Raw genomic sequence first — 113801 nt, forward strand, 5'->3', positions numbered from 1 at the left:
CCACAGCGACTGCCCCTGCGCCCGCGCCGCCAGCGCCGAAGGCATGTATTCCTTGATGGCCACGAAGCGCAGGAGCGAATGGTCAAACGCCTTGTAGACCATGCCGAACCCGCCCACCCCCAGCAGCGAAAGCACCTCGAACTCCCCCAGGCGCGTCCCGGCCGGCAGGGCGTCGACGTGGTGGACGTCGGTCGGGGGTTCGGTGCTGGTGATGGCGGACATGGTGACGGCTGGGCTTTCGGGCGGCAATGGTGCACCAGCAACGGCGCACCCGGCAACGGACAAGTGGATGGATTGCAACACATTGGCCGAAGCCGCCATCATGCAGCAAGCCCGCCCCCTGGCGGCAACAAGGCGCCCGGCGACGACCCCCAAGCCGTCGCACCGGCAGCGCCCCGGCCCCCACTGCGCCCCGACGACGGGCACGATCACGCGGCAACCGGGCGGTGCGTGGTTACCATTGGCCCATCATGTTCAGTTACCGCCACGCCTTCCATGCGGGCAACCACGCCGATGTGCTCAAGCACACGGTGCTGATTGCCACTTTGCAACACCTTACGCAGAAAGACGCAGCGCTCACCGTGCTGGACACCCATGCCGGCGCCGGCCTGTTCCGGCTGGACGGCGACTATGCCGCCACGAGCGGAGAGGCGGGGGACGGCATCCTGCGCCTGGTGCCGCCCACTGTGCTCAAAGAGCCCCTGGCGCCCGCGCTGCAGGCCTACGTCGACATGGTCGGCGCCTTCAACCAAGGCAACGTGACGCGGGTCTATCCCGGCTCGCCCTTCATCACGCAGCGCCTGTTGCGCGACCGCGACAAGCTCAAGGTGTTCGAACTGCACCCGACCGACCTGCGCGCGCTGGCCGGCAATGTGGCCCAGCTGGAGGCCGGCCGCCAGGTGGCGGTGCTGCATGAAGACGGCTTCGAAGGCATCAAGAAATTCCTGCCCCCACCGGCCCGCCGCGCGCTTGTGCTGTGCGACCCCAGCTATGAAATCAAGAGCGACTACGGGCGCGTCCTGGACATGGCCGCAGACTCGCTCAAGCGCTTTGCAACGGGCACCTATGCCGTCTGGTACCCGATCATTCCCCGGCCCGAAGCCCATGACCTGCCACGGCGGCTCAAGACGCTGGCAACCAAGGCCGGCAAGTCGTGGCTGCATGCCACGCTCACCGTGAAATCGAGCAAGGTGACGGGGGCCGCAGACGGACAGGCCCGCCGCCCGGGGCTGCCGGCCAGCGGCATGTTCCTGATCAATCCGCCGTTCACGCTGAAAGCGGCGCTCAAGCCCGCACTGCCGCAGATGGCCGAACTGCTGGCGCAGGACCACCACGCCTCGCACACGCTCGAGTCGGGCGGCTGAGTCCGCCCGCCTATTCGCCAGCGGCTGGCAACGGGCCGGCCTGCGACAGGCCGGAAGCCGAGGCATCGGGGCACTGCGCCGCGGCATCCTCCGGCGCCTGCGACACCACGACCGGCTTGGTGCCCAGCCCCAGCAACCCCAGCGCCCCGGCGGCGGCGCGGCTCACGTCGATGATGCGGCCGGGCGAGTGGGGCCCGCGGTCGTTGATGCGCACCTGCACGGCGCGGCCGGTCACCAGGCTGCGCACGCACACGCGCGTGCCGAAGGGCAAGGTGCGGTGGGCGGCGGTGAATTCGTTCATGTCGAAGCGCTCTCCGCTGGCGGTGCGGCGGCGGTGGAAACGCGCCCCGTACCAGGAGGCCAAGCCTTCCTGCACGAACGCATCGGCGGTATCGCTCTCGGAGGAGGCGTCCGCGTCCGGCGGGTTGGAGGGCGCATCGCCCGCCATGGCCGGCGGGGGCTTCACAGGGGCCGCGGCGCGGGGCGGCTGGGCTGGCGCAGGCAGGGGAACCAATGGCTTTTGCGGCGCCGCGACGGTGTCGTCGCCGGGCGCGGGCGCCTTGACCGCGCAGGCCACCAGGGCACACGACAGCAGCGCGCCCGACAACAGCGCACCAAGGCGGTGGGGCAGTTCAGCGCTGGCAGCGCGTTTCGTAGGCGTCTTCAAAACGCTTCAGGTCCTTTCTTTCGCCTTCGGTCAGGTCCGTACGGGCCCGCTTGGCGGTGAGGATGCGGCGCGACTCCCGGCATTGTTCGGCGTGGCGCGTGGCCTCTTCGCGGGAGGTCTGGGCCGCCACGCGCAGTTGTTGCTCCTGCTCCTGCCGCTGCTTGCGCGCCTCGCTCTGCTCCCTGGAATAGCGGGAGGAAGCATCGGATTCCTCGTCGCGGCAATCGCGCTGGTACTCCCGGCGCATGCCGGCGTAGGCGTCGGGCTGGATGCCGGAGGAGCCTCCACGCAGCGTGTCGCTCAGGGAGCGGCAACGGGCGCTCATGTAGCGCTGGTACGCCGGCCCTTCGGGCACGGAACGCACGGGGGGCTCATAGCGCCACGCTGGAGGCGGGGAGACAGGCCCTGCGGCCGCCACCGACGTCGTCGTGCCCGAAGGACAGGGGCGCGACATCGTGAAGCTGTTGCCCGCAGCATCCCGGCAGACGTACCGCGTCTGGGCCCACGACGGGGCAGACGCCACGCAGCACAGGGTGGCGACCAACAGGGGAGCGAAGGCGGACGTCATGGATGGGCACGAAAAACGAAGGGGCGATATTACCGGAGTGACCGCCGGCGTCTAGAGACCCAGCCGGCGGCAGATCTCCAGCGTGGTGGCGCTCTGGTTCATCGTGTAGAAGTGCAGGCCCGGCACGCCACGGTCACACAGCTGCTCGCACAAACCGGTGACCACATCCAGGCCGAAGGCCTTGATGCTGGCCGTGTCATCGCCGAAGCCCTGCAGGCGCATGCGAATCCAGCGGGGAATCTCGGCACCGCAAGCGTCGGAGAAACGCATGAGCTGCGTGGAACCCAGGATGGGCATGATGCCCGGCACCACGGGCACGTCCAGCCCCAGCCGCCGCGTGTCGTCCACGAAGCGGAAATAGGCGTCGGCATTGAAGAAGTACTGCGTGATGGCCGAGTGCGCGCCGGCACGCACCTTGAGCGCGAAGGCCTGCAGATCGGCGTCGGGTGAACGGGCCTGGGGATGCACTTCGGGGTAGGCGGCCACTTCCACGTGGAAGTCGTCGCCCGTCTCCGCGCGGATGAAAGCCACCAGATCGCTGGCGTAGTGGAACTCGCCGCCCGCACCGTAGCCGCTCGGCAGGTCGCCGCGCAGGGCCACCAGTCGCTTCACGCCCATGGCCTTGAGCGTGGCCAGTTGGCTGCGCACCGTCTCGCGCGTGGCGCCGATGCACGAGAAGTGCGAGGCCGCGCTCACGCCCTCCGCCAGAATCTCGCGCACGGTGGTGAAGGTGCCCTCCTGCGTCGAGCCGCCCGCACCGTAGGTGACGGAGCAGAACTCGGGCCGCCGGGCATACAGCGCCTGCCGCACGGCACGCAGCTTTTCGGCCCCTTCGGGCGTCTTGGGGGGGAAAAATTCGAAACTGACGGGTAAGGGTGGATTGGAGGCACTCATGCCGCCCTCCTTGCATGGACGAAGAATTCACGGTTGCCGTCGCCGCCATCGATGGAACTGTCCATCCAGGCAGCCACGGTCAGGCCCAGTTCCGCGCAGCAGTCGCGGATGCGCTGCTCGACCACGGCGTAGAGCGCCACATCGCGCACGATGCCGCCCTTGCCCACCTGGCCGGGCTGCAGTTCGAACTGCGGCTTGACCAGCATGAGCAGGTCGCCGCCGGCCTTGAGCAGCGGCGCCACCGCCGGCAGGATGAGCGTGAGCGAGATGAACGACACATCGCCCGTCACCAAGTCGAACACCGGGGTGATGTCCACCTGCTCCAGCCCCGCCCGGCGCCGGCGCACGGTGGGCAGGGCACCCTCCGCGCGGGCCCGCGCCCGGGCCGAGCGCTCGGCCTTGAAGGCTTCGACGTCGTGTTCCTTGGCGTCGTCGCTGTCGTCGTATTCGTCGTCGATCAGGCCGCCGTTGCGCATCCAGCTGTAGGGAGCTTCGGGCTGGGTCTCGTTGTCGTCGGGGTCTTGCTCGACCTGCTCGGACAGGGCGTCCTCGCAGGCGTCCTGCAGCGATGCGGCCGTCAGGGACCGGGCGTTGACGCCTTCCACGGCCACCACGCGCGGATCCTGGCGCAGGCGGTCGTGCAGTTGGCTGTGGCCCACGTCCACACCGATCACCTGGGCCGCGCCGCGCTGCAGCAGGCAGTCGGTGAAGCCCCCGGTACTCTGGCCCACGTCCAGGCAGCGCCAGCCCGCCACGTCCAGGCCCGCGGACACGAGCGCGCCTTCCAGCTTGAGGCCGCCGCGCGAGAGGTAGCGCGCCTCGGACTGGTCGAGCAACTGCACTTCGGCGATGTCCGGAATCTCGTCACCGTTCTTGGCCACCTTGTGCCAGGGCAGGCTGGGTGCCAGCCGCCATTGCACGCCGGCCGCGATCAGGCGCTGCGCCTGCGACCGGGTCGCGGCGTGGCCCTTGTCCACCAGATACACGTCTGCGCGCATGCGCCCGTCCTTTTCAGAGTCAAAAAGGCCTCCAGCGCATATTCTTCTAGCGCAGAAAGCTATTATTTTTATAGCAAGCCAGATCAGCCGGCGCGGATGGCCGGCTGGCCATCCGCCGATCAGTAGCGGTAGGTGTCGGGCTTGTAGGGGCCGCTCTTGCTCACGCCGATGTAGGCGGCCTGCGAGTCCGTCAGTTCGGTCAGCATGGCGCCGACCTTCTTCAGGTGCAGGCGCGCGACCTTCTCATCCAGCAGCTTGGGCAGCACGTAGACCTTGCCGGCCTCGTAGGCATCGGGCTTGGTGAAGAGCTCGATCTGCGCGATGGTCTGGTTGGCGAACGACGACGACATCACGAAGCTCGGGTGGCCCGTGCCGCAGCCCAGGTTCACCAGACGGCCCTTGGCCAGCAGGATGATCTTCTTGCCGTCCGGGAAGGTGATGTGGTCCACCTGGGGCTTGATCTCTTCCCATTCGTACTTCTCGATCGACGCCACGTCGATCTCGTTGTCGAAGTGACCGATGTTGCAGACGATGGCCTGGTCCTTCATCTTCACCATGGTGTCGTGGGTGATGATGTCCTTGTTGCCGGTCGTCGTCACGAAGATGTCGGCCTTGTCGGCAGCGTAGTCCATCGTCACCACGCGGTAGCCTTCCATGGCGGCCTGCAGGGCGTTGATGGGGTCGATCTCGGTGACCCACACCTGGGCAGACAGCGCGCGCAGTGCCTGGGCGGAGCCCTTGCCCACGTCGCCGTAGCCGGCCACCACGGCGACCTTGCCGGCGATCATGACGTCGGTGGCGCGCTTGATGCCGTCCACCAACGATTCGCGGCAGCCGTACAGGTTGTCGAACTTGGACTTGGTGACCGAGTCGTTCACGTTGATCGCGCGGAACAGCAGCGTGCCCTTGGCGGACATCTCGTTCAGGCGGTGCACGCCCGTGGTGGTTTCTTCCGTCACGCCGATGATCTCGGCCGACTTGCGGGTGTACCAGGTCGCGTCTTCCGACAGTTTCTTACGGATGGCGGCGAACAGGATGCGCTCTTCCTCGCTGGCACCGTTGCCGGCGACCAGGGAGGCATCCTTCTCGGCGCGCTGGCCCAGGTGCATCAGCAGCGTTGCATCGCCGCCGTCGTCCAGGATCATGTTGGGGCCTTCGCCCGCGCTGCCCTTAGGCGCAAAGTCGAAGATGCGGTGGGTGTAGTCCCAGTAATCTTCCAGCGACTCGCCCTTGATGGCGAAGACCGGCGTGCCCGTGGCCGCGATGGCGGCAGCGGCATGGTCCTGCGTGGAGAAGATGTTGCACGACGCCCAGCGCACGTCGGCGCCCAGGGCCTTCAGCGTTTCGATCAGCACGGCGGTCTGGATCGTCATGTGCAGCGAACCGGTGATGCGCGCGCCCTTGAGCGGCTGGCTGGCGGCGAACTCGTCGCGGATGGCCATCAGGCCGGGCATTTCCGTCTCGGCGATGCGGATTTCCTTGCGGCCCCACGCGGCAAGGGAAAGGTCGGCGATGGCCTGGTCGGCCTGGGGCTTGAGAACTGCGCTCATGGTTTTCTCCGGTAAAGAAGGTAAAAAACCACGCATCGGAGGGGAATGGCTCACTCACCGCACAAGAAGCGTGGGCGAGCGTCGTTGCAAAATGATGATCCGAGCCTCGCGTCCCTGCCGCACACCGGCACCGGGGGTAAAGACGCTGCAACGCTCCTCGGAAAGCGGCGATTATAAGGACATCGCGCTTCACGCCCATGCCAGCGCGCCGACCGTGGCACGCTGCAGAACCGAGACCGGCATGGATTCGAGGTGCCGCCCATGACAACAAGACAACCAGCGATACGCCCGCAAAGGGCCAGAAGAACCCAGAGACAATGTCCACACAGCACCGGGGCAACCTGTTCGATCTGATGCGCATCTGCGCGGCGAGCGCAGTGATCTTCAGCCACCACTTCCACATCACGCACACCGCGTCGCCCACCTGGCTGCATTCCGACATGGTGGGTGGCGTGGCGGTGATGACGTTCTTCACGATCAGCGGCTACCTCGTCACCCAGAGCTGGCTGCACCAGCCCAAGGTGCTGGCGTTCCTGTCCAAGCGGTTCCTGCGGATCTGGCCCGGGGTGCTGTTCGCCGTGCTCACCAACGTTTTTCTGTTCGGGATCTTCTTCAACTCGCTGCCGGCCACGGACTTTCTGGCCCACCCCGATACGCTCGGCTACTTTCGCAACCTGCTGCTGATCAAGGACTACCCCTATCTGCCGGGCGTGTTCGAAAACAACCCGATCAAGCACCTGATGAACGGGCCCTTGTGGACCATCCCGATAGAAAGCCTGTGCTACCTGGTGCTGGCGGGTGCGGGGTTGCTCGGCGTGTTCCGGTCTCGCTGGCTCGCCGGCCTCGCCGCTGTGGCCTACATCGCGTTCTTTCTCACTGCCCGCAATGCGGACCTGACGGGAGAGATGCAGCACTGGTTCGAATACCCCGCCTATTTCACCTATGGCGCGCTCATCGCCGTCTTCCGCGATGCGTTCCATGCCCTCTCCGGCCGGCTGCTGCTCGTGCTGGCGCCGCTGGCCGCCGTGCTGTTCTTCGGATTGCAGATGGAGCACACGGCGGGCCTGCTCCTGCTGCCGCCGCTGCTGATCCACATCGGCTCGCTGAACGTGCCCGCGCTGGCCTTCCTGCAACGTGGCGGGGACCCGTCGTACGGTATCTATCTGTACGGCTGTCCGGTGCAGCAGTCGGTGTATGCGCTCTGGCCCGATCTGGCGTTCATTCCGAGCCTGATGCTGTCGGTGGCACTGGCCGCCGTGGCAGGCTATGCCTCCTGGCACCTGGTGGAATCACCGGCGCTGCGGTTCAAGCGGTGGTTCCAGCGAACGCCCGTGGCGCCCCAAGCGGCCCCCTGACCCTTGCGAGCGGCCAAGGCTGCGGCCACGGAGCTCGGCCGGCGCGGTCCCACCGAGGTCCGGCATGAGGGCGGCCATTAGAATACGGCCACTTTTCCGCGGGCGCCCTCTGCGGCGGCACGCCAGCGCGCCGGCCCTGGCGCCCGTACTTCGGCCCACCTGCCTGCGCCGCGCCCTCACCAAAAAACACAGTGTCCTACGTCTCCGAAACACGGCGCCGCCGCACCTTCGCCATCATTTCCCACCCTGACGCGGGCAAGACCACGCTCACGGAAAAGCTGCTGCTGTTCTCGGGTGCGATCCAGATCGCCGGCGCGGTCAAGGGCCGCAAGGCCAGCCGCCACGCCACCAGCGACTGGATGGAGATCGAAAAGCAGCGCGGCATCTCGGTGGCCAGCTCGGTCATGCAGATGGCCTACCGCGAACACGTGGTGAACCTGCTGGACACGCCGGGCCACAAGGACTTCTCGGAAGACACCTACCGCGTGCTCACCGCCGTCGATTCGGCTCTGATGGTGATCGACGCGGCCAACGGCGTGGAGGCGCAGACGCGCCGCCTGATCGAGGTCTGCCGCCAGCGCGACACGCCCATCATCACCTTCGTGAACAAGATGGACCGGGAAGTGCGCGAACCGCTGGACATCCTGGACGAGGTCGAGCGCGAGCTGGGCATGCCCTGCGTGCCCATGACCTGGCCCGTGGGCCAGGGCAAGGGTTTCGGCGGCATCATCAACCTGCGCACGCAGGCCATGACGGTGTTCGAGTCGGGCAGCGAGCGCCGCCCGCAGGACTTCGAGACGATTCCCCTGTCGGACGCCGCCAACCTGCGCGCGCGTTTCGGCAGCGAATTCGACGCCGCCATCGAGAGCATGGAACTCGCCGTGGGCGCCTCGCCCACCTGGGACCACGAGGCCTTCCTCGCCGGCAAGCAGACGCCGGTGTTCTTCGGCTCCGGCGTGAACAACTTCGGGGTCATGGAAGTGCTGGATGCGCTGGTGGACCTGGCCCCCTCGCCGCGTCCCCGCCTGAGCAGCCTGCAGGTGAACAAGCAGCCGGTCGAGAAAACCGTGCAGCCCGAAGACCAGAATTTCTCGGGCGTGGTGTTCAAGGTACAGGCCAACATGGACGCCAACCACCGCGACCGCATCGCCTTCGTGCGCGTGGCCTCGGGGCGGTACACGCCGGGCATGAAGCTCAAGGTGCAGCGCACCGCCAAGGAACTGCGCCCCACCAGCGTGGTGACCTTCATGTCGCAGCGCCGCGAGGCGGTGGAAGAGGCCTATGCCGGCGACATCATCGGCTTCACCACCCATGGCGGCGTGCAGCTGGGCGACACCATCACCGACGGCGCCAGCCTGCAGTTCACCGGCCTGCCGTTCTTCGCGCCCGAACTGTTCATGACGGTCATCCTGAAGAACCCGCTGCGCACCAAGCAACTGCAGCAGGGCCTGGCCCAGCTCGGCGAAGAAGGCGCGATCCAGGTCTTCAAGCCCGACGCCGGCGGTGCCATGCTGCTGGGCGCGGTGGGTCAGCTGCAGTTCGAAGTGGTGCAGCACCGGCTCAAGACCGAATACGACGCCGATGTGCGGCTGGAGGGCTGCCAGTACACCGGCGCCCGCTGGATCACCGCCGACAGCCCGGCCGACCTGCGTGCGTTCACCGACGCCTACCCGCTGCGGCTCGCGCATGACGCGGCGGACACGCTGGCCTACCTGTGCACCTCGCCCTACGACGTGCGCCTGGCCCAGGAGCGGTTCCCCAAGATCCATTTCCATCCGTTGCGCGAGCACGCCGGCCTGGCGCTGCAGGCCGCCGGTTGAGCGCAGACCATCGCCCGACCGTGGGAGCGACGCTGCCATCCCCATCCGTGGCCCGCGCGGTCCGTGTCCCGCAGGATGGCTGGCGGGCAGCCGCCCCCTTTCTGGTGATCTGGAGCGCCCTGATGGCGCTGTACGGCACCTGGTTGATGGCCTTCTGGCCCGGCATCCTCGGGGAGGACTCGGTATCCATCCTGCTGGAGGTGGAGCGCGCAGGCGACTTCCGCTCCGGCAAGACCGTCTTCTGGTACTACTTCGTGCGCCTGTTCTACGAGGGCACGCGGCGGGTGGAAGTGCCCGTGGCGGTGCTGCTGTGCCTGTGCGCGCTGATCTTCGCCCGCATGCTGGCGTGGTACTGGCGGCAGGGCCTGAGAAAGAGCTTCGCGGTGGTGCTGGTGCTGGTGTGCCTGGCGCCGCACATGGTTTACTTCATGGGCACGCTGTACCCGGACGGCATCTTCGCCGTGGCGTCCTGCGGCCTGCTGTTCGAGCTGTGGCTGGCGGCCCGCCAGCGCACGATGGGCGCGGCCTCGCTGACCATGGTGGCCGTGGCGCTGCCCTTCGCGGCCTTCGCCCGGCCGAACGGCATCGTCTTTCTGCTGCCGGCCGTTGCCGTGCTGCTGCTCCTGGACCGCCGCAGCCGCTGGACGCTGGCGGCAGTCATCGGTGCGGTGGGCGCGGCGATGTTCGCAGGCCACCAGCTGCATCCGTCCAGGACACAGGAAGCCGTCTATCCCATGGTGGTCTTCGAGACCGTGAACTTTCTCAAGCCCCGGGCCATGAACCGCCTGTGGGACCAGTACCCCCACATGAACGATCCCTGGGTGCTGGACCGGCCCAAGGTGTCGCCCGCCACGATCGAGATGCTCGGGCGCTACCGCCCCCTGCCACAATTGCAGGCCTATGCCGACCCGGCGTACTGGGACATGCTCGTCTTCCACCCCGAAGGCCCGCAGGTGCAAGGCCTGCCGCAGCCCGACCAGAAGGCCCTGGTGCGTGAATTCTTCACCTACAACCTCTGGCAGAACCTGCCCGACTTCATCGCCAGCCGGGTCAACGTCTTCCTGGCCGCCGCGCTCGCGCAGGGCGGCTTTCCCTCCGTGACCTACGCCACCTACGTGCTGCAGCGCACGCAGGGGGTGTCGGTCTTTCGCCAGTTCGACCTGCGCGGCGTGGAGCGCCGCTTCATCGCCCTGCAAAAGGCCAGCCATGCATGGCGGTGGCTGCTGTGGACCCCTTGGCTCGGCATGATTTTGCTGGCGTGGGCCCTGTGCCGGGGCATCGCCCGGCGCGATCTGCCCCTGCTGATCGTGGCGTTGCCCATGGCCGTGCAGCTGGCGGCCATCTTCCTGCTGTCCACCGCGGGCGAGTACCGTTATCTCCTGCCGTTTTTCACCCTGCCCCTGGCCCTGCTTCCCGCTTTCGCCTTGCGCCGCCCCACCCCGGCCCGCCCCGTGTCGGCATGACACGCCCCCTGCCTTCTCACCATGTCCCTTTTACTCACGTCCCTGACCCTGTTGTGCGTGCTCGGCATCTCGCTCGGGCAACTGCTGTTCAAGAAGGCGGCCATGATGCTGCCGGCCCAGCCGGTGCTGACCGACTGGATCTTCAACGGCTGGCTCATCGTGGCCCTGGCGCTCTACGGCGTGACCACGCTGCTGTGGATCTGGGTGCTGCGCAGCGCACCGCTGCACCTGGCCTATCCGTTCATGGGCCTGGCCTTCCTGATCGTGCCGGCGCTGGGGTGGCTGTTCCTCGATGAGCCGCTGCATCTGCAGACCTTCATCGGGGGGGCGCTGATCCTGGCAGGCATCGCCGTGGCGGGGAGGGCTTCGGCATGACGAAGCACACCATGAGCGTCGCCGTCGCCATCCCCTGCTACAAGGTCACCCAGCATGTGCTGGAGGTGATCCGCACGATTCCGGCCAGCGTGTCCCGCATCTACGCGGTGGACGACGCCTGCCCCGACGGCAGCGGCGCCTTCGTCCAGCAGCACTGCACCGACCCGCGCGTGCAGGTGCTGTTCAACCCCGAGAACCAGGGCGTGGGCGGGGCCGTGGTCACGGCCTACCGCCAGGCCGTCGCGGACGGCATCGACATCGTGGTCAAGATCGACGGCGACGGCCAGATGAACCCCCGCCTGCTGCCGCTGTTCGTGCGCCCCATCCAGGACGGCCGGGCCGACTACACCAAGGGCAACCGCTTCTTCCGGCCCGAATCGGTGCGCGGCATGCCCGGGATGCGCCTGTTCGGCAACGCCGTGCTGTCGTTCATGACCAAGCTCAGCTGCGGCTACTGGTCCATCATGGACCCGACGAACGGCTACACCGCCATCCACACCAGCGTGCTGCGCGAGCTGCCGCTGGACAAGCTGGAGCGCCGCTATTTCTTCGAGACCGACATGCTGTTCCGCTTGAACACGCTGCGGGCGGTGGTGCGCGACGTGCCCATGGACGCCGTGTACGCGGACGAAGAATCGAACCTCAAGATCGGCAAGGTCCTGCCCGAATTCCTGAAGAAGCACGCATCGCGCCTGGCCCGGCGCTATGTGTACAGCTACCTGGTGCGCGACTTCAACGTGGGCTCCATCTACAGCCTCTTCGGCATGCTTTTGCTGCTGGCCGGGGGCCTGTTCGGGGCGATGCACTGGATCAACAGCGCCTACGGCACCCATCCGGCCACGAGCGGCACCGTGATGCTGGCGGCGCTGCCGGTGCTCATCGGCATCCAGTTCCTGGTGGCGTTCCTGCACTACGACGTGGGCAGCGTGCCCACCGAGCCCCTGAGCACCTACCTGCATCCGGACGACCTCGATGCCGCCGCCGACCTGGCGGGAAAGGCCACGCCATGAGCGTCTCCCAGGGCCACATCGCTCCCAACGCCAGCCACACCCTCGCACCGTCCGAGCGCGCCACCCTGCACTGGATGCTGTGGGGGCTGGTCGTGCCCCTCATCTTCTACGCGGCGCGCACGGTGGAAGTGCTCACGCGGGTGGAAATTCCGTTCGACTCGCTGCACACCTACCTGCCGCTGGCGCGCCAGTTGCTGGAGGATGCGGCGCAGCTGTTCAGCGATCCGAAGATGCTCAAGGTGGCGCCCGGTGCGGTCGTCTACATGGCGCTTTCGGGGGCGGACCCGGTGGCCGTCAAGGCCGCGAATCTCGCGATCTCGCTCGTGGCGCTGGTGCTCACGTTCGATGCCGCACGCAAGATCGGCGGCCGCGTGGCCGCCGCCGCCGCGGCCTGGCTGTTCGTGCTGCCCCACATGCTGGTGGAGGCCGGGGCGGTGCTCATGGGCGAAGCGCCCTTCGTGTTCCTGGTTGCCGTGTGGCTCTGGGCCACCACCTGTGCGGTAGACACCACGGCCGGTACGCGCGCAGCGCGCTGGCGGATCGGCGCCGTGGTCCTGGCGGGCCTGGCCCTCGCCGCGGCCACCCTGACCCGCGGGACCTACATGTACTGGCTGCCGTTCGCCGTGGTGGCGTTCTTCGCCGCATCGCGCAAGCTGCAGGGCGCGCAGCGCGGGGCGGCCGTGCGCATCGCGGCGGTGCACCTGATCGCCCTCGCACTGGTGGGCGCCTACATGGCGCGGCAGAACGAGGAATTCGGCCGGCCCATTGTCGCCACGGGCACAGGCGCCGCGCTGTACTTCGGCAGCAACCCCGTGCTGTCCGGCTACGAGCCGCCGTACTTCGGACTGGTCCATGACGAGTCCACCATCACGGACGGCCAGGGACACCTTTCGATCGAGGGCGACCGCCGCCTGATGGCCGTGGCCAAGACCATGCTGCGCGAAACGCCCTTCCCGGTGCTGGCGCAGATGTACGTGCAAAAGCTCGGCGCCGTGCTGTTCTTCAGCCGCGCGCACCTGGACCGCCATGTCATGAACGACCGGTCCTGGCGCGTGGTGCTGGTGATCCTGGCGTGCCTGGGGGCGTGGGGCGGACGCCGGCACCTGATGGTGTGGATGGTCACCGGCGCCGCAGCCTACCAGTGCGCGGTGCACGTGCCGGTGCTCTACAACCCGCGCTACAGCATCAGCGCGCTCGACATCCTGTTCGTGCTGCTGGCCGCGCAAGGCGTGGCGATGCTGTGGCGCCAGCCACGCCGGGGCATGGCCCTGGGCGGCGCCCTGGCCACCATCGTGGCGGGAATCGGGTTGGGCTACTACCACTTGCGCGCCAGCGCGCCGCTCATGCCCGACCTGAGCCTCGGGCACCCCGTGCTGCTCCAGATGGCCGAGCCCGGCACGGTCCAGACCCAGGGGTGGGAGGGCGACCCGTTTGCGGCCGAGGTGCCCATGGCGTCCGGGAAAGCCCTGGTCGAGTGGCGCGCGAAGGCCTTCAAGATGGATGGCATCTCCATCCTGCGGCTGCCGCTGGAGCGCCTGGAAGGCCAATGCCAGCGCCTGTGGGTGGGCTACACCCGGCCCGATGGTGCCGCACGCGCCAGCCTCGTGCGCCTGGACGGCCTGAAGGCCGGGCAGGACATCACCTGGGGCACGATGCCGCTGTTGATGCCCGGCCCGCCAGGTCGCCTGACGATGGAGTTCCATTGCAAGCCGGGCACGCGCATGCAGTTCGGCGAGCTGGGCCTGTACGAGGCCAGCGAGGGACGTTTCTACCGGGAGAAGGCGCTCAGCCCGCCCTGAGACTCCGCTTTTCCCAGCCCCACACCGGGGACCTTCTGCACGGCCGGACATGGCCTTGCAGCTCTTTTCCTTGACGGACACTCTGCCATGCGCTTTTTCAACGCTCAACGGATTCTGGCGGCGGCACTGTCCCTGCTGGGAGCCGCTGCGCACGCGGACACCGCCCCCCGCCCGGCGCGCGCGCCGTTCATCGTCGCCCCGACCATCGTCGGCACGATGGTGTGCGACGAGGCCGCCAACGACCCGCGGATCAAGACCTACGAAGCCGCCATCGATCTGTGCCGCGCGCGCAAGCGCACGGGCGCGGCGGCGATCAACCGCCTGCTCGACACGCTGGAGCCCGGCGGCCCGCGGGGGCAGGTGCAGATCGGCTTCACGTCCACGCTCCAGCTGCTGGCGCTGTACCGCAGGACCGCCACGGGCTGGGAGATCGACACCGCGCGGGTCGATGAATTCCTGCAGCTCGTGGCCGATGTGAAGCGCCCCGTCGTGCTGTACCTGGCCGGGGACCACTTCGACTCCGCAGGTCCCCTGACCGACGAGCTGGAGAAAGACCCGCGCAACCTCATGCAACTGCCTGGGGGCAAGCCGCTGGAACTGGGCTACTTCGGCTACCGCATCGCGCCCTATACGCTGGAGACGGATGCCAGCATTCCGGTCAACCGCTACCGCTACGAGGCCCTGCGCTACGTGGCTCGGCGCATCAAGGCCCTGCCTGCGGAGCAGCAGCAGCGCATCGTCGCCATCACGCTCGCGGGCGAACTGCACCACCTGTTCCCCGATTTCGAACACGGCATGGGCGAGTACCAGAACATCCGCACCACCGACTACAGCCCGGCCTCGGTGGCGGGCTTCCAGGCCTACCTGGCCAGGCAGTACGGCAGCATCGCGGCGCTCAACCGGCAGGCCGGGACGGCCTATGCCGCGTTCAACACCGTTCCCGCCCCGTCGCACGATGTGAGCCGCGAGCCGGCAAGCAGCCTGGGCGAGCACTACGACGCCTTCGCCGACGGCACCCTGCCGCTCTCCGGCTGGCTGTGGGACCCCGCAGGCCGCGTGACCGGCCTCGACCTGTACCTGGATGCGCGCTACATCGGCCCGGTGGGGCGCGGCTACAACCGGCTGGACGTGTACCGCGCGCTGGACGAGGTCACCACGCCGAACGTGGGCTTTCGCACCGACGTGGACTTCAGCGCCCTGCGCCCCGGCAAGCACATGGCGCAGATCGTGGCGCGTGTGGGCGGGGCGCGCTTCGAGGTGGCGCAGACCGAGTTCACGGTGATGCCGCGCGACCGCCGCGTGGCGCCGCCCACCCGCCGCCCGCCGGAGGTCTTCGGCATGAAGGCCGCGAGCGAGCTGCCTGGCGTGCGCTCGTGGCTCGACCTGCCCAAGCCGCAGCAGGGCGTGCTGTTCAACCCACTGGCGAGGGACTGGAACCGTTACCGCGAGCAGCAGGTGGCGCGGCTGCTGGGCGAGTTCCATCGCATCGCCTCGAGCGAAGGGTTGCCGGCCGACAAGCTGTACTCCCACCAGATCGTGCCCAACGTGAACTCCTCCTGGAACCCGCAGCTCTTCGCGGCGGACCAGACCCTGCACGGCTCGCTGCCCTGGAAGCACGGCATCAACCTGTATGGCGGCGCCACCGACAGCGACTGGGTGCGAGGGTTCCTGGCCGAACGCAAGATCGCCGACTACGGCGTGCCGGAATTCAATCCGCAGCAGTGGAAGCGCGACGGTGCCCACCTGGCGGCCATGCAGTCGCACTACACCGGCGGCGCGCGCTTCATCAGCCCGTACTACTTTTCCGTGATTCCGAACCGGTTCAAGGGCAGCGCCGAAAACGGCGTGAACCGCATGGAGCTGGGACCGGACAACACGAAGGACGGCTCCGACCGCTTCTACCGGGCCATCATCGAGTTCGCCAAGCGCTGAGGGCTGGGACGCCCCCGCGGGCGGCCCAGGCCCCGATCACGCCACCCCACTTTCCGGCCCTGCCTTCCCCTGCCACCGCCATGTCTTCGCCCTCCCCCCTCCCCGCCACCTTGCAGCCCCTGGCCGCGTGGCAACCGCCGGCCACGCTCGCCGGGGTGTTAACCGACATCGACGACACCCTCACCACCGACGGCGCCATCACCGCCGATGCGCTGGCCGCCATCGCGGACCTGAAAGCGGCGGGCCTGCACGTGATCCCGATCACCGGGCGCCCCGTGGGCTGGAGCGAGCCCTTCGCGGCCGCGTGGCCCGTGGACGCCATCGTGGCGGAGAACGGCGCGGTGGCGCTGGTGGCGGAGCGGGACCAGAATGCCCTTGAGCGCAATGAAGACGCCGGCATCGTGCTATCGAAATGGTATCAACAGGATGCGCCGACGCGGGCGGCCAACTACGCGAGGATGCAGGCCGTGCTGGCGCAGATCGAGCGCGAGGTACCGGGCGCGCGCCGCGCCACCGATTCCGCCGGGCGCGAGTGCGACATCGCCATCGACCACAGCGAGTTCGTGCACCTGCCGCAGGCCGCCGTCGACCAGGTGGTGGACCGCCTGCACGCGGCGGGCATGCATGCCACGGTGAGCAGCATCCACATCAACGGCTGGTTCGGGGCGCACAACAAGCTGGAGGGCGCCCGCTGGATCGTACGCGAGCGCCTGGGCCGCGACCTGGACGCCGAGATCGACCGCTGGGTGTACGTGGGCGACTCCACCAACGACCAGCTGATGTTCGAGCGCTTCGCCCACAGCGTGGGCGTGGCGAACGTGGCGCGCTTCGTGCCGCAGCTGCGCCACCGGCCGCGCTACGTCACCCGGGGCGAGCGCGGCGCGGGCTTTGCCGAGGTCGCGCAGGCCATTTTGGGTGCGATGGGCCGCATGCCCTAGAAGATATTGTCCTTGTAGCTATTATTTTCATAGCAAATCGATCCATCGCAAGCGGTGCCCCGCCCCGGTGCGCGGGGACTACAGCGGCTTGCCCAGGCCCAGCTTTTCCACCAGCGCCTTCTCGCGGGTGAAAGTGTCCTGCGCGAACTGGCGGTAGCGCGCGCTGTCCATGTAGATCGGCACCATGTCGTAGCGCGCCAGCGCGGTGCGGTAGGACTCCTGGTCCATCGCCTGCTTGAACGCATCGTGCAGGCGCTTGACCACGTCCGGCGGCGTGCCCTTGGGCGCGCCGATGCCGAAGGGCGAGTTCTGCACCACGTCGATGCCCAGTTCCTTGAGCGTGGGCGCATCGGGGAATTTCGCCAGGCGCTCGGCGCCCCAGGTGTTCAGCACGCGCAGCTTGCCCGCCTCGACCTGCGGTGCGAAGCCGGTGGAGTCGGCCGCGGCCATGATCTGCCCACCCAGGATGGACTGCATCAGGTCGGCGCTGCCCTTGTACGGCACGTGCAGCAGTTGCAGGCCGAGCTGCTGCGCCGCCAGTTCCATGGTGAGGTGCGGGCTGGTCAGCGTGCCGGTGGATCCGTAGCTGAGCTTGCCGGGGTTGGCCTTGGCATAGGCCACGAAGTCCGCCCAGGTCTTGAACGGCGAATCGGCAGGCACCACCACGCCGAAGGCGTAGCCCGTGACGTTCAGCACATAGGTGATGTCCTTGACCGGATCCCAGTTGATCTTGGTGGTGTAGGGCATGCGGAACACGCCCAGCGGGATCTGCGCCACCGTGTAGCCGTCGGCCGCCGAGGACTGCAGCAGTTGCGCGGGCAGCGTGCCGCCGGCGCCGGGCTTGTTGTCCACGATGACCGGCTGGCCCAGCGCCTTGCCGGCGCTGTCGGCCAGCACGCGCATGGTGATGTCGGTGGGCCCGCCGGCCGGAAAGGCGATCACCAGCTTGATGGGCCGGGCGGGAAAGGATTGGGCACGGGCGGTGAGGGCGGGGGCGGCCAGGGCCGCGGCCCCGAGCTGAATGAGATGGCGGCGCTGCATGGTCGGTCGGTTCTCGCAAAGTAAGCAACCACCATTGCAGCGCAGGGCAGCCCCGTCCCTGCAGGCCGGAAACCCTGAGGCCCTGTCACGCACGCGTCATGCACGCGTCATGCACGGACCCCATTGCAACGGCGCCGGAAGGGCCGGTGCGTTCGTCCTACATGGGCCGACGGGCGGAACCGACACGGCGGCGCGGGGTGCCCGCTTAACGTCACCCCCGGCGCACGCGACTTCCAGCGTGCCGCTCTTCCCAGCCCCAACCCCCCCGCACATCCGGCCCGCAGGCCATGCCCGGGAACTGCCTATTCAAGAGGAATGGTCATGCCCAACCAACGCCACGCGCCTGTTTTCCTGGGGGTGCTTCTCGTCGTGATCGGCCTGGCCATCGGCGTCGGCGGGGTCTGGCTCATCGCCCTGGGCGGCTCGTGGTACTACCTGCCCGCGGGCCTGGCCACCCTGCTCGCCGGCTGGATGCTGGCCCAGCGCAACCCCGCCGCCCTGTGGGTCTATGCCGGGCTGGTGCTGGTGACGCTGCTGTGGTCGCTGTGGGAGGCCGGGCTGGACTGGTGGCCGCTTGCCGCACGGGGCGACGTGTTCTTCGTGCTGGGCGTGCTGCTGCTCACGCCCTGGGTGTCCCGCGGCCTGGTCTCGCCGTCGCAGCGCGGCCCGCGCCGCGCGCTGGGCGTGACGCTGGCGGCCTTTCTGGCCGTGGCCGTGGCCTCGTGGTTCCATGACGCGCACGACGTGCCCGGCGCCTTCGCCGCGCATGCCGCCCCCACCCCCACCACGGCGGTGCCCGCCGCGGCTGGCAGCCCTGGCGACAGCGGCGCCATCCCGCCCGGCGAATGGCATGCCTACGGCCGCACCGGCGAGGGCCAGCGCTATTCCCCACTGGGCCAGATCACCCCAGACAACGTGCGCGGCCTGGAGGTCGCCTGGCAGTACCGCACCGGCGACGTGCGCGGCGAGCCCGGCGACCCGCAGGAGACGACCTTCGAGGTCACGCCGCTGAAGGTCGGCAACCGCCTGTACCTGTGCACCCCGCACCAGTCGGTCATCGCGCTCGACGCGACCACCGGCGCGCAGGTCTGGCGCTACGACACCCAGGTGCAGGGCAAAGGCGAACTGGCGCTGCAGCACCTGACCTGCCGCGGCCTGTCGTACCAGCCGCCCGAGCCGGCCGCGGCCGGCGCCACGGCCGTTCCGACGGCCGCGCCAGCGCCCTCTTCCCCACCCGCAGCCAAGCCCGCCACACCGGTGCCGACCTCGGCACCCGCCTTGCCCACGGCGTCGTGCGAAGGGCGTTTGTTCATGCCCACGGCCGATGGCCGGCTGCTCGCGCTGGACCCGCGCACCGGCGGCCTGTGCACCGATTTCGGCAACGGCACCGGGCAGATCGACCTGTGGACCGGCATGCCCAACCGCCGCCCCGGCGCCTACTACTCCACCTCGCCCGCGGTGGTCACGCGCGATCTCGTCATCATCGGCGGCACCGTGCTGGACAACGCCTCCACCAAGGAGCAGTCCGGCGTGATCCGCGCCTACGACGTGCACACCGGCGCACTGGTGTGGAACTGGGATTCGGCCAAGCCCGAGGCCACCGCGCCCATCGGCCCCGGCGAGACCTACACCGCCAACTCGCCCAACAGTTGGTCGATCTCCAGCGTGGACGAAACCCTGGGCCTGGTCTACGTGCCCATGGGCAACCAGCCGCCCGACCAGTGGGGCGGCCGCCGCAGCCCCGAGGTGGAGCGATATTCGTCCTCCGTCGTGGCGCTCGAGCTGGCCACCGGCCGCGTGCGCTGGCACTTCCAGACCGTGCACCACGACCTGTGGGACTACGACGTGCCCGCGCAGCCCAGCCTGGTGGACCTGACCGTCAAGGGCGAGCGTGTGCCCGCGCTGGTGCAGCCCACCAAGCAGGGCGAGGTCTTCGTGCTCGACCGTCGCACCGGCACTCCCATCCTGCCGGTCACCGAGGTGCCCGCCCCCCAGGGCGCCGCCGAGGGCGACCGCACCGCGCCCACGCAGCCCAAATCGGCCCTGTCGTTCGACCCCGCACCGCTCACCGGCGCGGACATGTGGGGCGTGACCCTCTTCGACCAGCTCATGTGCCGCATCGCGTTCGAGAAGCTGCGCTTCGAAGGCCGCTTCACCCCGCCCTCCACCCGCGGCACCCTGGTCTATCCCGGCAACTTCGGCGTGTTCAACTGGGGCGGCGTGGCCGTGGACCCGCAGCGCGAGATGGCGTTCACCACGCCCACCTACCTGGCCTTCACCTCGCAGCTGATCCCGCGCACCGACGACACCACCTTGCTGGTCCAGCCCGGCGGTGCGCCACCGCACGGCATGCTGCCCGCGCTGAACGAAAACGTGGGCGCGCCGTTCGCCGTGCGCCTGAAGCCCTTCGTCTCGGTGCTGGGCATTCCCTGCCAGGCGCCGCCCTGGGGCTACGTGGCCGGCGCGGACCTGACCACCGGCAAGATCGTCTGGAAGCACAAGAACGGCACCGTGCGCGACCTGGCTCCCGTGCCCGTGCCGTTCAAGATGGGCGTGCCCAACCTGGGCGGCCCGGTGACCACGGCCGGCGGCGTGGCCTTCCTGTCCGGCACGCTCGACTACTACGTGCGCGCCTACGACGTCTCCAACGGCAACGAGCTATGGAAGAGCCGCCTGCCCGCAGGCGGCCAGGCCACCCCGATGACCTATACCGGGGCCGATGGCCGGCAGTACATCGTGGTGGCGGCGGGCGGGCACGGCTCGCTCGGCACGCGCACGGGGGACTGGCTGATCGCCTACGCCCTGCCGCGCACCTGACGAGGCTTTGAGACAAAAAGGCCTCCAGCGCAATCGATACTAGGGCATATCGCTATTATTTTTATAGCAAATTGCCCGGGTCCTTTGGGGGATGGACCGCTCCCTCAGGCACCCGCAGCGGCGGCGCATCGCAGCCGATGCCGGCCGCGATCCAGCGCCGGGCCAGCGCGCGCATCAGCCGCACGGCCCAGGCGCTGCGCCAGCCCATGACCTCGCCGGGGTCCGCGACCATGCCGCAGACATAGCGGCCCGGTGCGGCATCGCCGCCAGCGCCTTCCTCCCGCCAGCGCAGCGCCGCGCACGGGCCATGCCGGCGGCGCGACACCAGCATGCCCAGCGGGCAGGGCTCGGCCAGGCAGCACAGGCCGCAGCCGTTGCAGGGCGCGCCTTGCGCCGGCTGCGGCGGGGCCGAGGGATGCAGGTGCACGACCTGCCAATCCGGGCCATGCGCTCCCGCACGGGCATCCACCTCCCGACCCGCACCAGCGCCTGCACGCACGCCGCCAGCGGCTGCATCGTCGGCCTGAATGTCCTCGGGCAATGGCATGGGCAATGGGAATCCAGGAAAGGCGGCAACGAGCACGCCGGGGGGAAAGGAAGCGGACGCCGCGAACCACGGCCCATCCGCCAGGGCGCTCCATTGTTGCGCCGCCCCGCCGGCCCCTTCCCGAATGCCCATGAAAAAAGCGCCCTGGGGGGCGCTTCTCGTTGGTGCCCTGCTGCCGCCGACAGGGGCGCAGGGGCTCGGGGGCTCGCAGCGGATCAGTGCTGCAGGATCTTGTTGAGGAAGTCCTTGGTGCGCGGCTGGCGGGCATCCGGGTTGTTGAAGAAATCGTCCTTGGAGCAGTCCTCCAGGATCTTTCCGCCCACGTCCATGAAGATCACGCGGTTGCTGACCTTGCGCGCGAAGCCCATTTCGTGGGTCACGCACATCATGGTCATGCCTTCGTTGGCCAGGCCCACCATCACATCCAGCACTTCGCCCACCATTTCGGGGTCGAGGGCGGACGTGGGTTCGTCGAACAGCATCACGATGGGGTCCATCGACAGCGCACGGGCGATCGCCACGCGCTGCTGCTGGCCGCCCGACAGCTGGCCGGGGAACTTGTCCTTATGCGCCGACAGGCCCACGCGGTCCAGCATCTTGAGGCCGCGCTTCTTGGCCTCGTCCGCGCCGCGGCCCAGCACCTTGATCTGCGCGATCGTCAGGTTCTCGGTCACCGACAGGTGGGGGAACAGTTCGAAGTGCTGGAACACCATGCCCACGCGGCTGCGCAGCTTGGGCAGGTTGGTCTTGGGGTCGTGCACGGCGATGCCGTCCACGAAGATCTCGCCCTTCTGGAAGGGCTCCAGCGCGTTGATGGTCTTGATCAGCGTGGACTTGCCGGAGCCCGAAGGGCCGCACACCACCACGACTTCGCCCTTCTGGATGGAAGTGGAGCAGTCGGTCAGCACCTGGAAGCTGCCGTACCACTTCGAGACATTCTTCATTTCAATCATTGCTATTTCCTCACTCTTTCCGCTCAGCGGATGATGGCGATTTTCCGGTGCAGGCGCTTGACGACCCAGGACAGTGCGAAGCACATCGCGAAGTACACGACGGCTGCCAGCAGGTAGGCCTCGATTGGCCGCCCATAGTTCTTGCCCGCCGTCTCGAAGCCCTTGAGCATGTCGTAGGCGCCGATGGCGTAGACCAGCGAAGTGTCCTGGAACAGGATGATGGTCTGCGTGAGCAGCACGGGCAGCATGTTGCGGAACGCCTGCGGCAGGATCACGAGCTTCATGTTCTGGCCGTAGGTCATCCCGAGCGCCTGGCCCGCGAACACCTGTCCGCGGGAGATCGACTGGATGCCGGCCCGCATGATCTCGCTGAAGTACGCGGCCTCGAAGGCGATGAAGGTGATGATGGCCGACAGCTCCGAGCGGTAGCTCGTGCCGATTCCGCCGGGCAGGGCCGCGTAGAACGAGGCCGGCACCAGCAGGAAGAACCACAGGATCACCATCACCAGCGGGATACTGCGCATGCCGTTGACGTAGAACGTGGCCGGCGCGTCCAGCCACTTCTTGCCCGACAGGCGCATCAACGCCAGCACGGTGCCCAGCAGGATGCCGCCGACCGTGGCGATCAGCGTCAGCATGATGCTGAAGTAAAAGCCCTTGACGACGAACTTGCTGATGATGTCCCAGCTGTAGAAGGAAAGGTCGAGATTCATCATGTCAGTGGCCTCCCCCCGTGCCGCCGGACACGATCAGGCCGGGAACGCGCGTGCGCTTTTCGATAAAGGCCATGATGCGGTTGATGGCGAAGGCCGAGATCACGTACAGGCCCGTCACGGCCAGATAGATTTCGATGCCGCGCGAGGTCTCTTCCTGCGCCTGCATCGCGAACATCGTCAGTTCGGCCACCGACACGGCGAAGGCCACGGACGAGTTCTTGAAGATGTTCATCGTCTCGCTCGTGAGCGGCGGAATGATGATGCGAAACGCCATCGGCAGCAGCACGTAGCGGTAGTACTGCACAGTGGTGAAGCCCATGGCCATGCCCGCGTAGCGCTGGCCGCGCGGCAGGGCCTGGATGCCCGCCCTCACCTGTTCGGCGATCCGCGCCGAGGTGAAGAAGCCCAGCGCCAGCACCACGAGGATGAAGCCCGAGACGCCCTTGAGCACCGGAAAGATCGCCGGCAGCACGTGATACCACAGAAAAATCTGCACCAGCAGCGGAATGTTGCGGAACAGCTCGACCCAGGCATTGCCGAAGCCGACCAGCACCTTGTTGTCGGGCAGCGTGCGCAGTGTCCCGACGATCGATCCCATCACCAGCGCGATGACCAGGGCCAGCAGGGCCACCGACACCGTCCAGCCCCAGGCAGAGAGCATCCACTGGAGGTAGGTCGGGTATTCACCCCCTGGGTCCTGCAGGAAGACTTGCCAATCCCAATTTGATCCCATGGGAAATCCTTCTCAAATCTCGTTGTCTTCAAACTTGGCGCCCCATCCCGGGCATCCCTGCCGGGGAAACAAACAAACGCCCACCGTCAGGTGGGCGTTTGCCGCATGCGAGCGCCGGGCGCTCAGTCCTTGGTGGCGTACTCTTCCATGGGCTTGTCGTTGGGGTTCGCCCAGGCCGCCTTCGTCGCTTCGCTCGCTGGCAGGCCGATCTTCACGTTGTTCGGGGGCACGGGCTGCAGGAACCACTTGTCGTACAGCTTGGCCATGTCGCCGGACTTGATCTGCGCCTTGATGCTGTCGTCCACGGCCTTCTTGAAGGCGGGGTCGTCCTTGCGGATCATGATCGCGATGGGTTCCACGCTCAGCACTTCGCCGACGATCTTGAAATCGTTGGGGCTCTTGGACTTGGCGATGTTGGAAGCCAGGATCGAGCCGTCCATGATGAAGGCGTCGGCGCGGCCGGATTCCAGCAGCAGGAAGCTGTCGGAATGGTCCTTGCCGAACACTTCCTTGAACGTCAGGCCTTCGGCGCGCTTGTTCTTGCGCAGCGTCTGCACCGAGGTGGTGCCCGTGGTGGTGGCGATGTTCTTGCCGTTCAGGTCCTTGATGCCGGTGATGCCCGAATCGGCCTTGACGGCGATGCGCACTTCCTCGACATAGGTCGTGACCGCGAAGGCGACGTCCTTTTGGCGGGCCGCGTTGTTGGTGGTGGAGCCGCACTCGATGTCCACGGTGCCGTTTTGCACCAGGGGGATGCGGTTTTGCGACGTGACGGGCTGGTACTTGACGTCCAGCTTGGCCAGGCCGAGCTGCTTTTGAACGTCGGCGATCACCTTGGCGCACACGTCGTAGTGGAAGCCCGTGTACTTGCCGTCACCCAGGGTGTACGACAGGCCGGAGGATTCGCGCACACCTTCGGTGATCGTGCCGGAGGCCTTGATCTTGGCCAGCGTGTCATTGGCTTGCGCGAATGCGCTCCCTGCGGCCAGGGCGGTGATGGCGACTGCCAGCAAATGCTTCTTCATCAGGATCTCCTTAGAACTTACGGATACAACGGAAACAATCATTCTAGATAGTGGCACGGAGTGGAATTCGCCACCATGCCGAATACCCGGAACATCGGGTCAGCGCAGCTAAAAAACGGCGCTCAAAACGGAACCTGATCGGTGGGGTAGCGCCAGAAATCCCGCAAGAGATAGCTCACCGGAAGATTGAGCGCGCGGTTGGACGGGGGGATGGGCTGGGCGAACCACTTGTCGTAGATGGGATAGATCTCGCGGCTGGTGATCAGCCGGCGCATCTCGTCGTCCACCAGCTTCTTGAACGCGGGGTCGTTCTTGGGCAGCATGATGGCCAACGGCTCGGTGGTGATGAACTTGCCGACCACCTTCAAGGCGGCCGGATTGGGGCGGTTGGACGCCAGGCCGTAGAGCAGCACGTCGTCCATCGCGAAGGCGTCGGCCTCGCCCTTTTCCACCATCTCGACGGCCCGGGCATGGTCCGGGGCTTCGACGATGTTGATCTGCAGGAGCCGCTCGCGGTTGATCTGCTGGGCCGCCTTCAAGGGCGTGGTGCCCTTGGTGGACACGAGCTTCTTGCCGCTGAGGTCTTCGATGCGGTCCACGTTGCTCTGGGCCGGCACCAGCAGGCGGGCGCCGGTGATGAAGTGGGGCACGGTGAACGCCACGACCTGGCGGCGTTCGGCATTGTTGGTGGTGGAGCCGCACTCCATGTCGGCGCGGCCTTTCTCGATGGTCTCCATGCGGTTGGCCGAGGTGACCGGCACGAATTCCACGTCCATGTCCTTGCGGCCGGTCTTCTTGCGAACGACCTCGGCGATCCGCTGGCACAGCTCCACCGCATAGCCCACGGGCTTGCCGGCGTCCACATAGGAGAAGGGCACCGAGGATTCCCGGTAGGCGAGCACCAGCTTGCCGCCGGCGGTGACCCGCTCCAGTACCCCCTGCGCGGAGACAGCCATGCCCCAGCACAAGGCGGCAACGCCCCATACGGCCTTCCAATGGAATGTTTTCATGGCTTGTCTCAAAGTTCGTAAGTTCTAACCTGAGCAAACACCGTGCCAGGCCGGGCCTCTCTGTTGGGCGAAGGCTTGTGCACTTCGCTCCGGACGCCGGGACGGAATGTACGTCCCGTCACACGGTCTTTCCAATGCCAAATGCACGGTGGAATATGCATTTGACACATAACCTGACCCTGCGGTCAAAGGGGCTTGTCCGTACTGTGGGCCTGCAGGTAGGTCCACAGCGACTGCGCGATGCCTTTGGAGGGCTCCTTGCCGGACGGTTTTTCGCGGTAGGCCCGCACTTCCATCGCCATCTGCAGGTCCTCCACGCCCGGGGGCGCCGCGCTGACCAGGCGGCGCGAGCGCAGTTCCTTCTTGACCGCGCTGTGGGGCAGGAAGGCCACCCCGTGCCCCTCGACCGCCATCGCCTTGAGCCCCTCGGCCATGTCGGTTTCATAGACGCGGTCCAGGTGGATGGCCGTGCCCGACTGCTTGAGGATCAAGTCCGTCACGCGGCCCAGATACGCCCCGGGTGCATACCCCAGGTAGGGCAGCGGCTCGCCCGCGCGGCCCGGCAGGCTGAACAGCGGCTGGCCGTCGGCATTGGCGCGCGAATAGGGCGAGAGGATTTCCTGGCCCAGGGTCACCATTTCGTAGCGGTCGGCGTCGAGCTGGAAGGGCTGCGAGGGATGGTGGTAGGCGATCAGCAGGTCGCACCCCCCCTCCACCAGGCGCAGCACGGCATCGTGCACGTTGAGCGCGATGAGGCGGCTCTTGACCGGCCCGAAACGCTCGCGCAGGCTCGACAGCCAGGCGGGAAAGAACGTGAAGGCGAGCGTGTGCGGCACCGCGAACTCGATCATGTCCTTGCCGGCGCTGGTGTGGGCCCGCAGCATGGCGCGGGTGTTCTGCATGGCCTGCAGCATCTCCAGCGCTTCCTCGTAGAGCGTCTTGCCCGCGGGCGTGAGCCGGGTCGGGTAGGAGCTGCGGTCCACCAGATCGGTGCCGGCCCAGGCCTCCAGCGCCTGGATGCGGCGCGAGAACGCCGGCTGGGTCACGTGGCGCAATTGCGCTGAACGGCTGAAGCTGCGCGTTTCCGCGAGGCTGACGAAATCCTCGAGCCACTTGGTTTCCATGGCGCGCATTATCGGGGGCCGCGCGTGCCTGCGCCGCAAGGCCCCTTGGGGAAACCCTGCACCGGGCCCTGCCACGTTTGCTTGCAAAATGGCTTCGGCGCTCCGAGCGCCGCCCCGTCCGGGCCCCTGGCGCACAAGGCCGGCGGGCAGAGTGACCCGCATCGCCACGTTGTCCGTTCTCTCGACCCTCTGCCTCCCATGTCCTCACTTCCCCCGTCCGGGCCCGTGTCCCACGACGCGGCACGGCCTGCCGCACCGCCCGACGACGCTCCCCGCTCCCTGCGCATCGAAGACTGGCTCACCGTCATCGTGATGGCGGCGCTGGCCCTCATCACCTTCGCCAATGTGCTGGTGCGCTACTTCACCAACTCCTCCTTCGCCTGGACGGAGGAGATCTCGGTCTTCCTCATGATCGTCCTGGCGCTGGTGGCGGGCTCCGCCGCGGTCGCGCGCGACCAGCACATCCGCATCGAATGGTTCGCCGAGGGCGGCTCGGCGGCACGCCGGCACGCGCTGGCGCGCTTCGGTGCGCTGATGGTGGCACTGCTGTTCGGCGTGATCGCCGTGCTGAGCGTGCGGGTGGTGTGGGACGACTACCGCTTCGGCGAGACCTCCCCCGGCATCGGCGTGCCGCAGTGGTGGTATTCGGTGTGGCTGCCGCTGCTGTCCGCACTGATCACCTGGCGGGCGATGGGGCTGTTCATCCGCCGGGGCCGCACGGCCTCCTCGGCAGGCCGGCAGGACACTTCCGCATGATCGCGACCCTGCTGTTCGTGGCGTTCCTCGCCATGATGTTCGTGGGCGTGCCCATCGGCGCCGCGCTGGGGCTGGCGGGAGTGGCGGCCATTGCCCTGGCCAATGCCGACAGCCAATGGTTCGGCCTGCTGGCCGTGCCCCAGAACTTCTATGCCGGCCTGGGCAAGTACCCGCTGCTGGCCATTCCCATGTTCGTGCTCGTGGGCTCGATCTTCGACCGCTCCGGGGTGGCGCTTCGGCTCGTGAACTTCGCGGTGGCCATCGTGGGCCGCGGCCCGGGCATGCTGCCCCTGGTGGCCATCGCCGTGGCGATGTTCCTGGGCGGCATCTCCGGCTCGGGGCCGGCCAATGCGGCCGCGGTGGGTGGCGTGATGATCGCGGCCATGTCGCGGGCGGGCTATCCGGGCTCGTTCTCCGCCAGCGTGGTGGGCGCAGCGGCGGCCACCGACATCCTGATCCCGCCCTCCGTCGCGTTCATCATCTATTCGGTGCTGGTGCCGGGCGCCTCCGTGCCCGCGCTGTTCGCGGCCGGCATGATTCCCGGCGTGCTCGCCGGCATCGCGCTGATCGTGCCAGCGGTGTGGCTGGCCCGCCGGCACAAGATGGGCGCGCTCGAATCCTCCATGCCGCGCCCGCCGTTCTGGCGCAGCCTGCGCGAGGCCTCCTGGGGCCTGGCGGCGCCGGTGCTGATCCTGGGCGGCATGCGCGCGGGCTGGTTCACCCCCACCGAGGCGGCCGTGGTGGCGGTGTTCTACGGCCTGTTCGTGGGCATGTGCATTCACCGAACGATCAAGGTGCGCGACCTGTTCCCCATCCTGCGCGAGGCGGGCGAACTCTCGGCCGTGATCCTGCTGGTGGTGTCGCTGGCCGGCATCTTCGCGTTCTCGCTGTCCACGCTGGGCGTGATCGACCCGGTGGCCAAGGCCATCGTGAACTCGGGCCTGGGCGAATACGGCGTGATGGCGCTGCTGATCCTGCTGCTCATCACGGTGGGCATGTTCCTCGACGGCATCTCGATCTTCCTGATCTTCGTGCCGCTGCTGCTGCCCATCATGCAGCACTACCAGTGGGACCCGGTGTGGTTCGGCGTCATCCTCACGCTCAAGGTCGCCCTGGGCCAGTTCACGCCGCCGCTGGCCGTGAACCTCATGGTGTCGTGCCGCATCGCAGGCGTGCGCATGGAGTCCACCGTGCGCTGGGTGGGGCCAATGCTGCTGGCGATGTTCATCGTCATGGTGCTGGTCATCGCCTTCCCGCAACTGGCGCTGTGGCTGCCCGCCCGCCTGGGCTACTGACCCCATCGACCCCATCGACCCCACCGCCCCCTTTTCACCGAGAACCAGGAGACCGAAACCATGAAACTGCGCACCTTCCTCACCAGCGCCGTCGCTGCCGCCGCCGCACTGACCTTCGCCACGCCGGCCCTGGCGCAAAACTACAAGAGCGAATACCGCATGTCGCTGGTGCTGGGCACCGCCTTCCCCTGGGGCAAGGGCGGCGAACTGTGGGCCAGCAAGGTCCGCGAACGCACGCAGGGCCGCATCAACATCAAGCTGTACCCCGGCGTTTCGCTGATCCAGGGCGACCAGACGCGCGAGTTCAGCGCGCTGCGCCAGGGCGTGATCGACATGGCCGTGGGCTCCACCATCAACTGGTCGCCCCAGGTCAAGCCGCTCAACCTGTTCTCGCTGCCCTTCCTGTTTCCGGACTACGCCGCCGTGGATGCGGTGACGCAAGGCGAAGTGGGCAAGAGCATCTTCCAGACGCTGGACAAGGCCGGCGTGGTGCCGCTGGCCTGGGGCGAGAACGGCTACCGCGAAATCTCCAACTCCAAGCGCCCCATCAAGAGCCCCGAAGACCTCAAGGGCCTGAAGATCCGCGTGGTCGGCTCGCCGCTGTTCCTGGACACCTTCTCCGCACTGGGCGCCAATCCCACCCAGATGAGCTGGGCCGACGCCCAGCCCGCCATGGCCAGCAGCGCCGTGGACGGGCAGGAGAACCCGGTGTCGGTCTACATGGCCGCCAAGCTCTACACCGTGGCGCAGAAATACATGACCCTGTGGGGCTACATGAACGACCCGCTGATCTTCGTGGTCAACAAGGACATCTGGAATTCCTGGACGCCCGCCGACCGCGAAATCGTCAAGCAGGCCGCCATCGACGCCGGCAAGGAACAGATCGCCATCGCGCGCAAGGGCATGGTCGAGGCCGACAAGCCCCTGCTCAAAGAAATCGCCAGCCACGGGGTGACGGTGACCCAGCTCAGCCCCGCCGAGCGCACGGCCTTCGCCAAGGCCACGCGCCCGGTGTTCGACAAGTGGAAGGGCCAGATCGGCGCGGACCTGGTGGACCAGGCCGAGAAGGCGATCGCCGCGCGCAAGCCCTGACGGGCCGGGCCGGCCTGCGCGCCGGCGCCCGCGCACCAAGGCGCGCTGCGGCGGCCCGTCAGCCGGCCTCTCCGCTTTGCTGCAGCGCCCACATGCTGGCGTAGCGACCACCCTGCTCCAAGAGCGCGGCATGGGTGCCGCGCTCGATGATGCGGCCTGCTTCCATCACCAGGATCTCGTGCGCATCCACCACCGTGGAGAGGCGGTGCGCGATCACCAGGGCCGTCTTGTTGCGCGCCGCGCTTTTCAGCTCGGCCTGGATGGCCCGCTCATTGGCTGAATCGAGCGCAGACGTGGCCTCGTCGAAGATCAGGATCGGCGGGTTTTTGAGCAGCGTGCGGGCGATCGCCACCCGCTGCTTCTCGCCGCCGGAGAGCTTGAGGCCGCGCTCGCCCACCTGCGTGGCATAACCCAGCGGCGTGGCGGCGATGAAGCCATGGATGCGCGCGGCCTGGGCGGCGGCTTCCACGGCATCCTGCGCTGCGCCCGGGTGGCCGTAGGCGATGTTGTAGGCGATGGTGTCGTTGAACAGCACGGTGTCCTGCGGCACGATGCCGATGGCGCGCCGCAGGCTGTCCTGCGTCACGGCCCGGATGTCCTGCCCGGCCACCGTGATGCGGCCCGACTGGATGTCGTAGAAGCGAAAGAGCAGGCGCGCCAGTGTGGACTTGCCCGAGCCCGAAGGCCCAACCACCGCCACCGTCTTGCCGGCAGGAATCTCGAAGCTGATGCCGTGCAGGATGGGCCGCGCGCTGCCCGCACGGCTTTCGTAGGCGAAGTGCACGTCTTCGAAACGCACGGCCGGGTGCTCCAGGTGGACCAGCGGCTGGGCGCCGGGCGCATCGGCCACCTCGCGCTCCTTGTCCATCAGGGTGAACATCTTGTCGAGATCGGTCAGGCTCTGCTTGATCTCGCGGTAGATCACGCCCAGAAAGTTGAGCGGGATGTAGAGCTGGATCATGAAGGCGTTCACCATGACCAGATCGCCCAGCGTCATGCGGCCATCGGCCACGCCTTGCGCGGCGCGCCACAGCATGGCCACCAGGCCGGTGGCGATGATGAGCTGCTGCCCGGTGTTCAGCAGCGACAGCGAGGTCTGGCTCTTGAGCCGCGCATGGCGCAGCCGCTGCAGGCTTTCGTCGTAGCGCTGGGCTTCGAACGCCTCGTTGTTGAAGTACTTGACGGTCTCGTAGTTCAGCAGCGAGTCCACCGCCTTGGCGTGCGCGGCCGAGTCGAACTCGTTGGCCTGCCGGCGGAACTTCGTGCGCCATTCGGTCAGCAGCACAGTGAACGCGATGTACAGGCCCAGGGCGCCCAGCGTGATCCAGGCGAACCACGCGTCGAACTTGACGGCCAGCACGGTGAGCACCAGGAACACCTCGATCAGGGTGGCGCCGATGTTGAACAGCGTGAACGAGATCAGCGATTCGATGCCGCGCACGCCGCGTTCGATGTCGCGCGTCATGCCGCCCGTCTGCCGCTCCAGGTGAAAGCGCAGGCTCAAGGCATGCAGGTGCTCGAACGTCTGCAGCGCGATGCTGCGGGCCGCGCCCTGCGTGGCCTTGGCGAAGACCAGTTCCCGCAGTTCGGTCAGGATGGAGGTGGACAGGCGCAACCCGCCATAGGCCAGCAACAGGGCGATGGGCACGACCACCACGGCGGCGGGGTCGCCCGGAGCGATCGACATGGCATCGATCAACTGCTTGAGCAGCAGCGGCACCCCGACGTTGGCCACCTTGGCCCCCACGACGAAGACCAGCGCCGCGATCACCCGCCATTTGTATTGCCAGAGATAGGGAACGAGCCGGCCGAGCGTGGCCCAGTCGGTGCGGGAGCCGGCGCCGGGGCGCGCGACGAGAGGGGATGGGGATTCGCCGTGGGGGCGCATGAAGGACAATTCCGGTTGTTGTTTTTACCGAGATTGTGCCCATGACCGCCCTTACCAGCGCTGCGTTGACCGAATTGCCCACCGACAAGGAGCTGGTGCTCAAGGTGATTCCGATGCCAGCCGACTGCAACGCCAACGGCGACATCTTCGGCGGCTGGGTCATGGCCCAGGTGGACCTGGCGGGATCGGTGCTGCCGGCGCGCTACGTGCAGGGCCGCATGGCCACCGTGGCGGTGAACGAATTCGTGTTCAAGCAGCCCGTTCGCGTGGGGGACATCCTGTCGTTCTTCTCGGCAGTCACGCGCACCGGACGCACCTCGGTCACGGTGGAGGTCGAGGTGTATGCAGAGCGCTTTTCAGCGCAGGGCCGGTATGTGAAGGTCACGGAAGCACGGCTGACCTATGTGGCCATCGATGCCGCAGGCAGGCCCCGCCCACTGCCGGCCACTGCGGCGCCCGAAGGTGGCGCGGCAGGCTGAAAACGTGGAGTAAACCCCGGCGCGAAACGCCTGGCCTGCCACGGGCCGTACGTGGCAGGTCGGTGACGTGCGCTTTCGGCGCACGCCGGGGTTGGTTGCAATGCCCGCCGAGGCTCAGGCCGCGGCGAGTGCAGGCGCTTCGTTGCGCGCGTTGGTGGTGTTGTTGTTGCTCACCGCATTGGCTCGGGGAGCGGGGCCCGACGTGCCGGCAAAGATTTCGCCGGCCAGCTGGCCGCCCTCTTCGATCACCACTTTGCCGTAGCGGATCTTGCCGGTCACCTTGCCGGTGCTGTAGATCACGAGCTTTTCGCGCACGGTGAGCGTGCCGTCGAACTCGCCGTGGATCTCGGCGATGTCGATCTCGGCCGAGCCACGGAAGGCGCCCTGCTCGGCGATGTGGATTACGCGGGAGTCCATCGTGGCCTCCACCGTGCCTTCGACCACGAGCGTGTCGCAATCGGTGATCTCCACCCCCTTGAGCTTGATGTTCGGGCCCACCGTCAGCTTGCTGCCCACGCCGTCGGAAACGGCACTGCCGGGCGCCGTGCCCGTGGACACGGGCTTGGCGGAAGAAGGGGTGGTGGTCGTGGCACTGTTGCCACCGGGCACCACGGTGGTCGCACCGCCGAGGACGGAAGAAGGTTGGCGAGGCTGGAATGCGTCGGGTTCACGCTTACCGAAGAAGGGGTTTTGCACGGCCATCAGATCTCCTTGAAAAAGAGCCATGCTAGAAGCGACGTTCCGCGAAAACTCCCCGCGTTACGCAAGAACGGTAACCAAACCATTCGATCGTTGCATGCACTTGCATGCTTTGCAGCGACATACATCGCCGCGATCGCGCGTAGGCTCCGGCTACGAAACGATGTAGGCCGCAGCGCCCGCCGACATGAGGGTGCCGTCCGGGCCGAAAAACTCCATGCGCGTGCTGGCCACGCGCGAGCCCAGCCGCAGCACCTCAGCCCGCAGGGTGAAGTGGCTCCCGATGCCTGGCCGCAGATAGTCGATGCGCAGGTCGATGGTGCCCAGCTTGCCGAAGCGGTGCAGGCGCTGCGCAGGCGGCTCGTCCATGTGGCGGGCACCGATGGCCGCCATCACCGCGAGCCCCCCCATGGCATCCAGCCCCGCGCTGATGACACCGCCGTGCACGCGGTTGTAGGCGTAGTGCCCGACCAGCTCGGGCTTCATCTCGATGCGCGCCTCGACATGTGCGGCCCCCAGGTGCGTGACCTTGAGACCGAGCAGCTGGTTGAAGACGATGCGCTGCTCGAAGATGTCCTTCAAACCATCGATGAACTCGGCCTCGAACGGAGAGGGCTGGGCGGAATCAGGGGGTGGAGTCATCGAGGAAGGGGCAAGGGTTCAGGGCTGAAAGCCCGAATGGCGGACCACCGGCGCCCATTGCGCCTTGTAGGCCGTCAGCATTTTGGCGGTCTGGTCGCGCGAGCTGACCACGGGCACCATGTCGGCCGCCACGAAGCGGGCCTGAAGGGCCGGGTCCGCCATGACCTGGGTCACCGTGTCGGCGATGCGCCGGGCCCGGGCGGGTGGCAACCACGCAGGCGCGTAGAGCACGTTCCAGCCGAGGGCGGACAGACCCAGCCCCGCCTCCTTGAAGGTGGGCACCGTCGGCAGCGTGGGCGACCGCTGCTCGCCCGACACCGCCAGAATGCGCAGCTTGCCGGCCTTGTGCAGCGGCTCCAGCGCATCCAGCGTATCCACGGCGATGGGGACGTGACCGCCCATCAGATCGTTGAGCAGCGGCGCGGACCCCCGATATCCGACGACGGGCAGTTGCAGGGAAAGCTTTTCCGCCAGCATCAGGGCAAAGAAATGCGGCAGGCTGCCGGTGGCCGGCACGCCGGCGGCCACCTTGTCCTGATTGGCCAGCATCCAGGCGTGCAGGTGGGCGAATTCCTTGACCGGCACGGCCGTGGACACGGCCAGGCCGAACTGATAGCTCGTGATCTGGGACAGGGCCACATAGTCCTTGTCGGGGTCGTAGCCGTTGTCCTTGAAGACCAGGGGCGCCACCAGCATGGTGGCCGGGTTGGCCAGCACGACCTGGTTCTGGCCCGAACTGTCGCGGTGCAACTGCTGGACAGCCAGCCGCCCCCCCGCGCCCACGCGGTTTTCCACCACCACCGGCACCGCCAGCCGGGGACCGAGGGCATCGGCCAGCAGGCGCGCGGCCCGGTCGGATGCGCCGCCGGCCGCATACGGCACGACCACCTTGAGGATGCCGCCTTCCAGCGGCACGGGTGCCGGAGCGACCGCCCCCTGCGCCAGGGCAGACGCCCCCAGGGCACCGCTGGCAAGCGATGCGCCCCATTGCACAAAGGCGCGGCGCGACGGCGCGCGGGGAGCAGCGAATGGCGAAGGTGGTTTGACAGCAGTCATGGCACGGTCCGGCAGGGGGTTTATGGATGAGCAGGAATGTACTGCCAGATTCATGCCGCCGGCATCTATCGTTATGCCCAGTTCCCAGGCAAAACGCCAAGCCGCCCCCAGATGCTGTCACACCGCGCTGAAATCCGGCCGGCGTTTCTCGACGAAGGCGCTGAACGCCTCCCGCGCCGCGGGCTCCTGCAGCATGCGACCGAAGCTCGCACCCTCCTGCGCCATGCGCTCCAGCACCGCAGCCGTCTGGCCCTGCTTCATGAGCCGCTTGGTCTCGATGAGCGCGGAAAGCGGCTTGGCGGCCAGCTTGCGCGCCTGGGTCTGGGCCACCATGTTGCACTCGGTGGGCGGCACCACGCGGTTGACCAGTCCCACCTCCAGCGCCGCCTCGGCCAGGAAGGGCTCGCCCAGCAGCAGCGCCTCGGCGGCACGGTGGTAGCCCATCATCTGCGGCACGAGCAGGCTGGACGCGGCCTCGGGGCACAGCCCCAGGTTGACGAAGGGCATGGAGAACGCGGCGTTGTCGCCCGCATAGACCAGGTCGCAGTGAAAGAGCATGGTGGTGCCGATGCCCACGGCCGGACCGCAGACCGCGGCCACCACCGGCTTCGGGAACGTGGCGATGCCGCGCAGGAAACGGAACACCGGCGAGTCCTGCGTGGACGGCGGCTTGTTCAGGAAGTCGCCGATGTCGTTGCCGGCGCTGAAGATGGCCACATCGCCCTGCAGCACGACCACGCGCACCGCGCTGTCGGCCGCGGCGGACTCCAGCGCATCCGCCAGCGCGGCGTACATCGCGGTGGTGATTGAGTTCTTTTTCTCCACGCGGTTGAAGGTGATGGTAGCCACGCCGGATTCGGTGTGAACGAGGATGTCCTGGGTCGGGGTATCGGTCATGGGAAAGCTCCTGCCATGTAAGGTCGTGGGCGGGGAAAGCGAACGGGGCGCCGGGGGCGCCTCATTCCTTGTAATAAACGATCTGGTGGCTGCTGGCCAGCATGGTGCCGGCATCGTTCCACAACTGGGCCGTCTGATCGAAAAAGCCATTGCGGAATTCTTGCGCACGCGCCTGGCCCAGCAAGAATCCGGTGCCCGTGGCCGCCAGTTGCTCCCGGCCCGCGTGGAAATACACCGTGAGGGACACCGTGCCTGCCGGCACCCGGTGCGCACGGCGCAGCCAGACCCGCGGAAAGAACACATCGGCCAGTGCCGCCAGCGCGCAGAAGTCGAGCGGGCGGGCCGGCGCATCGCGCATCCACAGCTGCGAGAGGCTGCTGTCGCCGCTGCCGTCCCAGCGCTGCGGCAAGGCCCCCGCCACCGGCCGCATTTCGTAGCGGTCGAGCCAGGCCACGCCCAGCCCTTTGGCCAGCGGCTCCAGGGTGTCGGGGCCGGGCGCTGTCGGCATAGGGGTGTCGGCCAGGCTCCAGGTTTCGCGGCGGGCGGCGGTCACGGCGGTGCCCGTGGTGGTGGTGACCCATTCGCCGTCGGCGCCGGGCTGCACGATGGACAGCGTCCAGTGCTGCGTGGACCGGTTGGTGCGCACCGGCGTGGCCTGCACCGTGAAGGGGCCCTGCGACACCGCGCCGGCGTAATTGACGGTGAGCGACAGCGGCTCCCCCAGGCGGTCGGGGTGCTGCAGCACGGCCTGCAGCAGCACCGCGGCCGTCGCGCCGCCGAAAGGGCCGACCATGTTCCAGTACGCTGGCGTGGTCCGGCCGGTGTACCGGTGGGCGCCGGCCGGCTCCAGGGCCAGCGCGTCGTCCAGGGGATGGAGATCGAGAGTCATGGTGTGCGAGTGTGCCGTGATTGCTTTCTCCGTCCCGTCGTGCCGGCGACTGCCTGAACCCCGGAATGCCAGGGCGCGCAATGCGCCCCCCGACCTCAGACGCGCTCGAAGATGCCCGCAGCGCCCTGCCCCATGCCCACGCACATGGTCACCATGCCGTACTTGAGGTTCTTGCGGCGCAGCGCATGCACCACCGTGGCGGCGCGGATGGCGCCCGTGGCGCCCAGCGGGTGGCCCAGGGCGATGGCGCCGCCCATGGGATTGACCTTGGAAGGGTCCAGGCCCAATTGGCGCACGACCGCCAGCGACTGCGCGGCGAAGGCTTCGTTCAACTCGAACCAGTCGATGTCTTCATGCTTGAGGCCCGCATAGCGCAACGCGGCCGGAATGGCCTCGATGGGGCCGATGCCCATGATGCTGGGCGGCACGCCCTTGCTGGCGAAGCTCACGAAGCGGGCCAACGGCGTGAGGCCGAAACGCTTCACGGCCGCCTCGCTCGCCAGGATCAGCGCGCCCGCACCGTCGCTGGTCTGCGAGCTGTTGCCGGCGGTGACCGAGCCCCGCGCGGCGAACACCGTCTTGAGCTTGGCCAGGCCTTCCAGGCTGGTGTCAGGCCGTGCGCCTTCGTCCAGCGCCACGGTGCGGGTCTTGGCGATGCTCTCGCCCGTCTCCAGGTTCGCCGTGCGGTCGGTCACCTCGATGGGCGTGATCTCGTCGATGAACTCGCCGGCCTGCTGCGCGGCCAGCGCCTTCTGGTGCGACTGCAGCGCGAAGGCGTCTTGGTCCTCGCGCGACACCTTCCACTGCTGCGCCACCTTCTCGGCCGTGAGGCCCATGCCGTAGGCGATGCCCACGTCACCGTCCTTGGCGAAGATACTGGGTGACAGCGAGGGCGTGTTGCCCATCATGGGCACCATGCTCATGCTTTCCACGCCGGCGGCGATCATCACGTCGGCCTCGCCCACGCGGATGCGGTCGGCCGTCATCTGTACGGCCGACAGGCCCGAGGCGCAGAAGCGGTTCACGGTGATGCCGCCCACGCTGGTGGGCAGCCCCGCCAGCACGGCGCCGATGCGCGCCACGTTCAGTCCCTGGGCGCCTTCGGGAATCGCGCAGCCGCAGATGATGTCTTCGATGGAGGCCGGGTCCAGCCCGGGCACCTGGGCCAGGGCGGCCTTGAGGGTGGTCGCCAGCAGATCGTCAGGGCGGGTGTTGCGGAAGAAGCCGCGGTGCGACTTGCCGATGGGCGTGCGCGTGGCGGCGACGATGTAGGCGTCCTGCATTTGTTTTGCCATGGAGAAGGCTCCTTCAATCGATCAATCGATCGGTCAGTCAATCAGTCAGTTACTTGGCGGGGCGGCTGGACGGAATCCAGGCCCACGTGAATTCGCATTCCACCGGCTCGATGCCGGCCTCGTCCGTCACGGTGACCTGCACCTGCATCTCGCCCTTGTCGCTGTCCTGCATGGCCTGGCGCTGCGCGTCGGTCAGCACAGCCACCGCGCGCAAGGCGCCCGTGGCGCGCTTGCGAAAGGCCATCTTCAGGTCCTTGGCCAGCGGCAGGCAGTCGTCGCGCACGTTCAGCCCCATCGCCATGCCCGTGGCCGTCTCGGCCAGCAGGTTCATGGCCGAGGCGTGGATGCTGCCAACGTGATTGCGCACGCGGTGCTCGTTGGGCAGGCGCACTTCCACGCGGTTCGGCGACATCTCGATGAACTCCACGCGCGCCGTGCGGGTGAACGGCACAGCGCGGCGCAGCACCAGGTTGCGCACCCAGGGGCGCAGGAACTTCGGGAACTCGTCCACCTGTTCCAGCTGGAGCTGCATGCGGTTGGGCGGGAATGCGCCGGTGGAGGTCGTCATGCGGTCGTCCGATGGCACATCAGTTGCGCAGGGGCTTGCCGGTGTTCAGCATGCCCAGGATGCGCTCCTGCGTCTTGGGGTGCTGGATGAGCGCGCAGAAGGCCTTGCGCTCCAGCGCCATCAGGTATTCCTCGCTCACCAGCGTGCCGGCGTCCACGTCGCCGCCGCACACGATCTCGGCGATCAGGGTGGCGATGTGCTGGTCGTGGTCGCTGATGAAGCCACCGTCGCGCATGTTCACCAGCGAGCCGCGGATGGTGGCGATGCCGCTGCGACCGGCCACGGGGAACAGGCGCTTGTTGGGCGCGCGCCAGCCGCTGGCCGCCATCGCCTTGGCCTCGTTCATGGCGACGAACAGCACCTCGTCCTTGTGCGGCACGACGATGTCGCTGTCCAGCAGGTAGCCGAGTTTCTTCGATTCCAGCGCGCTGGTGCCCACCTTGGCCATGGCCGCCGCGGTGAAGCCTTCGGTCAGGAAGGGCAGGATGTCCTTGCCCGTGGAGGCGGCGGCGTTCTCGGCCGCACGGCGCGCGATGTAGGTCAGGCCGCCGGCGCCCGGCACCAGGCCCACGCCCACTTCGACGAGGCCGATGTAGCTTTCCATGTGCGCCACGCGGCGGGCCGAATACACGGCCAGCTCGCAGCCGCCACCCAGTGCCATGCCGTGGATGGCGGACACCACCGGCACCTGGGCGTAGCGCAGGCGCAGCATGAGGTTCTGCAGTTCCTGCTCGACACTTTCGATGGCCGAGATGCCGGCCACGACGAAGGCCGGCATGGTGGCGGCCAGATCGGCACCCACGCTGAACGGCGCGTCGCCGGACCAGATCACCAGGCCGTCGTATTCGCGCTCGGCGATGTCGATGGCTTCGACGAGGCCCTCCATCACGTCGGGGCTGATCGCATGCATCTTGCTCTGGATGCTGGCGATCAGGATCCGGCTACCGGAGGGGCCTCCATCCTTGTCCAGCGTCCAGGTGCGCAGCGCATCGGACTCGGACACCGTGGTGCCGGCCGTGCGCCAGTCGGGCAGCGCCTCGCCCAGCAGCTTCTCGGGGAAGTGCTGGCGCTCGTACACGGGCAGCTGGCGGCGCGGCACGAACTTGGCGCGCGAAGCGCTCCACGATCCTTCGGCCGTGTGCACGCCGCCGGCCTCGGCCACCGGGCCCTTGAAAACCCAGTCGGGCAGCGGCGCCTTGCTGAGCGCCTTGCCGGCGTCGATGTCCTCCTGGATCATCTTCGCCACCTCCAGCCAGCCGGCTTCCTGCCACAGCTCGAAGGGGCCCTGCTTCATGCCGAAGCCCCATCGCATGGCCTGGTCCACGTCGCGCGCGTTGTCGGCGATGGTGCCCAGGTGCACGGCAGCGTAATGGAAGCTGTTGCGCAGGATGGCCCAGAGGAACCGGCCCTGCGCGCCCTCGGCATGGCGCAGCAGCTTCAGGCGCTCGCCGGCGGGCTTCTTCAGCATGCGGGCATACACCTCGTCGGCCTTCTGGCCACCGGGCACGTACTCGCCGCTTTCCAGGTCGAAGCGCAGGATGTCGCGGCCCACCTTCTTGTAGAAGCCCGCCTTGGCCTTCTGGCCCAGGTTCTTCATCTCGATGAGTTTGTTCAGCACCTCGGGCGTGCCGAAGCTGCCGTAGAACGGATCAAACTGCGCAGCCCCTTTGGTAGCGTCTTCGCTCAGGTTGTCCTGCAGCGTCTTGATGACGTGCGCCATGGTGTCCAGGCCCACCACGTCGGCGGTGCGGAAGGTGCCGCTGCTGGCGCGGCCCAGCTTCTTGCCCGTGAGATCGTCCACCACGTCGTAGGTCAGGCCGAAGTTCTCCACTTCCTTCATCGTCGCCAGCATGCCGGCGATGCCGACGCGATTGGCGATGAAGTTGGGCGTGTCGTGCGCGCGCACCACGCCCTTGCCGAGGCCGCTGGTCACGAAGGCTTCGAGCTGGTCGAGCACCTCGGGCCGGGTCGTCGGCGTGTCGATCAGTTCCACCAGCGTCATGTAGCGCGGCGGGTTGAAGAAGTGGATGCCGCAAAAGCGCGGCTTGATGGCGTCGGGCAGCGCCTCGCTCAGGCGCGTGATCGACAGGCCGGAGGTGTTCGAGGCCACGATGGCGCCGGGTGCGACGAAGGGCGCGATCTTCTTGTAGAGATCGAGCTTCCAGTCCATGCGCTCGGCGATCGCCTCGATGATGAGATCGCACCCGCGCAGCTGCTCCAGGTGCTCTTCGTAGTTGGCCTGGCCGATCAGCGCGGCGTCTTCCACGACGCCCAGCGGCGCGGGCTTGAGCTTCTTGAGCCCCTCGATGGCCTTGGTGACGATGCCGTTCTTCGGGCCTTCCTTGGCGGGCAGGTCGAACAGAACGACCGGCACTTTCACGTTGGCGAGGTGGGCGGCGATCTGCGCACCCATCACGCCCGCGCCGAGCACGGCGACTTTCTTCACTTGGAATCGGGACATGGTTGGTTTCTTTGGAATGGGTTACTGCATGCGCTGCCAGACCTGCGTGCGCCAGAACGGGCCGAGGTAGCCGCGCACCTCCAGCTTGGCGCCGCCGTCGATGGGCGTGAAGCTGGCGCGGTATTCCTTGCCGTTTTCGGGGTCGAGGATCTTGCCGCCCTCCCACACGTCCTTGCCTTCGGCCTTCTTGCCGCCCCGGATGATCTCCAGGCCGGCGATGGGCTGGCCCTTGCGGTCGTCCTGGCATTCGACGCACACCGCATCGGCGGGCGTGTCCTTCTTCAGCGACTTCTCGATGCGCCCGGTGAGCGCGCCGCCCGTTTCGGCGATGCGGATCTCGGCCTTGGCCTCGCCCGTCTTGTCGTCGATGCTGCGCCACCCGCCCACGGGCGACATCTGGGCCCACGCGGGGGCGGCCACGGCCACACACAACATCGCTGCTAGCGCTTTATTCATAACGGCTCCAGTGCAAAAAAAGGCGGGGAAGGGGGCGGCCGGTGCGGTCAGGCCAGCGCGGCGTCGGTGTCCATCAGCGGCTTGGCGCCGGCACGCGCGGTGCGCATCAGCGTGGCCGTTTCGGGGAACAGCTTGGCGAAGTAGAACCGCGCCGTCTGCAGCTTGGCGACATAGAACGGGTCGGTGTTGCCGTTGGCGATCTCGCGCAGCGCCACCTGCGCCATGCGGGCGAACAGGTAGCCGAACACCAGGTGGCCGGCCACGCGCAGGTAGTCCACGGCGGCAGCGCCCACTTCGTCGGGGTTCTGGAAGCCCTTGAAGCCGATCTCGGTGGTGAACTTGGTCATCTGATCGCCCAGGTAGGCGATGGGGTTGATGAACTCGGCCATCTTCTCGTTCACGCCCTCTTCCTGCACCAGCTGGCCCACCAGCTTGCCGAACTTCTTGAGCGTGGCGCCGTTGTTGCCCAGCACCTTGCGGCCCAGCAGGTCCAGCGACTGGATGGTGTTGGTGCCTTCATAGATCATGTTGATGCGGTTGTCGCGCACGAACTGCTCCATGCCCCATTCCTTGATGAAGCCGTGGCCGCCGAAGACCTGCATACAGGCGTTCGTGGCGATGTGCCCGTTGTCGGTGATGAAGGCCTTGACGATGGGCGTGAGCAGCGCCACCAGTTCGTCCGCCTCCTGGCGCACCTTCTCGTCGGGGTGGCTGTGCGATTTGTCGAGCAGCAGCGTGCAGTAGATCTGCAGCGCGCGGGCGCCTTCGGCGTAGGCCTTGGCGGTCAGCAGCATCTTGCGCACGTCGGGGTGCACGATGATCGGGTCGGCATCCTTGTCCTTGGCTTTCGTGCCCGACAGGCTGCGCATCTGCGTGCGGTCCTTGGCGTAGGCCAGCGCGTTCTGGAACGCCACTTCGGTCAGGCCCAGCGACTGGTTGCCCACGCCCAGGCGCGCGGCATTCATCATCACGAACATGGCCTGCAGGCCCTTGTGCGGCTGGCCCACCAGCGTGCCGATGGCGCCGTCGATGGCGATCTGCGCCGTGGCGTTGCCGTGGATGCCCATCTTGTGCTCCAGCCCGGCGCAGAAGATCGGGTTGCGCTCGCCCAGCGAGCCGTCGGCGTTCACGTGGTACTTGGGCACGATGAACAGGCTGATGCCCTTGCTGCCCTTGGGCGCATCGGGCAGGCGGGCCAGCACCAGGTGGACGATGTTCTCGGTGAAATCGTGCTCGCCCGCGCTGATGAAGATCTTGTTGCCGGTGATCTTGTAGGTGCCTTCGGGCGCGCCGGCCACAGGCTCGGCCTTGGTGCGCAGCAGCCCCAGGTCGGTACCGCAATGGGGTTCGGTCAGGCACATGGTGCCGGTCCATTCGCCGCTGGTCAGCTTGGGCAGGTAGAGCTTCTTTTGCTCGGGCGTGCCATGCGCGTGCAGCGCCTCGTAGGCGCCGTGCGACAGGCCGGGGTACATCGTCCAGGCCTGGTTGGCGCTGTTGAGCATTTCATACAGGCACTGGTTCAGCACGAACGGCAGACCCTGGCCGCCATATTCGGTCTCGCAGCTCAGGGCCGCCCAGCCGCCTTCCACGTACTGCGCGTAGGCCTGCTTGAAACCCTTGGGCGTGGTCACCTCGTGCGTCGCCTTGTCGAGCGTGCAGCCTTCCTCGTCCCCGCTGATGTTGAGCGGGAACGCCACGCCGGTGGCGAACTTGCCCGCCTCTTCCAGCACGGCGTTGATGGTGTCCACGTCCACATCGGCATGCTTGGGCAGGGCCTTGAGTTCTTCGGTCGCCTTGAACACCTCGTGCAGTACGAATTGCATGTCGCGAAGGGGCGGCGTGTAGGTCGGCATGGGGAGGCTCCTTGGATGGAAAGGGTGGGATATGAAAAGGAAAGAGGGAGAGAGAAACGCGAAACGGGTCGGTCAATCCTGCGCGGGCGGCGGTGCGCCATAGCGGGTGAGGATGCTGTCGAAGCCGGCATTGGCCCGGTCGATGGAGCCAGGCGTCTGCAGGAAGCGCGCCTCGTAGTGCAGCGCCAGGATGAGGCCGTGGATCTCGAACAGCATCTGTTCGGCATTCACATCGCCGCGCAGTTCGCCCTGCTCCTTGCACTGGTCGATGGCGCGCTTCATGGCGGCCAGCCAGGTCAGCACCGAACTGGCCAGCGCATCGCGCACGGGGCCGGTGCGGTCGTCGAACTCCACGGCGCCGCTGATGTAGATGCAGCCCGAATCGATTTCGATGGAGGTGCGCTTCATCCAGTTGCCGAACAGGGCCCGCAGCCGCGGCAGGCCCCGTGGGGCGGACACGGCGGGGTAGAACACTTCCTGCTCGAAGCGCGCGTGGTATTCGCGGATGACGGAGATCTGCAGCTCCTCGCGCGAACCGAAATGGGCGAACACGCCGGACTTGCTCATTCCCGTCACGTCCGCCAGCGCACCGATCGACAGGCCTTCCAGCCCGATGTGCGTGGCCAGGCCCAGCGCGGCCTCGACGATCGCCGCCTTGGTCTGCTGGCCCTTTTGCAAGGCACGGCCTTCGCGGGTGCTGGCGGAGCGAACGGAGCGGGATGGGAGGGGGGTGACCGGCATGGAGAAAATAAAACGAACGATCGTGCTATTTTGCATGAAAACGCCGGGCCTGCCCATCCCACGGGGCGATGAGGGGCTCTGCACCGGGAAAACCCCTAGCCGCGCTTGAACGCTTGAACGAAGCAACGCAGTGCGACCGCGCCGAGCGGCACCGCCAGCCCGGCCGGCCGGTCTTGCGCGCTTCGGGGGAAGTAGAAAATCTGGAATGCTTGGCGTCACCCAGGCAGCAGGACCCGCAGCCGGCCTGGGGCAGAGGGTCAGAGCAGCAGCGCGAGCGTGGCCTCGAGGTGCTCGCTGGGCGCGCGTCGGAAGCCCGAGCGCGCATGCCGCTGCAGCCGCCCGCGCACCAGGTCGCACAGCGCCGCGGCGCGCACCTGGGCATCGACCGTGGGCGCATCGGCCCCGGCGGCCTGTGCGGCAGGGCGCAGGCACTGCCGCAGACTCGATTCGATCTTGTCGAAGAACTGGTTCATGCGCTGCTGCAGGCGTTCGTTCTCCAGCACCAGGGCATCGCCCACCATCACGCGCACCATGCCCGGGTTGCGCTCGCCGAACTGCAGCACCATGGCGACAATGCGCGCGGCCTGCTGCGTGCCCGAGGTGTCGGACTGCGCACCGCGCTCCATGATCTGATTCACCAGCGTGAGGACCGATTGCTCGATGAAATCGATCAATCCTTCGAACATTTGCGCCTTGCTGGCGAAGTGCCGGTACAGCGCCGCCTCGCTGACCGAAAGGCGCGCCGCCAGCGCGGCGGTGGTGATGCGCTCCGAGCCGGGCTGCTCCAGCATGCCGGCCAGCGCCTGGAGGATCTGCACCCGCCGCTCCCCCGGCTTGGGACGTTTGCGGACCGCAGGGACGTCTTGCGCCACGGTGGTGGCGACAGGTTCAGGCAGGGACTGGAGTTCAGGCATGGGCAACAGATGTATGCAATTGATTCTCGCACACGGGTCCTGCCGGGCTTCGTGTGACAGCCCCATCATTTCCAGCACCACGCTGCGCCGTCAGAGCGGCGAAACCATCAGCGCAACAGGCGGCTACCGAACCTTGCGCGCCGGCGCGAAAAACACCGTCACCACCAGCCCCCGGCCGGCCGGCCCGCGCCCCAGGCCCAGTGCCGCGCCGTGCACGCGCGCGATCTCGTCGGCAATGGCCAGCCCCAGGCCGGTGCCCTCCCCCGCAGCCCCCGGCACCCGGTAAAAGCGCTGCAGCACCCGCGCCTGCTCCGCCTCGGGAATGCCCGGTCCGTCGTCCTCGACCTGCAGGAACGCGCCGCCGTTGGCAGCGCCGCCGCAGCGGATGGTCACGGCACCACCGGCCGGCGTGTATTTGATGGCGTTGTCCACCAGGTTGGTGAGCAACTCGCGCAGCAGCCAGCCGTGGCCCACGGCGCGGGCCGGCGCGACCTCCAGCCCCAGGTCCAGCCCCTTGGCGGTGGCCGCGTCGAGGAACGCCTCCAGCAGGCTTTCACACAGGTCCTTCAGATCCACGCTCTGCATGGCCTGCGCGTCCAGGCTGCGGGCATCCGCGCGCGACAGGGCCAGCAACTGGTGCGCCAGCTTGGAGGTGCGGCGGGTGGCCTGCCGCAGCTTCTCGATCTGGTCCGCTCCTAAATATATAGCACCATGCCTTAGTACCATTTGCACTGGAGCCTGTTTTGACTCATAACTCTCCCGGCCGCTGCCCGCCTGCGCGGACAGCGCCCAGGCTTCCACCTGCGCCTGCAGGCTGGCCAGCGGCGTGCGCAACTGGTGCGCGGCGTCGGCCACGAAGCGGCGCTGCCCCTCGGCCTGCTCGTTCACCAGGGCGAACAGCCGGTTCAGCGAATACACCAGGGGCCGCACCTCCACGGGCGACGCGGCTTCGTCGATGGGGTTCAAGTCCCGGGGCGAGCGCCGGGCGACGGCCTCGGCCAGGTCCACCAGTGGCTTGAACGCGCGGCGCACGGCCCAGTGGATGGCCAGCGCCGCGGCCGCCACCAGCACCAGATTGGGCAGCAGCACGCGCAGCAGCATCTGCTTGCCCCACTGCTGGCGCGGATCGGAGCCGTCGGCCAGTGCCACCACCAGCTCCCCTGCCCCCGTGCGGCTGCGCTGGACGGCCACGCGGTAGGTGACGCTGTCGTACTCGACGCTGTGGAACTCGGGGTCGTGCGTGGCCGGCACGGCGCTCTGCACCCAGTCCTCGCCCAGCAGCACGCGGCCGGACAGGTCCTGCACGCTGTAGCCGGCAAAGCCGCTGTTCTGGCGCAGGAACTCCTCCACCGGAGGCGCGAGCAGCAGCAGCGGCGGGCCGCCGTCGCTCACGGGCGGGGCCACCACCGAGTCGGCCAGCGCCGGCAGCAGCCGCAGCAGGCGCTGGTCGTGCCGGCTGGCAGCCTCGTCCGCCGAGCGGTAGTCGAGCCACGCGCCCGCCAGCGCCAGGGCGCACAGCGGCAGGATTAGCAGCAGCAGCAGCCGGATGCGCAGCGCGGAGGTCATGGCGGCGGCCGAGGGGGGGGCGGATGAGCTGGCGCGGAGACGGCGGCGCGCTCACCCGCGCGGGGGCTGCAGTTCCAGCCGGTAGCCGAAGCCCCGGATGGAGCGCAGCGCCACGCCATTGGGCTCCAGCTTGCTTCGCAGGCGGGACACGTACACCTCCACCGCATTGGGCGTGATTTCCTTGTCCCAGCCGGTCAGGGCCTGCAGCAGCTTTTCCTTGCTGGCCGGCTTGGGCGCGTGGATCAGCAGGTATTCCAGCACCGTCCACTCGCGCGGGCCCAGCTCGATGGGCTGGCGCGCATGGGGGTCGCTGGCGGTGCGGATGCTCACGGTGCGGCCGGCGGTGTCCAGCTCCAGCGGCCCGAAGCTCAGGATGGCCGTGGTCGCGGCCTGAGAGCGTCGCAGCAGGGCGCGCAGCCGCGCCAGCAGCTCGGGCAGCTCGTAGGGCTTGACCATGTAGTCGTCAGCACCCAGGTCGAGCCCCTGCACGCGGTCGTGCAGGGCGTCGCGCGCCGTGAGGATGAGCACCGGCATGGCCGGATGGGCCATCTCGGGGCGGCGCAGGCAGCGCGTGAGCTCCAGCCCGTCCATGCCCGGCAGGCCGATGTCGATGATCGCGGCGTCGAACGATTCGGTGCGCAGCACCTCTTCGGCCCGCTCGCCGCTGCCCACCCAGTCCACCGCATAGCCCGCGTCGGTCAGGCCCAGCTTGATGCCGCTGGCCAACATGACGTCGTCCTCGACCAGCAGCAGGCGCATCGCCCTGTCACCCGCTCAGGAACGGACCGGCGCGGCACCGCCGGAGGCGGCGCGCTGCACGGCGGGCGAAGCGCAAACCGGCATCTCAGTGGCTGCGGATCATGGTGCCGTAGGCCTGCTCGGTCAGGATTTCCAGCAGCATGGCGTGCGGCACGCGGCCGTCGATGATGTGCACCGCGTTCACCCCGGCCTTGGCGGCATCGAGGGCGCCGGCGATCTTGGGCAGCATGCCGCCGGAGATGGTGCCATCGGCGAACAGCGTGTCGATCTCGCGGGCGGTGAGGTCGGTGAGCAGTTCGCCCGCCTTGTTCAGCACGCCCGGAATGTTGGTGAGGAGCACGAGCTTTTCGGCCTGCAGCACGGTGGCGAGCTTGCTGGCCACGACGTCGGCGTTGATGTTGTAGCTCTCATTGTTCTCGCCGAAGCCGATGGGGCTGATGACCGGGATGAACGCATCGTCCTGCAGCGCCTTGACCACGCTCGGGTCGATGGAGACGATGTCGCCCACCTGGCCGATGTCGTGCTCGATGCTCGGGTCCTTGTTGTCCACCATCTTGAGCTTCTGGGCGCGGATCATGCCGCCGTCGCGCCCCGTGAGGCCCACGGCCTTGCCGCCCGCCTGGTTGATCAGGCCCACGATGTCCTGCTGGACTTCGCCCGCCAGCACCCACTCCACGACTTCCATGGTCTCGGCGTCGGTCACCCGCATGCCCTGGATGAACTGGCCCTTCTTGCCCAGGCGGTTGAGCGCGGTTTCGATCTGCGGGCCGCCGCCGTGCACCACCACCGGGTTCATGCCCACCAGCTTGAGCAGCACCACGTCCTCGGCGAAGTCGGCCTGCAGCGCCGGGTCGGTCATGGCGTTGCCGCCGTATTTGATGACCATGGTCTTGCCATGGAACTTGCGGATGTAGGGCAGCGCCTGGGCCAGGATTTCGGCCTTGTCGCGCGGAGCAATCGAAAGAAGGTCGGTCGTCATGAAGAGCTCGCGGCTGAAGGAGCGGTTAAGCGATGGAGATGCGCATTGTGCCTTGCCCCGGCCCCCGGAAGGCGCTGGAGCAAGCCGGGCGGGGGAACGGGCCCGGACGGCACCGGGCGGCGCCGTTCAGCAGCGGCCCGCGGGTGGCCTTCAGTGCCGCAGCCAGCTGGGCACCTTGAAGCGCACGATGGCCAGGTAGGCGGAGACGTAGGCGATCATGAACAGGGCGCAGAAGATCGCCAGCACGACCGTGTTGCTCCAGAACAGCACCGCGGGCACCACCGTCAGCAGGGTGAAGCCCCACAGGTAGGGCGAAGTGCGGTTGTTGCGCATGAGCACCCGGCGGGATTCGTCGTCGTGGAACACCCCGCGCACGATGCGCCGGTAGATGAGCTGATGGAAGTGCAGCGCGTCCGCCACGCCCGGCGAGACCCCGCGCACCAGCTTGCGGTAGATGGAGAAGACGGTCTCCCAGACCGGGTAGATCAGCAGCAGCATGGGGAACCAGGGCGACACGTCCTGATTGCGCTGCACGAGTGAGATGCTGCCCAGCGCGATCACCACGCCCCAGATGTACGAGCCCCCGTCGCCGGCGAAGATCATGCCCCGCGGGTAGTTCCATACCAAGAATCCGGCCGTGGCCGCCGCCGTGCAAACGAACAGCGTCGCGAGCGACCGGTCCCCCACCTGCAGGCTGACGTGCGCCAGCGCCAGGCAGACGATGAACGCCACCATGCCCGCCAGGCCGTTGTAGCCGTCGATGATGTTGAAGGCGTGCGGCAGCCCGGCCACCGCCAGCACCACGATCACCATGCCCAGCCAGGGCGTCTGGGCCAGGAAGCCGTCCAACCAGGGCAGGCCCATGCGCTGCACGTTCAGCTGCAGCACCATCAGCGCCAGCCCACCCGACAACGCCGTGAGCAGCAGGCGATAGCGCACGGTCAGGCGCTGCGTCAGGTCTTCCACGATGCCGCCCACCGCCGACGGCAGGAGCGCCACGATCCACCAGACCACCCAGGCGCCGAGCCGCAGCGAGCCCGGATCGCCCATCCACGACGTCTGAACCACCCCCAGCATCCAGCTGCAGGCCATGCCAGCCAGCAGCGCCGCCCCGCCCAGCCGGGGAATATCCCCCAGGTGGAACCGCTGCGGCATGGTGTCGCCGTACACGGACGCGTGGTCGCGCCCCCATCGGACGATGCCCGCAGCCACCAGCGTGGAAACCAGAAACGCAACCAGAGACAACCAGATCATGGAGCGCCGATGGTATGCGGGCCGCGGGTGCCCCCCGGTAACAAAGATCGTGCCTGCCGATACACCGGCGAGCGCCACAGCCGCCACAGGCTGCGCACATGCCAGGCGAGGTAGGCCATGCGGCGCTGGCTGTCGCGCTGCCCGACGTGCCCCACGCGGGCCGCGCCCTTGTGCAGCCGCAGGCCCCTCAGCCGCATGCGCAAGCTCAAATCCACATCCTCGCAATACATGAAATACCCTTCATCGAATCCCTCCAGCGCGTCCCACACCGCGCGCCGCATCACCAGGAACGCCGCGTTCACCCAGTCCACCCGGTGCTCCCGGTGCCCGAGCACGCGGCGGCGCCACAGCGCGGCGGGCGACGGCAGCTCGCGCTCGGAATCCTGCAACTGGCCGCGGCCGTCCACCTGCTCCGGGTAGGCGCAGCCCACGTCCGCCGGCAGGGCGGCCTCGCACAGCGCAGGAAACGGGTTCGCGCCGAGCAGGCTGACGTCGGGGTTGAGCACGCAGACCATCGGCTCGACCGCCCCGCGCAATGCGCGGTTGTGGTTGGCGCCGAAGCCCAGGGGCGACGCATTGCGGCGAATCTCCAGCAGGAACGGCCACCCTCCGGCGGGGGCCTGCGGCTCGGCCTCGGGCAGGTTGAGCGTGAGCACCACGCGCGACACGCTGGCCCCGCACAGGCGCGCCAAATCCTGCAGCAAAGCCTGCACCCAGGGCCCGTGGCCGTGGCTGATCAGCGAGACCACCAGGCCCCGTTCCGCATTGAGAGATGACGTCATGAACCCGGTATTGTCGTCTGCCTCGCACACCGTCCCGCCCGGCGGGCCGCTGCCATGCGGCCGTCATAATCCGGGGATGACCCAAACAATCGAGGATTTGCACGTCTATCTGCGCACCATCAAGCAAGACGAACGCACCTCCCTTTCCGTGCTGGCGAGCCTTGTCCGCGAGGGATCCACGGTGCTCGACCTGGGCTGCGGCAGCGGCGCACTCGGGCAATATCTGGCAGAAACCCGGGGCTGCACCAGCGATGGCGTGACGCTCAGCGAAGCCGAGGCCGAACACGCCCGCCCCCACTACCGGCGCGTGGAAGTGTCTGATCTGGAGGCATGCGATCTGGTTACCCTTTTTACCGGCCAGCGCTACGACTACATCGTGTGTGCCGACGTGCTCGAGCACCTGCGCCGCCCGGAGGGCATCCTGGCCCAGTGCCGCGAACTGCTGGCAAACGGCGGTCAACTGCTGATTTCGGTACCCAACGCCGGCTACTGCGGCCTGGTGGCCGAATTGCTGCAGGGTGAATTCCGCTACCGCGAGGAAGGCCTGCTGGACCGCACCCACCTTCGCTTCTTCACCCGGCGGTCGCTGGGACGGTTCCTGGGCGAGCAGCGCTGGGCCGTCGACCAGATCGACACCGTGCGCCGCGAAGTGCCCGAATCGGAGTTCAAGGCCGCCTTCGACCTGTTGCCACCGGCCGTGTCCCGCCATCTGCTCGGCGCACCCGATGCCATGGCCTACCAGTTCATCGCCGCGGCGCAGCCTGCCGCCCAGGCCACCGCCGTGGACCAGAGCGGTACGCCGGACCCGGAGGAAGCCCATGCCCTGTTCACCGCCCAGCTCTACCTGGGCCAGAACGGCGAATACGCCGAAGACCGCAAGCTGACCGCCACCGGCATCATCGGCCGCGAACGCCAGACGGTGCGCTTCACCCTGCCCGAGACGCCCAGCCCCCTCACCAACCTGAGGCTCGACCCGGCGGACCGCCCCGGCTTCATGCACCTGCACGGCCTTGCTCTGCGCAATGCCCAGGGCGACACGGTGTGGACGTGGCAGGCCGACACCACATCGCGTTCGCTGCTGGCCCGCTCGCCCCACAGCCAGATCGTGTGGGAGCAGCCCATGCCGGCCGCCTCCCCCGCCACCCTGCTGCTGCTCACTGGCGACGACCCCTGGCTGGAGCTGCCGATCCCCCGGGATGTGCTGGCCGCCCACGCCGGCCGCGGGGCCGTGCTGGACATCGACCTGGGATGGCCCATGTCCGCCGACTACCTGACCCTGTCCGGCGCCGTGTTCCCCTTGCAGGACCGCATCGCCAAGCTGGAAAAGGACGCGGCCCGGGCCCGGCACGAGGCCGAGCAGCGGCTGAACCAGACCCGCGAGGCGCTCGAATTGGAAAAGCGCGCTTTGGGCGAGCAAAAGGAAGTGCTCGAGGGCGACAAGCGCACCCTGGAGTACACCAACCAGGCCCTGCAGGAACACAACGCCACGCTCAAGGACAGCACCCAGACGCTGCTGCGCCAGCGGGCCGACCTGCAGCAGGAGTCCGCCCAGTTCCAGCGCAACGCCACCCGTTTGCAGCATGAACTGGGCCGCCTGCAGCACGACTACGGCGCCCTCGCCCACCACTTGAAAACGATCGAAAACTCCACCGTGTTCCGCGCGACCCGCCCCCTCGTCCACACCAAGATGCGCGTGGACCGCCTTCTGGGCCGTGCGCCCAAGCATGCCGCCGCAGCGGCGGCAACGCAAGGGCCCGTGCAGGTCACGCCGCCGCAGCACCCCGTGGATGTGATCGTGCCCGTCTACCGGGGCCTGGCCGACACGCAGATGTGCGTCGATTCCGTGCTGGCCAGCCCGTGCGCCACGCCCTACCGCCTCATCGTCATCAACGACGCCAGCCCCGAGCCCGAAGTCACGGCCTGGCTGCGCCAGCGGGCCACGCAGGACGAGCGCATCGTGCTGCTGGAAAACGAGGAGAACCTCGGCTTCGTCGGCACCGTCAACCGCGGCATGGCCCTGAGCGGCAGCAACGACGTGCTGCTGCTCAACAGCGACACGGAGGTCGCCAACGACTGGCTCGACCGCATCCGCAACGCCGCCTACGGCGACGCCAAGGTGGCCTCGGTCACCCCGTTCTCCAACAACGCCACCATCTGCAGCTACCCGCGCTTTTGCAAGGACAACGACCTGCCGCCCGGCTACGACACGGCCCGCCTGGACGCGCTGTGCGCCAGGACCAATCCGGGCGCGGTCGTGGACGTGCCCACGGGCGTCGGCTTTTGCATGTACATCCGGCGCGATTGCCTGGTGCAGCTGGGCCTGTTCGATACCGAGCACTTCGGCAAGGGCTACGGCGAGGAAAACGATTTCTGCCAACGCGCGCACGCGGCCGGCTGGCGCAACCTGCACCTGCTGGACACCTTCGTGCTGCACACCGGCGGGGTCAGCTTCGGCGACAGCAAGAGCCCGCGCGAACTCGCGGCCATGGAAACCCTGCGCCGCCTGCATCCGCGCTACGAGCGCGACGTGCACGCGTTCGTGCAGGCCGATCCGGCGCAGCCCTACCGCCTGGCGCTCGACGTAGCCCGCATCGCCGAGGCCGGCGTGCCGGCCGTGCTCGCCGTGCTGCACGACCGGGCCGGTGGCACGGTCCGGCATGTCCGCGAACTGGCCGTGCACCTGGCGGACCAGGCCACCTTCCTGACCCTCACGCCCGCGCCCGGGCACAGCGTGCGGCTGCGCATGGCGGGGCAGGACGAGGGCTTCGAACTCACCTTCCGCCTGAACGACCAGTACGACGACCTGCTCGGCGTGCTGCGGCAGCTGGGCGTGCGGCAGGTGCACTTCCACCACCTGCTGGGCCACGGCCAGGAAGTGCGCAATATCCCGCACCTGCTGGATGTGCCCTACGACTTCACCGCGCACGACTACTACAGCTATTGCACGCACATCTCGATGACCGACACGACCAACCGGTACGCCGGCGAGATCGGTCCCGGGCAATGCAAGTGCTGCACGCCAGAAATGCATTCCCCCCTGGGCGGCACCGTCGCCGAATGGCGTGGCGCGAATGCGCGCCTGCTCACCGGCGCACGCCGGGTGCTGGCGCCCAGCCACGACACGGCGCGGCGCATCGCCGGCTTCGCGCCGGCGGCGCACGTGCACGCCGTGCCGCACACCGATCTGCCCGACAGCGCGGCGCTGCCGCTGCCCGCGCCGCGCACGCTGCAGCCTGGCCAACGGCTGCGGGTGGTGGTGATCGGCGCCCTGAGCGCCATCAAGGGCGCGGACGTGCTGGAAGCCGTGGCCGCCGAGGCGGCCCGCCGCAGCGCCCTCGTGGATTTCCACCTGATCGGCTACGGCTACCGCCACCTTCAGACGCAGCCCCGCGCCCGCCTGACCATCCATGGCGAGTACGAAGAAAAAGACCTGCCCGGCCTGCTGCAATGGCTGGAGCCGGACCTGGTCTGGTTCCCCGCCCAATGGCCCGAGACCTACAGCTATACCCTGAGCGCCGCGCTGCTGGCCGGCCTGCCGGTGGTCGTGCCCGACATCGGCGCCTTCGCCGAGCGGCTGGCGGGCCGGCCCTGGAGCTGGGTGCACCCCTGGGATGCCACGCCCACCCAATGGCTGGCCTGGTTCACCGAGGTCCGCGACCGGCATTTCGCCCAGGGCGAGGCCCCAGCCCTGGCCGAGGCGCAGCCGCAAGCACCCGTGCCGCACGAATCCTCCGCGCCGTTCCGCTATGCAACCGATTACCTGGCAGACATCGCGCCCGCCAACGCCCTGCCCCCCATGACCTTGGCCGAACTGCAGCCCTACCTGCCCCAGGCCACGCCCACCGCCGCCGCCAAGTCGGGCATGCTGTCGGCGGTGGTCTATCTGCGCTCGCTGCCGGTGCTGCGCGGCGTGGCACGGCGCATCCCGGCGCAGTGGCAGCGCCGGGTCAAGAACTGGCTGCAAGCCTGAGCCGGCTTCGCGCCGCGCGGCGCCGGAACGAAAAAGGGCTGCCCTCTCCGGCAGCCCTTTTTTGTTTTCGGAAGACCCGTCGGCGCCCTCGCGCGATGGATAGCGGCGAAGGGCGATCCGGGCCCTATTTGCCCAGCAGCAGAAAGATCTCGTTGTTGAGCAGCAGTTCGTCCGGGTATTGGCCGTGCAGGGCCGCTGGAATGTCCATCTGCACACTGCGCCGCTCCTGGCGGATGACGTGGAAGCCCGCCCGGGTCATCAAGGCCACCAGCTCGTCCGCCGTCAGCCGGTTCAACGCCTTGTACTCGTTGAAGACGAATTGCTTGTACCCCTCGACACCGAAGTCGTCGAAGCCGAAATCGCGCTCGGCGCCATCGATCGGCCCTTCGTGCGCCTGGATGATGGCCCACAGCTCGTCATCGCTCACCAGCAGGTGGTGCCAGGGCACCTCGTCGTAGCGCCGCAGGTGCGAGCCATAGGGAGAAAAGTACAGCGGCTCGATCTGCAGGAAAAAGACGCCCCCGGGATTCAGTGCGGCGTACAGGTCGCGGGCGATGGGTTCGAGCTGGTCCTGGCTCACATGCTCGAACGTGGACCAGCTGAAAATCCCGTCCACCGGCCGCCGGCCCGCCAGCTGTGTGGCGGGTGCGATGGTCTCGAAGCTCAGGGCCTTCGGCACGCGGCGAAGGCCCAGCTGCTCCTTCGCGATGCGCGGCAGCTTGGCGTACTCCTGCCGGATATCGATGCCATGGATCGACGTCGCTCCGTGGCGCAGGGCTAGCGCCAGGTCGGTGATGCCGTCGCCGCAGCCGAAGTTGAGCAGCCGCGCCGTCTTCACATCCAGCGCCGAACCCAGCCAATGCTGGACCACGTCGGCCGCATAGTGGAAGTGCGCCCGGAACCACTCGTCGGAAATGCGCTCGGCATCCCACTGGGGCGGTCCCCAAAATCGTTGCTGGATGCGCTCGAACAGAGTGGTCATGGAGGGAAACGCCTGTCGCAGGATTTCAATCAATAAGAAGGCTCAGTGCCAGGAAAGGGGTCAAGCCCACCACACCCTGCGCTCAGGGCCTGGCAAGCACATAGGCATCCTGGTGGTTCCAGAAATGCACCAGCGAGCGGTGAACGAGCTTGTCCGCGCCCACCGTCTCCGCGATGCGCGCGAGGACGAAGTCCTCGGACGTGAACGCGGTGCCGTATTCCTGCACGTCGATGGCCTGGGATTCGCTGGACGGAGCGAAGAAGAAGCCATCCTCGTCCAGCGCAACGCTGTCATGCGCCGCCGCTTTCAAGCCATGGGTGGAGAACACCAGAACCCCTCCGGGTGCCACGCCGTCGTAGAGGCACTGCAGCCAGCGGGCCCAGGTGCGGCGCGGCAGGTGGCTGAACAGCGACAGCACGAACACCACGTCGTACTGCTGATCCCACACCAGGCTTTCCGGCACCGTGGAAGACAGCACGCTCCGCACGCCGAAAGTGCGCTGCGCGAACGCCATGGCGTCCGGCACGACGTCGGACACCGTCACCCGGTCCGCGCCCAGGGCCTTCACCAGGTGCCGCGTGAAGCGGCCGTGCCCGCTCGCGAACTCCATGAACCGCGGAGTCTTGAGCAAAGGCCGGTCCACGGCCTCCAGCAGCGTCATCAGCTCGGACAGCGTGCGCCAGCCGTCCGCGAGATAGTCCCGCAGGGGGTTGGTGCTGGAGGGATGGCCCTCGAAGAAACGGAAGATGTCGTCGGCGCGCGCGATCTCGCAATTCAGCCCCATCATCTGGGAGAAGGCGCCCGGCAACGTGTGCTGCTCGATGAGCTGGTGGGCGGTGAGGCGCGTTTCGCGGTCCTGCAAGGCATGGCGCAGAGCCTCTGCGGCCAGGACGCGCTCGTCGCGTTCGAGGTGCTGGATTCCGAGGGCCAGCCAGTCGGAGGCCTTTTGAGGAGGGGCGGTCAGATCATTCATGGGGTCAAGGGCCGGGAAAATTCATGCCGAAAGGCGGAAACCGTCATTGGCAAAAAATGGCTCCAGCGCATATTCTACTAGGGCATTAAGCTATTAAAAATATAGCATCTCATCGGGGTAGATTCCGGCCGTCCACGGCGGCAGAATGCAAGCGCCCTAAAGTGGGCCGGCCGGCATGCTCACCCCCAGTGGTGCGGCAATTTCACCAGCCCCGGCATGAGGGTCGGCGCGACCCAGTTGAAGTTCAGGAACTGGAACCACTCGTCGTACACCACCAGGCCGCTCTCGTCGAAGAGGAAGGCACTGATCACGTAGTCCCCGCTGTGCAGCGGCAGGCCGGGAAACGTGAGCACCGAGCGCCACAGGCCATCGCCCAGCGACACGGGCGCCGCGCCCTCTTCGTGGGTGGCCAGCGACGTGATGCCGACCCCTTTGGACTGCTCGATCATGAAGCCGACGTTGGGCCGCTCACCCCCCCGGCCGCGCACGGTGATGTGGGCGATCAGGTCTTTGCCGGACAGCCGGCCGTAGCCGCCGTCCTGCGGCTCACCCAGGTTCTGGATATCCACCGACAGAATGCGGGCGGAGCCATCGTCGCGGGCCGGGGCATTGCCATTGCGCTGCCGGCGGCCTGCGGCGGAAGCTGCCTCAGCGTCCGAAGCCTCGGAGGCGGCTTCGCCGTCGTCCAGCGGAGCGCCGTTGTCGGGCGCGGGCGCATCGCTGGCGCCCTTCTGCCCCGCCGCCGCGTGGTGCTGGCTCTCTGCATTGCGCAGGCGGGAGTGCACGTCATAGGCACCCAGCACGGGCTCCGTCAGGCCGAACTGCTTGACGCGCCCCCCGTCCAGCCAAAGCGCCAGATCGCACAGATGGCGGATGTGGTACGGGCTGTGCGAGCAGAACAGGATCGTGCAGCCGGCATTGCGGAACGCCATGATGCGGTCCACGCATTTCTTCTGGAAATGCTGATCCCCCACCGCCAGGGCTTCGTCGATGATCAGCACGTCGGGCTGCACGGCGGTCACCAGTGCGAAGGCCAGCCGGACCGACATGCCCGAAGAGTAAGTTTTGACCGGTCGGTCCAGCGCCTCGCCCAGCTCGCAGAATTCGATGATCTCCGGCTCCAGCCGCTCCATCTCTTCGCGGTCAATGCCGATCAAGCTACCGCCGAAGTACAGGTTGTCGCGACCGCTGAAGTCGGGGTGGAAACCCGCGCCCAGCTCCAGAATGGCGGTAACCCGGCCCACCCGCTCGATCGAGCCCGTGGAGGGCTGCAGCGTGCCGGCCAGCAGCTTGAGCAGCGAGCTCTTGCCTGCGCCGTTGTCGCCGATGACGCCGATGCACTGGCCACGCTGCAGCTCGAAGGACACGCCTTTCAAGGCCCAATGGCTGCGGTGCGCCGATCGCCCGGTGATCAAGGACTTGAGCCGCTGGCGGGGAGAGGCGTAGAGCTTGTACTCCTTGCCCACGTCCTGCACTTTCAGAACGGCCTCGGAGGTGCGTTCAATCATCGTCATAGCCAGTCCACCAACTGATCACGGCTGCGTTTGACCAACGTGTTCAAAACCAGCGCCAGGACGACGAGCCAGACCACGCCCGCCACCCAGACACCCATCGGTGGCCAATTGCCCTGCAACAGCACTTGCTGGTAGCCGATCACCAGGGCCGTCATGGGATTGAGCCAAAGGACCCAGCGCCAGTTGGCCGGGAACATCGTCAAGGGGAAAAGAATGGGCGTGAGGTAGATTCCCACGGACAGCAGGAAGCCGACGATCTGAACGGTGTCTCTCAGTGCCGCTGCCAGGATGGCCAGCAGGTAACCCAGCAGCACGCAAAGGACCAACTGCAGGGCCATGAGAGGCACCATCGCCAGCATGGCAGGGCGGAACCCGTGCAGCGGCGTGTACACCAGCGCCACGAGACACAGGAGCGGCCCGAAAATCACCGCGCTCGCCAGCACCGAACGGGTCGTGAACAGCACCGGCGGCAGCGGATTTTTCTGCAGCATGCTGCCCGCCTCGATGAGGCTGTTCATGCCACGCGACACCGCATCGCAGAAAGCCATCCAGGGCAGCGCACCCACGACCAGGAACGTGCCCACGGCATGTGTCGGCGCGCCTTCTCCCAAACGCATGGAAAAGACCACGTCGAAGACAAGATAGTAGGCAGCCACCGTCAGCAAAGGCTGGAGATAGGGCCACAACACGCCGACAGCGGTGCCTGCGTGGCGCGCGGCCACCTCGCGTTTCACCAGAACCCACACCAGAGAGCGCGCGCTCCAGATCGCGCGCCATTCATTCCACAAAGTTTGCATGCAGCTTGTTCACATGATGGCAGTCGGCCCACCAGAAATAAAAGAAGCAAGTACCCGAAAGGGCACTTGCTTCACCTCCACCAACGTGGAGCTTCAGGGAGCGATCTTAGCGGGCGGAATTTTCGCCGCGTAAGACTGGGAGTAAGAAGCGATGGCGGAGGCATCGATCTTTGCTTCTTTCTGCATCTTCTGCGCTTCGGCAACACGTGCTTCTTGGCGAATGTTGTTGCGCACTTCGTTCATCAACTCTTCGCGAACTTCGCTGAACGCCCGGGTGCGCGCAGGAATGCGTTCTTCGAGCTTGAGGATGTGAAACCCGAACTGGGTCTCGACGACGTCGCTGAGCTGACCAGGCTTGGTCAACGCAAAAGCGGCTTCATCGAATTGTGGTGCCATACGGCCACGCTCGAAGGCGCCCAAGTCTCCGCCCTTTTCGGCAGAGCCCTTGTCTGCGGAACGCTCTTGGGCCAGCTTGGCGAAGTCTGTACCGGCTTTGAGTTCCTGCATGATCTTTTCGATCTGTGCGCGAGAATTCGCGTCGGAACCCTCGACAAGAATGTGCCTCACACGAACTTGTTCCGGCACCTTGAAACGCTCAGGCTTGGCCTTGTAGATGTCTCGCGCCATGCCTTCAGCGGCGACATCGTTCGGCGTGCTTTGCTTGTCGATTTTTGCGATGTAAGCATCTGACAGCACTTTGTCCCGTGCAATCTTCAGAGCTGCTGCAACCTCTGGGTCCTTCTCCACCCCTTCCGTTTCGGCCCGTGCGGCCATCACCCGGCGTGCGTAAAGATTAGAGGCAATCTGCGTGACGGTCTGCGGACGTGCCAGAACGGTGTCGCGCATCTCGGGAGGCATGCGAAGAGAGTCCGCTTGAATGTCCAGCGTATCGATCGCGACTTTCGGCCCCTGAATCAACACCGGAGCTTGGGCGTGGACCGAAAGAGCGGTTGCGGAAAGTGCTGCCAAAGCAAGCAGGCGATAGGTTGAGCGAATCATGTGCAAATCCAACACTCCATCAAAAAAGCATTAAAAAAAAAGGCGGGGTTGCCCCCGCCTTTTTTGGTTCACATTACTGTGAAAAGTGCCGCACGAATTACGGAGTAACCGTAGGGAACGTGAAGCGGTGGGGCCACGTGATACCGTAGGTACCGGACGTGCCAGCCGCAGCGCTGGGGTTCGACAGCTTGATGAACGAAGCGCCCAGGATTGGCAGACCCAGGGATTGGCCAGCCACCACGTTAGGCACATCCACGCGGCTCCAGCCGTTGGTGAACGAACCGCTCGACAGATCTTGACGGGCCACCGAAGCGCCCAGCACAGAGGTGCCGCCATCGCGGAAGCTCAGCACGCTGGTTTCGCCGCAGAAACGGGTCTGCGTGATGGAACCAGGCGAGAACACAGCGCCGGTCGTGGTCGTGGTTTCTTCGCGGTCGAAGAACGCTTGGCCCGTCGAGCTCACGCAGATGGCACCACCGGTGGTAGCCAGCGACGTGTTGCCTGGGTTGAAACGCTCGTCAGCAACACCGTTGCCGGTGGCGATCAGGTCGGAGAAGTAGCGAACTTGAGCAGCGTTGCCACCGGTTTGCGCAGCAGCGTAGTTAGACGCCACGTTGTAACGACGGGTAGGCATGGAGAACACCCAGTCCGTCTTGGCGGAGATGCTCGTGTCGTTAGCGTACTGGTTAGCGATCGACGTCACAGCCAGGGCGTTCGTCAGCAAGCGAGCTTGCGTCAGAGGAGCCGTAGCGTTAGGAGCCGTCACGTAAGGCGTCGACATGTCGGGCAGGTCATAGTTCGCGGCAGCGATTGCTGGCACGGTCGTAGGAGCCGTCGTACCCGTGGTGAACACGTTCACCGTACGGAACAGCGGGTCAGCCGTGTACGTGTCAGGCGTAGGTGCTGCGCTGGCCGATTGCGGGAAGTGCACGAAGTTGGCAATGGCTTGAGCGCCGTTGTTTTCAGCACGGATTGCGGTAGCGCCACCCGAGAACGTCGTCGTTTGAGCGACGTTGATGATGTACCAGTCGCCCAGCAGGCCGGTCGAAGGCGTGTCGAAACCAGCTGCAGCCACGGCGGCAGGCGTCGTGAAGTTTTGCAGCGTAGCGTTCAGGGTGGAGGACGTGCAAGGTGCAACGCCGTTCACGTGCTTGATAGCCGTGTACAGGGGGTTGACCGTGGTCGTGCCAGCCAGCAGCTGAGGAATGTCAGCCATGTTGAAGATTTCAACGTAGCCTTCACGCGTGTTGTTGGCCTTGTCAGCTTCCGAGATGCCAGGATTCAGACGGTCGGTCACGAAACGTTGGTTCACACCCTTGGCCAGCGTAGGCAGCGTGCAGGTACCGTCAGCGGTCACAATTTGTGCCACGCCATCGGAACCAGCCGTCACGGCAGCAGTCCACACGTCACCAGGCGACATGAAGACTTGGAAGTCAAGAATGTCGTCGGAGTTCAGGGCGCCGCGGAAACGAACCTTCACGGCCTTGCCGTTGGAGGTGTCGGTGTTCACAACGTGCATCACGGTCATGTTGCCGTTTTGTGCGTTGAAGTAAGGAACCAGCAGTGCATGACCCACGCCGCCTTCCGCGAACGACATCGTCGTAGCGGTCGTCGTCTTCAGCGGAGCCGTACCAACGACCACATCAGCAGATGCGGCGCCAGCAAAGCCCAGGCCACCAATCATGGCAGCAATGCTCAGGGCCAGAACATTTTTTCTCATATCAAGAACTCCAGTTAAAAAGTTGGTAAGCGCAACTACCACGATTGATTACGCTAAGGGATGGTAGCACAGCGCTCTGACGTGTTGTACAACGGAACCGCTGTAACAAAACCTGTTGTTGAGGAAATGCAACACCATATGCGGTGAGGTGAATCTTGCTTCGCAAGACTGCTTGCCAACACCTTCGAAGATGCCCATCAAAGATCTTGATAGTGCCACCACTGGCCATCTTCAAGCAGCCATGTCTCGTTCAGGTAGCTGTCGATCGTACCAAGCTTTGACCCGATCACGGCAGGCTGAACTCCCAATTTCACCTGCGTGGTGCACTTCTCACTCTCACAAGTGACTTTCGTGACCTCCACGCTCTTGACGGCAACACCAGCACCAAATTGCATCTTGAATTGGTCGGCTGTCTTGGTTTTGCGATAAGAAGGCGTAGACAAGGCATAGGCCTTGTCATACTGCCCCGCCACTCTCGCTTTCCAATACTCCGTCGCCCGCTGCTCGACGATCTGCTCTGGGGTGGCAGGCTTGAAGGCGGCGCATCCCGAGAGTGCCATGACGCCTGCGGCCAAGAAAATGGTGCCCATCCGGCGGCGGAAAGTGGTGTTTTGAACCATGGTTGAGTTGATCTCCTGTTAACGATCTGGTTGAACGACGCTGTTCGACTCAGTTTGGCTGGACTGGTTGCACTGGGGCCTGAGGCGCCTTGAGGGGGTTACGGCTGCCCTGCTCCTTGAGTTCGATGACTCTCAAGCCCTTCATCCGGTCACGCAAGTCTTCACTCACTTCACGGATGTCGATGTCTGTGCGAACGACGCGAGGCGTGAGAACAACCAGCAGTTCCGTACGATTGCTGGTGTTGCTGTTGGTGCCGAACAAGTTCCCAAGGACCGGAATGTCTTGCAGCAGAGGTACGCCGGCCTTGCCGACTGTACTGTTGTCCTTGATCAAACCACCCAACACGATGGTCTCGCCCGACCGGACGGCCACCTTGCTGCTGATCTGACGCTGCAAAAACGCAGGCTGATTGTTGGCGTTGCTTCTGACGGCACCCAGATCGGTCACCGTCTGGTCCACCTGCATGTTCACGATGTTGCCAGCGTTGACGGAGGGCGTGACGACAAGATTCACGCCCGTATCCTTATATTGAACAGAGCTGGTGGACGCGTTGGCATTGTCCACAAAACTAACCGTCGTCGTGCTGACCGGCTCCTGGTTGCCAACATTGATGGACGCGGTGTGATTGTCAAGCACCATGAGCGAAGGGCTGGAGATGACCTTCAAGAGCGACTTGTCAGCCAGGGCATTGAGCACCGCTTGCACGCCCGTTGAACTTCTGAGCACATAGGAGAAGCCTTGAGCTGCGCCTCCCAGCAAGGTGTCTCTGTTAACAGTGGTCGGATTGCGCCCGCTAATCAGTCCCTCGCCGGTGTATCCATTCCGACTGTTGTTGAACGACCATTGCAAGCCGTACTGGAGATCATCGTTCAAGGTCACTTCAATGATGCTGGCCTCAATCAGAACCTGAGTGGGGGGAAGATCCAGTCTCTTCAGCGCGGCTTCAATCTTTGAATACTCAGCACGCGTACCCCAGATGAGCACTGAATTGTTCAGTTCATCAGCCATCACCCGGACACTGCCCAGATTGGCACTCAGGGTTCCCTGCTGCTGTGTACCCTGTGAGTTGGTATTGCGGTTGCCGAAGGCCCCGGTTCCGGAACCACTGGAGAAAGCACTGCCCGTCAGACCCGAAGAGCGGACACTGCTGCCGCCCATGTAATTGGACCCGCTGCCGCTGAAAGTGCTGCCAACGCCGCCGAACCCGCTTTGCGTCTGGCCGAAAGAGTTCCCCGTCGCGCTTCCAAACCCGGGTGCCACACCGCTGTTGGCCACGCTCGATCCACCGGTCTGCCCCCCGAAAATCCCGCTCAGCACGCTCGCAAGGTGCTTGGCATTGACGTTCTGCACCTGATAAATGAAGAGCTGTGGCTCAGACCCGTTGTCGCTGGGCTGGTCCAACTTTTCGATCCAGCGGCGCGCTTCCTCCAAATAGGAAGCGCGTGGTGTTACCACCAAAATGCTGTTGAGCCGCTCGATGGGCATGATGCGCAGAGCGCCGAAGAGGGGATTGCCTTCACCCAACATGGCTTGCGCCGCGCTGGCCGCATTCGCCTGCGCCGCGCCCGGTGTGCCTGCAGCAACGGCTCCTCCGGCATTCGGGGAAGCCGCTGCGGCACCACCTCCACTGACCAGACGCAGCGCAGTTTCCACTTCCTTGATCGACGCATGCTTCAAGGGGAACACTCCAACCGACATGCCTTTGAGCAGGTCGATGTCAAAGGTGTTCACCAGATCAAGCCACCCCTCGGCCTGGGTGCGTGTGCCACTCAGAATCAGCAGATTGCGCACGTTGTCTACCCGCACGACGGCATCGGGAGGCATCATCGGCCGAAGGATGGATGCCATTTCGCTCGCACCGATGTATTGCAACGGCACGATGATGGCGCCCGAGCCCGGGGGCAGTGGACCGTTGCCTACCTGGCGAACGGATCCACCGATGCTCCGCAATGCATCAGGCCGCCCGACGTGATAAGTGCCGCGGGCATCGCGCAGCATGGCGAGTCCGTTGGCCTGCAAGGAACTCTCCAGCAGGAAAACTGCCTGATCCGGCGCAATGGGCGTGCGTGTCGCCAACGTCACCGTTCCGCTCAACGGCGGGTGAAGTACGTAGTCCGTCTTGAGGATATCTCCCAAAATGGTACGCACCACCTCTGCCACCGGCGCCTCTTCGAAATTGAAGGACAACGGAGCGCCTTGTACGGCAGCCACCGGCTTGGCCGGGGCGATCACACGATCGTTTCCGATGATGAAGCGCGGCTCCGCTGCAGGAAGCTCGCCCTCTGCGGAAGGCTTGTCCGCCTTCTTCGACGCCGCATTGGCGGACGAATCAGACGCAGAGCTCGGCATCACTGCACCGCTCGACTCCGTGACGAGGTTGCTGCTACCGGTTGCGGGTGCGGACTGCTGCGACTGGGCTATGGCCAATTGACAAGTGGCCAGCGCAATAGCGGTGAGTGCGTGTCGGTAAGGGGTCATGACTGCTTGCCTGGAAACGGGGAGAAACGAACAGATAGGAGGCACGTTCATTAAGAACGACCGCCAAATGTTGCGCGAGGGGGGGCGGACCGGGCTGGAGGTTGTACCGCCCCTCGTCCGATCGATGTGGGAGCGCTGACCGGTGCTGCTGGAGCCATGCCGGTATACGAAGTAACGGCCGCACGAGGCAGCTGCAGGACACGGCTTTGATCACCCTTGACGAAGGTGACATTGCGACCGTTGATGGACTGGAGCGTCCACCCTTCGATGTTGTCGTTCAAGCGTGCACGGCGGTGCTTGCCTGCCACTTCGATGATGATGCCTCCTGCGCCATCGCCGACAAAGACGCCTGACAGGCGAGCGGTGCTGAGGTTGTCGACTTGCACCTCCTCGGCAGCCTTGGGCGGCGGAGGCGGTGGAGGGGGCCTGCGTGTGAAAGCAAACAATGGGCGATCCAGCATCGCAATGAACTGACCGGTGTCTGCATTGGTCACCCCTGGCAACGCAGGAAGCATGGCAGCGAAATCCGTGCGGTGTGGCGTTGGTTCTTGCCAATGCACATTGCGAACGCTTCCATCCGGTGCAACCCACATCCATGCCAGAAGAATTAGCAACGCTGCATTGGCCAGCAGCAGCAGATGCAAGGCATACCGCTTCATGTGCGCTCCCGCAATACGCTGAGGCCGAACTGCGCCGACAGCCGGGGGGCGACCTTGGGATCCGAGTTGGCATAGCCGCCCTGGAGCTGAATGTCCAGATCATTGATGACGATGATGGGCATTTGACTGGTCAGAACGGCCAGTGCGCTTTGCAGGGCCAGCATTTCGCCCTCGGTCCGCACCGTCAGCGGAATGCGATCAAAGCCCTTCTCGTCCTTGGCAGGCAGCACCTGGCTACTGATCACCTGCAAGCCCGCCGCGCTGAAGATATCCCGGATCCGCTGCTGGGCCGCGTTGCCAGTCTGGTTGGCATCCTGGGATGCCGGATAGATATACTGCGTTCTTGCTGCATTGGCCTGCGCAAGCACGGCTTCAATATCCGTCCGCTGCGACTCCAACCCCAGAAGCCGCGCATAGCGCGGCTCCATTTGCGCCAGTTGAGATTCGGCACCTTGGTGCTTTTCAGCGATGTACCAGCCCAACATGACCAGGGGAAGGATCACCAGAGCCAGGGTACAGGCGAGGATCAGCCCCTCACGGGATGAAATGCGTTTCATGGCTTGGTACGGTTCGCAGGCGAAGAAGCGGGCAATGCAGGCGCAGTGGTGGTACGGCCACCGAATGTGGCGACCGATCCACCAAAGGCAGCTCCACCGGCCGATGGAGGGGCACTGGCCGGCGGCGGTGCGACTGCGCTGGAGGATGAATTGGCGGGCAACGAAGCGGGGGCGACAGGCACTCCGGCCACGCTGGCGCCCGAGGCAGCAGCGCTGGCAACGCCCCCCGGGGCAAGGACCGGCGTCACGGCCCCAGCGGGGGGCACTGCGGCCTTGCCTGCGACCGCACTTCCCACCACCCCGAAAAACTGAGGATCCAACGTGAATTCAATGGCAAACGTTTCCTTGGGGGAATTTCCCATCCGGGTGGCAGCGGATGGGGCACGGACCTCTCGCAACCCCGGCTCATTGCCCAGCACCTGCATCAGGGCGGCCGCATTTCCGGTCATGCCCACGATGGTCACTTTGGCACCTTGCATGCGAAAACTCTGCAGGTAGGTATCGTCCGGCAGCAGTTGGGTCAGCTTGTCCAGCACACGCAAAGGCTCAATGCGAGTGGCAAGCACTTCCGACAGCATTCCGAGCTTTTCTGCCGATTGCATGAGCGCATCCCGCTTGGCGACGACCGGAGCCGTGCGCTTGGCCGCATCCTGGTAGCTCTGCGCCGCCTCGATCGCGCGCTCACGCAATTGGAGCGTAGGGGTCACCGCAATGACCATGGCCAGTACGGCCATCGAGAGCAAAAGCCCATAGCCCGCGCGCCTCCATCTCAGTGCATGCGCATGGCGCAAGCCTTCACCATAGCCACCAAGCACGATGGGGCGCTGTTGATTGCTGCGCACCCAGACTTCCGGGTTTGACACGCCGCCAAGGCGAGCGGCCTGGGAGACTAGGTATTGGGCGACCTGCTTGCGAGATGCCAAGGCCAGCTCGATTCGGGAACTGCCCGTGGAGCCTTCGACCAAGCGATAGCCCCACACCAGATCCGCCTCGGGAAAGGGGCTGATCGCACGCACTTCCAGAGCACCGGCCTTGGCGATGTCCGATTCAGCCATGGGCGGCAAGGTCAGCATCCTGCGAAGCACGAATTCTTCAGGCAGCTCAACGGCGGTGAAGCTGGCCTTGACCGGGCCCGCCACCTTGGACTGCTTTTCGTCCCCCAGCCAGAAAGAGAGGCCGTCCTCGGGATGGAGCAGCACGACCGGCGCGGACGGCGTCAGCCAGGAGAACAGCGGCCACGCATGCATGCCCTGCCAGGGACTGCGGACATCACGCCAGAGCGCGTGCAAGTCGATTCCCAGGAAACGGGCATCGGAGGAAATGGAAGGCATGGGTGGCTCAGGAGTTTTTACGTATCACGGGCTCAACGCCTGAACTGGCACGGAAGGTCTGCCACGGCAAACCGCCCTTCGCACGTGCGTTGAAATCGATGCTGCGCGATACGCGCAACCAAACACCGTCCGGCATGGGAACCCTTGCCTGGATTCGCAGCCGCCGAACCGTCGAGTTATCTAAAAATGCGGCCTCCAGGGCCGTGGTGTCGATGCCTTCAGCCCCGGCATCCCGGTCCGCTACGATGCGCATGGCGACTGCAGCGTTTCCTCCGGCAAGGACAGTCAACACTTCCATGGGCGCAGCCATCGGATTGACCAAGCCTCGCCCTCGAAGATCTGCAGTGATGAGCGGCGAAAGTCTAGCATAGAGGGTGTAGTCCACCCCGGGCACCTTGAGCAGGTCTTCTTCCGATTCGAAACGCTGCGGCACGCCGCGTGGATCACGCCGCTCACGCATTTCCACTGTGGCTTGAGCGAGCCCCTGGGCCGCCTCTGCCGGCATTTCGCCCGCAACGGAAAAGAGCCTCGCCAGCAAGGCAACAGGCGCACCATTGATGTCGATCAAGCCGTTCAAAGGCATGGCCTGGACCTGCATCGTGACCCCGCGATAGTCGATCTGCGCCTGCCGGGTGCGGGCCAGGGGGGTGTTGCTGGCCACCAGGGCCTGCAATGCCAGTTGAATCGCGGCATCGCCCAGCGCTTGGGCCTGGACGTTCTGGCGCGACAAGGACATGACGCGCGCCTCTTCCCGGATGGACCGTGTCAGGCCAGACACGATGATGGTGAGGGCCGCGACCATCCAGAGCACGGCCAACAGCGCCATGCCGCGCTGTTTCTTGTTACGGTGCTTACCTGGCTTGCACTGATTCACGAGCGGCTCCCGCCAAAAGTGGCTCCGTCGCTGGCCGGATCGCTGGCTGGCAGAACGCGCATCGGAATGACGATGTCCGGCCAAACGCCTGCGGAGGTCCGGATCGCGATCGAAACCCGTTGAGGCAGCCGATCAACCGCCTTCCAGGGAGCGCCCCAAACAGGAGGCTCCTCGTTGGCGTCTTCGTACCGAAGTGAAAAGCCGGTCACCCCATCCACCAGCACGTAGCTGGCGGCCTGGCTCCAATCCGGCGCCACGCCTCCATCGATCCAAGGCAAGTACCGCAATACCAAAGCAGGCCCCGATGCCTGGTCCAGCACGCCCAATCGAAAATGGTAGCGCCCACCCACACCGTAACGGGCTGGCATCACCCCCACCCAAGCCATCTCCTCGGGCAGCCCGATGAAAAAGTACGGGCTCTCGTCGATGGAGACGACCGCCGCCCGCTTTTGCAAAGACACCCGGCCCAGCACCGAGCGCAGAAACCCGTTGGCCACCCGCAGTTCATCGGTCCGCAGCATCCGGCGATCCACCCTCTCTTCCGTTTGTGCCGTGGTACGCAATGCGGACCCCAGGGCCAGCATCACGAGCGACAGCAAGGTGATGACCACCAGCAGCTCCACCAAGGTGAAGCCCTGCTGGCGCGGCGCCTTCGAGCCTTCCAGCAACCGCTTCATCATCCACGCCCCGGCTCGGGCGGCTTGCGCTGTGGCCGCAAGGTGCTCAATTCGAAGTTGCGCAGGCGCACACCGTCCGACCAGGAGATGACGATGTTCAACTCGTGCAAAGGCGGAATGGTCGGTCCTTTGAACTCCGTCGCATAGGGCGCAGTAGTGATGCGCCACTGGTAGCCGGCGGACTCCCCCGACTGATTCAAGCCCTGTTCGGGTATGGCGTCGCGCAGGGCAAGCAGAGACTCGGCCAGCACCACTGCGCGTTGATACCGATCCACGTCCGCAACGCTGCGCGCGCTGCTGCCCATGGCGCGGTAAAGCATGCCGAGCGACAACGCCATGATGGCGAAGGCCACCAGCAACTCCAGCAAGGTCAAGCCCCGCTGTCGGCGATGCAGGCCCCGCATCATCGGGTGAGGGCCTCTTGCGTCACGCGCCCCGACAGCCAGTCCACCCGCAGCCGAGTGCCGACGCCGGGCGCCCTCAGGATTTCGATGCTGCCGCCCGTGGCGCCGCCACCCGGCAGGAAGCGGATGGCCGCCTGACTCTGCGCATTCAATTCGGTGCCGGCCACGATGGCACGCAACTGCAACGGCTGCGGCAACGGCTTCAAGGCGGAGTCGTTGCCATACATGCGGTTCTTCAAGTCCACAGAGAAGCGAACCTCTCGCCCTTCCGCCATGGCGGTGACACGGGCGGCTCGCATCTGGCTGATCATCGTGCGGACCGTGTCACGGTACTGCGCCGAATCCCGCAGCCGATCGAAGGCCAGCGGTGCGAGGCCGATCACGAGCGCCAGGATCGCGAACACGACCAGCAACTCGACCAGCGTAAAGCCGCGCTCGCGCCGCATGGCAGGACGCCTGGGGATGCAGGCGATCAGGGCGTGTTGCGGATGTCGGCCGCTTCGCCTTCACCGCCAGGGGCGCCATCGGAGCCGAGCGACAGGATCTCGATGCCACCATTCGGGCCCGGGTTGGCATAGCGGTAAGGATGGCCCCAAGGGTCCGAAGGCACGCCGCCCTTGAGGTAAGGGCCTGTCCAGCCGTTCACTGAGCCGGGGCGCTTCACCAGCGCCTCCAGACCTTCTTCGGTCGAAGGATAGCGGCCCACATCGAGCTTGAACAACTCAAGCGATTTGTCCAGGTCGGCGATCTGCACACCGGCCGTCTTGGCCTTGGCGCCGCCCAGTTGGTTCAGCACACGGGGGCCGACGAGGCCTGCCAGCAGCGTCAGGATGGCCAGAACGACCAACAGTTCGATGAGGGTGAAGCCGCGGGCGGATTTGCGTTGCATAGGGGTGCCACAGGAGCGGCCAGCACGGGAATGCGCCATGGAAGAGGACTCCTTGGACAAACAAAAATTATACGGCGAGGTCATTGATGGACAGGATCCCGAGAAGGATGGAAACAATGATGGCGGCGATCAAAATACCCAGCACCAGAATGAGCACCGGCTCCACCAGCGTGAGAAGGCGTTTGATACCGGTTTCGACTTCCCGGTTCAATATATTGGACAGCTCGAGCATCATCTGACCGATGCGGCCGGTTTCCTCGCCCACCCGGATCAGGTTGATCGCCAGCGGTTCGAAGATGCCCGTCGCGGCAACGGCCTGGACAACCTTACCCCCTTCTTTCACGATGGGAGCGACACGGGACAGGGCCTGCTGCAAGACCGTGTTGCTGACGGTTTCGGTCGCGATGTGCAGGGCCGTCAGCATGGGCACGCCATTGCCGAGCAGGGTGCCCAGGGAGCGCGAGAACAGCGTAAGCTGGTATTTCAGTGCCAGGCGGCCCATGAGCGGCAGCTTCAGCAGCCGCGCCTGCCACCATTGGCGACCGGCGGGGGAGGCCGCCCAGCGGCGCACCATCAGGCCCAAGCCCAACGCCACGATGCCGATGAAAAGGCCATAGCGCGTGAAGGCGTGGCCCAGCGCCATGACGATCTGGGTCGGCATCGGGAGCGCATCGCCCATGTCAGTGAACAGTTTTTCAAACTGCGGCACCACGAAGCCCAGCATGGCGATGAGCGACAGCACGGCCACGCCCAACAGAATCGCGGGGTAGATGGTGGCGGAGATGACGCTGTCGCGCAGCGCGCGCTGCCGTTCCATGTGCTCCACGAGCCGCTCCAGCACCGACGACATCTGGCCGCTGGCCTCGCCCGAGCGGATCATGTTGATGTAGAAATCGCCGAACAGCTCGCGATGCTGCGACAAGGCGCGGCTGAGCGGCGTGCCGCCCTTGACCGCGTCCAGAATACCTTGCAGCAGTTCGGCCATGCTGGGCTTGTAGCTCATGTCGATGAGCACGCGCAACGCGTTGTCCAGGGCCAGCCCGGCCCGCAGCATGATGGACAGCTCGGAGGTGAGCGCAAGCACATCGGCCGCCTTGACCGGCCCCTTGCCGCTGCGCCCCTTGGGCACGGCGGCGGCCCCGATGGCCTCGTTGGCGGAGGCGGTGCCCATGGCACTGCTGGCGCCCGCGCCGGCGGAAGCACCGATCGAGTCGCTGATGGTCAATGGCGTGAGGCCCTGCGCCCTCAGTTGCTTGAGCGCCTGGGCTTCGTTGATGGCCGTGAGCCGGCCCTCGGCCACCTTGCCCGAAGCGGCGGCGGCCCGCCAGACGTAATCAGGCATCGGCTTGGTCCTGCGTCACACGGGCGAGTTCGTCGAGCGTGGTCATGCCGGCGGCCACCTTGCGCAGCCCGTCCTCGTACAGGTTGAGCATGCCGCCCTGCGCCGCCAGCGCATTGAGCGCGTTGGCATCGCGGCCTTCGATGATGGCGCGGCGCATGGGCTCGTCCAGCACGAACAGTTCATGGATGCCGGTCCGGCCCCGGTAGCCGGAGCCTCGGCAGTGCTCGCACCCCACGGCCCGGTAGATGGCTTGGCCGACGCCGCTGAAGCGCGCCAGCCCCGTGCTCTGGCGCACGTCCTCGCCCGGCTCGAAAGGCTCCTTGCACTGGCCGCACAGCGTGCGCACCAGGCGCTGGGCCAGCACGCCGTTGACGGCGGAGGTGATCAGGTAGCCCTCCACGCCCATGTCCTTCATCCGGATCACGGCGCCGGCGGCCGTGTTCGTGTGCAGGGTGGAGAGCACCAAGTGCCCCGTGAGCGCCGATTGCACGGCGATCTGGGCGGTCTCGCCGTCACGCATTTCGCCGATCATGATGATGTCGGGGTCCTGGCGCAGGATGGAGCGCAGCGCATTGGCGAAGGTCAGGTTGATCTGCGGATGCACCTGGATCTGGTTGATGCCTTCCAGCTGGTACTCGACCGGGTCTTCCACCGTGATGATCTTGTTGGCCCCCGCATCGATCTTCGACAAAGCCGCATACAGCGTGGTCGTCTTGCCCGAACCCGTCGGGCCGGTGACCAGCAAGATGCCGTGGGGCCGTGCGAGCAGGCTGTTGAACCGCTCCAGCGTGTCCTTTTCGAAACCCATGGTTTCCAGCTGCAGGCGCACGCTCGCCCGGTCCAGCACCCGCATCACCACGCTTTCGCCGTGCACGGTGGGCACGGTGGACACCCGCAGATCGAGCTCGCGGCCCTTGACGCGCGTCTTGATGCGGCCGTCCTGCGGCAGGCGGCGCTCCGCGATGTCCAGGTGGGCCAGCAGCTTGACCCGCGAGTTCACGGCGGCGCTCAGGCGCGGCGGCACCAGTTCACCCGCATGGATCACGCCGTCCACCCGGTAGCGCACGTGCAGGCCGTCGTCGAACGGCTCCAGGTGGATGTCCGAGGCGCGCAGATCGATCACGCGGCCGATGATGGCGTTCACCAGGCGGATGACCGGCGCTTCGCTGGCCAGGTCCTTCAGATGCTCGACGAAGTCGCCGCCATCGGAGCCATCGCCGAAGCCGTCGTCGGCCTCGTCGTCTTCGGCCCCCTGCTCCACCACGGGCTCGGACAGGGCTTTCTCGATGTCGCTGTCCAGCGCCAGGTGCGGAACGATCACATGGCCCGTGGCCAGATGCAGCGCCTTGACGACGAACGCATCCTGCGGAACGGCCATCGCCACGTGCATGCGGCCTTCGCTGACCTGCAGCGGATACACGCTGTTGGCGTGCAGGAATTCCGGCAGCAGCCCTTCGACCTCGGGCATGAGTTCGGGAAACTCGCCGGCCGGGACGATGGATATTCCCAGCTGGCGCGACAGCGACTGGATCACGTCCAGTTCGGACACCAGCCCCAGCCGCACCAGCACGCGGCCCAGCAGTCCGCCCATTTCCTGCTGCGCGGAGAGGGCGCGCTCCAGGTCGCGGGCGCTCAGCTTGCCCGACTGGACAAGCAGCTCTCCCAGCGGAGGACGCGGCGCGGGCGTCGCGTCTGCCAGCGGTTCGATGCGGTCGGGAAGGGTATTCGTCGTCATGGAGGTGTGGGATGGCTCGCCGCGAGCGGCGTTGCGCGCCCTCGGGCGCGCGCAATGGGGCCCAAGTGTAGCCGCGACGGCCCGGCGGCCCATTCCTGATGATGCCGCCAAAAAGCCATGGCCCTCCCACACCCCGCGGGCCAGCCGGGCCTTCGCTTAAAGTCGCGGGCCTCCCCCCGATCAATTGATGCGACTGCCCGCCCCGCCCATGCAAAACCCTCTCCGACGGACTGCCCTGCACGTTTCCATGGCCCTCGCGGCCCTGGGTGTTCTTCTGGCCGGCGCGGGCGGCCTGGCGCTGCTCCAGCAGCATGCGCCTGCGCACCTGCCCCGCGCGGATCGCCTGCTGCTGGCCCCGATGGTCAGTGTCATCGAGCCCTGCGTGCTCTCGCCCGAGACCCTGCCGGCCGCGATGCAGGACCTGGCCGAGCGCTGCCAGGGCCCGCAGGGCTCGGCCGCAGCGCTCATCGAATCCACGCTGAAAACGCTGCAGCCCACAGCGCCGCCATCGCCCCGCGAAGCCCTGGGCTACACCCTGCCCGTGCCGCTGCTGCGTCTTTTCCACCAGACGGCGGACGGGGACTGGCGCATCGACGACGAGAAAGTGGGGCGCCTGGTGCGCACGTTGCGCGACACGCCCCGGCCGGCGATTCTCTACCTGTTCTCCACGCATTTCTCGGCGGAGGCCCCGATCGAGGCCGCGCTGGCCGCCGACCCGGCCAACATGGGCCACACCCGGGATGGCGCATTGGGCACCGACGACTATTACGACTCCAAGGTCTTCAACTGGACGTTCGCCACCACCCGCAACACCCTGACGCAGCGGCGCGCACAGGCCATGCAGGCCGTGCTGGACGCGGCCTGCCAGCTGCCAGCGCAGGACCGCGCCAAGATCCGGGGCATCACGCTGCTGGGGGAGTTGCACCACCTGTTTCCCAATTTCCAGGCGGGCATGGGGTTCGATGGCGCCTACCGGGTGACCGACTACAGCACGGCCTCGGTCGAAGGGTTTCGGCGCCACCTGCAGGCCGAATTCGGCCGCATCGAGGCGCTCAACCGTGCCGTGGGTGGCGACTACGCCGCGTTCTCCGAGGTGGAGCCCCCGTCCCGCGACATCCGCACCGAGCCGCTGCGCCGCTACACCGAGCACATCGATGCGTTCGCGCAGGGCAGCCTGCCCATCTCGGGCTGGGCGCATGTTGAAGGCGCCACCCCGGAACACCCCGCCTGGATCCACATCTACCGCAACGGCCGCCTGGTGGGCAAGACCGCCGTGCGGCTCGGGCGGCAGGACGTGCTGGCGGCCAAGCCGGAGTTCGGAGACGCCAACACCGGCTGGCGCATGGACCTGGACTTCCGGCACCTGCCGGCCGGGGTGCACCGGTTGGACATCTTCCTGGAAACGCGGCCGGGCGCCCTCACCCACCTGGACCGCCGCGACGTGGCCATCATGGACCGGCAGCAGAGCACGCCGCAGCCGCAGCCGCAGGCAGCGCTACCGGCCAGCACACCTGCCGGGCCCGGCGTGCAGGCGCACATCGACACGCCGCGGGACGCGTCCTCGTACTACTACAACCCGCTCGTGCCGCTGTGGCATGCCTTTCGCGCGAAGCAGGTGGTCGACTATCTGCGGTATTTCGATGGCGAGGTGGCACGCTCGTGCCTGGCGGACGTGCCCCGCTACACCCACCAGATCGTGCCGTTCACGAACCCGGGCTGGGACGAGAACAAGTTCGCGATCCAGGCATCGCTGCGGCCGCTGGGCTCCATCCGGCTGGGTGTGAGCCTGTACGGCGAGCCGACCTACGGGCATTCCTACTTCGACTGGCTGGGCCGCAGCGGCCACACCCGCTACGGCATCACCGAGTTCCATCCCTTGAAGGCGATGGACGCGGCCGCCCTGCAGCGCGTGTTCGATGCCCATGCAGAGCGGGGGGCGGACTTTCTCTCGTTCTTCGCCGAGCCGCGCTGGCATGGCACGCTGGTGCCCCGGGGGCACAACATGTTCTCGTTCGATCCGGACAACCCGAAGTTCGGCTCCGACCACCTGTACCGGGCCACGCAGCAGACGCTGGCGCCCAAGGGCCCGTGAGCCGCTGCGGACCGGGCCCTGCCCTGCACAGCCCGCCGCGGGCGTCAGTCAGTCAAACACCTCGGCCTGGTGGAGCGGCATGCCCTTCATGTCCTTGGCGGACAGGCTGGGCTCGCCGTCGAAGCGCCAGTCGATCGCCAGGGCCGGATCGTTCCAGGCAATGCAGCGCTCATGCTCGGGGGCGTAGTAGTCGGTGGTCTTGTAGAGGAAATCCGCGCTCTCGCTGAGCACCACGAAGCCATGGCCGAAGCCGGGCGGCACCCACATCTGGCGCTGGTTTTCCTCGCTCAGCTCCTCGCCCGTCCATTGGCCGAACGTGGGCGAACTCTTGCGCAGGTCCACCGCCACATCGAACACCGTGCCGCGCACCACGCGCACGAGCTTGCCCTGGGGCTGGCGCAACTGGTAATGCAGGCCCCGCAGCACGCCGCGGGCGCTGCGGCTGTGGTTGTCCTGCACGAACGCATGGCGCGTGCCGGTGGCCTCGTCGAAGGCGCGCTGGTTGAAGCTCTCGAAGAAGAAGCCGCGGGCATCGCCGAACACCTTGGGTTCGATAACGACAACATCGGGCAGGCGGGTGGGAATGACGTTCATGGAGGAGTTGCCAACAACGAAATGAAGAAGAAAACCGGCAGAAGGGATGGACGCCGCGGACAACCACAGCCTGGCGCAGCAGCGCCAGTCCCGTTGCCACCGTCGCGCTACTCGCGCGGCTCCCGCAGCAGCCGCTGCAGGTATTGGCCGTAGCCGTTCTTGGCCAGGGGCTGCGCCAGCCGGGCCAGTTGGGCATCGTCAATGAAGCCGTTGCGCCAGGCGATTTCCTCGGGGCAGGCGATCTTCAGGCCCTGCCGGTGCTCCAGCGTCGCGATGAACTGCCCGGCTTCCAGCAGGCTTTCATGCGTGCCGGTGTCGAGCCAGGCATAGCCCCGGCCCATGATCTCGACGTGCAGCGCGTCCTGCTCCAGGTAGAGGCGGTTCAGGTCGGTGATTTCGAGTTCGCCCCGAGCGGACGGCTTCAGGCGCCTGGCCAGTTCCACCACCTGCGCGTCGTAGAAGTACAGGCCCGTCACGGCATAGCTGGACTTCGGGGCCTTGGGCTTTTCCTCGATGGACAGCACCTTGCCGCGGGCATCGAACTCAGCCACGCCGTAGCGCTCCGGGTCCTGCACGTGGTAGGCGAAGACGCTGGCCCCCTCCTCGCGCTGCAGCGCGCTGCGCAGCAGGTCCTCGAAATCGTGCCCGTGGAAGATGTTGTCGCCCAGCACCAAAGCGCTCGGGCTGCCCGCCAGGAATTCCTCGCCGATGAGAAACGCCTGGGCCAGCCCATCGGGGCTGGGCTGCACGGCGTAGCGCAATTGAATGCCCCACTGGCTGCCGTCGCCGAGCAACTGCTCAAAGCGCGGGGTGTCCTGGGGCGTGCTGATGACCAGGATCTCCCGGATGCCCGCCAGCATCAGCGTGCTGAGTGGGTAATAGATCATGGGTTTGTCGTACACCGGCAGCAATTGCTTGCTGATGGCGAGCGTGGCCGGGTGCAGGCGGGTGCCCGAACCTCCGGCGAGGATGATGCCCTTGCGTGCGGTCATGTGGTGCTCTCTCTGCCCTGGGTGCTAAAGGATTTCGGCCAGCATGCGCGAGACGCCCGCCTGCCAATGCGGCAGAACGAGGCCGAAGGTGGATTGCAGCCGATGGGTGTCGAGCCGCGAATTGTGCGGACGCACGGCCGGCGTGGGAAACGCGCTCGTCGGCACGGCCGCCACGTCGTTAGCTACTATTTTTATAGCATCACCCCCTAGTACCGATTGCGCCAGAACGTATTTTGCATAGGCATGCCAGTTGGTCTCGCCCCCGGCCACCAGGTGGTAGAGCCCGGCATCCTCGGGGCGCCGCACCAGGTGGCGCAGGGCATGCGCCGTGACGTCGGCGATCAGGTCGGCGCCGGTGGGGGCGCCCCACTGGTCGTCGATGACCGTCAGGCGCTCGCGCTCCTGGGCCAGGCGCAGCATGGTCTTGGCGAAGTTGCCGCCGCGGGCGGCATAGACCCAGCTGGTGCGCAGGATGAGGTGGCGGACCCCGCTCTGCTGGATGAGCCGCTCGCCCTCGAGCTTGGTGCGGCCATAGACGGACAGCGGCGCCGGCGTGTCGGTCTCCACCCACGGGCGGTCGCCGCTGCCGTCGAAGACATAGTCGGTGCTGTAGTGCACCAGCCAGGCCCCGCTGCGCGCGGCCTCCTCGGCCAGGACGCCCGGCGTGGTGGCGTTGAGCGTGCGTGCGAACTCCGGCTCGCTCTCGGCCTTGTCCACGGCCGTGTGGGCAGCCGCATTCACGATGACGTCGGGGCGCAGCGCGCGCACGGTGTCCACGATGCCGGCGGGATCGGCGAAGTTGCCGCAATGGTCGGTGCTGTCGTGGTCCAGCGCCGTCACGGTGCCCAGCACCGACAGGCTGCGCTGCAGCTCCCAGCCGACCTGGCCGCCCTTGCCGAAAAGCAGGATGTTCATGCGCTGACCGCCACGGCGTTCGGTGCCGCAGCGGCTGCGCCGGGCACGGCCTGGTACTGCGTCTGCACCCATTCGCGGTAGGCGCCGCTGGTCACGGCCGCCACCCACTCGGGGTTTTCGAGGTACCACTGCACCGTCTTGCGGATGCCCGTCTCGAAGGTTTCGGCGGGCTTCCAGCCCAGTTCGCGCTCGATCTTGCGGGCGTCGATGGCATAGCGCCGGTCGTGGCCCGGGCGGTCCTGCACGTAGTGGATCTGCGCGGCGTAGCTCTGGCCGTCGGCGCGCGGGCGCAGTTCGTCGAGCAGGGCGCACACCGTGCGCACGATCTCGATGTTGGGCTTTTCGTTCCAGCCACCCACGTTGTAGGTTTCGCCCAGTGCGCCGCCTTGCAGCACGCGGCGGATGGCGCTGCAGTGGTCCTTGACGTAGAGCCAGTCGCGGATCTGCATGCCGTCGCCGTACACCGGCAGCGGCTTGCCCGCCAGGGCGTTCACGATCATCAGCGGGATCAGCTTTTCCGGAAAGTGGTACGGCCCGTAGTTGTTGCTGCAGTTCGTGGTGAGCACCGGCAGGCCGTAGGTGTGGTGCCAGGCGCGCACCAGGTGGTCGCTGGCGGCCTTGCTGGCCGAATAGGGGCTGTTGGGCTCGTAGGCATCCGTTTCGGCGAAGGCCGGATCGCTGGCAGACAGCGTGCCGTACACCTCGTCGGTGGAGACGTGCAGGAAACGGAACACGGCCTTCTCGCCCTCCGGCAACGCCAGCCAGTGGTGCCGTGCGGCCTCCAGCAGGCGGAAGGTGCCGACCACGTTGGTCTGGATGAAGTCCTCCGGCCCGTGGATGGAGCGGTCCACATGCGACTCGGCGGCGAAGTTGACGATGGCGCGGGGCTTGTGCTCGGCCAGCAACCTGGCCAGCAGGGCCGTGTCGCCGATGTCGCCTTGCACGAAGACATGCCGGGGATCGCCCTGCGCGCTCGCCAGGTTCTGCAGGTTGCCTGCGTAGGTGAGCTTGTCCAGGTTGACCACGGGCTCGTCGCCCGAAGCCAGCCAGTCCAGAACGAAGTTGGCGCCGATGAAGCCTGCGCCGCCGGTGACAAGAATCATGGGATGGGGGGGTCGCGCGAAGGCGCCGCTGTGTCAAAGCGGCGGATTATCCCATCGCGTGCCGGGGCCCTGTTACGAGCCGCAGCGGGCCCGCCGCGCCGTTTAGGGGGCGCACACTACCCACGGCGCGCGCAGCGCACGTAAAGTCTCGAGCCGATGCCGCAGCAAATCATCCGGTCCGCGCGGCGCCGTTGCACCACTTGCCCCAAGGAAAGCCATCCATGCCCCGATCCACCAAAAACCCCGACGCACCGGACGACGCCGACCCGGCCGGCAGCGGCCCGTTCTACGGCAGCAAGGCGCGCGACTCCGCGCAGCAGATCTGGCAGGCGGGCCTGGGCGCGTTCGCCAAGGCGCAGCAGGAAGGCAGCAAGGTGTTCGAGGCGCTGGTCAAGGAAGGCGCGGCCATGCAGCGCAAGGGCCAGTCCACGGCCCAGGAGCGCCTGTCCGAAGCGGCCGAACGCATGACCAGCGCGGCCAGCGAATTCGGCACGCGCGCGGCGGGCCAGTGGGACAAGCTGGAAACCATCTTCGAAGACCGCGTGGCCAAGGCGCTCGCCCGGCTGGGCGTGCCCACCGCGCGCGATGTGCAGGCCCTGCACGAGCGCATCGATGCGCTCACCCGGGCACTGGAGGCCGCCACCCAGGCACAGGCCGCCCCCCGCCCCGCCGCCAAGCGCGGCGCGGCCAAGCCGCCCACCGGACGCGCCACGGCCGCCCGCAAGACCGCCGCCGCGGCGCGCCCAAGGGCCCCCAAACCGCCGGCCGACTGACGATCCGGGCGGTGCGGCCGCCCTGCAGGAAGCGGGCATTCCAAAGGATTGCCTATTCCTTGCATGATGCACTGCAACACCGTGCGGGCAGACCACCTCGGTTAGAGTGGGTGAAAGAGACAACCACCCACGCACCGGGAGGCCGCCGATATGGTGAAAAAAGCGCCGCGCCGCACTGCCGAGCGCATTCTGGAATCCACGCTGGAGCTGTTCAACCGCTTTGGCGAACCCAACGTGTCGACGACCGCGATCTCCGCCGAGCTGGGCATCAGCCCGGGCAATCTCTACTACCACTACCCGGCCAAGGACGAGCTGGTCAACGTGCTGTTCTCGCGCTACGAGGCGGCCCTGAACGAGCTGCTGGATGCGGCCGACAGCGTGCGCGACGTGGAAGACGCCTGGTTCTTCCTGCACACGCTGTTCGAGCTGATCTGGCAGTACCGCTTTCTGTACCGCGACCTGAACGACCTGCTGTCCCGCAACCGCCGCCTGGAGACCCACTTCCAGACCCTGCTCGGGCGCAAGACCCAGGCCCTGCGCACGCTGCTGAGCGGCATGGAGCGCACCGGCGCGCTGCGCCTGGGCACCCGCGATGCCGGCTCCATGGCCACCAGCATGGTGGTGGTGCTGACCTACTGGCTCAGCTTCGAATACGTGAGCGATCCACGGCACGCCCTGGAGCCCGAGAGCGCGCAGAGCGCCCTGCTGCGCGGCGCGCACCATGTGCTGGACCTGCTCATGCCCTACCTGGAAGACAGCCAGCGCGAGCACCTGCAGGCGCTGAGCGGCGCCTACAGCACCCAGGCCCTGGCCGCCTGACCGACGCAACCCCACCCCGAGGAGACGCACCGTGAAGCCCTGGACGCCCTTCCCGTACTCCGACGCCTACCCCTTCACCGCCGCTTCGGTGCGCAGCCAATGGAAGCGCCTGCATGCGGGCGATGCCGAGCCCTGTCCGGAAGATGCCGCCGTGCTCGACGCCTGGGTGCTCTTTCACCGCGGTGCCTTCGAGGAGGCGGCCCGCGCCGGGCTGGCGGCCGGCGGTGCCGGCATCACCGTGGCCAACAAGGCCACCATCGTCTATGCGAACTACCTGGAGCCGCACGAGGACCGGCGCCTGGCGCTGCTGACCGAGGCGGCCGAGCGGGCCAGCGAGCAGATGCGGGCGGAGCCCACCAACCCCAGCGCCTGGTTCTGGCATGCCTACGCCATCGGCCGCTACAGCCAGGGGATCAGCGTGGCCAAGGCCATGGCGCAAGGCCTGGGCAGCCGCGTGCGCAAGACGCTGGAGCAGGCCATCGTGCTGTCGCCCATCCATGCCGATGCGCGGCTGGCGCTGGCCGTGTTCCATGCCGAGATCATCGACAAGGTCGGCGAGATGGTGGGCAGCATGACCTACGGCGCCCGCAAGGCCAGCAGCCTGCGGCTTTTCGAAGAGGCCTTCGCCATCAACCCGGACTCGGTGATCGGCAAGATCGAATACGCCAACGCGCTGCTCATCCTGGAAGGCGACCAGCGCATGGGCGACGCCACGCGCCTGTACGAGGAAGTCGCCACCACCCAGCCCGCCGACGCGCTGGAGCGGCTGGGCGTGGAGCTGGCCCAGACCGAGCTGGCCGAAGGGTAGCGCCGCCTTTCAGCGGCGGTCCCGGCCCTCGTCCCGCTCCACGGCGGTCTTTGCGAAGCGCTGCGCGGCGATGGCCAGCAGGCCGTCGAAGATCAGGTTCTCGACGAGGTCGAACGGCCGGGTCATGCTGGGGGCCATCTTCCAGCCTGCGCCGCCGGTCATCATGCAGGCGGGCGCTTCGCCGCAGTGCTGCGTGATGTGCTGCACCATGCGCTCGACCGCACCGGCGATGGCGTAAGTGCCGCCGCTCGTGAGCGCATCGCTCGTGTTGGTGGGAAACAGGCTCACCTCGCCCGTGGGCACATGCAGGCCCGCCGTGCCGGATTCGAGCGCCCTCAGCATGATCCCGTGGCCGGGCAGGATCAGCCCTCCCAGGAAGCGGCCCTGCGCGTCGATCGCCTCGACCGTCACGGCCGTTCCGACCATCACCACGATCAGCGGCCGCGCCGGGCCCTGCGCCAGCAGGCGATGGCGCGCGCCGATCATGGCCACCCAGCGGTCCGAGCCCAAGCGCGTCGGGTGGTCGTAGCCGTTGACCAGGCCGGCCTCCTGCGCGGACGACACCACCCACTGCGGCAGCACGTCCCACAGCTCCATCTGCTCCATCACGCGGCGGCGCACCGCGTCGCCCGCCACCACGCAGCCCAGCATGCGCTCGGGCACGGGCAACCCGGCCCACGAGCTTTCCGCCAGCCGTTCGATGTTGTCCAGGAATTCAGCGCCGTGGGCGAGCACTGCGGCGCCCGGCTGGGGAGCGTCGTACATCGCCCATTTGAGGCGGGTGTTGCCGACGTCGATGGCCAGAAAAGTCATGCGGGATTATCACGAGTTTTACAAATCGCCTTGACGCGCATGTTTACCCGCACGCGACGCGCGGACTCTGCGGCGCCGGCGCACTTCCATCGCGGCACCCGGCACCGCTTGCGGGAGCTGCCTGGCCCTTCGGGCGGCTGTCCGACACGGGCCGGACTGGCGATGGCGCTACAGTGGCCGGTCCGATCCACAGACCACATCAAGGAGCCAGCACATGGGACTTTTCAGCTTCATCAAGGAAGCCGGCGAAAAACTGTTCGGCGGCAAGGATGCCCAGGCCGCAACGGCGGCAGCCCCCACGCAGGACGAACTGAACGCCAAGGCGGGCAAGGCCATCGAGACCTACATCGCCTCGCAGAACCTCGGCGTGAGCAACGTGCAGGTGGCGTTCGCCGGCCCCGAGGGCAAGGTCACCGTGAAGGGCGAAGCCCCCACGCAGGCCGCCAAGGAGAAGGTGACCCTGTGCTGCGGCAACGTGGCCAGCGTGACCAGCGTGGACAACCAGATGTCCGTCACGAACCCCGAGCCCGAAGCGCAATACCACGACGTTGTGCGCGGCGACACCCTCTCGGCCATCGCCAAGAAGTTCTACGGCGACGCCAACAAGTACCCCAAGATCTTCGAGGCCAACCAGCCCATGCTGACGCACCCCGACAAGATCTACCCCGGCCAGAAGCTGCGCATTCCCGCGCTCTGACCCCGGCGCTCATGTAGCGCATTGACAAAAGGGCCTTGCAGGCCCTTTTGTTTTGGAGGGGCCGGAAAAAAGGCCAGCCCAGCATTCGGTTCGCACATTGCCTGTCTTTTTCGTATGCATCCGGCTTGGGTCCACGACTTTTTTTAGGCTGACGGGACATCGGAGCCCATCCATGAAAACCGTCTTGTTATCCGCCCTCTTCACCAACGCTTCCCCAGCCCACACCCCATCCCCGAAGCCGCGCCCACCGGTCACGGTGCGCAACCCGCAGGCAGGCCTCCAACATCCGCTGACGCAACGCTACCCCTCCAACCTGGATCGGGGCCTGGTCGCCATGGGCGAAGGGGTGCTCCTGGCACCCCGCCAAAAAAACAAACTGACGAGGGCCACCACCACCGGCTGCGGGCCCTGCCTCGGCGTGGCCGTGACTTACCGTTCAGACACCACCCAGACCGCCTTGCTGGCCCACCTGCAGCCCGAAGCCGATAAAAAGGAACTCGCGAGACAGGTGGCCGCCCACATGCCGGACGACTTCCATGCGGACATGGAAATCCACATCGCCACCGCTTTCTCAACCGATGCCAGCGCAGCAGAGGAACAGAAATCCGCCGCGCAGGAAACCATCGCGGCGATCTCCGAACAGTTCGACCACATTGCTTTCGACGAAGACAACGTCCACTACCACGACAAGGATTCGATCTCTGTCGATGCGTTGACGCTCAGCATCTCGACGGACCCCGTGGAGGCCTTGTTCACCCATGCCGAACTGGATGACATGAGGCGCCGCATGCAGATCGATTCGAGCGCGGTGCAGTACTTCCTCTGACGGATCGAGGCCTGGCACACCGCCGACAAGGGAACCGTCACACCACCCAGCGATGGCCAGTGCCGAGCCCCGCGCGGCACGACTGCGGATGCCGACCGGGCAACCCGCTCAGCCCTGGCGCCACGGCAGGCCGCGAAAGCGCCACCCGCCCTTCACGTTGCGGTGCGCGTTCTCGTCGGCATCGCCCTCGAAGCCTTCGAGGATGTTGTACGCGGTGAGCCCCAGTTCCGTGGCCCGGCGCGCCGCCGCCACCGAGCGCACGCCGCTGCGGCACAGCAGCACGGCCTGGCCGTCCGGCGGCACCGCGGCCTGGATGGCGGCGTCGAACTGGGGGTTGGGTGCCATGCCGGGCCAGTGTTTCCAGGGCACGGCCACGGCCCCGGGTACGAAGCCGACCCAGTCGCGCTCGGCATCCGTGCGCACGTCCACCAGCACGGCCCGGCCCGACTGCACCCACTGCCATGCCAGCTCCGGCGACACATCGCCCGCATAGCCCTCGGCCGGCTGCGGCCGGTCCGAGGCAGAAGAGGAGGAGGAAGAGGAAGAAGAAGCGTTGGAAGTCATGCGGGGCATTCTGTCAGCACCGGCGGCGGGCCGCACGGGGTTCAAGCACTGGCGTCAGGGGCTTGGGCCGCCGGTCAATCCCAGGGCGGCGCGGGCTCGTCGCGCAGGCGTCCGCGCAGGTCGGCGTAGTCTGGCACGACGCTGCGCACGGTGTCCCAAAAGCGCGGGCTGTGGTCCATCACGCGCAGGTGCGACAGCTCGTGGGCGACCACATAGTCGATGACCGCGGGGCGGTAGTGCAGCAGCCGCCAATTGAGGCGGATGGAGCCGTCGCTGCGCGCGCTGCCCCAGCGCGTCTGGGCACTGGACAGGCGCAGGCTGCTCCAGCGCACGCCCAGCAGCGGCGCGAAGTGGTCCAGCCGCGCGGTGAAGCGTTGGCGCGCGTCGCGCATGAGCCACGCCTGCACCGCATCGCGCACCTGCGCGGGCGAGGCGGCGCGGGGCAGGCCGATGTGCAGCTGGCGCTGCCCCTCGGGCCCCTCGACCAGCGCGCCGCCCGTGCCGCGAAAGCCGTGCGTCGGGTCCAGCACCACGGTGAGCGGCTCGCCCAGGTACGGCAGCACGGCGCCGTCGCCCCAGGCGATGCGGGCGCCGTCCACCCGCTGCTGGCGATCCTGCGCCTCGCCGAACTTGCGCAAGATCCAGGCGGACTTTTCCTGCAGCGCCGCATCTACGGCCGCGAGCGACACCCAGCCCGGCGCGCGCACCGCCAGGCCGTCCGCGCCCACGGTGAAGCCGATGGTGCGCCGCCGCGCCCGCTGCAGCGCATAGGCCACGACGGCGTCGCCCAGCAGCACCTCGCGGCTGGCGCGGGGGTGGCGGAAGATCGCGGGGCTGAGCAGCGTGCCCAGGGGAACGGGCGGCGCTTTCACCACCGGTGGAGCGGGCGTTGGCGATGGCGATGGCGTGGGCTTGGCAGTGTCTTTCGCTATTAAATCAGTAGCATCATTGGCAATCGAATCGCCGGCATCCGCGGCATTCGGCCTGGAATTCCTGGCACGGTGCGCCGAGGCAGGCGCAGTCGGCGGCTCGGCCGGCGCCGCGCCGCCGAACAGATCAAGCGCCAGCTGCACCAGCCTCTGCATCACCGGCCCGGCGCGTAGGCCTCGGGGTCGAGGCGCTGCATTTCGGACTCGATCCAGGCCTCGACCTCGCGCATCAGCTCGTCGGGCTTGCGGCCTTCTGTCGGGATGGGGCGGCCGATGGACACGTCCACCGTGCCCGGCCGCTTGATGAAGGCCTTGCGCGGCCACACCTTGGCCGACGTGACGGCGATCGGTACCACGGGCACGCCGGCCTCGATGGCCAGCCGCGTGCCGCCGCTCTTGTACTGGCCCTTGCGCCCGCGCTCCACGCGCGTGCCCTCGGGGAACATGATGACCCAAGTGCCCTTGGCCAGCAGTGCGCGGCCCTGCTGCAGCACCTTCACGAAGGCCCGGGCGCGCTGGCCGCGGTCGATGTGGATCATGTCCAGGCTGCCGATCGACCAGCCGAAGAACGGCACGTACAGCAACTCCTTCTTGAACACGTAGGCCAGGGGGCGCGGCATGATCGCCGGCATCAGGAAGGTCTCGTAGGTGGACTGGTGCTTGACCAGCAGCACCACGCCCTGCGTGGGGTCGGTGGGCAGGTGCTCCATGCCCGTGATGCGCGTGCGGATGCCCATGATGACGCGCGCCGCATCGGTGCTGAGCTTGAGCCACGCCCGCGCGATGCGGTAGCGCGTGCGGCTGCTGGCGCCGAACAGGCGCACCAGCAGGATGAGCAGCGTATAGGGCACCACGGTGATGCCCATCCAGAGCAGGTGGGCGATGGAGCGGATCAGGGCCATGGCAATCAGGAAAAAATGGGTGTTTTCGGGCTCATGCCCTAGGAATATATGCCGTTGCAGCTATTAAATTAATAGCACATCAGACAGCGATGTTCAGGCCCGGCGCCGCCACGGCGGATTGCGCGGCCACATGGTCGGCAAAGTCGGCCAGGCTGGCATGGAACTGCGTGCCTTCGGGCCACGGGCTGGGCAGCAGGGCATCGCCCGAGGCGACCAGGGTCGCTTCGGCGGCCTGGGACGCACCGACCCGATGCAGGCGCGCACCGATGGCCGCACCGGCCCGCAGATGCTCCACGCAGTTGCCGGCCACCAGCACCTCGTCGCCCTCCACGCCGTAGCGGTCGCGGATCTGCTCCATCAGGCCCGGCGCCGGCTTGCGGCAGGCGCACAGGTCGTCGGGTGCGTGCGGGCAATAGAACACGGCGTCGATGCGCCCACCCACCGCCGCGAGCTTGCGGTGCAGCTTGGCGTGGATGGCGTTGAGCGCCATCACGTCGAACAGCCCGCGCCCCAGCCCGGGCTGGTTGGTGGCGACGACGACATGCCAGCCGGCATGGTTGAGCCGCGCCACGGCCTCCAGCGCCCCGGGCAGCGGGGTCCACTCGTCGGGCGAAGCGATGAAGCTCTCGCCCGAGGGGTTGAGCGTGCCGTCGCGGTCGAGGATGGCGATTTTCATGGTGTGGGAGCGCCTGGTGAAAGACTGCGCCAGCCTACCACCAGCGCGGCCCCCTGCCTCAGGCCGCCAGCCGGGACAGGTCGGCCACGCGGTTCATGGCCACGTGCAGGCGCTTGAGCAGGCCCTGGCGGTTCAGGCGCAGGTCCAGTTGCTCGGCGTTGACCATCACGTCGTCGAAGAACGCATCCACCGGCGCGCGCAGCACGGCCAGCGTCTGCAGGCTGGCGGTGTAGTCGCCCGCGTCGAACTGCGCATCGGCCTCGGGCACGAAGCGCTGCAGCGCGGCGTAGAGGTTCTTTTCCGCCTCTTCCTGCAGCAGGTCGGGGTTGACGTGCGGGTCCACGGGCCCGGCCACCTCGGCCTTCTTGAGGATGTTGCCCACGCGCTTGTTGGCCGCGGCCAGGGCCGGGCTCTCGGGCAGTTCGGCAAAGGCGCGCACGGCGGCGAGCTGCTTTTGCACTAGCGACAGGCGCTGCGGGCGCAGGGCGATGACGGCATCGACTTCCTGCGCGCTGTAGCCCTGCTCGCGCAGGCTGCCGGCGAGGCGGTCGTACATGAAGTCGGTGAGGTTAGACACTGTTGCAGCGTCGAATTCTCGGGGAGAAAAACCAGACGCATGAACAAAAATCCGGCCTGCTTGCTTCTTCGCCTCAATCTCTTTTGCCTGCTGCGCGTCCCAAACGGCTCGCTGAATGCGCTCGTCATTGAACGCTAATGCGGACTTATTCAAAAGAACGTCTACATCCAGAGGCAAATCACGCTCGACAAGCATGCGGATTACGCCAAGTGCATGACGGCGGAGCGCGAACGGGTCGCGATCGCCCGTGGGCAGGTTGCCGATACTGAACATGCCAATCAGCGTTTCCAACTTATCAGCCATAGCAACGACAAGGCCAATATTCTCACGCGGCAAATCGTCACCGGAAAACCGCGGTTTGTAGTGATCTTCAATAGCATTAGCGACTTCAACGGGCAACTTATCGTGAAGCGCGTAATAACGACCCATAGTGCCCTGTAATTCAGGAAACTCACCCACCATGTCGGTCAGAAGGTCTGCCTTAGATAACTTAACAGCGATGTCCGCATTCACTTCAAGCGCGACCCCAGCCTCACGCATGGCGATGTCTTGTTCCAGGGAGGAACTGCCGTCATTCGACACAGTTTTTTGATTTATGAGGCATGCAATTTCTCGTGCAATGGCGCGCACACGCGCTACACGCTCACTCTGCATGCCTAATTGGCTGTGATAAACCACTGTACTTAGGCCCTCGACACGGGAGCTAAGTCTCTTCTGACGGTCCTTGTCGAAGAAGAACTTGGCATCGGCCAGGCGCGGGCGCACCACGCGCTCGTTGCCCTGCACCACCGCGCTCGCATCGGCCGGCGTGATGTTGCTCACCACCAGAAATTGGTGCGACAGCCGGCCATCGGCCTGCAGCAGCGGGAAGTACTTCTGGTTGGCCTTCATCGTGAGGATCAGGCACTCCTGCGGCACATCGAGAAACTCTTTTTCGAACTCGCAGATGAGCACGTTGGGGCGCTCGACCAGCGCGGTCACCTCGTCGAGCAGGGCGTCGTCCTCGATGGGACGCACGCCGCCGCCCACGCGCGCAGCCGCGGCCTGCAGCTGGCGCACGATCTCGGCGCGGCGCTCGGCGAAGCTCGCGATCACCGCGCCCTGCTCGGCCAGCTGCTGGGCGTAGCTGTCGGCACTGGTGACGACGACCGGGTCCACGGCCGCCTCGAAGCGGTGGCCGTGGGTGGTGTTGCCGGCGGTCAGGCCCAGCGCCTTCACCGACAGCAGCACCTCGGTGCCGTGCAGGGCCACCAGGCCGTGCGCGGGGCGCACGAAGCTCACGCTGGTCCAGCCGGGCTGCTCGCAGCCGGAGGCGAGCTGGTAGCGCATCACCTTCGGGATGGGCAGCTTGGCGATGGATTCCTGCAGGGCCTTCTGCAGGCCTTCGGACAGCGTGGCACCGCGCACAGTGCTGTCATGGAACAGCACCTCGGCCTTGCCGTCCGGCACGCGGCGCAGCGCGGCCACGGCGGAGGCGTCGGCGCCCAGGGCGGCCAGCTTCTTGAGCAGCGCGGGCGTGGCGTTGCCGGTGGCATCCAGCCCCACGGCGACGGGCATGAGCTTTTGCGAGACGGCCTTGTCGGCGGCCTGAGGCGCCACCTCGGTGATGTGCGCGGCCAGGCGGCGCGGCGAAGCGAAGGCCGTCAGGCGCGAGCCCGGCGCGGCCAGGCCTTGAGCCTGCAGCTGCTCGAACAGCACGCCCGCAAAGGCGTCGCCCAGCTTTTGCAAGGCCTTCGGGGGCAGTTCTTCGACGAACAGTTCAACGAGAAGATTCGGATGGGTCATGGTGGTCTGTGTTCCTGCTGCGCGTGCGTGCCTCAGGCCGCCTTCTTCTGCTGTTGCTGCTGCTGGTCGGCGCGGGCCAGGTCGGCCAGCACTTCGGCGGCCCATTCCTGGGGCGCCATGGGAAAGCCCAGCCGCGCGCGGCTGTCGAGGTAGCTCTTGGCCACGGCGCGGGCCAGGTTGCGGATGCGGCCGATGTAGGCCGCGCGCTCGGTCACGCTGATGGCGCCTCGCGCATCCAGCAGGTTGAAGCTGTGCGCGGCTTTCAGCACCTGCTCGTAGGCCGGCAGGGCGAGCTGCTGCTCCATCAGGTGCTGGGCCTGGCTTTCGTGCGCGCTGAACGCGGTGAACAGGAAGTCGGCGTCGGAATGCTCGAAGTTGTAGGTGGACTGCTCCACCTCGTTTTGCTTGTACACGTCGCCGTAGGAGAGGCCATCGGTCCACGTCAGGTTATAGACGTTGTCCACGCCCTGCAGGTACATCGCCAGGCGCTCCAGGCCGTAGGTGATCTCGCCGGTGGCGGGCTTGCAGTCGATGCCGCCGACCTGCTGGAAGTAGGTGAACTGCGTCACCTCCATGCCGTTGAGCCACACCTCCCAGCCGAGGCCCCAGGCGCCGAGCGTGGGGTTCTCCCAGTCGTCCTCGACGAAGCGGATGTCGTTCTTCTTGAGATCGAAGCCCAGGGCCTCCAGCGACCCCAGGTACAGCTCCAGGATGTTGGCCGGCGCGGGCTTGAGCACGACCTGGAACTGGTAGTAGTGCTGCAGGCGGTTGGGGTTCTCGCCGTAGCGGCCGTCCTTGGGGCGGCGGCTGGGCTGCACGTAGGCGGCCTTCCAGGGCTCGGGGCCCAGCGCGCGCAGGAAGGTGGCGGTGTGCGAGGTGCCGGCGCCCACTTCCATGTCGTAGGGCTGCAGCAGCGCGCAGCCCTGTTCGGCCCAGTACGACTGCAGCTTCAGGATGATTTGCTGGAAGGTCAACATGCGTGTGTCTGGCATGGCGGGGCCATGCGGTTGGTAGAGAGGGTTTGCACGCAGGCGCGCGCAAAAGCGGTCGATTTTACGAGGCGCGCCCGGCGCATCGGCCACGCCCGGCACGGGGCCGCCACGCCCGCATGCAAAAATAGCCGCCACCGCTTACTTATCAAGCGCTGGCAGCTATCATCTTCATAGCAATGCACCGCGGGTGCACCGCGGGCGCCCACTCAATCTTGCCAGCGGCGCAGCACCAGGCTGGCGTTGGTGCCGCCGAAGCCGAAGCTGTTGGACAGCACCGTGGTCAGCTCGGCATCGCGCGAGGTGCGCACGATGGGCATGCCCTCGGCGGCCGGGTCCAGGTTTTCGATGTGGGCCGAGCCGGCGATGAAGCCGCCCTGCAGCATGTACAGGCAGTAGATCGCCTCCTGCACGCCCGTCGCGCCCTGCGAGTGGCCGGTGAGCGACTTGGTGGAGGAGAACGGTGGCACCGCGTCGCCGAACACCTCGCGCAGCGCGCGCAGCTCGGGCAGGTCGCCCACGGGGGTGGACGTGCCGTGCGTATTCACGTAGTCGATCGTGCCGCCGCCCGCTTCGGCGATGGCCTGGCGCATGCAGGCGATGGCGCCGTCGCCCGAGGGCGCGACCATGTCTTCGCCGTCCGACGACAGGCCGAAGCCGACGATCTCGGCCAGGATGGTGGCGCCGCGGGCCTGGGCGTGCTCCAGGCTCTCCAGCACCAGCGCGCCGCCGCCGCCGGCGATCACGAAGCCGTCGCGGTCCACGTCGTAGGGGCGCGAGGCCGTCTCGGGCGTGGCGTTGAATTTGGCCGACATGGCGCCCATGCCGTCGAACAGCGTGGCCAGGCCCCAGGAGAGCTCTTCGCCGCCGCCCGCGAACATCACGTCCTGCAGGCCGAAGGCGATCTGCTGCGCCGCCATGCCCACGCAGTGCGCGGAGGTGCTGCAGGCCGAGGTGATCGAGAAATTGATGCCCTTGATGGCGAATGCCGTGGACAGGTTGGCCGACACGGTGGAGCCCATGCAGCGCGTGACCTGGTAGGGCCCCACGCGGCGAATGCCCTTGGAGCGCAGCGTGTCCGCCGCCTCGATCTGGTTGGCCGGCGAGCCGCCGCCCGAGCCCATGATGAGGCCGGTGCGGGGGTGGGACACCTGGGCGGGCGACAGGCCGGACTGGGCGATGGCGTCCTTCAGCGACAGGTAGGCGTACGCCGCGGCATCGCCCATGAAGCGGCGCTGCTTGCGGTCGATGAGCGCGTCCAGATCGATCTGCGGCGCGCCCGCCACCTGGCTGCGCAGGCCGAGTTCGGCGAACTCGGGCATGGCGCGGATGCCGGATTTGCCTTCGCGCAGCGACGTGGTCACTGCCTGCTGGTCGTTGCCGATGCACGAGACGATGCCCGCACCCGTGATGACGACGCGCTTCTTCATGGTCATGCCGTGGCTCCCACTGCGGGTGCTCCGTCCTTCCCGTCTTCACGCTTGAAAAGGCCCACGCGCAGGTCGTTGGCCACGTAGATCTCCTGGCCATCGGCCAGCAGGCGGGCATCGCCGATGGCCATGACCAGCTTGCGCTTGATCACGCGCTTGATGTCGATTTCGTAGGTGACGAGCTTCACGTTCGGGCCGACTTCGCCGGTGAACTTGACTTCGCCCGCGCCCAGGGCGCGGCCCCGGCCCGGCAGCTGCAGCCAGGTGAGGTAGAAACCGATGAGCTGCCACATGGCATCCAGCCCCAGGCAACCCGGCATGACCGGATCACCCTGGAAGTGGCAGTCGAAAAACCAGAGGTCGGGGCGCACATCGAGTTCGGCCCGGATTTTCCCCAGCCCATGCGCCCCACCATCGCTGTCGATGTGCGTGATGCGGTCAAACATCAGCATGGGCGGCAGCGGCAGTCGTCCGCTGTCAGGGGTGAACAGCTTGCCCTCGCCGGAGGCGATCAGTTGTTCATAGGAAAAGGAATCAGCCATTGTCAGTCGTGCTCCAGATCGGCGGTGCGCCCGCCGGATTTTGATTGCGCGCCACCGAGGTCTTTTCAGTGGCGGGGCATCCATTATCAAGGCACACGGAGGGCCGACTGTGACACAGGGCCAAGGGTGATTCCCTAATTTCATGAAAGCGGACCGCGCCGGACCGCGTCAGCGCAGGCCGCACGGGCGTGCGGCCGCGCGGATCGGGCCCCGGTCAGTACTGCCAGAAGATGCGCTGCAGGTCCTTGCTGGTCTGGGGCTTGGTCAGCGCCACGGCGGCCAGGATGCGGGCCTTCTGGGGGTTCAGGTCGTGGGCGACCACCCAGTCGTACTTGTCGTCGGGCTGCTCGGCGTTGCGCAGCACGAAGCCGTCGGCGATGCGCGAGGAGCGGATGATCTGCACGCCCTGGCCACGCAGTTCCTGCAGTGCAGGCACCACCCGGTCGGCCACCGAGCCGTTGCCGGTGCCGGCATGAATCAGCGCCTTGACGCCCGAGCGGCCCACGGCGTCCACCGTGGAGCGCGGCACGTTGCCGTAGCCGTAGACGATCTCCACGGGGGCGAGCGTCTCGATCTCGTCGATGTTGAACTCCGATTGCGCGGTGTGGCGCTTGACCGGCGCGCGGAACCAGTAGTTGTTGCCCTCCACCACCATGCCCAGCGGGCCCCACTGGCTGCGGAACGCCTGCGTCTTGATGTTGACGCCCTTGACCACGTCGCGGCCGCTCTGGATCTCGTCGCTCATGGTCACGAGGACGCCCTTGCCCGAGGAATCCTTGCTGGCCGCCACCGAGACGGCGCTCAGCAGGTTCAGCGCGCCGTCGGCCGACAGCGAGGTGCCGGGGCGCATGGAGCCCACGACCACGATGGGCTTGTCGGTTCGCACCACCAGGTTCAGGAAGTACGCCGTTTCCTCCAGCGTGTCGGTGCCGTGGGTGATGACGATGCCGTCCACGTCGGCCTGCTTGGCCAGGGCCGACACGCGCTTTCCCAGCTTGAGCAGCTGCTCGTTGGTGAAGCTCTCCGAAGCGATCTGGAAGACCTGCTCACCCTTGACGTTGGCCACGTTCGCCAGCTCGGGCAGGCCCGCGATGAGCTTGTCCACCGGCACCTTGGCCGCGGCGTAGGAAGCGCTGTTGGTCGCCGAGGCGCCCGCGCCGGCAATGGTGCCGCCCGTGGCCAGGACCACGACATTGGGCTTGGCGGCGGGCTGGGCCGCGGCCACGACGGCCCAGGCTGCGAAGGCGGCGCCGGCCAGCAGGCGCTTCAGTTTCAGAGGGGAAAGCATGTGAGTCTCCGTAATGAATGACACTTTTTGTGCCCGCGGCATTTCCGCGGGTGCCGTATGGTAGGAAGCCGCATGGCGGGCTGTGGGGAATAATCGCCGGCCGGGTGTGACTTCCGGTCATATTCTCGTTTTCCCTCCCCTGCGATGAATCTCCGCCAACTCGAAGTCTTCCAGGCCGTCATGCAGACCGGCAACATGAGCGCGGCTGCCCGGCTGATCAACATCACACCCTCGGCGGTGAGCAAGACCATCGCGCACGCGGAACTGCAACTGGGCTACGCGCTGTTCAGCCGGGCCCGCGGGGCCCTGCTGCCCACGCCGGAGGCGCAGGCGCTGTTCACCGCCTCCAGCCAGATCCACAGCCAGCTCGACGCGCTGCGCCGCACCGCGCACAACCTGCGCCAGCCCGAGGGCGGCCTGGTGCGGCTGGCGGCGATTCCGTCCGTCACGCACGAATTCCTGCCCGCGGTGTTGGAGCGCCATGCCCAGCAATCGCCCCGGGTGCGCGTGGAAGTGCGCACCCTGCACCAGGACCAGATGGCGCAGGCGCTGCTCACCCGCTCGGTGGATTTCGCGCTGGGCTTCTACGATCACCCGCACCCGCAGCTGGAGAGCAGCATCCTGGTGAGTGGGCCGCTGTTCATCGCCGTGGCGCGGGACATCTGGCTGCGCGCGGTGCGGCTGAACCGGTCCGACCCGATCACGTTCCTGGCCAACACGCCCATGATCCAGTTGCTGGGCGACGAGCCCATGCGCCAACCCATGGCCGAACTGGCGCAGAGCCTGGGCGTGCACACCGAACTGGGTATCCAGATGCAGACCTCGCAGCTGGCCCTGGCGCTGGTCAAGCGCGGCATGGGGTGGACGGTGGTCGATTTCCTGACCGCGCGCAACCTCGACCCGGCCGCCATCACCGCGGTGCCGCTGCGCGACCTGCCACCGATGGCACTGCATGCCTACCACGCCGCCAACCGCCCGCCGGACCGCCATGCCGCCCGCATGCTGGCCCTGCTGTCGGACGTGCTCATGCAAACGATGGCGCGCGCGCCCTCCGAAGCGGCCGCGCTCTGAGCCGGCCCTTCGGTCGGCGCCAGTCGCGCGGGGGGTTTCAGGCGGTGGCGGCCCTGCGGGCGCGGCGCCGGCGCACCCAGGCCCAGCCCGCCACCAGCGCGCCCAGCGCCCACAGCGGCCACAGGCCCCAGCGCGAGACCCAATACGCGTAGGGAGTGACCGCCCCGCTGCGTCCCAGCACCTCGCCGGTCAGCACGCCGCGCACGTGCGACGGCAGGCGCTGCGTGACCACGCCCCGGTGGTCGATGATGGCGGTGGCCCCGGTGTTGGTGGCCCGCACCATGGGGCGCTCGAACTCCAGCGCACGCATGCGGCTGATGGCCAGATGCTGGTCGATGGCCACCGAATCGCCGAACCAGCCGATGTTGCTCAGGTTCACGAAGATCGTCGGCGCCTGGGCGGGGTCGGTGAAGCGCGCGCCCAGTTCTTCGCCGAACAGATCCTCATAGCAGATGTTGGGCGCGATGCGCTCGCCCGCCCAGAGGAACGGCGCCTGTCCCACGGCGCCCCGGTTGAAGTCGCCCAGCGGGATGTTCATCATCTCGGTGAACCACCGGAAGAACGGCGGGATGAACTCGCCGAAGGGCACGAGGTGGTGCTTGTCGTACTGGTACGGCGCGGCCTGCCCGGGCGCGAAGCCCATCACCGAGTTGGTGTAGCCCAGCGCCATGTCGCCCAGCGGAATGCCCAGCAGCGCTGCCTGCCGGCCGGCGCCCTGCCCCGCCGCGGGGGCCCGGGTGTAGCGCGCGGTGACCGAATCCAGGTAGCCCGGCACCAGTTGCTGCGGCAATAGCGGGATGGCCGTCTCGGGCGCCACCACCAGCGCGGCCTGGGCGCTGCGCAGCTGCTCGGCATACCAGCGCAGGGCGGTCGGCACGCCGCTGCCGGCCTGGAATTTCTCGTCCTGGGGAATGTTGCCCTGCAGCAGCGCCAGCGACAGCGGCGCGGGGCGCTGCATCGGCGTGTGGCACAGCTCGACGGCGCAGTGGCGCTGCACCGCCAGCCCGGCCCAGGCCAGCACGGCCAGGCCCACCAGGGCCCATGCCTTCAGGCTGCGCAGGTCGCTGCGCCGCCCCTGGGCCACGAGCATGGCCAGCACGGCCGCGACGCAGCCGATGCCGTACACCCCGACCGACCGCGCCAGCACGGCCAGCGGGCCTTCGATGTGTGCGTAGCCGCCGGCGCCCCATGGAAAGCCCGTCCACCACTGGCCGCGCGCCAACTCGGCCAGCAGCCAGAACGCTCCGAAAACGATAGCAGCATGCCGGCGATTTGATTGCCCCAGGGCCTTGAAACACCCTGCAGCCACCGCGTAGTAGCTGCCCAGAAACGCCGCCAGCCCCACCACCGCGAGCGCGGCCAGCGGCGCGGCCAGCCCGCCGTAGGTGTGCATGGAAATGAAGAGCCACCAGAAGGTGCCCGTCAGCCAGGCAGTGGCAAAGAGCCACCCCAGCACCGCGGCCTGCCGGGCGCTGCGGCTGGCCAGCAGCAGCCGCGCGAAACCGCCCAGGGACAGGAGTTGCAGCCACCACACCGGCTCGCCGCCGAAGGGCCAGGCGATCGAGACGGCCTGCGCCAGGCCCGCCAGCAGCGCGAGCCCCCCTGCCAGCGCCACCGGCCCGAGCGGGCCGCGGCGCGCGCCAGCGGCGCCCATCAGTGCGCAGCCCGGTCGTCTTCGGCGGGAACCGGCGACACCTTGAACCAGCGCACCGCGCCGCCCTTGGTGTGCAGCACGACGAACCGCAGGCCGCCCAGGTCGAGCGTCTCGCCGCGCTTGGGCGCACGGCCCATCTCGTGCGCGATCAGGCCGCCGATGGTGTCGAAGGGCTCGGTCCGGTCGGAGCCCGCGAGCACCGCGCCGAACGCCTCGGCCACCCGCTCGACCGGGGTGTCGCCGCTCACGCGGTAGGTGCGGTCGGCCAGGCCGAAGATGTCGCCCTCGTCCTCGGGGATGTCGAACTCGTCCTCGATCTCGCCCACGATCTGCTCCAGCACGTCCTCGATGGTGACCAATCCGGCCACGCGGCCGAACTCGTCGATCACCACCGCCATGTGGATGCGGTTCACGCGGAACTCGCGCAGCAGGTCGTTCAGCCCCTTGCTCTCCGGCACGAAGGCCGCAGGGCGCAACAGCGCGCGGATGTTCAGCTCCGGCGCGCGCTGCAGCTTGAGCAGGTCCTTGGCCATCAGGATGCCGATGATGTTCTCGCGCTCGCCCTGATAGACGGGAAACCGCGAGTGCGCGGTGTCGATCACCTGGTGCAGCAGGGCATCGAACGGCGCCTCGATGTCGATCAGGTCCATGCGCGGGGCGGCCACCATCACGTCGCTGGCCCGCATCTCGGCCATGCGCAGCACGCGCTCGAGCATCACGCGGGCATCGGCGTTGATGATCTGGTTGTCTTCGGCTTCCGCCAGGGTGGCGATCAGCTCGTCGGTCGAATCCGGGCCGGGGTGGATGAACTCGACGAGCCGCTGCAGGAACGTGCGCTTGTCCTCTCGTTCGGACGGGCGCGCGGAATGGGGGTCGGACACGGTCTTGGAATGCAGGACGTGCGGTGGTTGATCAGGCCCCAAGGATAGCGGAAGCGCCGCGCTGGCGGCCCTGCCGGGCGCCCGTTGACGTCATTCGGCCGACTGGTGGCGCCCGTCGCGCACGCCGCGCCGCACTTCCTGCAGCCCGGCCAGGAGCCGCCAGAACTGGCGGGCCTGCTTCTTGAAGCGGTAGTCCATCTCGGCGAACTGGTGCACCACCATCTGCGCCATGCGGGTGTCCAGGCCGGCGCGCGGCAGCTGCAGGTAGGCCTCGGACTCCGAGCCGTCGCGGCGCACGGTGGCGCCGGCATTGCGCGCGATTTTCAGCATGGCGGTGTTCTCGCTCAGGGCATGGATGAACACCATGCTCACGCCCTGGTTGCGCGCGTGCATCACGGCGCGATCGAACAGCCGCGCGCCGAAGCCGCGCCCCCGCGCCTGGCCCAGCACGGACACGCCGAACTCGGCGCAGCTTTGATGCTCTGGCGAATCGGCGTAGGCGAGGTGGGCGACGGCGATGAGTTCCAGCCGCCGGTTGTAGATGCCGAAGATCTCGTCGCGCACGAAATCCAGCTGGTCCACATAGCGCTGCACCTGTTCGTCGCTGGCGGCGTAGCCGAAGCGCAGGTAGCGGTCCGCAGGCTCCAGCCGCAGCAGGTGGGCGGCGATGCGCTCGCGGTGCCCGGGGCCGAGCGAGCGGATCGGCACCATGACCGGCGAGCTGCCCCGCCGGTGCGGCGGACGGGGCGCTTCGCTGCGCAGCACAGTGCCGCCTGCATCGGGGGACGCGCGAAGCCAGTCTTGGGTGGGGATCATGATGGCGAGATTTTAGGGTTTTCCCTTATATCTGACCAAACTTTTTGTTGCACTGCGGCGCGGCGGGCGAAGGCCCCCGCCTCGAAACGACGCCACCGATGGGCCCGAGGGCCTGGGCAGCTATGGATTCATGAGCGCCTGCGCGCTACACCGGCACGGCGGTGGTGGCCTTCACGCGGTCCAGCACGAAGCTCGTCTTGCAATCCTGCACGCTGGGGTGCTTGAGCAGCGTGTCCATGATGAAGCGGCTGTAGTGCGCCATGTCGGCCACCACGACGCGCAGCAGGTAGTCCATCTCGCCCGTGAGCGCGGCGCACTCCACCACCTCGGGCCAGGTCTGCACGCTGGCGCGGAACAGGTCCATGGGGTTGCGCTTGTGGCTCTCGGTGTGCTTTTCGAGGCGCACGTTCAGGTAGGCCGTGAGGCCCAGGCCCACCGACTCGGGCCGGACCAGCGCCACGTAGCGGTCGATCACGCCACTGTCCTCCAGGCGCTTGGCGCGACGCAGCACGGCGCTGGGCGACAGCCCCACCCGCTCCCCGATTTCGTCGTAGGTCTCGCGTCCGTTTACCTGTAAACAGCGCAAGATGGCGCGGTCGAGCTTGTCGAGTGCGTGGTCAGCGGTCATGGCGCAGGATTCTACGGAGCTTGGGGCCAACTGCGAAGGTGGATTCCACGGCCGCCGGATGCACGTATTTCCCGATGTGGAAGACGGCGCATCGTCGCAAAATCTCCAAAAAAGAACGGTCGTTCTTTTTTATAAGAGAGAGTGTTTTCACACCACCACCGGAGACAAACCATGTTCGTTGCATTCAGCCGCCTGCTGCGCGGTTTCGCTTTCGTCCTGGCCGCGTTCGCATTGCAGGGCTTGCAGGGCGCCAGCGCCCAGTCCGGCTACGCGCAGACCCGCTACCCCATTGTTTTGGTGCACGGCCTGTTCGGATTCGATTCCGCGCTGGGCGTGGATTACTTCTACCGAATTCCGCAGGCGCTGCAGCGCGATGGCGCCCGCGTGTTCGTGGCGCAGGTATCGGCGGCCAACAGCACCGAGGTGCGGGGCGAGCAGTTGCTGGCCCAGGTGAAGAACATCCGGGCGCTCACGGGCGCCGAGAAGGTCCATCTGATCGGCCATTCGCATGGCGGCCCGACGGCGCGGTACGTCGCCGGGGTGGCGCCGCAGTGGGTGGCGTCGGTCACCTCCGTGGGCGGCGTCAACCGCGGCTCGCGCGTGGCCGACGTGGTGCGCGGGGTCGCGCCCAAGGGCAGCGTGAGCGAGGCGGTGGCCAGCCAGGCGGCCTCGGCGCTGGTGGCGCTCATCAACCTTTCTTCGGGCGGCAGCGGCCTGCCGCAGATGCCGACGGCGGCGCTGGATTCGCTCACCACCGAAGGTTCGGCGCGCTTCAACCAGCGCTTCGGCGCGGGCGTGCCCACCAGCGGCTGCGGCGACGGGGCCGACCTGGTCAACGGCGTGCGCTACTACTCGTGGACCGGCGTGCGCACGGTCACCAACGTGCTCGATGCCAGCGACGCCCTGCTCGCCACGACCGGGCTGGTGTTCAACGAGGCCAACGACGGCCTGGTGTCGGCCTGCTCGGCGCGCCTGGGCAAACACCTGGGCGACTACCGCCAGAACCATCTGGACGAGATCAACCAACTGCTCGGCCTGCGGGACTGGCTGTCGGTGGACCCGGTCACGCTGTACCTGGACCAGGCCAACCGCCTCAAGAAAGCGGGCCTGTGACAAGCCGAACCATGACGCACCGGCCAGTGACGCGCATCCCCGGTGCGGCACTGGCGGCGTGCGGCATCGCTGCGGCCGCCGCCCTGATCTGGTGGACCGCGGGCGGCCCGGCGCAGCAGGCGCCCCGCACACCGGGCGCCGAGACCGACTCGGCCATGGCTGAGGGCACCCGCGCTCGCAGTCCGGCCACGCCGGCGGTGTGGGACGCGCCCGCACCGCCCGTGGCCGCCGCCAGTGACGACCCGCTGCTGGGACCCGGCCTGCGCGACACGCTGGAAGCCCTGCTGCACGCGGCGGGCGAAGCGCCGGAGCCCGGCCTTCTGAAAGCACGGCTGGAAGGTCTGATCGGCCAGTTCTTCCCGCCGCACGTCGCCACCCGCGCATTGGCGCTGGCCCACCGCTACGTGGACTACCGCGTGGCGCTGGGGCGGCTGCAGGCGCCCGCCGATCTGCGCGATCCCCAGGCCCTGCGCCAGGCCCTGGCCGCGCGCCAGAAGGTGCGCATGGCCGCCTTCGAGCCGGACGAGTACCAGGCCCTGTTCGCCGCGGATGCGCAGATGGACGAGTATTTGCTGTCCCGGCTGGAGATCGAGCGCGACCCGTCGCTCACGGCCGACCAGAAAAGCGCGGCCCTGCAGCAGGCCGAAAGCGCCCTCGGCCCCGCGTTGCAGGCGCAGCGCAGCGAAGCGGTGGCGCACGTGGGCCTGGCCCGGCAGACCGCGGACTTCGACGCCCAGGGCATGGACGCCACGGCCCGCTTCAGCGCGCGCAGTGCGGAATACGGCGCCGAAGCCGCGCAGCGGCTGGCCCAGATGGACACGCAGGACCGGCAATGGCAGGGCCGGCTCGACCAGTACCAGGCGGCGATGGGCTCGGGGTATTCTTCGGCCCGGCTGGCGCAACTGCGGTCGGAGCTGTTCACGCCGCAGGAGCAGCTCCGCCTGGAAGGCGCCATGGCGCTGCGGGCGCTGCCCGCACAGGTCCGCTGACCGCCGGACAACCTTCGGCTGCGGCATTGCCGCCATTCATGCAGGTTTCCTGCAAAACAGGCTCGCCGGGGGCACGATTTCGCCCGAATGCTGAGTCTCTACGGCCTAAAGTGGATGGCAGACATCCATCCACGAACGGAGACGCCAATGAACGCAGCCTTGCCCGAGCAAGCCACGCAACAGACCGCCGCCTGGGAGAACCCCATGGGCACCGACGGTTTCGAATTCATCGAATACGCCGCACCCGATCCGCAGGCCATGGGCAAGGTGTTCGAAGGCATGGGCTTCAAGCCCGTGGCACGGCACCGCCACAAGAACGTCACCCTGTACCGCCAGGGCGAGATCAACTTCATCATCAATGCCGAACCCGACAGCTTCGCGCAGCGCTTTGCGCGCATGCACGGCCCCAGCGTCTGCGCGATCGCCTTCCGCGTGCACGATGCCAAGGCCGCCTACGAGCGCGCCCTGGGGCTGGGCGCCTGGGGCTATGCCGGCACCGCCGGCCCGGGCGAGCTGAACATTCCCGCCATCAAGGGCATCGGCGACAGCCTGATCTATCTGGTGGACCGCTGGCGCGGCAAGGGCGGCGCGCAGCCCGGCGACATCGGCAACATCGGCTTCTTCGACGTGGACTTCGAGCCGCTGCCCGGCGTGTCGGCCGAAGAGGCGCTCAACCCCCACGGCCATGGCCTGACCTACATCGACCACCTGACGCACAACGTGCACCGGGGCCGCATGAACGAATGGGCCGGGTTCTACGAGCGCCTGTTCGGCTTCCGCGAGATCAAGTACTTCGACATCGAAGGCCAGGTCACCGGCGTCAAGAGCAAGGCCATGACCAGCCCCTGCGGCAAGATCCGCATCCCGATCAACGAAGAGGGCAAGGAAAAGGCCGGCCAGATCCAGGAATACCTGGACATGTACAACGGCGAGGGCATCCAGCACATCGCCATGGGCTCGGACGACCTGTACACCACGGTGGACGCGCTGCGCGGCGCCGGCGTGCGCCTGCTGGACACCATCGACACCTACTACGAACTGGTGGACAAGCGCATTCCCGGCCACGGCGAGCCGCTGGCCGAACTGCACCGACGCAAGATCCTCGTGGACGGCAAGAAGGACGCTCTGCTGCTGCAGATCTTCAGCGAGAACCAGCTCGGGCCGATCTTCTTCGAGTTCATCCAGCGCAAGGGCGACGACGGCTTCGGCAACGGCAATTTCAAGGCGCTTTTCGAGAGCATCGAGCTCGACCAGATGCGCCGGGGCGTGCTGAAGTCCGACTGAGACAGCGCCTGTAACCGAATGCAGCTTCACGGCAACGCATCTCTATACTGCGGCACGTCTTAGACCCGGAGGAGATACCGTGAAGTTATTGAACGCCAGTGCCTATCTGGGGGGTGCATTGCTGTGCATGACAGGACTTGCCGCGCACGCGCAGACCCCTTCCGCGCCGCTGAAGATCATCGTGCCCTACCCTGCGGGCGGGCCGGTCGATGCCTCGGCCCACATCGTTGCCGAAGGCGCCAAGGCGGCGCTGGGCAACGTGGCGGTGGAGAACAAGCCCGGCGCGGGCGGCAACGTCGGCGCCGATCTGGTGGCGAAAGCCCCGGCCGGCGGCAACCTGCTGGTGATGGGCGCGGTGGCCACGCATGCGGTGAACCCCTGGCTGTACAAGAACTTTCCGTACGACCCGATCAAGGACTTCAAGCCGATCGCCCTCGTCGCGCGCACGCCCAACGTGCTGGTGATGAGCGCCGAGCAGGCCAAGAGCCTGAACATCGGCAGCACGACCGAACTGGTGCAATACCTCAAGAAGCACCCGGACCAGCTCAAGTACGGCTCGGGCGGCAACGGCAGCATCGGCCACATCGCGGCCGAGATGTTCAAGTCGCTGACCAACACGCGCATGGCGCACGTGCCGTTCCAGGGTTCGTCCCCGGCGCTCAAGGCGCTGCAGGCCCAGGAAGTGAGCCTGGTGTTCGACAACCTGGCTTCGTCGCTGCCGCTCATCAAGGCGGGCAAGCTGAAGGCGCTGGGCGTGACCTCGCTGGGCCGGGACGACGACCTGCCCGACGTGCGCAGCATCAACGACGAGGTGCAGGGCTTCAACGTGGTGACGTGGTTCGGGCTGTTCGCCCCGATCGCGCTGCCCGATGCCGATGCCCGCCGCTACGCCATGGCCTTCAGCGCGGGCATGAAGTCGCCGGCCAGCACGGAGCGCTTCAAGAAGATGGGCCTCGACCCCGAGGACCTGACGCTGGAGAGCTTCGGCCAGTTCGTGCGCTCGGAGCACAGCAAGTACGGTTTTCTGATCAAGGCCGCAAAGATCAAGATGGATTAGCCGCGGCCGGGGGCAGGACGCCCGGGGCTGCGGCATGGATACAAAAACCCAAGGAGCCAAGCATGGGACAGCCCCCCGTCGTCTACGGACAATCCGATCGCCCACCCCGCGGCGACTACGCCCGCGCCAACGCCGACTACACCTGCGCGCAGGACTACGAGGCCTACACCGCGGCCGACCACGACACCTACCGGCGCCTGTACGAGCGCCAGTCGGCCCTGCTGCCGGGCCTGGCGAGCGATGCCTTCATCGAGGCCCTGCCCTCGCTCGGCGCACGCGACCGCATTCCGCGCTTCGAGGAAGTGAACGAGCGCCTGTACAAGGCCACGCGCTGGGAACTGGTGGGCGTGCCGGGGCTGATCCCCGAGGTGCCGTTCTTCACGCTGCTGGCCAACCGCAAGTTCCCGGTGACCGACTGGATCCGCACGCCGCAGGAGTTCGACTACATCGTCGAGCCCGACATCTTCCATGACCTGTTCGGCCACGTGCCGCTGCTGTTCAACCCGGTCTTCGCCGACTACGTGCAGCGCTACGGCCAGGGCGGCCTCAAGGCCCACGGCCTGGGCGCCTGCGAGCTGCTGTCGCGCCTGTACTGGTACACGATCGAGTTCGGCCTGATCCGCCAGGACGACGGCCTGCGGGCCTATGGCGCCGGCATCCTGAGCTCTTCGGGCGAGCTGGCCCATTCGGTGCGCAGCCCCGAGCCGCAGCGCATTCCGCTGCAGCTGGAGCGCACCATGCGCACGCGCTACAAGATCGACACCTACCAGCAGACCTACTTCATCATCGACAGCTTCCAGCAGCTGTTCGACATGACCGCGGCCGACTTCGCCCCGATCTACGAGCGCCTAAAAGGCCAGGCCGAGTTCGCGGCCGACGAGCGCGAGGCCATGCCGGCCTGACGGCGCGCACCCGGCCGGCCGCCGCTTCTTCGCACGCGGCGGCATGGCTTCGCGCCGGGGGAGGGGCGGCCCCGTGCGGCTGCGGATGATCGACTCCGTCATCCGCCGCAAGGTCCAACTGGCGCCCAGCGCGAGGCACATTGGCGGCGGATTCCCCGAGGAATCCATCCATGTCGCGCATTTCTGGCATTTCGTCACCGCTGCGTCCCGCACCGGGCATCGTCGTCGATCCCTCGCCGGGGCTGCTGACGCCCGTCGCGCCCGTCCGGCGCAGGCGCCAACCGCCCTCCGCCGAACCAACGCTGCCCGAACTGGCCCGGCGCCTGTCGTCCGCCCCGTCGATGCCGCCGCGTGCGCCCCTGCACGTGGTGCGGCATTCGCTGCTGCCGCCGCAGTTCCAGTCGCCCCAGCGGCCCGGCACCGAGCCGCCCGAGACCTACCAGCGCCATTCGAAGCTGCCGCCCCAATACCAGTCGCCGCTGCGCCAGAGCTTTCTGCCGCCCCAGGCGTACCAGTCACATTCGGCGATGAACACGTTCCAGTCGCCCTATGCGCCCGCGCCGCAAGGGGCGTTCGGCAGCTCGGTGCTTCCCCCGGCCCCAGCGCCGCATGACCCCGCCCGGCCGGAGGCCGCCGCACAGCGGCCCCCGCGGGTGTCGGTGCTGCCGCAGGTGCGCCCCTCCATCCTGCAGGGCGCCAGCCCGCGCCCGCAGGGGCCCCGCCCTTCGGTGCTGCCCCAAAGACCGTCCTTCCAGAGCAGCGGTAGTGGCAGCAGCGCCGCCAGCGGCTCGGCCTCCGCCCAGGCGCCCATGGAACCGCGGTATTCGGTGCTGCCGGCCAAGCTGCAGGCGGCGTCGGCGGCCTTCCAGTCCGTGGCCCACGCCGCCGTGGCCATCGGCCTGGAGAGCGCCAACACCGTGCAGATCACCACCGCCGCGCAGGCCCAGCAGGTGCTGGCCCGGGTGCAGCGCCTGGCCACCCAGGCCGCACCGGCCTTGCATGCGCTGTCCGGCGCGCTCCAGCACATGGTGGAGAACAAGACGCGGCTGTCGCAGGAGATCCGCGAAGAACTGGCCGACATCGGCCAGTCGCTGCTGACCACCGGCCAGTCGCTGCAGAAGTTCCTGAACCACACCCTGGGACGGTTCGCCCCGCAAACCATGCCGCCCGCGGAGCCGCCGGCCGAAACCCCGGCCGACGCGGCCGCCGCTGCCGAAACGGCCGCCGTGGCCGAAACCACCGCCAAGGCCGAAGCGGAGGCCGCCGCCGCTCCACCGCCGCCCCCGCCTCCGCCTCCGCCGCCCAAGGCGCACCTCAAGCCCCGCCCGCAAAAGCACCCTGCCGCCAAGCCGGCGCTGCACCCGGTCCCCGCCGCGCCGGCGCCAGCGGCCAAACCGGTGCCGGTCCATGTGATGGCCATCTCCACCGAAGAAGGCCGGGCGGCGCTGCGCGCGGGCTTCGGCACGCCCGAATCCGCCGATGCGGGCCTGCGGGAAATCGCCCTGGCATTCAAGGCCGCGCAAAACGGCTCGGCGGACGACAAGCGGGCTTTCCAGCTGGCCTACCAGGACCGGCTCACGCTGCCGGACGATTTCAGCAGCGGCAACGTGGCCGCCGTGAAGCAGCTCAAGCGACTGCTGGCCGGCGTCAACGTGGCCTATGTGTCGCCGCAGTACGGCAAGGACATGGGCGTGGGATCGGACGACTTCAACGCGCGGCGCTCCGCGGCGGCCGCGGCGTAGAAGCAGGCGGCAATGCCCTGCGGCCTACGGGGCCGCGATGAGGTCCAGGCACTCCCGCACCACCGGCGGATGGAATGCCATCTGCACGTGCGCCAGGCCCTCGCGAAGGCGGTTGTCCGCGCCGTCCAGGGTGGCCGTGGCGGCCGGGTACACCGCGTTGTCGCAGTTGGAATAAAAGCAGGTGAACAGCGCCGCGCGCCCGCGCGGCTCGTCCTGCGCCAGCTGCCGCAGCCATTCGCCCCCGGGCACCATCTGCCGGCCGTTGGCGGACCGGCTGAACCGCGCCGCCCACGCGCCCTGGTGGGGCGAGCCCAGCGTGATCACGCGGTGCACGCGCGCATCGGCCTGCCGCGCCCGCAGCCACGCCCGCACGGCCAGACCGCCCATGCTGTGGCCCACAACGACCGGAGGGCGGCCCGTGGCGGCGGTGACCCGGCGCACCGCCTCGTCCAGCGTGTCCACATAGTCGTCGATGGCGCCGAACGCGGGCTCCATCGTCACCGCCACGAACGGGTGGCCGCGGCTGCGCAGCACCTTCATCCAGGGCGTCCAGAACCCGCGGTTGCAGATGAAGCCGTGCACCAGCACCACGCCGCGCGCGGGCGGCGGGCCGCCGGTGACGGGGGGCGGCAGCCAGTCGGGCACGGCGGTGGAGCGAAACGGCTGCCACCATCCGAACACCACGCTGGCCCAGCGCGCCTCGGCCGACCAGGCGCGCACCACCTGCGCCAGCGACGGCACCGGCACCCCGTCGGCCCGGCTGGCCTGCCGGTTCACGCGGACCATGCACACGAACTGCAGCCCCATGAACAGCCGCAGCAGCAGCATCACCGCGGCCAGGCCCGCCACCGCCCGCAGGGGCGAGTGGGGCCATTGCCACACCAGCCAGCCGGCGGCCAGCAGCAGGTTGCACACCACCATTCCGCGTTGCCATCGTGCATTGGTCAAGACCGGTGCTCCTGAAAAAAACGAGTCCGCATCATGTCACTTGCGGGACGGGCATAGGACAAGCCCCCTGGACAGGGCGCGAGCCGCTTCCACAATCGTGCCCACCTCCACCCGCGCACGAAAGGGACGACCGCATGGAACGGATCTGGCTGAAAAACTACCCTCCCGGGGTGCCGCACAGCGTGGAGCCCGAGCAGTACCGCTCGCTGCCGCACCTGTTCGAGGAGTCGTTCCGCAAGCATGCCGACCGCCCCTTCTCGGTCTGCATGGACCGGTGGATGACCTACGGCGAACTCGACCGCCTGTCGGCCCAGCTCGGCGCCTGGCTGCAGGGCCAGGGACTGGAGCCCGGGGCGCGCGTGGCCATCATGCTGCCCAACGTGCCGCAGTTCGGCGTGACCATGGCGGGCGTGCTGCGCGCCGGCTACACCTGCGTGAACGTGAACCCGCTGTACACCGCACGGGAGCTGGAGCACCAGCTCAAGGATTCCGGCGCCACCGCCATCGTGATCCTGGAGAACTTCGCCCACACCCTGGCCGAGGTGATCGACCGCACCGCCGTGCGGCACGTGTGCGTTGCCAGCATGGGCGACCTGCTGGGCGCGGCCTTCGGGCGCTGGATCACGTTCGCCGTGCGCCACCTGGCCAAGATGGTGCCGGCCTACGAGATTCCGCTCACCAACGGCCGCCAGGTGGTGCCGTTCAACAAGGCGCTGGCCCTGGGCGAGCGGCGCACGCTGGCGCCCAGCCACGCCACGCTGGATTCCACCGCCTTCCTGCAGTACACCGGGGGCACCACGGGGCTGTCGAAGGGCGCGGTGCTCACGCACCGCAACATCGTGGCCGCCACGCTGCAGGCCGAGGCGTGGTTCACGCCCGCGCTGTCCAAAGTGGGAGACGTGCGCCATGCCAACAGCATCGCGGCGCTGCCTCTGTACCACATCTTCGCGCTCACGCTGTGCCTGCTGGCGATCCGCCAGGGCTCGCACCTCACGCTGATCCCCAACCCGCGCGACATTCCGAAATTCGTCGCGGTGCTGAAGAAGCGGCCCTTCCACATGCTGCCGGCGGTCAACACGCTGTTCAACGCGCTGCTGCACAACCCGCAGTTCGCCGCGCTCGATTTTTCGCACCTGTGCGTGTCGCAGGCCGGCGGCATGGCCGCTTCGGAGGGCACGGCGCGCCAGTGGCAGAAGGTGACGGGCAGCACCATGATCGAGGGCTGGGGCATGAGCGAGACCTGCGCCATCGGCACCAACAACCCGGTGAACAACACGCAGTTCACCGGCACCATCGGCCTGCCCCTGCCGGGCATCGACATCGCCATCAAGGACGATGCCGGCGAGAGCCTGCCCATCGGCCAGTCCGGCGAGATCTGCATCCGCGGCCCCAACGTAATGACCGGCTACTACCAGCAGCCCGAGGAGAACGCCAAGGCCTTCACGGCGGACGGTTTCATGCGCACGGGCGACGTCGGCATCATGGACGAGGCCGGCTACACCCGCATCATCGACCGCAAGAAGGACATGATCCTGGTGAGCGGCTTCAACGTGTTCCCCAACGAACTGGAGCAGGTGATCTCGCTGTGCCCCGGCGTGCTGGAATGCGCGGCCATCGGCGTGCCGGACGAGAAACAGGGCGAGGCCATCAAGGTGTTCGTGGTGAAAAGCGACCCGGCGCTGTCGGAGGAAGACGTGGAGCGCTACTGCCACGAGCACCTCACCGGCTACAAGCGGCCCCGGCACATCGAGTTCCGCGATGCGCTGCCCAAGACGAACGTGGGCAAGATCTTGCGCCGGGAACTGCGCAGCTGACTGAGTCCGGCCGGCGCACGCCGGACCGTGGCAGCCCGCGGCGGATGACGCGCCGCCCGGACGGGTGGCACGCGGAAGTAACAGCTGCATCCGCTGATTTCAGCCCGCCCGGGTCCCGTTGCCGGTCTCCCGCAGGCCGGCAAACACCCGTTCGCCCTCCTTCAGCCGGCCCGCGCCCCTGTGCGCGCACCCCGTTTCTTTTCCGGCCGCAGCTGCCCGCCGGCCCCCTTCCCAAGCACCACTGCCCCCTGGGCTCAGGGATAATCCCCACGCGCAAACGTTTGCGCAAACGTTTGCTTTCGCTACCATGGCGGTCCGCGGCGGTTTTTCCGGATGGCGATCAGGGCTCTTTCGACAGCCCCATCGGGTCCGCAACCGGCGCATTCCGTATCCCGACAACGCCTTTTCCAGGAGACACCATGCCCTTGACCCGCCGCTCCGTTCAAACCGCCGCCGCCCTCGCCGTGCTGGGGGGCCTGCTGGCCTCGCCCGCGTTCGCGCAGGACAAGCCCAAGATCGCGCTGGTGATGAAATCGCTGGCCAACGAGTTCTTCCGCACCATGGAAGACGGCGCCAAGGCGCACCAGAAGGCGCATGCCAGCGAATACACGCTGGTGGCCAACGGCATCAAGAACGAGACGGACACTGCCGCGCAGATCAAGATGATCGAGCAGGCCGTGGCGCAGAAGGTCAACGCCATCGTGCTGGCGCCGGCCGATTCCAAGGCGCTGGTGCTGGCCGTCAAGGCCGCGGTGGACAAGGGCATCCTGGTGGTGAACATCGACAACCGCCTGGACACCGACGCACTCAAGGAAAAGAACCTGACCGTGCCCTTCGTCGGCCCCGACAACCGCGCGGGTGCCAAGCTGGTGGGCGACTACCTGGCCAAATCGATCAAGGCGGGCGACAAGGTCGGCATCATCGAAGGCGTGTCGACCACGTTCAACGCGCAGCAGCGCACGCTGGGCTTCCAGGATGCGATGAAGGCCGCCAACATCAAGGTGGTGGGCGTGCAGTCCGGCCAGTGGGAGATCGAGAAGGGCAACACGGTCGCCGCCGGCATGCTGCGCGAGCACCCCGACCTGGTGGCGCTGCTGGCCGGCAACGACAGCATGGCGCTGGGCGCGGTGGCCGCGGTGAAGGCCGCCGGCAAAGTCGGCAAGGTGCAGGTGGTGGGCTACGACAACATCAACGCGATCAAGCCCATGCTGGCCGATGGCCGCGTGCTCGCCACGGCCGACCAGTACGCCGCCAAGCAGGCCGTGTTCGGCATCGAGCTGGTGCAGAAGGCCCTGGCCGCCAAGACGCCGCAGGCCCAGTTGCCGGCCGAGGTCAAGACCGAGGTGGTGCTGGTCACCAAGGACAGCAAGTAAGCGCGCCCGCAGCGCCTGCCGACCTCCTCGCCTGCCGCCTTTGACCTGAGGACCGACCCCGTGCCCCCTTTGCCGCCCGCCGCCGCGCCCGCGTCCGCCCCCCTGCTGGAGATGATCGGCGTGGGCAAGGACTACCACGCCACCACGGTGCTCCACACGGTGACGCTGTCGCTGCATGCGGGCGAGGTGCTGGCCCTCACCGGGGAGAACGGCGCGGGCAAGAGCACGCTGTCCAAGATCCTGTGCGGGCTGGAGCCGGCCTCGCGCGGCAGCATGCGGCTCGCGGGCCACCCCTACGCGCCCGCCTCGCGCCGCGACGCCGAGGGCCAGGGCGTGCGCATGGTCATGCAGGAGCTGGGCTTGATTCCCACGCTCACCGTGGCCGAGAACCTGCTGATGGGCCGCCTGCCGCACCGCGCGGGCTGGCTGCGCCGCGGCGCCCTGCATGCGGCGGCCCGCACGCAACTGGCCAAGATCGGCCTGACCGACATCGACCCGGCCACGCCGGTCGCGCGCCTGGGGCTGGGGCAGCAGCAGATGGTGGAGATCGCCCGCAACCTGCACGACGACACGCGCGTGCTGGTGCTGGACGAGCCCACCGCCATGCTCACGCCGCGGGAGACCAATTACCTGTTCGAGCAGATCGCGCGGCTCACGGCGCGCGGGGTGGCGATCGTCTACGTGTCGCACCGGCTGGAGGAACTGCGCCGCATCGCCGACCGCGTGGCCGTGCTGCGCGACGGCGCGCTGGTGGATGCCCGCCCCATGGCCGGCCTGAGCGAGGCCGATCTGGTGCAGCGCATGGTGGGCCGCGCGGTGAGCGACCTGGAACACCGCCCACGCCGCCAGGCCGGCCCGGTGGTGCTGCGCACCGAGGGCCTGGGCCGGGGCACGGCGGTACAGGACGTGAACCTGGAGCTGCGCGCGGGCGAGGTCTTCGGCATCGCCGGCCTGGTGGGCTCGGGCCGCACCGAGCTGCTGCGCCTGCTGTTCGGCGCCGACCGGGCGGACCGGGGCACGGTGGTGCTGTCCGAAGGACATGATCCAAATCGGCCTCCAGCACAATCAGTACTAGGGCATACCGCTACAAATTCAATAGCAAAAGATTCCCACGAGCCGCGCGAACGCCGCATTCCGCGCGGCTTCGCCTCGCCGATGCAGGCCATCGCGGCGGGCATCGGGCTGGTGGCGGAGGACCGCAAGTCGCAGGGCCTGCTGCTCACGCAGCCGATCCGCGTGAACGCCACGCTCTCCGACCTGTCGGCCGTCTCGCGCCTGGGCTGGCTGCGCCGGGCGCACGAAAGCAGCGTGGTGCAGGGTTTCATCCGCACGCTGGGCGTGCGTTGCCGCGGGCCCGAGCAGCCCGTGGGCCAGCTGTCGGGGGGCAACCAGCAGAAGGTGGTGTTCGCCCGCTGGCTGCACCGCGACGGCCGCGTGCTGCTGCTGGACGAGCCCACGCGCGGCGTGGACGTGGGCGCGCGCGCCGACCTGTATGCCGAACTCGACCGCATGGCGGACGCCGGGCGCGCGCTGTGCATGGTGTCTTCCGACCTGCGCGAACTGATGGCCATGGCCGACCGCATCGGCGTGATGAGCGCCGGGCGCCTGGTGGCCGTGTTCGAACGCGGCCAGTGGACCGAACAGTCCCTGCTCGCGGCCGCTTTTTCCGAACCCGGCGGCCGCACGGCCGCCCAAAAACCCCTTTCCGCATGAACACCCCCGCACCGGCGCCCCAGGCCGCCGCCCCTTCTTCTTCCGCCGCCACATCCGCCTCCGTCTGGCGCACGCAACTGGGCACCTTCCTGGGGCTGGCGGCCGTGCTGGTCGGCATGGTCGTGCTGTTTTCGTGGATGTCCGAGTACTTCTGGAGCCGCGAGACCTTCGTCACCATCGCCAACGAGATCCCGGCGCTGGCCGTGATGGCGGTGGGCATGACGTTCGTGCTCATCATCGCGGGCATCGACCTGTCGGTGGGCTCGGTGATGGCGCTGTCGGCGGCCACGTCGGCCGCCGCCATCCTGCAGTGGAAATGGAGCGTGCCGGCCGCGGCCGCGCTGGCGCTGGCCACCGGCCTGATCTGCGGCACGGTGACCGGTGCGGTGTCGGTGGCCTGGCGCCTGCCCTCGTTCATCGTCTCGCTCGGCATGCTGGAGGCGGTGCGCGGCGGCGCCTACGTGGTGACCGATTCGCGCACGCAATACGTGGGCGATGCGATCTCCTGGCTGTCGGCACCCGTGGCGGGCGGCGTCTCGGTGGCGTTCGTGCTGGCCCTCGTGCTGGTGGTGGTGGCGCAGCTGGTGCTGTCGCGCACGGTGTTCGGCCGGTGCCTGGTGGGCATCGGCACCAACGAAGAGGCCATGCGCCTGGCCGGCGTGGACCCGCGCCCCATCCGCATCGCGGTGTTCGCGCTCACCGGCCTGCTGGCCGGGCTGGCGGGGCTGATGCAGTCCGCGCGCCTGGAAGCGGCCGACCCCAATGCCGGCACCGGCATGGAGCTGCAGGTGATCGCCGCCGTGGTGATCGGCGGCACCAGCCTGATGGGCGGGCGCGGCTCGGTCATCACCACCGCGTTCGGCGTGCTCATCATCGCGGTGCTGGAGGCAGGCCTGGCGCAGATCGGCGCGAGCGAGCCGAGCAAACGCATCATCACCGGCTGCGTGATCGTGGCCGCCGTGATCGTCGATACCGTGCGCCAGCGCCGGGCAGCCGTTTAATCCCACGGCCGTCCCGCACCTGCACCCCTGACCCCATGGCCACCATCAAGGACGTCGCCCGCCGTGCCGAAGTGTCGGTAACCACCGTGTCGCACGTGGTCAACGGCACGCGCCACGTGAGCGCCGAGGGCCGCGCGCGCGTGGAGGCCGCGATCCGCGAGCTGGGCTACGTGCCCAGCGCCATCGCGCGCAGCCTCAAGCGCAACCACACGCGCACCCTGGGCATGCTGATCCCCAACAGCTCCAACCCGTACTTCGCCGAGGTGGTGCACAGCGTGGAGGACCGCTGCTTCGGCGCGGGCTACAACCTCATCCTGTGCAACACCAACGACGAGGCACAGCGCCAGGCCTCCTACCTGCAGGTGCTGGCCGAGCGGCGCATCGACGGGCTGATCGTGGTCTCGACCGGGCACGACGCCACGCTGGCGCGGCAGCTGGAAAACCTTTCGATCCCCACCGTGCTTGTGGACCGCGAGATCGAGGTGCCCCAGCCGCCCTGCGACCTGGTGGAAACCGCGCATGCCCAGGGCGGGCGGCTGGCCACCCGCCACCTGCTGGACCTGGGACACCGCCGCATCGCCTGCATCGGCGGGCCGCAGGGGCTGGCGCCCAGCGAGCAGCGCATCGCGGGATGGCGCGAGGCGCTGGCCGAGGCCGGTGCGTCCTCCGAAGGCATGCTGTCGCACGGCAACTTCACCAGCCAGAGCGGCTACGAGGCCATGCAGGCGCTGTTCCGTGCTCCTTCCGCACCGAGCGCCGTCTTCGTGTGCAACGACCTCATGGCCATGGGCGCGTTGTGCGCCGCGAACGAGCGGCAGCTGCGCATTCCCGATGCCCTGTCGGTCGTCGGCTTCGACGACATCGAACTGGCCGCCTTCACCAGCCCACCGCTCACCACCGTCGCCCAGCCCAAGCTGCGCATCGGCAGGCTGGCGGTGGACATGCTGCTCGAACGCATCGACGGCAAGCGGCAGGAGCCGCGCCAAATGCTGCTGCAACCCGAACTGCGCGTGCGGGCCTCCACGGCCCGGTACCTTTTTTCCTGACCCCAGCCCGGCTTCTTTCCCTTCCGTCCGCCCCTTCTTTCTGCTTCTCTTCGTCCCTTTTCTCCCGCGCATGAACGCCGCCCCTCCTTCCCGCCCCCGCATCGCCGTCGTCGGCAGCCTCAACATGGACCTGGTGCTGCGCGTGCCCCAGGCGCCCGGCGCCGGCGAAACCGTCATGGCGCATTCGCTGAACCACATTCCCGGCGGCAAGGGCGGCAACCAGGCCGTGGCGTGCGCCCGCCTGGGCGCGGACGTGCACCTGTTCGGGCGCGTGGGCGCCGACGGCAACGGCCAGGCGCTGCGGGCGGCGCTTGACGCCGACGGCATCGACCACTCGGGCGTGCAGACCGACGACAGCGCCCCGACCGGCGTGGCCGCCATCGTGGTGGACGACGCGGCGCAAAACCGCATCGTCGTGGCCGCCGGGGCCAACCTGCGGTTCGTGCTGGACCCCGCCACGCTGGCGCCCGCGCTGCAGGGTGCGGCCTGCCTGGTCGCCCAGTTCGAAGTGCCGCTGCCCCAGGTGCTGGCCGCCGCCGCCCAGGCGCACGCCGCCAGTTGCCGCGTGGTGCTGAACCCCTCGCCCATGCAGCCCCTGCCCGATGCGCTGTGGCCGCTGGTGGACACACTGGTCGTGAACGAGGTCGAGGCCGCCGCCCTGGTGGGTGGTGCTGTCCAGACCCCGGACGAGGCGGCGCACGCCGCCCGGCGGCTGCGCGCGCGCGGCCCGGCGCGCGTCGTCGTCACGCTCGGCGCCGCCGGCGCCGTGGCGGCCGATGCCTATGGCTGCCGCCACCACCCGGGCATGGCCGTGCAGGCCGTGGACACCACCGCCGCCGGAGACACCTTCCTGGGGGCGCTCGCCGTCTCGCTGGGACGGGGCGAGGCGCTCGATCCGGCCGTGCAGGGCGGCATCCGTGCCGCGGCGCTGTGCGTGACCCGGCCCGGCGCCCAACCCTCCATTCCCACGCGCGACGCCGTCGCCACCAGCCCCCGCCCACCCGACTGGAGATTGCTATGAAACGCCGCGCTTTGCTGCACGCCGAACTCTCGCATGCCATCGCCTGCATGGGCCACGGCGACATGCTGGTCATCGGGGACGCCGGCCTGCCC

At 67.4% G+C, this 113801-nt stretch carries 104 protein-coding genes and 1 riboswitch (2 of these 105 only partly in view); of the genes, 35 read left to right on the forward strand and 69 right to left on the reverse strand.

From position 1 onward, the window contains the following. A protein-coding gene (locus AVTE2539_RS21500) for a serine/threonine protein kinase (RefSeq protein ID WP_284413769.1) crosses the window boundary here: on the reverse strand, positions 1–222 show its 5' portion. Its footprint begins 1704 nt before the window's first position; 222 of the gene's 1926 nt are visible here — the first part of the coding sequence; it begins with the start codon at positions 220–222; the stop codon falls past the left edge of the window. Positions 223–470: 248 nt separating this feature from the next. Between AVTE2539_RS21500 and AVTE2539_RS21505 the strand changes: the two genes are divergently transcribed. Beyond that, entirely contained in the window at positions 471–1364 is an 894-nt protein-coding gene (locus tag AVTE2539_RS21505) for a 23S rRNA (adenine(2030)-N(6))-methyltransferase RlmJ (RefSeq protein WP_284398247.1), read from the forward strand. Positions 1365–1374: 10 nt separating this feature from the next. On the opposite strand, the gene AVTE2539_RS21510 is transcribed toward AVTE2539_RS21505, so the two are convergent. The 5 genes from AVTE2539_RS21510 to ahcY form a co-directional block, all read right to left on the reverse strand. Then, positions 1375–2031, reverse strand: coding sequence for a septal ring lytic transglycosylase RlpA family protein (locus AVTE2539_RS21510; RefSeq protein ID WP_284404973.1), 657 nt, complete (start codon positions 2029–2031; stop codon positions 1375–1377). Beyond that, the gene (locus tag AVTE2539_RS21515) at positions 1997–2599 is read right to left on the reverse strand and encodes a hypothetical protein (RefSeq protein WP_284413771.1); all 603 of its coding nucleotides are present in this window, start codon (positions 2597–2599) and stop codon (positions 1997–1999) included. The genes AVTE2539_RS21510 and AVTE2539_RS21515 overlap by 35 nt, the downstream gene beginning before the upstream one ends. 51 nt (positions 2600–2650) lie before the next feature. Beyond that, positions 2651–3493, reverse strand: a complete 843-nt coding sequence (gene metF / locus AVTE2539_RS21520) for a methylenetetrahydrofolate reductase [NAD(P)H] (protein ID WP_284413773.1) — start codon at positions 3491–3493, stop codon at positions 2651–2653. After that, positions 3490–4491 carry a TlyA family RNA methyltransferase gene (locus AVTE2539_RS21525; protein ID WP_284413774.1) on the reverse strand — a complete coding sequence of 334 codons (1002 nt, stop codon included), beginning with the start codon at positions 4489–4491 and terminating at the stop codon, positions 3490–3492. Before AVTE2539_RS21525 ends, metF begins: the two co-directional genes overlap by 4 nt. 119 nt (positions 4492–4610) lie before the next feature. After that, positions 4611–6041 (reverse strand): adenosylhomocysteinase, encoded by a 1431-nt coding sequence (gene ahcY / locus AVTE2539_RS21530; protein ID WP_284413776.1) that lies wholly within the window; start codon positions 6039–6041, stop codon positions 4611–4613. Positions 6042–6110: 69 nt separating this feature from the next. Next, positions 6111–6206, reverse strand: a riboswitch (S-adenosyl-L-homocysteine riboswitch). Between the two features lie 152 nt (positions 6207–6358). On the opposite strand from ahcY, the gene AVTE2539_RS21535 reads away from it, so the two are divergent. The 8 genes from AVTE2539_RS21535 (at position 6359) to AVTE2539_RS21570 (ending at position 16733) form a co-directional block, all read left to right on the forward strand. After that, positions 6359–7396, forward strand: a complete 1038-nt coding sequence (locus AVTE2539_RS21535) for an acyltransferase family protein (protein ID WP_284413778.1) — start codon at positions 6359–6361, stop codon at positions 7394–7396. Positions 7397–7587: 191 nt separating this feature from the next. Beyond that, positions 7588–9216 (forward strand): peptide chain release factor 3, encoded by a 1629-nt coding sequence (locus AVTE2539_RS21540; RefSeq protein ID WP_272565122.1) that lies wholly within the window; start codon positions 7588–7590, stop codon positions 9214–9216. Between the two features lie 20 nt (positions 9217–9236). Next, a complete protein-coding gene (locus AVTE2539_RS21545) occupies positions 9237–10679 on the forward strand; it encodes a hypothetical protein (protein WP_284413780.1) in 1443 nt (480 codons plus the stop codon). A gap of 21 nt (positions 10680–10700) precedes the next feature. After that, a complete protein-coding gene (locus tag AVTE2539_RS21550; protein ID WP_272565124.1) occupies positions 10701–11054 on the forward strand; it encodes a DMT family transporter in 354 nt (117 codons plus the stop codon). After that, entirely contained in the window at positions 11051–12064 is a 1014-nt protein-coding gene (locus tag AVTE2539_RS21555) for a glycosyltransferase family 2 protein (RefSeq protein ID WP_284398218.1), read from the forward strand. Before AVTE2539_RS21550 ends, AVTE2539_RS21555 begins: the two co-directional genes overlap by 4 nt. Further along, positions 12061–13863 (forward strand): hypothetical protein, encoded by a 1803-nt coding sequence (locus AVTE2539_RS21560; protein WP_284413782.1) that lies wholly within the window; start codon positions 12061–12063, stop codon positions 13861–13863. Before AVTE2539_RS21555 ends, AVTE2539_RS21560 begins: the two co-directional genes overlap by 4 nt. Before the next feature lie 87 nt (positions 13864–13950). Then, positions 13951–15795, forward strand: coding sequence for a hypothetical protein (locus AVTE2539_RS21565; protein WP_284413784.1), 1845 nt, complete (start codon positions 13951–13953; stop codon positions 15793–15795). 80 nt (positions 15796–15875) lie between these two features. Continuing rightward, entirely contained in the window at positions 15876–16733 is an 858-nt protein-coding gene (locus tag AVTE2539_RS21570) for an HAD-IIB family hydrolase (protein WP_284413786.1), read from the forward strand. A 78-nt stretch (positions 16734–16811) separates the two neighbouring features. On the opposite strand, the gene AVTE2539_RS21575 is transcribed toward AVTE2539_RS21570, so the two are convergent. After that, entirely contained in the window at positions 16812–17774 is a 963-nt protein-coding gene (locus AVTE2539_RS21575) for a tripartite tricarboxylate transporter substrate binding protein (protein ID WP_284398206.1), read from the reverse strand. Between the two features lie 321 nt (positions 17775–18095). Here AVTE2539_RS21575 and AVTE2539_RS21580 point away from each other — a divergent pair, with 321 nt between their 5' ends. Continuing rightward, complete coding sequence (locus AVTE2539_RS21580; RefSeq protein ID WP_284413788.1) at positions 18096–20591, forward strand: glucose/quinate/shikimate family membrane-bound PQQ-dependent dehydrogenase; 2496 nt, start codon at positions 18096–18098, stop codon at positions 20589–20591. Between the two features lie 61 nt (positions 20592–20652). Here AVTE2539_RS21580 and AVTE2539_RS21585 read toward each other — a convergent pair whose 3' ends face one another. From AVTE2539_RS21585 to AVTE2539_RS21615, 7 genes are all read right to left on the reverse strand, one after another. Next, complete coding sequence (locus AVTE2539_RS21585; RefSeq protein WP_284414071.1) at positions 20653–21060, reverse strand: hypothetical protein; 408 nt, start codon at positions 21058–21060, stop codon at positions 20653–20655. Between the two features lie 293 nt (positions 21061–21353). Next, positions 21354–22091: an amino acid ABC transporter ATP-binding protein gene (locus tag AVTE2539_RS21590; protein ID WP_272565132.1), complete on the reverse strand. Its 738-nt coding sequence runs from the start codon at positions 22089–22091 to the stop codon at positions 21354–21356. Between the two features lie 23 nt (positions 22092–22114). Further along, on the reverse strand, positions 22115–22807 hold the full coding sequence (locus AVTE2539_RS21595) for an amino acid ABC transporter permease (protein WP_272565133.1): 693 nt from the start codon (positions 22805–22807) through the stop codon (positions 22115–22117). Between the two features lies 1 nt (position 22808). Further along, a complete protein-coding gene (locus AVTE2539_RS21600) occupies positions 22809–23540 on the reverse strand; it encodes an amino acid ABC transporter permease (RefSeq protein ID WP_272565134.1) in 732 nt (243 codons plus the stop codon). A gap of 122 nt (positions 23541–23662) precedes the next feature. Next, positions 23663–24565, reverse strand: coding sequence for an amino acid ABC transporter substrate-binding protein (locus tag AVTE2539_RS21605; RefSeq protein WP_272565135.1), 903 nt, complete (start codon positions 24563–24565; stop codon positions 23663–23665). A gap of 122 nt (positions 24566–24687) precedes the next feature. Further along, complete coding sequence (locus AVTE2539_RS21610; protein ID WP_272565136.1) at positions 24688–25575, reverse strand: amino acid ABC transporter substrate-binding protein; 888 nt, start codon at positions 25573–25575, stop codon at positions 24688–24690. A gap of 185 nt (positions 25576–25760) precedes the next feature. Further along, a complete protein-coding gene (locus AVTE2539_RS21615) occupies positions 25761–26699 on the reverse strand; it encodes a LysR substrate-binding domain-containing protein (protein WP_272565137.1) in 939 nt (312 codons plus the stop codon). A 198-nt stretch (positions 26700–26897) separates the two neighbouring features. Here AVTE2539_RS21615 and AVTE2539_RS21620 point away from each other — a divergent pair, with 198 nt between their 5' ends. The 3 genes from AVTE2539_RS21620 to AVTE2539_RS21630 are packed head-to-tail and all read left to right on the forward strand — an operon-like array spanning position 26898 to position 29842. After that, positions 26898–27455, forward strand: coding sequence for a TRAP transporter small permease (locus AVTE2539_RS21620; protein WP_284413790.1), 558 nt, complete (start codon positions 26898–26900; stop codon positions 27453–27455). Then, entirely contained in the window at positions 27452–28750 is a 1299-nt protein-coding gene (locus AVTE2539_RS21625) for a TRAP transporter large permease (RefSeq protein ID WP_284413797.1), read from the forward strand. The genes AVTE2539_RS21620 and AVTE2539_RS21625 overlap by 4 nt, the downstream gene beginning before the upstream one ends. Before the next feature lie 60 nt (positions 28751–28810). After that, positions 28811–29842: a DctP family TRAP transporter solute-binding subunit gene (locus AVTE2539_RS21630; protein WP_284413799.1), complete on the forward strand. Its 1032-nt coding sequence runs from the start codon at positions 28811–28813 to the stop codon at positions 29840–29842. Positions 29843–29900: 58 nt separating this feature from the next. Here the strand turns inward: AVTE2539_RS21630 and AVTE2539_RS21635 are convergent, their stop codons facing one another. Continuing rightward, positions 29901–31730, reverse strand: a complete 1830-nt coding sequence (locus AVTE2539_RS21635; RefSeq protein ID WP_284413801.1) for an ABCB family ABC transporter ATP-binding protein/permease — start codon at positions 31728–31730, stop codon at positions 29901–29903. A gap of 41 nt (positions 31731–31771) precedes the next feature. Between AVTE2539_RS21635 and AVTE2539_RS21640 the strand changes: the two genes are divergently transcribed. Beyond that, positions 31772–32209 (forward strand): acyl-CoA thioesterase, encoded by a 438-nt coding sequence (locus AVTE2539_RS21640; protein WP_284413803.1) that lies wholly within the window; start codon positions 31772–31774, stop codon positions 32207–32209. A gap of 114 nt (positions 32210–32323) precedes the next feature. On the opposite strand, the gene AVTE2539_RS21645 is transcribed toward AVTE2539_RS21640, so the two are convergent. From AVTE2539_RS21645 to AVTE2539_RS21725, 17 genes are all read right to left on the reverse strand, one after another. Beyond that, the gene (locus tag AVTE2539_RS21645; protein ID WP_284413805.1) at positions 32324–32911 is read right to left on the reverse strand and encodes a bactofilin family protein; all 588 of its coding nucleotides are present in this window, start codon (positions 32909–32911) and stop codon (positions 32324–32326) included. 150 nt (positions 32912–33061) lie between these two features. Next, positions 33062–33550 (reverse strand): thioesterase family protein, encoded by a 489-nt coding sequence (locus tag AVTE2539_RS21650; RefSeq protein ID WP_284398167.1) that lies wholly within the window; start codon positions 33548–33550, stop codon positions 33062–33064. 18 nt (positions 33551–33568) lie between these two features. Beyond that, positions 33569–34606 (reverse strand): tripartite tricarboxylate transporter substrate-binding protein, encoded by a 1038-nt coding sequence (locus AVTE2539_RS21655; protein ID WP_284413807.1) that lies wholly within the window; start codon positions 34604–34606, stop codon positions 33569–33571. A gap of 117 nt (positions 34607–34723) precedes the next feature. Next, the gene (locus tag AVTE2539_RS21660) at positions 34724–35503 is read right to left on the reverse strand and encodes an enoyl-CoA hydratase (protein ID WP_272565146.1); all 780 of its coding nucleotides are present in this window, start codon (positions 35501–35503) and stop codon (positions 34724–34726) included. Between the two features lie 61 nt (positions 35504–35564). Beyond that, complete coding sequence (locus AVTE2539_RS21665) at positions 35565–36392, reverse strand: acyl-CoA thioesterase (protein WP_284413809.1); 828 nt, start codon at positions 36390–36392, stop codon at positions 35565–35567. A gap of 95 nt (positions 36393–36487) precedes the next feature. Beyond that, on the reverse strand, positions 36488–37687 hold the full coding sequence (locus AVTE2539_RS21670) for an acetyl-CoA C-acyltransferase (RefSeq protein WP_284413811.1): 1200 nt from the start codon (positions 37685–37687) through the stop codon (positions 36488–36490). Positions 37688–37736: 49 nt separating this feature from the next. Next, positions 37737–38255, reverse strand: a complete 519-nt coding sequence (locus AVTE2539_RS21675; RefSeq protein ID WP_272565149.1) for a DUF4442 domain-containing protein — start codon at positions 38253–38255, stop codon at positions 37737–37739. Between the two features lie 19 nt (positions 38256–38274). Next, the gene (locus tag AVTE2539_RS21680) at positions 38275–40716 is read right to left on the reverse strand and encodes a 3-hydroxyacyl-CoA dehydrogenase/enoyl-CoA hydratase family protein (RefSeq protein ID WP_284413814.1); all 2442 of its coding nucleotides are present in this window, start codon (positions 40714–40716) and stop codon (positions 38275–38277) included. A gap of 21 nt (positions 40717–40737) precedes the next feature. After that, entirely contained in the window at positions 40738–41172 is a 435-nt protein-coding gene (locus AVTE2539_RS21685) for a DUF2147 domain-containing protein (protein ID WP_284413816.1), read from the reverse strand. 47 nt (positions 41173–41219) lie between these two features. Then, positions 41220–43025, reverse strand: a complete 1806-nt coding sequence (locus AVTE2539_RS21690) for an acyl-CoA dehydrogenase C-terminal domain-containing protein (RefSeq protein ID WP_284413818.1) — start codon at positions 43023–43025, stop codon at positions 41220–41222. Positions 43026–43097: 72 nt separating this feature from the next. Next, a complete protein-coding gene (locus tag AVTE2539_RS21695; RefSeq protein ID WP_272569803.1) occupies positions 43098–43766 on the reverse strand; it encodes a TetR/AcrR family transcriptional regulator in 669 nt (222 codons plus the stop codon). Positions 43767–44023: 257 nt separating this feature from the next. Continuing rightward, entirely contained in the window at positions 44024–44680 is a 657-nt protein-coding gene (gene slmA, locus AVTE2539_RS21700) for a nucleoid occlusion factor SlmA (RefSeq protein ID WP_272565153.1), read from the reverse strand. Between the two features lie 123 nt (positions 44681–44803). After that, entirely contained in the window at positions 44804–46246 is a 1443-nt protein-coding gene (locus AVTE2539_RS21705) for an ATP-binding protein (RefSeq protein ID WP_284413820.1), read from the reverse strand. 51 nt (positions 46247–46297) lie between these two features. Beyond that, on the reverse strand, positions 46298–47005 hold the full coding sequence (locus AVTE2539_RS21710) for a response regulator transcription factor (protein WP_272565155.1): 708 nt from the start codon (positions 47003–47005) through the stop codon (positions 46298–46300). Positions 47006–47090: 85 nt separating this feature from the next. Beyond that, positions 47091–47984 (reverse strand): acetylglutamate kinase, encoded by an 894-nt coding sequence (argB, locus tag AVTE2539_RS21715; protein ID WP_092745378.1) that lies wholly within the window; start codon positions 47982–47984, stop codon positions 47091–47093. 150 nt (positions 47985–48134) lie between these two features. Further along, positions 48135–49238, reverse strand: coding sequence for a glycosyltransferase family 4 protein (locus AVTE2539_RS21720; protein WP_284398141.1), 1104 nt, complete (start codon positions 49236–49238; stop codon positions 48135–48137). Then, positions 49235–50020, reverse strand: coding sequence for a glycosyltransferase family protein (locus AVTE2539_RS21725; protein ID WP_284413822.1), 786 nt, complete (start codon positions 50018–50020; stop codon positions 49235–49237). Before AVTE2539_RS21725 ends, AVTE2539_RS21720 begins: the two co-directional genes overlap by 4 nt. A 76-nt stretch (positions 50021–50096) precedes the next feature. Here AVTE2539_RS21725 and AVTE2539_RS21730 point away from each other — a divergent pair, with 76 nt between their 5' ends. Next, positions 50097–53990: a methyltransferase domain-containing protein gene (locus AVTE2539_RS21730; RefSeq protein WP_284413824.1), complete on the forward strand. Its 3894-nt coding sequence runs from the start codon at positions 50097–50099 to the stop codon at positions 53988–53990. A 124-nt stretch (positions 53991–54114) separates the two neighbouring features. Here AVTE2539_RS21730 and AVTE2539_RS21735 read toward each other — a convergent pair whose 3' ends face one another. From AVTE2539_RS21735 to AVTE2539_RS21820, 18 genes are all read right to left on the reverse strand, one after another. After that, on the reverse strand, positions 54115–54972 hold the full coding sequence (locus AVTE2539_RS21735; protein WP_284413826.1) for an SAM-dependent methyltransferase: 858 nt from the start codon (positions 54970–54972) through the stop codon (positions 54115–54117). A gap of 82 nt (positions 54973–55054) precedes the next feature. Then, complete coding sequence (locus AVTE2539_RS21740; RefSeq protein WP_284413828.1) at positions 55055–55945, reverse strand: class I SAM-dependent methyltransferase; 891 nt, start codon at positions 55943–55945, stop codon at positions 55055–55057. A gap of 179 nt (positions 55946–56124) precedes the next feature. Next, positions 56125–57459: an ABC transporter ATP-binding protein gene (locus AVTE2539_RS21745; RefSeq protein WP_284413830.1), complete on the reverse strand. Its 1335-nt coding sequence runs from the start codon at positions 57457–57459 to the stop codon at positions 56125–56127. Continuing rightward, positions 57456–58256 (reverse strand): ABC transporter permease, encoded by an 801-nt coding sequence (locus tag AVTE2539_RS21750; protein WP_284413832.1) that lies wholly within the window; start codon positions 58254–58256, stop codon positions 57456–57458. Before AVTE2539_RS21750 ends, AVTE2539_RS21745 begins: the two co-directional genes overlap by 4 nt. Before the next feature lie 93 nt (positions 58257–58349). Then, positions 58350–59255, reverse strand: a complete 906-nt coding sequence (locus AVTE2539_RS21755) for a peptidylprolyl isomerase (RefSeq protein ID WP_272565164.1) — start codon at positions 59253–59255, stop codon at positions 58350–58352. Between the two features lie 97 nt (positions 59256–59352). Continuing rightward, entirely contained in the window at positions 59353–60975 is a 1623-nt protein-coding gene (locus tag AVTE2539_RS21760; RefSeq protein ID WP_284413835.1) for a cell surface protein, read from the reverse strand. Between the two features lie 197 nt (positions 60976–61172). Further along, positions 61173–61595 carry a hypothetical protein gene (locus AVTE2539_RS21765; protein WP_272565166.1) on the reverse strand — a complete coding sequence of 141 codons (423 nt, stop codon included), beginning with the start codon at positions 61593–61595 and terminating at the stop codon, positions 61173–61175. A 49-nt stretch (positions 61596–61644) separates the two neighbouring features. Next, positions 61645–64074, reverse strand: a complete 2430-nt coding sequence (gene gspD / locus AVTE2539_RS21770) for a type II secretion system secretin GspD (protein ID WP_284413836.1) — start codon at positions 64072–64074, stop codon at positions 61645–61647. 50 nt (positions 64075–64124) lie between these two features. Then, the gene (locus AVTE2539_RS21775) at positions 64125–64733 is read right to left on the reverse strand and encodes a hypothetical protein (RefSeq protein WP_284413839.1); all 609 of its coding nucleotides are present in this window, start codon (positions 64731–64733) and stop codon (positions 64125–64127) included. Further along, positions 64730–65290, reverse strand: coding sequence for a type II secretion system protein GspM (gspM, locus tag AVTE2539_RS21780; RefSeq protein ID WP_284398109.1), 561 nt, complete (start codon positions 65288–65290; stop codon positions 64730–64732). Before gspM ends, AVTE2539_RS21775 begins: the two co-directional genes overlap by 4 nt. Next, the gene (locus tag AVTE2539_RS21785) at positions 65287–66621 is read right to left on the reverse strand and encodes a PilN domain-containing protein (protein ID WP_284413841.1); all 1335 of its coding nucleotides are present in this window, start codon (positions 66619–66621) and stop codon (positions 65287–65289) included. The genes gspM and AVTE2539_RS21785 overlap by 4 nt, the downstream gene beginning before the upstream one ends. Positions 66622–66628: 7 nt before the next feature. After that, positions 66629–67495: a type II secretion system minor pseudopilin gene (locus AVTE2539_RS21790; RefSeq protein WP_284413843.1), complete on the reverse strand. Its 867-nt coding sequence runs from the start codon at positions 67493–67495 to the stop codon at positions 66629–66631. Then, on the reverse strand, positions 67492–68172 hold the full coding sequence (locus AVTE2539_RS21795; protein WP_284413845.1) for a prepilin-type N-terminal cleavage/methylation domain-containing protein: 681 nt from the start codon (positions 68170–68172) through the stop codon (positions 67492–67494). Before AVTE2539_RS21795 ends, AVTE2539_RS21790 begins: the two co-directional genes overlap by 4 nt. Beyond that, a complete protein-coding gene (locus AVTE2539_RS21800) occupies positions 68172–68579 on the reverse strand; it encodes a PulJ/GspJ family protein (RefSeq protein ID WP_284413847.1) in 408 nt (135 codons plus the stop codon). Before AVTE2539_RS21800 ends, AVTE2539_RS21795 begins: the two co-directional genes overlap by 1 nt. Then, positions 68576–69022: a GspH/FimT family pseudopilin gene (locus tag AVTE2539_RS21805; RefSeq protein ID WP_284413849.1), complete on the reverse strand. Its 447-nt coding sequence runs from the start codon at positions 69020–69022 to the stop codon at positions 68576–68578. Before AVTE2539_RS21805 ends, AVTE2539_RS21800 begins: the two co-directional genes overlap by 4 nt. 26 nt (positions 69023–69048) lie before the next feature. Next, entirely contained in the window at positions 69049–69504 is a 456-nt protein-coding gene (gene gspG / locus AVTE2539_RS21810; protein ID WP_092745333.1) for a type II secretion system major pseudopilin GspG, read from the reverse strand. Positions 69505–69532: 28 nt separating this feature from the next. Continuing rightward, positions 69533–70807 (reverse strand): type II secretion system F family protein, encoded by a 1275-nt coding sequence (locus AVTE2539_RS21815; RefSeq protein WP_284398091.1) that lies wholly within the window; start codon positions 70805–70807, stop codon positions 69533–69535. Continuing rightward, positions 70800–72542, reverse strand: a complete 1743-nt coding sequence (locus tag AVTE2539_RS21820) for a GspE/PulE family protein (protein WP_284413851.1) — start codon at positions 72540–72542, stop codon at positions 70800–70802. Before AVTE2539_RS21820 ends, AVTE2539_RS21815 begins: the two co-directional genes overlap by 8 nt. 247 nt (positions 72543–72789) lie before the next feature. On the opposite strand from AVTE2539_RS21820, the gene AVTE2539_RS21825 reads away from it, so the two are divergent. Beyond that, positions 72790–74634 carry a hypothetical protein gene (locus tag AVTE2539_RS21825; RefSeq protein WP_284413853.1) on the forward strand — a complete coding sequence of 615 codons (1845 nt, stop codon included), beginning with the start codon at positions 72790–72792 and terminating at the stop codon, positions 74632–74634. 48 nt (positions 74635–74682) lie between these two features. On the opposite strand, the gene rfbC is transcribed toward AVTE2539_RS21825, so the two are convergent. The 4 genes from rfbC to rfbB all read right to left on the reverse strand — a co-directional run bounded on the left by rfbC (position 74683) and on the right by rfbB (position 78238). After that, positions 74683–75228 (reverse strand): dTDP-4-dehydrorhamnose 3,5-epimerase, encoded by a 546-nt coding sequence (gene rfbC, locus AVTE2539_RS21830; protein ID WP_284413855.1) that lies wholly within the window; start codon positions 75226–75228, stop codon positions 74683–74685. Positions 75229–75335: 107 nt separating this feature from the next. After that, positions 75336–76220 (reverse strand): glucose-1-phosphate thymidylyltransferase RfbA, encoded by an 885-nt coding sequence (gene rfbA / locus AVTE2539_RS21835; protein ID WP_284398080.1) that lies wholly within the window; start codon positions 76218–76220, stop codon positions 75336–75338. A 24-nt stretch (positions 76221–76244) separates the two neighbouring features. Beyond that, a complete protein-coding gene (gene rfbD, locus AVTE2539_RS21840; protein WP_284413857.1) occupies positions 76245–77135 on the reverse strand; it encodes a dTDP-4-dehydrorhamnose reductase in 891 nt (296 codons plus the stop codon). Then, a complete protein-coding gene (gene rfbB, locus AVTE2539_RS21845) occupies positions 77132–78238 on the reverse strand; it encodes a dTDP-glucose 4,6-dehydratase (protein ID WP_284413859.1) in 1107 nt (368 codons plus the stop codon). The genes rfbD and rfbB overlap by 4 nt, the downstream gene beginning before the upstream one ends. A gap of 221 nt (positions 78239–78459) precedes the next feature. Here rfbB and AVTE2539_RS21850 point away from each other — a divergent pair, with 221 nt between their 5' ends. From AVTE2539_RS21850 to AVTE2539_RS21860, 3 genes are all read left to right on the forward strand, one after another. After that, on the forward strand, positions 78460–79011 hold the full coding sequence (locus AVTE2539_RS21850; protein WP_284398074.1) for a phasin family protein: 552 nt from the start codon (positions 78460–78462) through the stop codon (positions 79009–79011). Between the two features lie 150 nt (positions 79012–79161). Then, positions 79162–79830 (forward strand): TetR/AcrR family transcriptional regulator, encoded by a 669-nt coding sequence (locus AVTE2539_RS21855; protein ID WP_284413862.1) that lies wholly within the window; start codon positions 79162–79164, stop codon positions 79828–79830. 31 nt (positions 79831–79861) lie between these two features. Further along, a complete protein-coding gene (locus AVTE2539_RS21860; protein WP_284413864.1) occupies positions 79862–80638 on the forward strand; it encodes a tetratricopeptide repeat protein in 777 nt (258 codons plus the stop codon). 9 nt (positions 80639–80647) lie between these two features. Here the strand turns inward: AVTE2539_RS21860 and AVTE2539_RS21865 are convergent, their stop codons facing one another. Then, positions 80648–81451 (reverse strand): type III pantothenate kinase, encoded by an 804-nt coding sequence (locus AVTE2539_RS21865; RefSeq protein ID WP_284413866.1) that lies wholly within the window; start codon positions 81449–81451, stop codon positions 80648–80650. A 214-nt stretch (positions 81452–81665) separates the two neighbouring features. Here AVTE2539_RS21865 and lysM point away from each other — a divergent pair, with 214 nt between their 5' ends. Both lysM and AVTE2539_RS21875 read left to right on the forward strand, forming a co-directional pair. Continuing rightward, the gene (gene lysM, locus AVTE2539_RS21870) at positions 81666–82148 is read left to right on the forward strand and encodes a peptidoglycan-binding protein LysM (protein ID WP_272565189.1); all 483 of its coding nucleotides are present in this window, start codon (positions 81666–81668) and stop codon (positions 82146–82148) included. Between the two features lie 172 nt (positions 82149–82320). After that, entirely contained in the window at positions 82321–82974 is a 654-nt protein-coding gene (locus AVTE2539_RS21875; RefSeq protein ID WP_284413869.1) for a hypothetical protein, read from the forward strand. Positions 82975–83082: 108 nt separating this feature from the next. Here AVTE2539_RS21875 and AVTE2539_RS21880 read toward each other — a convergent pair whose 3' ends face one another. The 9 genes from AVTE2539_RS21880 to AVTE2539_RS21920 all read right to left on the reverse strand — a co-directional run bounded on the left by AVTE2539_RS21880 (position 83083) and on the right by AVTE2539_RS21920 (position 92656). Next, positions 83083–83538 (reverse strand): rhodanese-like domain-containing protein, encoded by a 456-nt coding sequence (locus AVTE2539_RS21880; RefSeq protein WP_272565190.1) that lies wholly within the window; start codon positions 83536–83538, stop codon positions 83083–83085. A gap of 74 nt (positions 83539–83612) precedes the next feature. Next, complete coding sequence (locus AVTE2539_RS21885) at positions 83613–84623, reverse strand: M48 family metallopeptidase (protein ID WP_284414073.1); 1011 nt, start codon at positions 84621–84623, stop codon at positions 83613–83615. Further along, a complete protein-coding gene (locus tag AVTE2539_RS21890) occupies positions 84623–85369 on the reverse strand; it encodes a lysophospholipid acyltransferase family protein (RefSeq protein WP_284398058.1) in 747 nt (248 codons plus the stop codon). The genes AVTE2539_RS21885 and AVTE2539_RS21890 overlap by 1 nt, the downstream gene beginning before the upstream one ends. Before the next feature lie 79 nt (positions 85370–85448). Beyond that, a complete protein-coding gene (gmhB, locus tag AVTE2539_RS21895) occupies positions 85449–86045 on the reverse strand; it encodes a D-glycero-beta-D-manno-heptose 1,7-bisphosphate 7-phosphatase (protein WP_284413871.1) in 597 nt (198 codons plus the stop codon). A gap of 58 nt (positions 86046–86103) precedes the next feature. Then, a complete protein-coding gene (gene glyS / locus AVTE2539_RS21900) occupies positions 86104–88407 on the reverse strand; it encodes a glycine--tRNA ligase subunit beta (protein WP_284413874.1) in 2304 nt (767 codons plus the stop codon). 32 nt (positions 88408–88439) lie between these two features. Further along, positions 88440–89384, reverse strand: a complete 945-nt coding sequence (glyQ, locus tag AVTE2539_RS21905; RefSeq protein ID WP_284398394.1) for a glycine--tRNA ligase subunit alpha — start codon at positions 89382–89384, stop codon at positions 88440–88442. Positions 89385–89605: 221 nt separating this feature from the next. After that, positions 89606–90832, reverse strand: a complete 1227-nt coding sequence (fabB, locus tag AVTE2539_RS21910) for a beta-ketoacyl-ACP synthase I (protein ID WP_284413876.1) — start codon at positions 90830–90832, stop codon at positions 89606–89608. Beyond that, entirely contained in the window at positions 90829–91368 is a 540-nt protein-coding gene (gene fabA / locus AVTE2539_RS21915) for a 3-hydroxyacyl-[acyl-carrier-protein] dehydratase FabA (RefSeq protein ID WP_284413878.1), read from the reverse strand. The genes fabB and fabA overlap by 4 nt, the downstream gene beginning before the upstream one ends. Before the next feature lie 214 nt (positions 91369–91582). Next, on the reverse strand, positions 91583–92656 hold the full coding sequence (locus AVTE2539_RS21920) for an asparaginase (RefSeq protein ID WP_272565197.1): 1074 nt from the start codon (positions 92654–92656) through the stop codon (positions 91583–91585). 144 nt (positions 92657–92800) lie between these two features. On the opposite strand from AVTE2539_RS21920, the gene AVTE2539_RS21925 reads away from it, so the two are divergent. Further along, complete coding sequence (locus tag AVTE2539_RS21925; RefSeq protein WP_284398041.1) at positions 92801–93727, forward strand: LysR family transcriptional regulator; 927 nt, start codon at positions 92801–92803, stop codon at positions 93725–93727. A 37-nt stretch (positions 93728–93764) separates the two neighbouring features. Here the strand turns inward: AVTE2539_RS21925 and lnt are convergent, their stop codons facing one another. The 4 genes from lnt to AVTE2539_RS21945 form a co-directional block, all read right to left on the reverse strand. Further along, the gene (gene lnt / locus AVTE2539_RS21930) at positions 93765–95381 is read right to left on the reverse strand and encodes an apolipoprotein N-acyltransferase (protein WP_284413880.1); all 1617 of its coding nucleotides are present in this window, start codon (positions 95379–95381) and stop codon (positions 93765–93767) included. After that, positions 95381–96262, reverse strand: coding sequence for a CorC family transporter (locus tag AVTE2539_RS21935; protein ID WP_272565200.1), 882 nt, complete (start codon positions 96260–96262; stop codon positions 95381–95383). The genes lnt and AVTE2539_RS21935 overlap by 1 nt, the downstream gene beginning before the upstream one ends. A gap of 90 nt (positions 96263–96352) precedes the next feature. Continuing rightward, complete coding sequence (locus AVTE2539_RS21940) at positions 96353–97078, reverse strand: GNAT family N-acetyltransferase (RefSeq protein ID WP_284413882.1); 726 nt, start codon at positions 97076–97078, stop codon at positions 96353–96355. A 145-nt stretch (positions 97079–97223) separates the two neighbouring features. Next, complete coding sequence (locus tag AVTE2539_RS21945) at positions 97224–97706, reverse strand: Lrp/AsnC family transcriptional regulator (protein WP_092745358.1); 483 nt, start codon at positions 97704–97706, stop codon at positions 97224–97226. Positions 97707–97877: 171 nt separating this feature from the next. Here AVTE2539_RS21945 and AVTE2539_RS21950 point away from each other — a divergent pair, with 171 nt between their 5' ends. From AVTE2539_RS21950 to AVTE2539_RS21975, 6 genes are all read left to right on the forward strand, one after another. Next, positions 97878–98819 (forward strand): lipase family alpha/beta hydrolase, encoded by a 942-nt coding sequence (locus AVTE2539_RS21950; protein WP_272565202.1) that lies wholly within the window; start codon positions 97878–97880, stop codon positions 98817–98819. Positions 98820–98830: 11 nt separating this feature from the next. Next, positions 98831–99808 (forward strand): lipase secretion chaperone, encoded by a 978-nt coding sequence (locus tag AVTE2539_RS21955; RefSeq protein WP_284413884.1) that lies wholly within the window; start codon positions 98831–98833, stop codon positions 99806–99808. 147 nt (positions 99809–99955) lie between these two features. After that, positions 99956–101092: a 4-hydroxyphenylpyruvate dioxygenase gene (gene hppD / locus AVTE2539_RS21960; protein ID WP_284404844.1), complete on the forward strand. Its 1137-nt coding sequence runs from the start codon at positions 99956–99958 to the stop codon at positions 101090–101092. 127 nt (positions 101093–101219) lie between these two features. Next, positions 101220–102149 (forward strand): Bug family tripartite tricarboxylate transporter substrate binding protein, encoded by a 930-nt coding sequence (locus AVTE2539_RS21965; protein WP_284414075.1) that lies wholly within the window; start codon positions 101220–101222, stop codon positions 102147–102149. 62 nt (positions 102150–102211) lie between these two features. Next, positions 102212–103051 carry a phenylalanine 4-monooxygenase gene (phhA, locus tag AVTE2539_RS21970; RefSeq protein WP_284413886.1) on the forward strand — a complete coding sequence of 280 codons (840 nt, stop codon included), beginning with the start codon at positions 102212–102214 and terminating at the stop codon, positions 103049–103051. A 170-nt stretch (positions 103052–103221) separates the two neighbouring features. Beyond that, positions 103222–104793 carry a hypothetical protein gene (locus AVTE2539_RS21975; protein ID WP_284413888.1) on the forward strand — a complete coding sequence of 524 codons (1572 nt, stop codon included), beginning with the start codon at positions 103222–103224 and terminating at the stop codon, positions 104791–104793. A gap of 24 nt (positions 104794–104817) precedes the next feature. On the opposite strand, the gene AVTE2539_RS21980 is transcribed toward AVTE2539_RS21975, so the two are convergent. Continuing rightward, on the reverse strand, positions 104818–105741 hold the full coding sequence (locus AVTE2539_RS21980) for an esterase/lipase family protein (protein ID WP_284398010.1): 924 nt from the start codon (positions 105739–105741) through the stop codon (positions 104818–104820). A gap of 134 nt (positions 105742–105875) precedes the next feature. Between AVTE2539_RS21980 and AVTE2539_RS21985 the strand changes: the two genes are divergently transcribed. From AVTE2539_RS21985 to rbsD, 7 genes are all read left to right on the forward strand, one after another. After that, positions 105876–107555, forward strand: a complete 1680-nt coding sequence (locus AVTE2539_RS21985; protein ID WP_284413890.1) for an AMP-binding protein — start codon at positions 105876–105878, stop codon at positions 107553–107555. Positions 107556–107974: 419 nt separating this feature from the next. After that, positions 107975–108928 carry a sugar ABC transporter substrate-binding protein gene (locus AVTE2539_RS21990; RefSeq protein WP_284413892.1) on the forward strand — a complete coding sequence of 318 codons (954 nt, stop codon included), beginning with the start codon at positions 107975–107977 and terminating at the stop codon, positions 108926–108928. A 111-nt stretch (positions 108929–109039) separates the two neighbouring features. Next, positions 109040–110641, forward strand: coding sequence for a sugar ABC transporter ATP-binding protein (locus AVTE2539_RS21995; protein WP_284414077.1), 1602 nt, complete (start codon positions 109040–109042; stop codon positions 110639–110641). Continuing rightward, positions 110638–111642: an ABC transporter permease gene (locus AVTE2539_RS22000; RefSeq protein WP_272565210.1), complete on the forward strand. Its 1005-nt coding sequence runs from the start codon at positions 110638–110640 to the stop codon at positions 111640–111642. Before AVTE2539_RS21995 ends, AVTE2539_RS22000 begins: the two co-directional genes overlap by 4 nt. 35 nt (positions 111643–111677) lie before the next feature. Further along, positions 111678–112688, forward strand: coding sequence for a LacI family DNA-binding transcriptional regulator (locus tag AVTE2539_RS22005; RefSeq protein WP_284397996.1), 1011 nt, complete (start codon positions 111678–111680; stop codon positions 112686–112688). A gap of 70 nt (positions 112689–112758) precedes the next feature. Continuing rightward, a complete protein-coding gene (gene rbsK, locus AVTE2539_RS22010; RefSeq protein ID WP_284413894.1) occupies positions 112759–113709 on the forward strand; it encodes a ribokinase in 951 nt (316 codons plus the stop codon). Further along, positions 113706–113801, forward strand: partial view of a D-ribose pyranase gene (gene rbsD, locus AVTE2539_RS22015; RefSeq protein ID WP_284404829.1) — the 5' portion only. Its footprint extends 294 nt past the window's final position; 96 of the gene's 390 nt are visible here — the first part of the coding sequence; it begins with the start codon at positions 113706–113708; the stop codon falls past the right edge of the window. Before rbsK ends, rbsD begins: the two co-directional genes overlap by 4 nt.

The organism is Acidovorax sp. SUPP2539, from assembly GCF_030158975.1.
Taxonomy (GTDB): domain Bacteria; phylum Pseudomonadota; class Gammaproteobacteria; order Burkholderiales; family Burkholderiaceae_C; genus Paracidovorax.

Coding starts and splice junctions, on each gene's coding strand:
- AVTE2539_RS21525 (WP_284413774.1), bottom strand. CDS start 4,491: ATGCGCGCAGACGTGTATCTGGTGGACAAGGGCCACGCCGCGACCCGG.
- argB (WP_092745378.1), bottom strand. CDS start 47,984: ATGACGACCGACCTTCTTTCGATTGCTCCGCGCGACAAGGCCGAAATC.
- AVTE2539_RS21950 (WP_272565202.1), top strand. CDS start 97,878: ATGTTCGTTGCATTCAGCCGCCTGCTGCGCGGTTTCGCTTTCGTCCTG.
- AVTE2539_RS21685 (WP_284413816.1), bottom strand. CDS start 41,172: ATGAATAAAGCGCTAGCAGCGATGTTGTGTGTGGCCGTGGCCGCCCCC.
- AVTE2539_RS21590 (WP_272565132.1), bottom strand. CDS start 22,091: ATGATTGAAATGAAGAATGTCTCGAAGTGGTACGGCAGCTTCCAGGTG.
- AVTE2539_RS21720 (WP_284398141.1), bottom strand. CDS start 49,238: ATGATCTGGTTGTCTCTGGTTGCGTTTCTGGTTTCCACGCTGGTGGCT.
- fabA (WP_284413878.1), bottom strand. CDS start 91,368: ATGGCTGATTCCTTTTCCTATGAACAACTGATCGCCTCCGGCGAGGGC.
- AVTE2539_RS21615 (WP_272565137.1), bottom strand. CDS start 26,699: ATGGAAACCAAGTGGCTCGAGGATTTCGTCAGCCTCGCGGAAACGCGC.
- AVTE2539_RS21955 (WP_284413884.1), top strand. CDS start 98,831: ATGACGCACCGGCCAGTGACGCGCATCCCCGGTGCGGCACTGGCGGCG.
- AVTE2539_RS21745 (WP_284413830.1), bottom strand. CDS start 57,459: ATGACGATGATTGAACGCACCTCCGAGGCCGTTCTGAAAGTGCAGGAC.
- rfbA (WP_284398080.1), bottom strand. CDS start 76,220: ATGACCGCACGCAAGGGCATCATCCTCGCCGGAGGTTCGGGCACCCGC.
- fabB (WP_284413876.1), bottom strand. CDS start 90,832: ATGACCATGAAGAAGCGCGTCGTCATCACGGGTGCGGGCATCGTCTCG.
- AVTE2539_RS22005 (WP_284397996.1), top strand. CDS start 111,678: ATGGCCACCATCAAGGACGTCGCCCGCCGTGCCGAAGTGTCGGTAACC.
- AVTE2539_RS21965 (WP_284414075.1), top strand. CDS start 101,220: ATGACAGGACTTGCCGCGCACGCGCAGACCCCTTCCGCGCCGCTGAAG.
- AVTE2539_RS21555 (WP_284398218.1), top strand. CDS start 11,051: ATGACGAAGCACACCATGAGCGTCGCCGTCGCCATCCCCTGCTACAAG.
- AVTE2539_RS21865 (WP_284413866.1), bottom strand. CDS start 81,451: ATGACTTTTCTGGCCATCGACGTCGGCAACACCCGCCTCAAATGGGCG.
- AVTE2539_RS21560 (WP_284413782.1), top strand. CDS start 12,061: ATGAGCGTCTCCCAGGGCCACATCGCTCCCAACGCCAGCCACACCCTC.
- AVTE2539_RS21550 (WP_272565124.1), top strand. CDS start 10,701: ATGTCCCTTTTACTCACGTCCCTGACCCTGTTGTGCGTGCTCGGCATC.
- AVTE2539_RS22000 (WP_272565210.1), top strand. CDS start 110,638: ATGAACACCCCCGCACCGGCGCCCCAGGCCGCCGCCCCTTCTTCTTCC.
- AVTE2539_RS21580 (WP_284413788.1), top strand. CDS start 18,096: ATGCCCAACCAACGCCACGCGCCTGTTTTCCTGGGGGTGCTTCTCGTC.
- lysM (WP_272565189.1), top strand. CDS start 81,666: ATGGGACTTTTCAGCTTCATCAAGGAAGCCGGCGAAAAACTGTTCGGC.
- rbsK (WP_284413894.1), top strand. CDS start 112,759: ATGAACGCCGCCCCTCCTTCCCGCCCCCGCATCGCCGTCGTCGGCAGC.
- AVTE2539_RS21985 (WP_284413890.1), top strand. CDS start 105,876: ATGGAACGGATCTGGCTGAAAAACTACCCTCCCGGGGTGCCGCACAGC.
- AVTE2539_RS21750 (WP_284413832.1), bottom strand. CDS start 58,256: ATGCAAACTTTGTGGAATGAATGGCGCGCGATCTGGAGCGCGCGCTCT.
- AVTE2539_RS21515 (WP_284413771.1), bottom strand. CDS start 2,599: ATGACGTCCGCCTTCGCTCCCCTGTTGGTCGCCACCCTGTGCTGCGTG.
- AVTE2539_RS21820 (WP_284413851.1), bottom strand. CDS start 72,542: ATGACGACGAATACCCTTCCCGACCGCATCGAACCGCTGGCAGACGCG.
- AVTE2539_RS21795 (WP_284413845.1), bottom strand. CDS start 68,172: ATGAAGCGGTTGCTGGAAGGCTCGAAGGCGCCGCGCCAGCAGGGCTTC.
- AVTE2539_RS21620 (WP_284413790.1), top strand. CDS start 26,898: ATGTCCTCACTTCCCCCGTCCGGGCCCGTGTCCCACGACGCGGCACGG.
- ahcY (WP_284413776.1), bottom strand. CDS start 6,041: ATGAGCGCAGTTCTCAAGCCCCAGGCCGACCAGGCCATCGCCGACCTT.
- AVTE2539_RS21875 (WP_284413869.1), top strand. CDS start 82,321: ATGAAAACCGTCTTGTTATCCGCCCTCTTCACCAACGCTTCCCCAGCC.
- AVTE2539_RS21610 (WP_272565136.1), bottom strand. CDS start 25,575: ATGAAAACATTCCATTGGAAGGCCGTATGGGGCGTTGCCGCCTTGTGC.
- AVTE2539_RS21650 (WP_284398167.1), bottom strand. CDS start 33,550: ATGACTCCACCCCCTGATTCCGCCCAGCCCTCTCCGTTCGAGGCCGAG.
- AVTE2539_RS21640 (WP_284413803.1), top strand. CDS start 31,772: ATGACCGCCCTTACCAGCGCTGCGTTGACCGAATTGCCCACCGACAAG.
- AVTE2539_RS21695 (WP_272569803.1), bottom strand. CDS start 43,766: ATGCCGGTCACCCCCCTCCCATCCCGCTCCGTTCGCTCCGCCAGCACC.
- AVTE2539_RS21605 (WP_272565135.1), bottom strand. CDS start 24,565: ATGAAGAAGCATTTGCTGGCAGTCGCCATCACCGCCCTGGCCGCAGGG.
- AVTE2539_RS21945 (WP_092745358.1), bottom strand. CDS start 97,706: ATGACCGCTGACCACGCACTCGACAAGCTCGACCGCGCCATCTTGCGC.
- AVTE2539_RS21535 (WP_284413778.1), top strand. CDS start 6,359: ATGTCCACACAGCACCGGGGCAACCTGTTCGATCTGATGCGCATCTGC.
- AVTE2539_RS21635 (WP_284413801.1), bottom strand. CDS start 31,730: ATGCGCCCCCACGGCGAATCCCCATCCCCTCTCGTCGCGCGCCCCGGC.
- slmA (WP_272565153.1), bottom strand. CDS start 44,680: ATGCCTGAACTCCAGTCCCTGCCTGAACCTGTCGCCACCACCGTGGCG.
- AVTE2539_RS21670 (WP_284413811.1), bottom strand. CDS start 37,687: ATGGCAAAACAAATGCAGGACGCCTACATCGTCGCCGCCACGCGCACG.
- AVTE2539_RS21725 (WP_284413822.1), bottom strand. CDS start 50,020: ATGACGTCATCTCTCAATGCGGAACGGGGCCTGGTGGTCTCGCTGATC.
- AVTE2539_RS21710 (WP_272565155.1), bottom strand. CDS start 47,005: ATGCGCCTGCTGCTGGTCGAGGACGACGTCATGTTGGCCAGCGGCATC.
- gspG (WP_092745333.1), bottom strand. CDS start 69,504: ATGGCGCATTCCCGTGCTGGCCGCTCCTGTGGCACCCCTATGCAACGC.
- AVTE2539_RS21760 (WP_284413835.1), bottom strand. CDS start 60,975: ATGAGAAAAAATGTTCTGGCCCTGAGCATTGCTGCCATGATTGGTGGC.
- AVTE2539_RS21850 (WP_284398074.1), top strand. CDS start 78,460: ATGCCCCGATCCACCAAAAACCCCGACGCACCGGACGACGCCGACCCG.
- AVTE2539_RS21885 (WP_284414073.1), bottom strand. CDS start 84,623: ATGCAGAGGCTGGTGCAGCTGGCGCTTGATCTGTTCGGCGGCGCGGCG.
- AVTE2539_RS21940 (WP_284413882.1), bottom strand. CDS start 97,078: ATGATCCCCACCCAAGACTGGCTTCGCGCGTCCCCCGATGCAGGCGGC.
- lnt (WP_284413880.1), bottom strand. CDS start 95,381: ATGGGCGCCGCTGGCGCGCGCCGCGGCCCGCTCGGGCCGGTGGCGCTG.
- hppD (WP_284404844.1), top strand. CDS start 99,956: ATGAACGCAGCCTTGCCCGAGCAAGCCACGCAACAGACCGCCGCCTGG.
- glyS (WP_284413874.1), bottom strand. CDS start 88,407: ATGACCCATCCGAATCTTCTCGTTGAACTGTTCGTCGAAGAACTGCCC.
- gmhB (WP_284413871.1), bottom strand. CDS start 86,045: ATGAAAATCGCCATCCTCGACCGCGACGGCACGCTCAACCCCTCGGGC.
- AVTE2539_RS21690 (WP_284413818.1), bottom strand. CDS start 43,025: ATGCCGACCTACACGCCGCCCCTTCGCGACATGCAATTCGTACTGCAC.
- AVTE2539_RS21600 (WP_272565134.1), bottom strand. CDS start 23,540: ATGGGATCAAATTGGGATTGGCAAGTCTTCCTGCAGGACCCAGGGGGT.
- AVTE2539_RS21975 (WP_284413888.1), top strand. CDS start 103,222: ATGTCGCGCATTTCTGGCATTTCGTCACCGCTGCGTCCCGCACCGGGC.
- AVTE2539_RS21925 (WP_284398041.1), top strand. CDS start 92,801: ATGAATCTCCGCCAACTCGAAGTCTTCCAGGCCGTCATGCAGACCGGC.
- AVTE2539_RS21990 (WP_284413892.1), top strand. CDS start 107,975: ATGCCCTTGACCCGCCGCTCCGTTCAAACCGCCGCCGCCCTCGCCGTG.
- AVTE2539_RS21680 (WP_284413814.1), bottom strand. CDS start 40,716: ATGTCCCGATTCCAAGTGAAGAAAGTCGCCGTGCTCGGCGCGGGCGTG.
- gspD (WP_284413836.1), bottom strand. CDS start 64,074: ATGACCCCTTACCGACACGCACTCACCGCTATTGCGCTGGCCACTTGT.
- AVTE2539_RS21880 (WP_272565190.1), bottom strand. CDS start 83,538: ATGACTTCCAACGCTTCTTCTTCCTCTTCCTCCTCCTCTTCTGCCTCG.
- AVTE2539_RS21740 (WP_284413828.1), bottom strand. CDS start 55,945: ATGAATGATCTGACCGCCCCTCCTCAAAAGGCCTCCGACTGGCTGGCC.
- gspM (WP_284398109.1), bottom strand. CDS start 65,290: ATGAAACGCATTTCATCCCGTGAGGGGCTGATCCTCGCCTGTACCCTG.
- AVTE2539_RS21575 (WP_284398206.1), bottom strand. CDS start 17,774: ATGCAGCGCCGCCATCTCATTCAGCTCGGGGCCGCGGCCCTGGCCGCC.
- AVTE2539_RS21890 (WP_284398058.1), bottom strand. CDS start 85,369: ATGGCCCTGATCCGCTCCATCGCCCACCTGCTCTGGATGGGCATCACC.
- AVTE2539_RS21660 (WP_272565146.1), bottom strand. CDS start 35,503: ATGACCGATACCCCGACCCAGGACATCCTCGTTCACACCGAATCCGGC.
- AVTE2539_RS21755 (WP_272565164.1), bottom strand. CDS start 59,255: ATGATTCGCTCAACCTATCGCCTGCTTGCTTTGGCAGCACTTTCCGCA.
- AVTE2539_RS21705 (WP_284413820.1), bottom strand. CDS start 46,246: ATGACCTCCGCGCTGCGCATCCGGCTGCTGCTGCTGCTAATCCTGCCG.
- AVTE2539_RS21645 (WP_284413805.1), bottom strand. CDS start 32,911: ATGGCCGTGCAAAACCCCTTCTTCGGTAAGCGTGAACCCGACGCATTC.
- AVTE2539_RS21775 (WP_284413839.1), bottom strand. CDS start 64,733: ATGAAGCGGTATGCCTTGCATCTGCTGCTGCTGGCCAATGCAGCGTTG.
- glyQ (WP_284398394.1), bottom strand. CDS start 89,384: ATGTTGACCTTCCAGCAAATCATCCTGAAGCTGCAGTCGTACTGGGCC.
- AVTE2539_RS21665 (WP_284413809.1), bottom strand. CDS start 36,392: ATGACTCTCGATCTCCATCCCCTGGACGACGCGCTGGCCCTGGAGCCG.
- AVTE2539_RS21735 (WP_284413826.1), bottom strand. CDS start 54,972: ATGACCACTCTGTTCGAGCGCATCCAGCAACGATTTTGGGGACCGCCC.
- AVTE2539_RS21570 (WP_284413786.1), top strand. CDS start 15,876: ATGTCTTCGCCCTCCCCCCTCCCCGCCACCTTGCAGCCCCTGGCCGCG.
- AVTE2539_RS21675 (WP_272565149.1), bottom strand. CDS start 38,255: ATGACGACCTCCACCGGCGCATTCCCGCCCAACCGCATGCAGCTCCAG.
- rfbB (WP_284413859.1), bottom strand. CDS start 78,238: ATGATTCTTGTCACCGGCGGCGCAGGCTTCATCGGCGCCAACTTCGTT.
- AVTE2539_RS21505 (WP_284398247.1), top strand. CDS start 471: ATGTTCAGTTACCGCCACGCCTTCCATGCGGGCAACCACGCCGATGTG.
- phhA (WP_284413886.1), top strand. CDS start 102,212: ATGGGACAGCCCCCCGTCGTCTACGGACAATCCGATCGCCCACCCCGC.
- AVTE2539_RS21595 (WP_272565133.1), bottom strand. CDS start 22,807: ATGATGAATCTCGACCTTTCCTTCTACAGCTGGGACATCATCAGCAAG.
- AVTE2539_RS21920 (WP_272565197.1), bottom strand. CDS start 92,656: ATGCTTTCCCCTCTGAAACTGAAGCGCCTGCTGGCCGGCGCCGCCTTC.
- rfbC (WP_284413855.1), bottom strand. CDS start 75,228: ATGAACGTCATTCCCACCCGCCTGCCCGATGTTGTCGTTATCGAACCC.
- AVTE2539_RS21825 (WP_284413853.1), top strand. CDS start 72,790: ATGGCCCTCGCGGCCCTGGGTGTTCTTCTGGCCGGCGCGGGCGGCCTG.
- AVTE2539_RS21765 (WP_272565166.1), bottom strand. CDS start 61,595: ATGGTTCAAAACACCACTTTCCGCCGCCGGATGGGCACCATTTTCTTG.
- metF (WP_284413773.1), bottom strand. CDS start 3,493: ATGAGTGCCTCCAATCCACCCTTACCCGTCAGTTTCGAATTTTTCCCC.
- AVTE2539_RS21800 (WP_284413847.1), bottom strand. CDS start 68,579: ATGATGCGGGGCCTGCATCGCCGACAGCGGGGCTTGACCTTGCTGGAG.
- AVTE2539_RS21855 (WP_284413862.1), top strand. CDS start 79,162: ATGGTGAAAAAAGCGCCGCGCCGCACTGCCGAGCGCATTCTGGAATCC.
- AVTE2539_RS21815 (WP_284398091.1), bottom strand. CDS start 70,807: ATGCCTGATTACGTCTGGCGGGCCGCCGCCGCTTCGGGCAAGGTGGCC.
- AVTE2539_RS21785 (WP_284413841.1), bottom strand. CDS start 66,621: ATGCCTTCCATTTCCTCCGATGCCCGTTTCCTGGGAATCGACTTGCAC.
- AVTE2539_RS21655 (WP_284413807.1), bottom strand. CDS start 34,606: ATGACTGCTGTCAAACCACCTTCGCCATTCGCTGCTCCCCGCGCGCCG.
- rfbD (WP_284413857.1), bottom strand. CDS start 77,135: ATGAACATCCTGCTTTTCGGCAAGGGCGGCCAGGTCGGCTGGGAGCTG.
- AVTE2539_RS21730 (WP_284413824.1), top strand. CDS start 50,097: ATGACCCAAACAATCGAGGATTTGCACGTCTATCTGCGCACCATCAAG.
- AVTE2539_RS21565 (WP_284413784.1), top strand. CDS start 13,951: ATGCGCTTTTTCAACGCTCAACGGATTCTGGCGGCGGCACTGTCCCTG.
- AVTE2539_RS21625 (WP_284413797.1), top strand. CDS start 27,452: ATGATCGCGACCCTGCTGTTCGTGGCGTTCCTCGCCATGATGTTCGTG.
- AVTE2539_RS21995 (WP_284414077.1), top strand. CDS start 109,040: ATGATCGGCGTGGGCAAGGACTACCACGCCACCACGGTGCTCCACACG.
- AVTE2539_RS21630 (WP_284413799.1), top strand. CDS start 28,811: ATGAAACTGCGCACCTTCCTCACCAGCGCCGTCGCTGCCGCCGCCGCA.
- AVTE2539_RS21805 (WP_284413849.1), bottom strand. CDS start 69,022: ATGCGGCGCGAGCGCGGCTTTACGCTGGTCGAGTTGCTGGTCGTGTTC.